Below are 111,184 nucleotides of genomic sequence, written 5' to 3'. Positions count from 1 at the left end.
GGGGCCGCGTGGGCGGGGGCGGCGTTTATGGACGGGCGGCGGGGGGGGCGGGTGCGGAGGGTCAGGGCGTGGGCCACGGGCCGCACGCTGAAGGCCGCGATCGAGCAACTGCCGCCGATGGAATGCCCGCAGCACAAGGTGGTATCGCTGACCGGCAACATCTCGCCGGACGGCTCGGCGGCCTTCTACAACGTCATCTTCACCATGGCCGACAGGGTCAAGGCGCGTTCGTTTCCGATGCCTTTGCCGGTCATCGCTTCCTCGCCCGAGGAGCGCGAGATGCTGCTCAGCCAGCCGATGATCCAGCCGACGCTGGCGCTTGCGGCCGAGGCCGACGTCACCTTTGTCGGCATCGGCGATCTCGGCCCGAAGGCGCCGCTTTACGAGGACGGCTTTATTTCGGAGGGTGAATTAAAGGCGCTGCAGAAGGCCGGCGGCGTCGCCGAGATCGTCGGCTGGGTATTCGATCGTGACGGCCGCATGATCGAGGGCATCACCAATGATCGGGTGTCGTCGGCACCGCTGCCGTCGCGCGAAAAGTCGCTGGTGATCGCGCTTGCCATGGGCGACCGCAAGTTGCCGGGCATCTTCGCCGCCGTCAACCGGCGGCTGGTCAACGGCCTCATCACCGATGAGCGGACCGCCGCCGCCTTGCTGGCGGGCGCATGATCTCCGAGCCGCTGGCGGTCGGAAACGATCATGTGAAATCGAAACGCATCTGAATCCCCGATAAAACGAGCGTCACTACTGGTGCCGGCCGCAAGGATCGTTGCCGTCGAGAAAGCCCATGTCGCGCTGCAGATGCGGCGGCAGTTCCCGGACGTCGAGATAGGCCCGTTTCCGCGCCGCGTGCCTTGCCAATCCCCGCGCCAGCCGTGAAAACCAGCCATGGGCTGGAGCAAGAAGCAGCTTTTCCTGTATTGTGGTCATGATCGTCAGCCTTCGCTATCTCTAGGCGTAATTGATCTACAATACGGAATATCGGTAGGACCGGCCGGTGCCGCCAATCAAACGTCGATCACTGCCCATAAGGAGGGCTTATGCCGGAGCTCAATTCACGACAGCTGGTTTCGCAGCTTCCTCCGCTTCAGGCGATCCGGGTGTTCGAGGCGGTGGCGCGGCATCTCTCGTTCACCAAGGCCGCCCAGGAGCTTGGTATGACGCAGGCGGCGGCAAGCTATCAGATCAAGCTTCTGGAGGAGCGCATCGGCGCGCCCCTGTTCTTGCGCCAGCCAAAACAGATCGTGCTGACCGAACCCGGCCAGCGCCTGGCGCCCGCGGTCAGCGAGGCGTTCGCGCTGTTGAGCGGCGCCTATGCCGCCGCGCGCACCGGCGCCGACGGCTTGCTTTGCGTTTCGACGCTGCTGACATTTGCCTCCAACTGGCTGGCGCAGCATCTCGGTTCATTCCAGGTCGCGCATCCGTCGCTGGCGGTGCGCGTCGATACTTCGAACAGGGTTGTCGACTTTGCCAGAGAGGATATCGACATCGCCATCCGCTCCGGCGGCGGCAACTGGCCGGGCGTCGAGACCCATATGCTTTTCAGGGCCGATTTCACGCCGGTCCTTAGTCCAAAGCTCGCGGCAAGCATCGGCGGCGTCAAGGAGCCGGCCGACCTGCTGCGGCTGCCGATCCTCGACCCGGGTGACATCTGGTGGCGGGACTGGTTTGCCGCCGCCGGCCTGCCGGTCGAGGAGCTGGCCAAGCGTCCCGGCACCAGCATGGGCGCGCAGGCCTACGAGGCCAATGCCGCGATTGCCGGCCACGGCGTGGCGATCGTTACCAAGGCGCTGTTCAAGACCGAACTTGCCGACGGCCGCCTGATCCAGCCCTTTGATCTGGTCGGTGACGACGGCCACGCCTATTGGCTGGTCTATCCGACGGCACGACGCAACGTGCCGAAAATCCGCGCCTTCCGCGATTGGATCCTGAGCGAGATCGCTTGCCAGTAGGCTGAATCCCAGCAAGCCCGATAGCAAAGCGCCGGGCCCAATCAGCCCGGCCGAATCCTTCGTCAGGCATGCCGCAACCGTCCCAGGCTTGCCGCTGCACGAGACCCGGCGTGCTGCGCTGCAGCAACGAATCCGACTTGACATAATTCATCGCAAGTGAGTAATTGCTCACAGCCAAGGCAAATGCTCATCTTGGTTTATGGGAGGAATTTTGATGAAACTTCGCACGTTCACCCTAGGCCTGTTCTCGGCCAGCGCCCTCGCTTTCGCCGCGCATGCCGAATCCATCACCATCGCCACGGTCAACAATGGCGACATGGTCCGCATGCAGAAGCTGACCGACGACTTCACCGCCAAGAATCCCGACGTCCAGCTGCAGTGGGTCACGCTCGAGGAAAACGTCCTGCGCGAGCGCGTCACCACCGACATCGCCACCAAGGGTGGCCAGTACGACGTGATGACCATCGGCACCTATGAAGTGCCGATCTGGGCCAAGCAGAACTGGCTTTTGCCGCTCGACAAGCTCGGCGACGATTACGACGTCAAGGACATCATCCCGGCCATAGCCGGCGGCCTGTCGGTCGACGGCAAGCTCTACGCAGCCCCGTTCTACGGCGAAAGCTCCTTCGTCATGTACCGCAAGGACCTGATGGAAAAGGCCGGGCTCAAGATGCCCGATGCACCGACCTGGGACTTCATCAAGCAGGCCGCCGACAAGATGACCGACCGCGCCAACGGCGTGAACGGCGTCTGCCTGCGCGGCAAGGCCGGCTGGGGCGAGAACATGGCCTTCCTGACCGCCATGTCGAACTCGTTCGGCGCGCGTTGGTTCGACGAGACCTGGAAGCCGCAATTCGACCAGCCCGAATGGAAGAACACGCTGCAGTTCTATGTCGACCTGATGAAGGCCGACGGCCCCGAGGGCGCGTCGTCCAACGGTTTCAACGAAAACCTGGCGCTGTTCCAGCAGGGCAAATGCGGCATGTGGATCGACGCTACCGTCGCTGCCTCCTTCGTTTCCGACCCGAAGAACTCCACCGTCGCCGACAAGGTCGGCTATGCGCTGGCGCCGGACAATGGCCTCGGCAAGCGCGGCAATTGGCTGTGGGCATGGTCGCTAGCCATCCCCGCCGGCACGCAGAAGGCCGACGCCGCTCAAAAGTTCGTATCCTGGGCAACCAGCAAGCACTATGCCGAGCTCGTCGCCTCGAAGGAAGGCTGGGCCAACGTTCCGCCGGGAACGCGCTCGTCGCTCTATGCCAATCCCGAATACCAGAAGGCAGCACCTTTCGCCAAGATGACGCTGGACTCGATCAACTCCGCCGATCCGACGCACCCGACCGTCAAGCCGGTGCCTTATGTCGGCGTCCAGTTCGTCGCCATTCCTGAGTTCCAGGGTCTCGGCACCACCGTCGGCCAGCTCTTCTCGGCGGCACTTGCCGGCCAGTCGAGCGTCGACGATGCCTTGAAGCAGGCGCAGGACGCCGCCACCGCGACGATGACCGAAGGCGGTTACATCAAGTAAGCTCCTCCCGGTGCCGGTTGCCAATGGCGACCGGCAACGGCCGCCCGAATCCCAGTTCGGGCGGCCAGCTTTCACACCGCTGAAAAACTTGGCCGACCTCGAAGGGTGACCGTCATGGCTACTCAGCAGACCCGTTCGCTTGCCCGTTTCATGATGGCGCCATCCGTGGTGCTGCTGCTGGTCTGGATGATTGTGCCGCTGGCATTCACGCTGTGGTTTTCCTTCCAGCAATACAACCCGCTCAATCCGATGCGCGACGGCTTCGTCGGGTTTTCGAACTACGCGCTGTTCTATTCCAACCCGGCATTCCTGCAGTCGATCCTCAACACGCTCACCATCGTCGTCAGCGTGCTTTTGATCACGGTGATTGGCGGTATTCTGCTCGCCCTTCTGCTCGATCAGCCGATGTGGGGACAGGGCATCGTCCGCATCCTTGTCATCTCGCCGTTCTTCGTCATGCCACCGGTGGCAGCACTGGTCTGGAAGAACATGATCATGCATCCGCAGTACGGGGTTTTCGCCGATATTGCGCGCTTCTTCGGCGGGCAGCCGATCGATTGGTTCGGGCAGCACCCGCTCCTGGCGATCATCATCATCGTTGCCTGGCAATGGCTGCCGTTTGCTACGCTGATCCTGTTGACCGCGCTTCAGTCGCTCGACGTCGAGCAGAAGGAAGCCGCCGAAATGGACGGCGCCGGCTTCATCAGCCGCTTCATCTATTTGACGCTGCCTCACATGTCGCGCGCCATAACCGTCGTCATCCTGATCCAGACGATCTTCCTGCTGTCGGTCTATGCCGAGATCCTCGTCACCACCAACGGCGGCCCGGGTTACGCCTCCACCAACCTGCCCTTCCTCGTCTATCAGAAGGCATTGCTGGAGTTCAAAATCGGCCAGGCGTCCGCCGGCGGTATCATTGCCGTCATTCTCGCCAACATCGTTGCCTTCTTCGCCATGCGCGCTGTCGGCAAGAACCTGGATAAATAAGGGAGGATAAGATGGCACGTGCAGTCACCACCCAGCACAAGACGATTGCTACCGCGGCCGCCTGGATCGTCGCGCTGCTGATCTTCTTCCCGATCCTCTATACGATCATCACCTCGTTCAAGTCGGAGCAGGAGGCTATCCAGGGCTTCAACCTGTTCCCGTCGGGAACCACGGAGAGCTATTCCGAGGTCCAGGCGCAGAACGGCTATTTCAAATTCTTCCTGAACTCGGTGTTCCTGTCGGTCGGCTCGACCATCCTGGCTCTGCTCGTCGCCATACCGGCGGCATGGTCGATGGCGTTTTCGCCGGGCAAACGCACCAAGGACATCCTGATGTGGATGCTTTCCACCAAGATGATGCCGGCCGTCGCCGTGCTGTTTCCGATCTATCTGATCTTCCGCGATACCGGTCTGCTCGACAGCCGCATCGGCCTGATGGTCATGCTGATGCTGATCAACCTGCCGATCGTGGTCTGGATGCTTTACACCTATTTTCGCGAGATCCCGGGGGAGATCCTGGAAGCGGCGCGCATGGACGGCGCATCGCTCTGGAACGAGATCATCTACGTGCTGACGCCGATGGCGGTCCCCGGCATCGCCTCGACCATGCTGCTCAACATCATTCTCGCCTGGAACGAGGCGTTCTGGACGATCCGGCTGACCACCACCGAGGCCGCGCCGCTCACCGCTTTCATCAGCTCCTTCTCCAGCCCGCAGGGGCTGTTCTGGGCCAAGCTTTCGGCCGCCTCGACGCTGGCGATCGCGCCGATCCTGATCATGGGCTGGTTCAGCCAGAAGCAGCTGGTCCGAGGCCTGACATTCGGTGCGGTAAAGTAGCGGGCATCGCCTGACGCAAAACGAAAAGATAGCCCTTCGGGGGAGGAAACCATGGGAAACATCACGCTCAAGAACGTCTCCAAATCCTTCGGGGCGACGTCCATCATCCCCGGCCTCGATCTGGTCATCGAGGACGGAGAGTTCGTCGTCTTCGTCGGCCCGTCGGGCTGCGGCAAATCCACCCTGTTGCGTCTGATCGCCGGTCTCGAGGATACCAGCGGCGGCACCATCATCATCGATGGTCGCGACGTCACCGGCGAGGCGCCGGCCAAGCGCAAGCTGGCTATGGTGTTCCAGTCCTATGCGCTCTACCCGCACATGACGGTGGCCAAGAACATCGCCTTCCCGCTGAAGATGGCGGGCGAGGACCAGGCGACCATCGACAAGAAGGTGAAGGACGCCGCGCGGATCCTGAACCTCACCAACTACCTCGACCGCCGCCCCGGCCAGCTCTCCGGCGGCCAGCGGCAGCGCGTCGCCATCGGCCGCGCCATCGTGCGCCAGCCGTCGGCCTTCCTGTTCGACGAGCCTTTGTCCAATCTCGACGCGGCGCTGCGCGGCACCATGCGGCTGGAGATCAGCGAGCTGCATCACCAGCTCAAGACAACCATGGTCTACGTCACCCACGACCAGATCGAGGCGATGACCATGGCCGACAAGATCGTCGTGCTCAATGCCGGCAATATCGAGCAGGTCGGCTCGCCGATGGAGCTCTATAAGACGCCGAAGAACCTGTTCGTCGCCGGGTTCATAGGTTCGCCGAAGATGAACCTGATCGAAGGCGCGCCGGCCGCCAAATATGGCGCCAAGACAGTCGGCATCCGCCCGGAGCATATGAACATTTCGAAGACGTCAGGCGACTGGAAGGCGACGGTCGGGGTTGCCGAGCATCTCGGCTCCGACACGTTTTTGCACGTCCAGGCGGATGGTGTCGGGCAGCTGACGGTGCGTGCCGACGGCGAGTTGGCCGCCCATCATGGCGATACGATCTACCTGACGCCGGAAAAGGCCAAGCTGCATCGTTTCGGCGCCGACGGGAAGGCGATGCTGCAATGAGGCTCCGGGGTAAATCGGCGCTGATTACCGGATCGGCGCGCGGCATCGGCAGGGCGTTTGCCGAAGCCTACATGCGCGAAGGGGCGACGGTCGCGATTGGCGACATCAATCTCGAAGCCGCCGAGAAGACGGCTTCGGAAATCGGCCGCAACGCCTACGCGGTAAGCCTCGACGTCACCGATCTCGCGTCTATCGATGAGGCCGTCAAGGCGGTCGAAGCCAGGGCCGGCGGCCTCGATATCTTGATCAACAACGCTGCTTTGTTCGACCTGGCGCCGATCGTCGAGATCACCAAGACAAGCTACGACAAATTGTTTTCGGTCAACGTCGCCGGCACGCTGTTTACGTTGCAGGCCGCCGCCCGTTCGATGATTGCCCGCGGCAAGGGCGGCAAGATCATCAACATGGCAAGCCAGGCCGGGCGCCGCGGCGAGGCGCTGGTCGCCGTCTACTGCGCCACCAAGGCGGCGGTCATCTCGCTCACCCAGTCGGCAGGGCTCGACCTGATCAAACACCGCATCAACGTCAATGCCATCGCCCCGGGTGTCGTCGACGGCGAGCATTGGGACCATGTCGATGCATTGTTCGCCAAGTTCGAGAACCGGCCGAGGGGCGAGAAGAAGAGGCTGGTCGGCGAAGCCGTGCCTTATGGCCGCATGGGCACGGCGCAAGACCTCACCGGCATGGCGGTGTTCCTGGCCAGCGATGAGGCCGAGTACATCGTCGCCCAGACCTATAATGTCGATGGCGGCCAGTGGATGAGTTGAGGGGGCGAAGGCGCTCTTCCCCCCGTCTCCTCCGCGGGGGGGAAGAGCCGTCCCGCTAAAGGGTAAAAGCAGATGACCGTGAAACTCTCTTCTTCCATCCTCGCCAAGCTGCCGCCCAAGGTCGCCGGCCCGAAATATGATCGCGCCGCGCTCAAGGCCGGCATCGTGCATTTCGGCGTCGGCAATTTCCATCGCTCGCACCAGGCCGTCTATCTCGACGACCTGTTCAATTCGGGTGTCGGCCACGACTGGGCCATTGTTGGCGCCGGCGTCTTCGAGGGCGAGAAGGTCGGCCGCGGCAAGTTGCAGGAGCAGGACTGGCTGACCACCGTGGTCGAGCAGGACAGCAGCCATATGAGCGCGCGCGTCACCGGCGTCATGATCGACTTCCTGGTGCCGGGCGATGCGGCCGCAATCGTCGAGCGGCTTGCCGATCCGGCGATCAAGATCGTCTCCCTGACCATTACCGAGGGCGGCTATTTCATCGATCCGGCATCCGGCGTCTTCAATCCGACACATCCCGACATCGTTGCCGACGCTGAGCCGGGGGCGACGCCGAAGACCGTCTTCGGCCTCGTCCTCGCCGGGCTGCTGCGCCGCCGCGCCGACGGTATCGTGCCCTTCACAATCATGTCCTGCGACAACATCCCCCATAACGGCCACGTCACCTCAGATGGCGTCATCGGCCTTGCGCGGCTGATCGACGAAGGTTTAGCAAACTGGGTGAGCGAGAACGTTGCCTTTCCCAATGGCATGGTCGACCGCATCACGCCGGCCACCACCGACCGCGAGCGCGGCATTCTCTCCAGTGAGTTCGGCCTCGACGACAATTGGCCGGTGTTTTGCGAACCGTTCAAGCAATGGGTGCTGGAGGACCGTTTCACCGACGGCCGCCCGCCGCTGGAAAAGGTCGGCGTGCAGTTCGTCAGCGACGTCGCGCCCTATGAGCTGATGAAGATCCGCATCCTCAATGGCGGCCATGCGACCATCGCCTATCCGGCCGGGCTGATGGACATCCATTTCGTCCATGAGGCGATGCAGGAGCCGCTGGTACGCGGCTTCCTCGACAAGCTCGAGCATGACGAAATCATCCCGACCGTGCCGCCGGTTCCGGACACCGACCTCGAAGATTACTACCAGCTCATCGAGCACCGCTTCTCCAATCCGAAGATCGGCGACACCATACGCCGGCTTTGCCTCGACGGCTCCAACCGCCAGCCGAAATTCATCATCCCGACCATCACCGACCGGCTGAAGGCTGGCAAAAGTGTCACCGGCCTTGCGCTGGAATCGGCGCTCTGGTGTCGCTACTGCTTCGGCACGACGGATTCCGGTGCCGTCACCGAGCCCAACGACCCGAACTGGGGCCGGTTGCAGGCGACGGCCAAGGCGGCCAGGGACATGCCTGCCGCCTGGCTTGCCATGGAGGACATCTATGGCGATGTCGGCCGCTCGCCGCCGTTCGCTGAAGCCTTCGGCCAAGCGCTGAGACTGCTGTGGGCGGACGGCGCGCGCGCGACACTGACGCGCTATCTCGCCGGCGACCTCTGAAGCCGATCCAGCGCGATGACGCCTGAACTGGTCATTTTCGACTGTGACGGCGTGCTGGTGGACAGTGAGATGCTGTCCGTCTCGGCATTGCTGAAGATGATCGCGCTTGCCGGTGGCAACGTCAGCGAGGACATTGCCTACGAGCACTTCCTCGGCAAGAGCATGAAGAGCGTCCGCGAAATCCTCGCAAGCGACTTCGGGCTCGATCTCACCGAGCAGCATCTGACCGAGATGCGCTCCGAACTGATGCGCAGATTCCGCGATGAGCTGAAACCGATGCCAGGTATCGCACAGGTCCTGCCGAGGCTCGGCGTACCGTGCTGCGTCGCCTCCTCCGGCACCCTGGAACGCATCCGCTATGCGCTCGACGTCACCGGGTTGCTTGGGCTGCTGGAGCCGCATTTGTTCAGCGCCGCCATGGTGGCGCGGGGCAAACCGGCGCCCGATCTCTTTCTCCATGCAGCAGATAAAATGAGAGCGGCCCCGCGAAACTGCCTCGTCGTCGAGGACAGCCCGGCCGGCATCGAAGCGGCGCGGGCGGCCGGCATGCGCGTCCTTGCCTTCACCGGCGGCTCGCACACCGGCAACCCGGCATTGAAAGCGCGGCTTGCGTCGAGTGAGCCGGACTTTATATTCGCTGACATGCTGCAATTGCCCGATCTGATTGCAGGCCTGGGAGCGAGAGCAAGAACACCTTGACCAACAGTTTCGTTTGCGCGGTCGATGTCGGCACCGGAAGCGCTCGTGCCGGCATTCTCGACACCGGTGGCGCCTTGCTCGGCCGCGCCGAGCACCCGATCGCCATGCAACAGCCGAAGGCCGATCATGCCGAGCACGATTCGCAGGATATATGGTCGGCGGTGTGCATGGCCGTCCGCGCTGCCCGCGAAAAGGCGGGCGTGCGGGCCGAGGATATCGTCGGCATCTCCTTTGATGCCACCTGCTCGCTGGTGGTGCGAGACCGGCATGGCGGCCAGCTCAGCGTGTCCGTCACTGGTGAAAGGCGCTGGGACACCATTGTCTGGCTCGACCACCGCGCAATTGCCGAGGCCGACGAATGCACTGAAAGCGGCCACGCTGTGCTCGACTATATCGGCGGCGTCATGTCGCCGGAAATGGAGACGCCGAAGCTGATGTGGCTGAAGCGCAACCTGCCCGGAACATGGAACGAAGCCGGCTATCTATTCGACCTCACCGACTTCCTCACCTGGAAGGCAAGCGGCTCGCTCTCCCGTTCACAATGCACGCTGACCGCCAAATGGACCTATCTAGCCCATGAAGCGACCGGCTGGCGGCGCGACTTCTTCGAAGCCGTCGGGCTCGGCGATATCTTTGAGCACGGCAACCTGCCGGAAAAGGCAAGCCCGGTCGGTGCCGATATCGGCCCGCTCGGCGCGCAAGCCGCGACGGAGCTTGGCCTCACCGAAAAATGCCGGGTCGGCGCCGGCGTCATCGATGCCTATGCCGGCGCGCTTGGCGTGCTCGGCGGTTTCGCCGGTGACGCAACGAACATCGGTCGCCATCTGGCCCTGATTGCCGGTACGTCGAGCTGCGTCATGGCGATGTCGACCGATCCGCAGCCTTTCGCCGGTGTCTGGGGCCCATATTATGGCGCAGCCCTTCCCGGCCTGTGGCTGTCGGAAGGTGGCCAGTCGGCCACCGGCGCGCTGCTCGACCACATCATCCGCTGGCATGGCGCTGGCGGCGAGCCGGATGCCGCCATGCATGCCAGAATTGCCCGCCGCGTCGCCGAGCTGCGCGCCGCCGAGGGCGACAACCTCGCCGCAAGGCTGCACGTACTGCCCGATTTTCACGGCAACCGCTCCCCGCTCGCCGACCCGCATGCCGTCGGCGTCATCAGCGGGCTGACGCTGGATGCCTCCTTCGACAGTCTGTGCAAGCTCTACTGGCGCACCGCCGTCAGCGTCGCGCTTGGCGTCCGTCATGTGCTGGAAGCGCTGAACGAGAACGGCTATCTGATCGACACGCTGCACGTCACCGGCGGCCACACCAAGAACCCGCTGTTGATGGAGCTCTATGCCGATGCCACCGGCTGCACGGTGGTCGAGCCGCTGGCGGACGAGGCGGTGCTGCTCGGCACCGGCATGATTGCCGCCACCGCGGCCAGGCTTTTTCCCGATTTGAACGCTGCCTGCGTCGCCATGCAACAGGGCGGCAGGACGCGAGAGCCCAATCCGGCTGCCGCCGGCCGGTTCGATCGCGACTACCGCGTGTTTCTCGAAATGCACAGGCAAAGGCAGGCGCTGGACGCGATCCGATAAATCGGATCGGTTGCTATCTCTGGTTCCAGCGCCGGATGACCGGCTCGTCAAGGTCGTGCTCATAACCGAGCACGCTTATGCTGGCGGTATCCAGCACGAAAAACGCGCCGGCTTGCGGCGGCAGGCCGAGCCAGCGTGCGGCCAGCACTCTAAGGAAATGCGAGCTTGAGAAGACCAGGACATTGCTGCCGACCTCGCGCAACCGGCTGACGATCCGGTCCGCCCTCGAGCCGACATCCGTGGCGGACTCGCCGCTCGGGCAGCCGTCGCGAAAAAGACGCCAGCCGGGGCGCTCGGCGAGGATTTGCTTGGTGGTCAATCCCTCATAGGCACCATAATCCCACTCCGCCAGATCGTCCTTCTTCACGCCTGACGAGCCGAAGCCGGCCAGCGCACAGGTGTTGAAGGCGCGCTGCGACGGGCTCGACCACACCGCCGAGAAGGACAGGCCCTTGAGCCGCTCAGCGATCCGCCTTGCCGCTTCCTCGCCGACCGGCGTCAGCGGTATGTCGGTTCGGCCGGTATGTTTTCCGGACGCACTCCATTCCGTCTCGCCATGCCGAACCAGATAGATTTCGGGAAACGTGCTCATCAGGCTGCCTTTCAAATGGATCTGCCGCGACCATAGCGGCTTCCATAGCCTCTCCAACAGCCTGCATGGAGCTGACTGGCTTAACCCTTCCGCAAGTCAGCCTCTTGCCACCGGTGCCTATTTCATAGACAAACTCGCCGTAATGCGGAATCCGGCCGATCATGGCCGTTTCCGCGCTGATACGCGGCTTCCGGCTTTTGCCGACGTGCCGCAATCGGATAGGCGGAAAACTAGAATGTCTGCGATCGAAGCCGACGCTCGCGCGCCGGAAAACCTTTGGCGTCGGGAAATCAGGGCGATGCTGGCGCTCGCCTGGCCGATGGTGCTGACCAATCTCGGCCAGACCGCGATGACCGCTACCGACGTCATGATGATGGGACGGCTGGGGCCGGACACGCTGGCCAGTGGTGCGCTTGGTGCCAACCTCTACTTCATGCCGCTCATCTTCGGGCTCGGCCTGATGCTGGCGACCTCGCCGATGATGGCGACCGAGCTCGGCCGCCGTCGGCACTCGGTGCGCGACCTGCGCCGCACCGTGCGCCAGGGTCTGTGGCTGGCGATCCTCATTTGCATTCCGGTATGGGCCCTTCTCTGGCACGGCGAGAGCGTGTTGCTGGCCATGGGTCAGGAACCGGCGTTGGCGCACCAGGCCGGCATCTATCTGCGCTGGCTCGAATGGGCGGTGCTGCCCTTTTTCGGCTACATCGTCCTGCGCTCGTTCATTTCGGCGCTGGAGCGGCCGGGCTGGGCACTGATCATCGTTTTCGTTGCCGTCGCCTGCAATGCCTTCTTCAACTGGCTGTTCATGTTCGGCAATCTCGGCATCCCTTCGATGGGCATCGCCGGCTCCGGCCTTGCCACCACTCTGTCCAGCACGCTGATGTTCGCCGGCATGGCGATGGTGGTGATGCTTGAGAAGAAGTTCCGGCGCTATCGTCTGTTCGGACGCTTCTGGCGCGCCGACTGGCCGCGCTTCAAGGGCCTGCTGCGGCTCGGCCTGCCGATCGCCGGCCTGCTGGCGTTCGAGGTGACGATCTTCAACGCGGCCGCCTTTCTCATGGGCCTGATCGATGCGGCTTCGCTTGCCGCCCATGCGATCGCCATCCAGATCGCCTCGGTCACCTTTATGGTGCCGCTCGGCCTCAACCAGGCGGTGACGGTGCGCGTCGGACTTGCCCACGGCGCCGGCAATCCGGAAGGTGTCAGCCGGGCTGGCTGGACCGCCTATGTCGTCGGTGTCTCCTTCATGGCGCTGATGGGGCTGGTGATGATCCTGTGGCCGCATCTCTTGATCGGCGCCTTCATCGATCTGGGCAATCCGGCTAATGCCGAGGTGGTGGCGCTTGCCGTCTCGTTCCTCGCCTTTGCTGCGCTGTTCCAGGTTTTTGACGGTGCGCAGGCGGTCGCCAGCGGCATGCTGCGCGGCCTGCACGACACCAAGGTGCCGATGATCTATGCCGCGATCGGCTATTGGGGCATCGGGCTGCCGCTCGGCGTGCTGCTGGCCTTTCGTTTCGGCTTCAACGGCGTCGGCATCTGGATCGGCCTGTCGTCGGGACTGGCGGTGGTTGCGGCACTCCTGCTGGTGCGCTGGCTGCGGCGTGACAGGATCGCGCCGCCGCTGGTATTCGGGCGTTGAATTGCTGGTCGCCCGCTCAGCGGGCCGCCGCCCGCTGCTCGAGCGAACGTGCGTATTGCGTCAGCGGAAAGCACATGACGAAGAAGATCAGCGCTACCAGCCCATAGACTTTGAACGGTTCGAAGGTCGCATTGTTGATCGCGTTGGATGTCCTCACCAGCTCCTCGAAACCGATGATCGAGGTCAGCGCGGTCGACTTGATCAGCTGCACCAGGAAGCCGACGGTCGGTGCGCGGGTGATCGAAAACGCCTGCGGCAGGATGATCAGCCGGAGTTCATGCAGATAGTGCAGGCCGAGGCTGGCGCCGGCGTCCCACTGGCCGCGCGGCAGCGCATCGACGCCGCCGCGCCAGATCTCGGCGAGATAGGCGCTGGCGAAGAAGGTCAGGCCAAGCACCGCCGCGGTCCACGGCTCGATGCGCAGGCCCAGCATCGGCAAGCCGAAGAACATCAGGAAGAGCTGCATCAGCAGCGGCGTGCCCTGGAAAAGCGCGATGTAGCCGGAGGCAAACCGGCGCGCCCATTTATTCTTGGCGATCCGGAAGAACAGCACGATCATGCCGACCACGGCCCCGCCGACAAACGCGGCCAGCGACAAGAGCACCGTCCAGCGCGCCGCCAGCAGCAGGTTGCGCAGAATGTCCCAGAAGGTGAATTCGATCATGACACGCCGGCTCCGAGAAGCCGGCGGCCGCCGCCGACCAGCAGCCGGCGCAGCCCAATCGACAGGGCGAGGTAGACCATCGTCACCACGAAATAGGTCTCGAAAGCCCGGAACGTGCGCGCCTGCAGCATGTCGGCTTCATAGGTCAGCTCGCGAACGGCGATCTGCGATACCACGGCGGATTCCAGCATCATGATGACGATCTGGCTGGTCAGCGCCGGATAGATCACCTTGAGCGCCTGCGGCAGCACGATCTTGATGAAGACCTGGCGCGGCCTGAGCCCAAGCGCCAGTGCCGCTTCCGTCTGCCCGGGCGGCACCGCGTCGAGCCCGGCGCCAACGATCTCGATCGTGTAGGCGGCCATGTTGAGCGTCATCGCCAACATGGCTGCCAGCACCGGATCGAGCCTGACGCCGATGCTGGGCAGCCCGAAGAAGATGAAGAACAGCTGCACCAGGAACGGCGTGTTGCGGATCATCTCGACATAGACGCCGATCGCCCGCTTGAGCAGCAGCGGACCGTTCCGCCGCCCTGCCGCGCCGAGGATGCTGAGCAACGTTCCCGCCAGCGTGGTGACAGTGATCAGCAGGATCGTCGTGGCCGCGCCGCGCGCGATCGCCCCTGTTGCCCCGGCAAGCCAGCCGAAGTCGAGGCTATAGGTCACTGGCCGTCAATCCTTGAGATTGGCGGGATCGAGCGGTGTCTTCAGCCAGGCCTTCGAGCTTTCGTCCAGTTTGCCGTCGGCCAGCATCTTGGCGACCGCATCGTTGACCGCTTGCTTGAGGCGGTCTTCCTTCTTGTTGAGGCCGATATGCGAGGGCGAGGTGAGAAGCTGGAATTTCTGCTCCGGCTTCAGTTCCTCCTGCCGGGCGAGCACCTGGGCGCCGACATCGTTGCCGACCACCATCAGTTGGGTCTGGCCCGAGATGAAAGCCTGGATGACGGAATTATAGTTGTCGAAACGGCGGATGTCGGCCGAGGCGGGTGCCGCCTCGGTCAGCGAGGTGTCCTCCAGCGTGCCGCGATTGACGGCGATCGACTTGTCGGCAAGGTCTTCCTTGCCTTTGACCGAGAGTGCTGCCGGGCCGATGACGGCGATGTAGTAGGGTGCGTAGGCGGCGGCGAAATCGATTACCTGCTCTCGCTCCTTGGAGTAGCCGACGCTCATCAGCAGGTCGACGCGCTTGTCGGTCAGGTACGGAATGCGGTTCTGGCCGGTCACGCTGACCAGATTGAGCTTGACCTTGAGCTGGTCGGCGATGGATTGCGCCACGTCGATGTCGTAGCCCTTGATGCTCATGTCGGCGCTGGCCGAGGAGAAGGGCGGGAAGTCGGAAAAGATGCCGACATTGATGGCGCCGGCCTTGGCGATGTCGTCGATCGCGTCGGCATTGACGGCCTGCGTGGTGAAAGCAAAACCGGTCGCGCCGAGCATCAGCACGGCGGCGATGGACGATTTGAGTTTCATGTGAAGTGTCATTGTCATTCCCCTGCTGGAAGCTTGTTTGTTTTGAGTGCAACCGCCGGCTCCAGCGCGGCGGTCGCCTTTGGATTCTCTGGTGGACCATGATCTTCTCCGAAAACCGGTTCCCACTTTCGGGATCATGGTCGAGCGTGTCAGCCCGCCTTGCCGGTGATTGCCGGGCTGAAGACCATCAGGCTGAGGATCTCGAACAGCACCTGCGCGCCGGCGTGCGCCGTGTTGGTGGTCGCGTCGTACTGCGGTGCCACCTCGACCACGTCGCCGCCGACGATGTTGAGTCCCTTCAGGCCGCGCAGCAGCTCGAGCACTTCGCGCGTCGTCAGCCCGCCGACTTCCGGTGTGCCGGTGCCCGGCGCGAAGGCCGGATCGATGCTGTCAATGTCGAAGGAGACATAGGTCGGGCCGTCGCCGACTATCCTGCGCGCCTTCTCGATAATGGCGGGAATGCCGAGGCCGGTCACCTCTTCGGCATGCACGACGGTCATGCCGGACTCATAGGTGAACTCCCACAGATATTCGGCCGAGCCGCGAATGCCGATCTGGATGGTGCGGCTCGGGTCGAGCACGCCGTCCAGCACCGCGTTGCGGAACGGCCCGCCATGGTGGAACTTGGTCATGTCGAACAGGCCGCTGGTATCGCAATGAGCGTCGATATGGATCATGCCCACCGGCGCCTTCTTGCCGACCGCCTTCAGGATCGGGTGGCTGATCGAATGGTCGCCGCCGACAGACAAGGGCAGGACGCCGGCGTCGACGATCTGGTTGGTGCGGCGTTCGATGTCGTCATGGCTGGTCTCCAGCCGGTAGCGGCTCTGGAACGGCACGTCGCCGATGTCGGCGACCTTCAGCTCATGCGTCGGTGCGCATTCCAGCACATGATTGTAGGGGCCGATGCGCTCGATGGCGCGCAACGCCCTTGGCCCGAAACGGGCGCCCGGCCGGTTGGTGACGCCCAGATCCATCGGCACACCGATCATCGCCACCTGCAGATCGCCGAAATCCGGATTGTCGGCGGCGATTTCACGATAGGGCGCCGCGAGGAAGGTCGGGATGCCGGAATAGGGCGCCAGTCGCGTGCCGGTCTTGGAGAAGATCTTGTCGGCGACACGCTGGAATTTCGGGTCGAACATTTCGCCGCCATGGCTCTCGCCGTATTTGCGGCGCAACGCTTCGAGCTTGCCGCGGTCGTAACCCATGTCGGTCCTCCATGGCTGGTGCGGCGCGCGGGCGGCGGCCTCGATAGCCGCAGCCGCCGGCTGCCTGCAGATTTCACGTGTTGATGCAATGCCTGGGCAAAGTGTCCCGTAGCTGCATTGAAAAATCAATTGATATTGTTAGCGTGTTATCTGTGAGAAAATCTCACAGAACCTAGGGTCCAAATGGCCAAGCGTTTGCCACCGCTCAACCCGCTGCGCGCCTTCGAGGCGACGGCGCGCCACGCCTCGCTGAGCAAGGCGGCGGCTGAGCTCAACGTCACCCACGGCGCCATCAGCCATCAGATCAAGGCGCTCGAGCAATCGTTGGGTGTCAAGCTGTTCGAGCGTGCCGGTCAGCGGGTGAAGCTGACGCCGCACGGCGCCGAGTTGCTGCCGGCGGTGTCAACCGCCTTCGACGGCATTGCCGCCGCCACGCAGCGCATGACGAGACCGGCCAGCACCGGCGTTCTCTCTGTATCCTGCGTGCCGGCGCTACTGTTGCTGTGGATGATCCCGCGGCTGGGCAGCTTCACCTCGCAATATCCGGATATCAGGCTGACGCTGATCCCATCCAATGATGCCAAGGACGTCCGCGCACCGCACATCGATGTCTGCGTGCACTATGGTGACGGCAGCTGGACCGACTGCTGGATGCGCAAATGGTCGGGCCTCGAACTGTTCCCGGTGGTCAGCCCGACGCTGATCAACAACCGCCCGATCCGCACCGTCCGCGACCTCGCCGATCACGTCTTCCTGCATGGCGACGACGGCCGCGAATGGCATACCTGGCTGGCCGCCGCCGACGCGCTGGACCTCGAGCGCGGCCGTCGCCATCATCTCGGCGATGCGCGGATGGCGACCGAGGCCGCGGTTCACGGCCATGGCGTGGCGCTCGGCGATACGGTGACGGCAAGCGGACTGCTCGCCAGGGGCCTGCTTGTCGCCCCGTTCAGTCTTTCCGTGCCGGCCGTCGACGATTTCTACGTCGTCTGCCGCAACGAGATGCGGTCGGCGCCGATCGTGCAATTGTTCATCGACTGGCTGTTTGCCGAGAAAGAACAGGCCGACCGCCGCGCTGACGCACCGGTGGCAGGCCGCATCGGCATTCGCCGCAAGCGTCCGGCGCTCAAGGTGGTCGGCGCCAAGACCGCATCCTGAGGCCGAAACTGCCGTAGGCGCCGCTTGCAGCAGGGGCTTCTTTTTGTCGGGCCAGCCCGCAAAGCGGGAGGCGCGTTCAAAAATTCGATGCTAAGAGGCATTTGGAGCAATTCCAGGAAAAGTGCGCAGCGGTTTTCCGTCCGGAATTGCGCTAGACAAAAGCTAGAGCGAGCAACGAAGGCGCATTAAGCGATGGCAAAGACCGATATAGCGCGGCGCGTCTACAATCACACCTGGAAGCTCGACCCGATCGTCCGCAGCTTGCTCGACACCGATTTCTACAAGCTTCTGATGCTGCAGATGATCTGGGGCATGTATCCCAAGGTCGACGCCACCTTCTCGCTGATCAACCGCACCACCTCGGTCCGCCTTGCCGAGGAGATCGATGAGACGGAGCTGCGCGAGCAGCTCGACCATGCCCGCACCTTGCGCTTCTCTAAGAAAGAGATGATCTGGCTCGGCGGCAACACCTTCTATGGCCGCAAGCAGATATTCGAACCGGAATTCCTCGCCTGGCTGGAAAATTTCCGGCTGCCCGAATACGAGCTTTCCAAGCGCGACGGCCAATACGAACTCGCCTTCAGCGGTCCGTGGATGTACACGACGCTGTGGGAGATCCCGGCGCTGGCAATTATCAATGAACTTCGATCTCGCGCGGCCATGCGGGCGTTCGGGCCGTTCGCGCTCGACGTGCTCTATGCCCGCGCCAAGGCCAAGATGTGGGCCAAGACCGAGCGGCTGAAGGCGCTGCCCGGCATCCGCATCTCGGATTTCGGCACCCGCCGCCGTCATTCTTTCCTGTGGCAGCGCTGGTGCGTCGAAGCGTTGAAGGAGGGCATCGGCGAGGCCTTCACTGGCACCTCCAACGTGCTGCTCGCCATGGACAACGATCTCGAGGCGCTCGGCACCAACGCGCATGAGCTGCCGATGGTGTTCGCCGCGCTCACCAATTCGGAAAAGGAATTGAAACGGTCGCCCTACAACGTGCTGCAGGACTGGCAGCGCTACTACGGCGGCAACCTGCTGATCGTACTGCCGGACACCTTCGGCACCGCGGCGTTCCTGCGCGATGCACCGGACTGGGTCGCCGACTGGACCGGCTTCCGCCCCGACAGCGCGCCGCCGATCGAAGGCGGCGAGAAAATCATTTCCTGGTGGCGCGAAAAGGGCAAGGACCCCAAGCAGAAGCTGCTCATCTTCTCGGATGGGCTGGAGGTCGAGACCATCGAGGAAACCTATCGCCATTTCCGCGGCAAGGTGCGCATGTCCTTCGGCTGGGGCACCAACCTGACCAACGATTTCGAGGGCTGCGCGCCGACCGAGACCAACCGGCTAGACGCCATCTCGCTGGTCTGCAAGGTCACCGAAGCCAACGGCAGGCCGGCGGTCAAGCTTTCCGACAATCCGGCCAAGTCGACAGGCGACGAGAAAGAGATCGAGCGCTATTTGCGCATCTTCGGCCAGAAGGACCGCGTGGAGCAGTTGGTGAAGGTGTGAAGTAGGGGAACTCTTGCGTAGTATGAGTTCCTTCGCGCCCCCCTCTGTCCTGCCGGACATCTCCCCCGCGAGGGGGGAGATTGCGCCCTCATTGCTGCTTTCGCCAATTGCTGAAGTTGCAGAAGGAGAGCCGACGGCGGAACCGCCGATCTCCCCGCTTGAGATGTCCGGCAGGACAGAGGGGGGCGCTGTAGAGTGCTGCATTTCGGCAATCAGGCCCTTTCCCGGCCTCGTCGCTTCCTTGGCATTCCCATCCACGCCCGCCTTCGCCCACGCCTCCGACCGCGGCCATGTCCTGCTGCTTCCCACCGGCTACTACGTCGTCGGTGGCGCGCTCGCGGTTGCCGCCAGCTTCCTTGTCCTGGCTCTACTGCCGCCGGACTCCCTCGACCGCTTCTGGCGCAAACGCCTGCCGCTTTTTACCTTCGGCGACGGCGCGCGGACTGCCGTCAGCCTGGTATCCTTTGCCGGCTTTGCAATTCTGATTGCCGCCGGCCTGTTCGGCAGCCGCGATCCGCTTTCCAATCCGCTGCCGCTGACCGTGTGGACGCTGCTCTGGGTTGGCCTGGCTCTGTTGCAGGGGCTCGCCGGCGATCTCTGGTCGTGGCTCAACCCCTGGTACGGGCCATGCCGCGTCGCCTCGCGCCTGCCCGGCAGAACGCAGCCGTATCTGCTCCCCCAACGGCTCGGCTATTGGCCGGCTTTCCTGCTGTTCTTCGCCTTCGCCTGGTTCGAGCTGATCGACCCTGCGCCCGACGATCCGGCGCGGCTGGCCTGGGCCGCCGGCCTCTACTGGCTGCTGAGCTTCGCCGCCATGCAGGTCTTCGGCTACCGCGACTGGAGCCTGCGCGGTGAGTTCCTGACGGTGTTCTTTTCCATGGTAGCGCACTTCGCCATCGTCGAGCGCAACGAAGGCGGCCGGCTCAAACTCTGCTGGCCGGGTGCCAGGCTGCTCGGTGGCGCGCCGCTACCGCTCAGCGGCGTCGCTTTCCTGCTGCTTGCGCTGTCGTCTGTGTCCTTCGACGGCCTGTCGAAAACCTTCTTCTGGCTAGGCTGGTTCGGCATCAATCCGCTGGAGTTTCCTGGACGCACCGCTTTGATCGGCATCGGCAGTTTCGGTCTTGTGCTGAGCTTTGCCGTGCTTGCGGCCGTGTTCGCGCTAGCCGTCTTTCTTGGCCAGCACCTTGCCGGCAGCAACCATTCGCTCGGTCACGCCGCCGGGCTTTTGGCCTGGTCGATCGTACCGATCGCGCTCGCCTACCACTTCGCGCATTATCTGACGGCGCTGCTGGTCGACGGCCAATATGCAATTGCCGCTCTCTCCGACCCGTTTGCGTTTGGCTGGAACCTGTTCGGTACCGCAGACATGTCAATTGAAGCCGGCGTTGTCGCCGGCGCCGGCTCGGCGTGGTGGCTGTGGAACCTCCAGGCCGGCGTCATCATTGGCGGCCACATGCTTGCTGTGCTTGTCGCCCATGGCTTGGCCTGGCGGCTGCACGCCATTCCGGCTCGCGCCGCGCTCAGCCAGTTCCCGCTCACCGTGCTGATGATCGCCTACACCGTCCTCGGCCTATGGCTGCTTGCGACGCCGAGCGCCGGATGAACGAGGTGTGCGATGGCCGTCAATCGAACCTTGGGGAAAGCTCGCTTGCCACGTCAGAGCTTTGGTGATTTAGTTTGTACACATGCAATTTTCGCCCCTCTTAACAAGAGTGGCCTGCCTGCTACAGCCATTGGTCAAAGCTCAAAAACAAGGGGAACTGCCGTGACTGACAAGAATGGGTTTTTCGATCTCTCCAGATCCGCTCTCACCCGCCGCACGGCGCTGAAGGGCCTTGCCGCCGGCGCCGGTCTTGCCGTCGCGCCGGGTTTCGTGCGTTACAGCCAGGCGCAGAGCTCGGCGCCGATCAAGATCGGCTTCCAGTCGCACCGCACCGGCATCGGCGCCGCCTATGGCCGCTGGTACGAGAAGACCACAGCGGCTGCCGTCAAGGCGATCAACGATGCCGGCGGCATCAACGGCCGACCCGTCGAGGTGATCATCGAGGATGACGGCACCGATCCCAGCCGGGGCGCCGAAGTCGTCGGCAAGTTCGCGTCTCAGCACAAGACCGATATCGTCTACGGCACGCTGTTTTCGCATGTCGTCATCGGCTCGGCGCCGGCCGCCGGCGAGGCCAAGATGCCCTATTTTGTTGTCAGCGAAGGCCACCATGTCGCATCGACCAAATTGAACCGCTACGTCTTCCAGCCCGGCATCACCGATGTGAAGAGCCAGATCCAGTCGATGGCGCCGTGGATTGCCGCCAATGCCGGCAAGAAGGTGACGCAGATATTTCCCGATTTCGCCTTCGGCTACGACCATCGCGACTACCTGCCGCCGGCCCTGAAAGCGCAAGGCGCCGAGGTTATCGCCCAGATCGCCATCCCCCCGACGGAATCCTCCTTCACTAAATATTTCCCGCAGATCCCCGCGGAGACCGAGGTGATCTACCACGTCATGGTCGGCCCGGCGGTGCTCACCTTCGTCAAGGAGCTCGGCGAGTTCTACGGCTCCAATCGGCCGCAATTGTTCGGCTTCATCGATTCGCTCGAAGCCACCGACATCAACAGCCCCGGCCTCGAATTCCTCGACGGCAGCCATTTCTGGGAAGGCTCGCCGCGTTATGCGCAGCCCGATGACTCCCCTGCGCAGAAAGCCTACCGCGCCGCCGTCGGCATCGACGACAATGGTGCCGCCGTCGGCGACCCCAAGGACGTCTCCACCGCCGCGCATATGTTCGGCTGCTGGGAAACGCTCTACGTCGTCAAGAAGGCGATGGAGGATGCCGGCTACAAGGGCCCGGAAGACCGCGCCAAGCTGGTCGAGGCGACCGAGGCGTTGACCGAGTTCGCCGAGGGGCCGGAGCATCCGCAGGGGCCGAAAACCTTCAACGGCAAGATCCACCAGTGCTTTGGCATCCAGAACATCTCCAAGGTCGAAGGCGGCCGGCTGAATGTCGTCCACAAGACCAAGATCGAGGACGGCCTCTACGAGCCCGAGGGGGATTACACGACGCAGACGCTGTGAGCTTGGCTGCTGCAGCAAGCGTGAGCGCCAAGATACCCCCCTCTGGCCAGAGGGGGGTGCTTCGCGCATCCGCCGGTGCTTAGGCGATGCACTTCGGACCTCACCTGCTCCTCGCCGCCCTCGAAGGCCTCGTCACCTCCGCCGTGCTGGCGCTGACGGCGCTTGGGCTGTCGCTGGTGTTCGGCGTCATGCGCGTCGTCAATGTCGCGCATGGCGAGTTCTTCATGCTGGGCGCGGTGCTTGCCTGGGCGATCTCAACGGCGATATCCGGCCATCCGGCGCTCGGCTTCCTGGCCGCCCTGGTGCTGGCGCCGCTGATCGTCGGCCTGATCGCGCTGCTCGCCGAACGGCTGGTGCTGCGCCGGCTCAACTACAATCCGGAAGCCACCATCGTTGCCACCATCGGCATGCTCTACATCATCCAGCAACTGGCACTGACCTTCTACGGCCCGGAGGCGCGGCCGGTTCAGCCGCCGTTCAGCTACCGCATCCTCCTGCCGTGGTTCGGCTATTCCGGCTACAAGCTGTCGATCATCGCCGCGTCGGCGCTGCTGCTGGTCGCGACCTGGCTGGTGCTGACGCGCACGAAAATCGGCCTCGTCATGCGCGCCACGCAATATGACAGCGAGACGGCGCAGGCCTTCGGCATCCCGGTGACCAGAGTCTATGCCGGTGTTTTCGCGCTCGGCGCCATGCTGGCTGCTGTCGCCGCGGTGCTGATCGTGCCGATCAGCCAGGCCCACTATCTGATGGGACAGGACCCGCTGTTGCTGTCGTTCATCGTCGTCATCATCGGCGGCCTCGGCTCGCTGCGCGGCACGGTCGTCGCCGCGGTGCTGATCGGCCTTTCCGACGGCATCATCTCGGTGTTCTTCTCACCGACGCTGGCCAAGATCATCGCCACCTTGCTCGTCGCCATGGTGCTGGTGTTCCGGCCGCAGGGCCTGTTCGGGACGACATCACGATGAAGGATGCTTCGCCGGCAAAGCCATATGCGCTGCACCTCGGCGTCATCGCCCTGCTTTTCGGGCTTAGCTTCGTCCTGCCGGAATACCATCACGGCCTGCTCGCCCGCATCATGGTGCTGGCGGTCTTCGCCATGGGCTACAATCTGCTGTTCGGCTATGTCGGGCTGCTCAGCCTCGGCCATGCCATGTTCTTTTCAGCCGGGCTCTATGGCGCCGGCCTTGCCGTCATCCATCTCGGCTGGAGCGTACCGGCCGCCTTCGCAGCCGGGCTTGCCTACGGCGCGCTTCTCGCGCTGGTGATCGGGCTGCTGGCGCTGCGCACCTCCGGCGTCGCCTTCATGATCGTCACCATGATGTTCGCTCAGGTATTTTATCTCGTCATTCTTTATTTCGCTGCCTGGACCGGTGGCGACCAGGGCATGGTCGTGCCGCAGCCGATGCGTGTCCTTGTCCTGGGCAGCACGTCACTCGACCTCACCAACCCGACCGTGCGCTATATGAGCGCGCTGGCTCTGTTCTCGATCGTGCTGCTCATAAGCCTGGCGATAGTCCGCTCCGGCTACGGTCGCGTGCTGGTCGCCATCCGCGAGAACGAGGAGCGGACCAAGATGCTTGGCTACGACACGTTCTCCAGCAAGCTCGCCGCCGTCGTCATCTCCGGCAGCATCTGCGCGGCTTCCGGCGCGGCCTATGCGCTGCTGTTCGGCTATGTCGGCTCGAGCTTCGCCTCGGTGCAATACTCCATCCTGCCGCTGCTCTGGGTGCTGCTGGGCGGTGCCGCCACCACGCTCGGTCCGCTGATCGGCACGCTGTTCATGTATTATGTCATCGACGTCGCCAGCGGCTACACCTCGGCCTATCTGCTGGTCGTCGGCATAGCGCTCATCCTGCTGGTGCTGTTCTTCCCGAGAGGCATTCTCGGCAGCATCCGCCAGCGCTGGCTCGGGTGGTTGCCATGATGCCGCTGCTCACCACCAAAGGCCTGTCGCGCAGTTTCGGCGGCTTGCGTGCCGTCGACGGCGTCGACTTCGCGCTGATACCGGGCGAGATTCGCGCCATTATCGGCCCCAACGGTGCCGGCAAGACCACCTTCGTCAGCCTGGTCAGCGGCCGCATCCAGCCCTCGTCGGGCATGATCGTCTTCGACGGCGCCGACATCACCAGCCTGCCTGCCTACGCCCGGGTTCGCCTCGGCATCGCCTATACGTTCCAGATCACCAGCGTCTTTGCCAATCTCAGCGCCTACGACAATGTTGCCCTGCCGGTGCAGCGCACGCTGACCGACGGCCGCTCGAAGGGCGCGGTTCACACCGGCGTCATGGCGGCTCTCGAGCGCACCGGCCTTGCCGACCGGGCGCAAATGCCTGCCGGGCAATTGTCCTACGGTCACCAGCGGTTGCTGGAAGTGGCAATGGGACTGGCACTGAAGCCGCGGCTGCTGATCCTCGACGAACCGACGCAAGGGCTTGCCGACAGCGAGATCGACAATTTCATCGAGCTGGTGCGCGAGATCGCCGATAGCGCCACCGTGCTTTTGATCGAGCACAACATGCCGGTGGTCATGCGGCTCGCCGACCGCATCACCGTCTTCAACGCCGGCAGGATCTTGGCTGAAGGCACGCCCGAGCAGATCCGCGCCAATGCCGCGGTGCAGGACGCCTATCTGGGGACGACCCATGGCTGAGGCCCAGTCCAAGGCACTGACGATCTCCGGGGTCGACTGCTTCTATGGCGAGGTCCAGGTGCTCTATGGCCTCGATCTTGTGTTGAACGAGGGCGAAGTGCTCTGCCTGTTCGGCCGCAACGGCGCCGGCAAGACGACGACGCTGAAGGCAATCATGGGCCTGGTGCCGGTAAGCTCCGGCTCGATCAGGCTCGAAGGGCGGGAATTGAGCGGCTTGCCGGCGCACGAGGTGCCCAAGGCCGGCGTCGCCTACGTGCCGCAGGGCCGGCGGCTGTTCGCCGAGATGACGGTGGCGGAAAATATCGATATCGGCCTGATGGCCCGCAACAAGGGCAAGGCGACGCGCGAAAACGTGCTCGATCTCTTCCCGCTGTTGCGCCAGCGCCTCAGGCAGCGTTCGGGCACGCTATCCGGCGGCGAGCAGCAGATGCTGGCCATGGCCCGCGCCCTGTGTCTGGAACCGCAGGTGCTCCTGCTCGACGAACCGACCGAAGGGCTGATGCCGTCAATGATCGCCAAGATCCGGGAAACCGTGTCGAAGCTGCGTGCGCTTGGCGTGTCGACAATTCTTGTCGAGCAGCGCGTCGATGCCGTGCTGTCGGTCGCAGACCGCGTTTGTTTCATCGAAAACGGCCGCGACCGCGAGACGGTCGATGTCGAGGAACTGCGTTCCGATCCCTCCGCGGTCCGTCGCTATGTCGGCGTCGGATGATCAGGCAAAGAACAGCAAGCCGGCAAGCAGGAATGTCGGGATCAGCACCGCGCCCGACCATGCCATATAGCCAAAGAAGCTCGGCATCTTGATGCCGCGATGCCTGGCAATGGCATAGACCATGAAATTCGGCGCATTGCCGACATAGGTGTTGGCGCCCATGAACACCGCGCCTGCCGAGATCGCCGCCAGCGTCGAGGCGAGCTCGGTCATCAGATGCTGCGCATCGCCGCCAGCCAGCTCGAAGAACACCAGATAGGTCGGCGCATTGTCGAGGAAGGACGACAGCGCTCCGGTCAGCCAGAAATAGGCAAGGTTGTCCGGCGCGCCGGTCGGCGAACTGACCAGCAGTACCAACGGCGCCAGCGCGCCATCGAGCCCGGCCCGCAATATGGCGACGACCGGCACGATGCAGATGAAGATGCTGGCGAACAGCTTCGCCACCTCGGCAATCGGCCCCCAGTTGAAGGCGTTTGCGCCGCGAAACTCCTTCGGCGAGACGACAAGCGAAGTGAAGGCCAGTATCAGGATGGCGGCGTCCCGCACCAGATTCTGCAGCTCGAGGCTGACACCCTGAAATGAGAAACTCACTCCCGGCTTCCAGGCAGCGGAAATCAGGATCGCGGCGATTACGCCGGCCAGCAGCGGGATGTTGGCCAGGCCGCGAATGCGCACCTTGCTGTCGGGCGTCGGATCCTTGATCTTCGGCGCGCCTTCCTCCCGGCGATGCATGATGATGTCGATCGCCAGGAAAACAGCCAGCACCACGCCGGCGACGAACAGCGTCTCGGGCAGCAGGTGAACTGTCGTCCAGAAGAAATCGACGCCGCGCAGAAAGCCGACGAACAGCGGCGGATCGCCCAGCGGCGTTAGCGACCCGCCGATGTTGGACACCAGGAAGATGAAAAAGATGACGACATGGGCGTTGAAGCGCCGGTTGTCGTTGGCGCGGATGAGCGGCCGGATCAGGATCATCGAGGCGCCGGTTGTGCCAATGATCGAGGCAAGCAGCGCCCCTCCCAGCAACAGCCCGGCATTGACCAGCGGCGTGCCGTGTATGTTGCCGGCAACGAAGATACCGCCCGAAATGGTGAACAGCGCAAACAGCAGGATGATGAACGACATGTATTCGGTGAGCAGCGCATGCAGCACTGCCTGCGTGGCGGACGGGATGCCGAAGGCGATGGCCAGCGGCCCGATCACCAACGCTGCCCAGAAGGCAGCGATCTTGCCGTAATGGTGCTCCCAAGCATGATGGAACAGCAGCGGGCCGGTCGCGATGCAAAGCAATAGCCCGGCAAACGGCAGCACCCACCAAAGCGACATGGCGGCGCCCGGCAATTCGTGCGCTTCGGCCGCGAGAACCGCATTCGGAGAAAAGATTGCTGCAATAAGTGCAGCACTTGCCGTCAACGCCGCAAACCGCATGAAGCCCCTCAAAAGTCTGTCAGGTTCGGCTGGATGACGTTCAAATCAGTGTCACGCCGGCATCGCGCATCCGGCCCAGCATCCTCTCCACGGAGCCGTTGAGATCGATGCCGCGGCAGGCGTCGAGCCGCACGGACGTCTCAAAACCGAGCTTGACCGCGTCGAGCGCCGAAAAGGCGACGCAGAAATCCGTCGCCAGGCCGACCAGGGTCAGCGTCTCGATGTTCCGATCCCGGAGATAGCCGGCAAGGCCGGTCGGCGTCGTCCGGTCGTTCTCGAAGAATGCGGAATAGCTGTCGATCGCAGGACGGAACCCCTTGCGGATCACCAACTCGGCCTTGCTCCAGGCGAGGCCCGAATGGAAATCCGATCCCAGGCTGCCCTGGATGCAGTGATCCGGCCACAGCGTCTGGTGGCCATAAGGCACGTCGATCGTTTCGAACGGGTGCTTGCCGGGGTGGCTGGAGGCAAAGCTCGAATGGCCGGCAGGGTGCCAGTCCTGCGTCAGCAGGACGTGCTCGGTCCGCCGGATTAGGTCATTGACCAACGGCACGATTTCGTCGCCACCGGCCACTTCAAGGGCGCCACCCGGGCAGAAATCGTTCTGCAGGTCGATAACGACAAGCGCTTCGTCGGCCATGGAGCCTCCTTATTTTCTTGGTCTTGAGCTTAGGCTCCAATGAAAACGCGACCGGACGCAGAAGCTTGACCAGATGGCCGGCTGCGTCAACCTCTCATGGCATAACAAATGCGTTCCGGGTGCACCGCGCCCAACAGCCGTGCAAACTCTGGCTTTGACAATTCCTGCCGGCTTGATATCATTTGCATACGAATGAATTTCCTGCCTTGAATGCTCGGGAAAATCTTTCGGCAGGATCCCCTCTCGGGAAGCCCATTCTGGGAAGGCAAAGCGTGATCCGTTACGCAAAACCCACCACGGTCGACGACGCCCTCGCTTTGCTGGGCGAAGGGCAATGGCGCATCCTCGCCGGCGGCACCGACTTCTATCCGGCACAGGGCAGCAAGCCTTTCCGCGACAATGTCCTCGATATCAATGGCCTGGTGGCATTGCGCGGCATTGCCGAAGCCGAAAACCATTGGCTCGTCGGCGCGCGCACCACCTGGACCGATCTCGTCCGCCATCCTCTGCCGGCGGCTTTCGACGCGCTGAAGCAGGCGGCGCGGGAAGTCGGCTCGGTGCAGATCCAGAACGTTGCCTCGATTGCCGGCAATCTCTGCAACGCCTCGCCGGCCGCCGACGGCGTGCCGGCGCTGCTGGTGCTCGATGCCGAAGTCGAACTGCGTTCCGCTGTGGCGACCCGGCATCTGCCCCTTGCAGAATTCATCCTCGGCAACCGTCGCACCGCACTGCAGCCCGGCGAAATGGTCACGGCAATCCGCATTCCCAAACCCGCGACCGCCGGCAGCTCCGCCTTCGTGAAACTCGGCGCGCGGCGTTATCTCGTCATCTCCATCGCCATGGCCGCCGCACGCCTGGCCGTCGAAGATGGTATGGTCAGGAACGCGGCCGTCGCCGTCGGTTCCTGCTCGGTTGTCGCCAGGCGCCTGGCGGGTGTCGAGGCGGCGCTACGCGGCCGGCCCGTCGGCCACGCGCTGGCCACTGCGATCCAATCCGCACCGATGGACGAGCTGTCGCCGATCGGCGACGTGCGCGGCAGCGCCGAATATCGACTGGACGCTGCGCGCGAGATCGTCGCCCGCGCCGTGCTTGGTGCGATGGGCGCTGTTCCCGACGAAAGGGCGGCGGCCTGATGGGCATGGAGCGCGCCGACATCGCCTTCGAAGTCAACGGCGCCGCCGTCAGCGTTTGTGTGCCGCCGGTGCGGCGGCTGTCCGCGGTGCTGCGCGACGAGTTGCGGCTGACCGGCACCAAGATCGGCTGTGATGCCGGCGATTGCGGCGCCTGCACGGTGCTGGTCGACGGCGAGCCGGTCTGCGCCTGCCTGATGCCCGCGGCTTCCGCCTCCGGCACCGTGGTGACGACCGTCGAAGGCCTCGCCAATGGCCGGTTGTCGGCGCTGCAGGCTTCGTTCCTCAGCCATGGCGCAGCGCAATGCGGCGCCTGCACGCCCGGCCTGCTGGTCGCGGCAACGGCACTCCTGGACAGGACGCCTTGCCCGAGCGAGGCCGAAACGCAGGATGCACTGGGCGGCGTGCTCTGCCGCTGTACCGGCTACCGCAAGATCGTCGCCGCGGTGATGGATGCTTGGCGCCACGCCGACGGCCCCGATCAGCGCATGCCATCCTCTGGCCATGCCGTCGGCTCCTCGCCGATCCGCCTCGATGGCCTACCGAAAGTCACTGGCGGCGAAAAATTCGGCGGCGATTCCTTCCCCGCCGATGCGCTGTCGGTGCTGGTGGTCCGCTCACCGCACTATCATGCCGCCTTCAGCTTCGGCGATCTCGGCAGCTGGGTGAAATCCCGTCCCGGCATTGCCGGCGTCTTCACCGCCGCCGACATTCCGGGAAAGAATTGTTTCGGCGTCATCGCGCCCTTCGCCGACCAGCCGGCGCTGGCCGAAGGGGTTTCGCGCTTTCGCGGTGAGGCGGTGGCGCTGGTTGCCGGCGAACGCGAGGCTATCCTCGATCTCGACCTTGCCGATTTTCCTGTCAGTTGGACCGAGTTGCCGCATTTTCTGGAAACTGGCGAAGCGCAGGCCGGCGGTGCGCAACTGGTCCATGAAAACCGGCCCTCGAACCTGCTCACCTCCGGCTTCGTCGAGCGTGGCGACCCGGAAGCCGCGCTTGCCGGTGCGGCTATCGTCGTTTCCGGCGCCATCGACACCTCCTATGTCGAGCACGCCTATATCGAACCGGAAGCCGGCTATGCCTTCATGGACGGCGACACGCTGGTCGTCGTCGCCTGCACGCAGGCACCCTATATGGACCGTGACGACACGGCAAAAGTGCTCGGCCTTGCCCCGGAAAAGGTGCGCATCGTGCCGACCGCCACCGGCGGCGGCTTCGGCTCCAAACTCGACGTCTCGTTGCAACCGCTCATCGGCCTCGTCGCCATGAAAACCGGCCGGCCGGCGGCGCTCGCCTACAGCCGCACCGAATCGATGATCTCGACCACCAAGCGCCATCCGGCTCTGATGAGAGCGAGCATCGGCGCCGATGCCGACGGCCGCGTCACCGGCATGGTCTTCGCCGGCGATTTCAACACCGGCGCCTATGCCAGCTGGGGGCCGACGGTCGCCAACCGCGTGCCGGTGCACGCCTCCGGCCCCTATGCGACGCCGAACTATCGTGCCGAAGGCCGCGCCATCCACACCAATGGCCCGATTGCCGGCGCCTTTCGCGGTTTCGGCGTGCCGCAGGCGACGATCATGCAGGAGACCCTCTATGACGAGCTGGCCGACGAGCTCGGCATGGATCGGCTCGCCTTTCGCCTGAAGAACTGCCTTCGGAACGGATCCGAAACAGTCACCGGGCAGCGGCTCGAGTCGGGCGTCGGCATCGCCGACTGCCTCGAGGCCCTCCGTTCACATTGGCAGCGTGCCCTAACTGACGCCGACGCGTTCAACGCCCGTAGCAGCAGCGAAAGAAAACGCGGCGTCGGCGTCGCCTCTTGCTGGTACGGCTGCGGCAACACCTCGCTGCCCAATCCGTCGACCATCAAGGTCGGCATCTTGGTATCGGGCGAAGTCGTCCTGCATCAGGGTGCGGTCGATATCGGGCAAGGCTCGAACACTGTCATCGCGCAGATCTGCGCCGATGCGTTGGGTCTTCCGCTCGAAAAATTCATGCTGAAAGGCGCCGACACGGCGATCACCCCCGACGCCGGCAAGACCTCGGCCTCGCGCCAGACCTTCGTCACCGGCAAGGCCGCCGAAAAGGCCGGCCGCGCCTTGCGCGAGGAGATCTTGCGTTTCGCCAATGTCTCGGAAAAGGCGGCGATTGCGCTGGACGGCACAAGCCTGAGCATCAGGGAAGGCGAAGCGACCCGCCGCGTCGATCTTTCCTCGCTGAAGGCAGACCCCGAAGGCTTTGTCTTTCGCGCCGAGGAAAGCTACGACCCGCCGACGCTGCCGCTCGATGCCAAGGGCCAGGGCAAGCCTTATGCCGTCTATGGCTATGGCGCGCAGATCGCCGAACTGGAGGTCGACCTCAGGCTCGGCACCGTGAAGGTTATAAAAATCACCGCCGCTCACGATGTCGGCAAGGCCATCAACCCTTTACTGGCAGAGGGCCAGATCGAGGGTGGCATCGCCCAGGGCATCGGCATGGCGCTGATGGAGGAATTCATCCCCGGCCGCACCGAAAACCTGCACGACTATCTGATCCCGACGATCGGCGACGTGCCACCGATCGAGACCATCCTGATAGAAGTTCCGGATCCGGAAGGACCCTTCGGCGCCAAGGGTTTGGGCGAGCATGTGCTGATCCCGACGGCGCCGGCGATCCTCAACGCCATCCGCCACGCCACCGGTGTGCTGGTCACCAAAATTCCGGCGACGCCGACCCGCATCCGCGCCGCCATCCTCGACAAGGAGGCGCCCCGATGAGCGAGCTTGCCGAACGCTTCGAGACCCACGATCCCGGCGAGAAGCTGGTGGCCGAGAAGATCCGCTGCGATGCCTGTCCAGTCATGTGCTACATCGCCGATGGCCGCACCGGCGCCTGCGATCGCTACGGCAATGTTGGCGGCAGGATCGTGCGGATGGATCCACTGACCATCCTCGACCACGCGGCCGAGACCGGCGCCGCAATCGTACCCTTTGCCGAAGAAGGCGAGGCATGGGACGGCGAACTGGTCAACACCGGCCGCCGCTTCGTCACCGCCATCGGCGCCGGCACCACCTATCCCGATTACAAGCCGGCGCCCTTCATCGTCAGCCAGGAGGTCGAGGGCGTCGATCTGGTCACCGTCGTCACCGAGGGCATCTTCTCCTATTGCGGCGTCAAGGTGAAGATCGACACCGACCGTCATATCGGCCCCGAAACGGCTACGGTCCGTGCCCAAGGCGAGGCGATCGGCCATGTCACGACCGGCGAATACGGCTCGCAGATGCTGTCGCTGGGCGGCGTACATCATCTGACCGGCGGCTCGAAGGCTGAAGGGCGCACCACCTGCGACGCCATGCTCGCCCTGTGCAACCGCAAACCGGTTGAACTCGTCATCGACGGCGGCGCCACCGTCATCGTCGAAGCCGGCAAGCCGCCGGTCATCGACGGCAAGCTCGAGCAGCGCATGCGCGTCGGCTGCGGTTCGGCTACCATAGGCATGTTCGCGACCCAATGGCGTGGCCTTGTCGACGAGGTGGTGGTGGTCGATGACCACATCACCGGCGTCGTCTCCGAGCATCAGGCCGGCAAGGTGCTTGGCTGGCAGGATACCGGCATCAAGATCATCGGCCGCCGTTCGACGCCGGGCCGTTATTTCAAGGTGTCGGAGCCCGGCCTCGGCTGGGGCGGCACCAGCATTTCCGACCCGCTGTCGATCCTTGGTGAATGGAACGCCAAAAAGGGTGCGCGCCCCGGCATGTCGCTGCTGATGGTCTCGACCACCGGCGAGCAATTCGCCTATTACGAGCTCGACGACGAACTGAAGCCGGTCCAGAAACCGTTCCCGGAGCGGCTGCGGAAGTCGGTCGAACTGATCGAGGACAATTGCGAGCCGGCGCTCTGCACCGTGCTTTTCGTCGGCGGCGCCGGCGGCTCGCTGCGCGCCGGCGTCACCGAGAACCCGGTCAATCTGACCCGCTCGGTGCAGGGCTTGACGACCTACGTGACGGTCGGCGGCGCGCCGGTCTATGTCTGGCCGGGCGGCGGCATCACGCTGATGGTCGACGTCACCCGCGTCCCGGAAGGCGCCTTCGGCTATGTGCCGACGCCGGCGCTGGTGGCGCCGATCGAGTTCACCATGCGCCGCGACGATTATGTCAGGCTTGGCGGCTACGAAGGCGAAATCCGCAGCGTCGACGATATCCTGGCCAAGGGCGGCGAATATCTCAATCCGCGCCGCGGCACGGCCGCACCCCGTGACAATCCCTGGCCGCCGCTGGCGCAGTTGCGTCGCGCGGCCGCAAACGGGGCCGGGCGATGAACGGCCCGCAGGCGCATTGGCTCGAGGACGGCCGGAGGCTTCACCTCAATCATGGGCCGATCGACCTGATCGTCGAGGCATTCGGCGAGGCGAGTGAATGCAGCGCCGCATATCGCCAGGCAGTGGCGCGCTTCCAGACAATCCTGCCCGAACTGGTCGAAGAGTTGCCCGAACTGCGGCGCCCGGCCGCCTCGCGGCCACGTGCTTTCGCTGGCCCGACGGCGCGCCGCATGGAAGCGGCGGTCGTTCCGCTAGCGAAACAATTCATCACGCCGATGGCGGCCGTCGCCGGCTCGGTAGCCGACGAAGTGCTTGGCGCGCTGCTTGCCGGCCGCCGGCTCGAGCGCGCCTATGTCAACAATGGCGGCGACAGCGCGATCTATCTCGGCCACGGGCAGTCGATGACGCTTGCCATTGCCGGGACAGGTCATGGGTTGGCAGATCGTCTCACGATCCGCCCCGAAGACGGGATCCGCGGTGTCGCGACAAGCGGCTGGCGCGGCCGCTCCTTTTCGCTGGGCATCGCCGACGCGGTCACGGTGCTGGCGCGAACGGGTGCTGAAGCCGATGCCGCCGCGACCTTGATCGCCAACGCCGTCGACCTGCCCGGTCATCCGGCCGTTAGGCGCGTACGGGCGCGCGATCTCGCACCTGACAGCGATCTCGGCGACCGTTTGGTGACGCAGGGCGTGGGGCCGCTTTCCGCCGCTGAAATCGATATGGCACTGGAAGGTGGATTTACCGTTGCCGAGGAGTTTCGGCGGCGCGGCCTGATTGCCGCCGCGGCGCTTTTCCTCGGCGGTCAGGCACGCATCGCAGGTCCGATGGCGCTCGCCAATAAGGTTTTAGAGAGGGAAATTGCTCATGCCTGAGTTTCCGATCCGCAAGATCGCCGTGCTGACCGAAGAGATATTTCACGAGGGCGGGCCGGTGGCGAAGGTGCCGCGGCGCCGCGCGGCGGCCATGGCCGTGGTCAAGAACCCGTTCGCCGGCCGTTACGTCGAGGAACTGCAGAGCGCCATGGAGGATTTGAAGCCGCTCGGGCTGTTGCTCTCCGACAGGCTTGTTGCCGCATTGGGCGGCGACGTCAAACAGATCGACGGTTACGGCAAGGGCGCCATCGTCGGCATGGCGGGCGAGCTGGAGCATGGCGCGCTGTGGCATGTGCCGGGCGGCTATGCCATGCGCGAACGGCTCGGCGACGCCAAGGCGATCGTGCCCTCGGCAAAGAAGGTCGGCGGCTTCGGCGCGCGGCTCGATGTGCCGCTCGGCCACATCAACGCCGCCTATGTGCGCAGCCATTTCGATGCCATGGAAATCGGCATCAGCGATGGCCCCCGTCCCGACGAGATCCTGTTTTGCCTCGCCATGACCTGCGGCCCGCGCGTGCACGACCGCATGGGTGGGCTGGCGGCCAAGGACATTAAGGCATGGGATGGGCTGCGGTGAGCGCCGAGGACAATCGGCTCAAGCTGGTCGAGGCCGAGGAGCCTGACGAAAACGACTATCGCTTGCAGGAGCAGGTCGGCTTCATCCTGCGCAAGGCGCATCAGCGCCATGTCTCGATCTTCGCCGCACACATCGCCGATCTGACGCCGCCGCAATTTGCCGCTTTGGCCAAATTGCGCGACGTCGGCGAGACCTCGCAGAACCAGCTTGGCAGCCTGATCGCCATGGATGCGGCGACTGTGAAGGGCGTCATCGACCGGCTGAAAGCGCGTGGCTTTGTCGAACTTAGCAAACACGAAGTCGACAAACGGCGCCTGCTGGTCAATCTGACCGCCGAGGGGCGCGACGCGATCGAGCGGCTGATCCCGCTTGCCCGTGAGATTACGCAGGAAACGCTGGCGCCGCTTTCCGCCAAGGAAGCGGCCATTTTCATGAAGCTGCTTGCCAAGCTGGCTTAATCCGCTGCCTGCCGGCGTTTGGTTGTTGTTCCTGCCGGGCGCTGAACGCCCGGCAGGAAAGCCTCGTCTCAGAGGCCGTTGTCCTTCAGGATCTGGGCGGCATTTTCCTTGGTGATCTTCTGCGTCGGCAGGGTGATGGTCTTTTCCACCTTCTCCCCGTTCAGGAACTTGATCGCCTGCCGCAGCCCTTCGGCGCCCGGCGTCACATAAGTGAACGTCGCCGTCAGCTCGCCATTGGCGACCAGCTGCACGCCTTCATTGGGCAGGCCGTCGATGCCGATGAACTTGATGTCCTTCTCACGTCCGACGTCCTTGGCGGCAAGATAGGCGCCATAGGCCATCGGATCATTGTGGCCGTAGACAAGATCGATTTTCTCGTTGTTGCGCAACGCCGTCGCCATGATGTTGTAGGCCTGGTCCTGCTTCCAGTCGCCCGACTGCTGGTCGAGCAGGTATTTTATGCCCGGCTCCTTGTCGGTGAATTCATGGAAGCCGTCATGGCGGTCGTGTGCCGGCTGGGTGCCCATGCCGCCCCAGATCTCGACGACGTTGCCGGCGGCCTTGCCCTTGCCGCCAAGCAGCTCGACGGCATATTCACCGGCAGCCCGGCCGATCAGCTTGTTGTCGCCGCCGACGAACTGCGTGTAGTCGTTGGTTTCGACGTTGCGGTCGAGCACGAAGACCGGGATCTTGGCATCGATCGCCTGCTGCACGACACCGGTCAGGCCGGCGGATTCTTTCGGTGATACCAAGAGCGCATCGACCTCCTGACGGATAAGGTTTTCGACATCGGCGACCTGCTTCTCGGTCTTGTCCTCGCCGTCGGTGATGATCAGCTCGACTTCCGGATGCTTGGCCGCTTCGGCCAGGATGTCCTTGTTGAACTGGGCGCGCCAGGGTTCGATGGTCGTCACCTGCGAGAAGCCGATCTTCCACTTCTTGTCCTGCGCATGGGCGCCGCCGGCAAGCATGGCGGTCGTGGTCAGGAGTGCCGCTGTCAGCCCGGCGAGCTTCAACAATTCACGTCGTTTCATTTCTTGTTTCCTCCAATATTCAGAGACGCGGTCTCTTGCGACGGCCGCTTTGCCGCGGCCGTTTCCTTGTGCGCTTGCCCGCCGGGCAGTCGCAGATAGAAGAGAAGATCACCGGCATTGCGCTCCTGTACGAGCACGGTACCGATGATGATCATCCCCTTCAGCACCAGCTGAAGGTTCGAATTGATGTTGTGCAGCTGCAGGATGTTGGAGAGCAGCCCGAAGATCAGCACGCCGCAGAACGTCCCGGTGAGGCTGCCGCGTCCGCCCATCAGGCTGGTGCCGCCGATGACCACGGCGGCGATCGCGTCGAGCTCCAGCCCGGCGCCGGCATCAGGCTTGCCTTGCCGGTATTGCGCGACATAGAGCACCGCCGCGATGCCGGCCAGCAGCCCTGACACGGCATAGGTGGCAATCTTGACGCGGCCGGCGGCGATGCCCGACAGTCGCGCCGCCTCCTCATTGCCGCCGATCGCATAGACATAGCGGCCAAACGGCGTGAAGCGCAGCACGGCGCCGTAGATCAGGATGGCGCCGAGGAAGAACAGGCCCGGCATCGGGATCACGCCGAATACCAGCGAGCGCAGCATTTCGAAATCGGCGGTGGCATTCGAGCCGGTGTAGACCGGCAGCACCGCATTGTTCTGGCCGGCTGTCAGCCGGGCGATGCCGAGCGCAGTGACCATCATCGCCAGCGTCACGATGAAGGGCTGCAGCCGCCCGGCGACGATGATGAAGCCGTTGAGCGCGCCGAACAGCAGGCCGACGCAAGGCGCCACCAGCAGCACGCCGAGCACGCCGAATTTTGAGCCCACCTGCGGCAGCAGGAACCACAGCACCAGACTGCACAGGATCACCCCGACAATGCCGGGCGTCACCAGCCCGCGAACGCTGTCCAACCTGATGTCGTGCGTGGCCTGCGCGCCGGCGCGGGATTTTTCGATGTTCAGCAGGATGAAACGAGTGACGAGAATGCCGAGGCAAAGGGCTGCCAGGGCAACTGTCGGCACCCCCAGCACCACCGCCGGCGTCACGCCGGGGACCGTCAGCAGCATGGCACAGACGACCGTGCAGATAGCCATCAGCGAGCCGACGGAAAGGTCGATACCGCCGGTGATGATCACCGCAGTCATGCCGGTGGCAATCAGCCCGGTGGTCGACACCTGGCGCAGCACATCGAGCAGGTTGCCGTAGGACAGGAAGATGTTGTTGCCCTTGGAGCTGATCGGCGAGCCGAGCACGCCGATCAGGAAGATGGCGATCAGGCCCCAATAGAGCTTCGTCCGGGACAGGATATGCAAAATGCTCATGCGGCAGGCCTCGTCATCGTCCGTCGCGGCGCCGCAAGCCGCATGATGGCCTCCTCGCTGGCTTGCGCGCGGGACAGGATTCCCGTCTGGCGGCCGTCGGCCATGACCAGGATACGGTCGGAAAGATGCAGCAGCTCCGGCAATTCCGAGCTGATGACGGCGATCGCCAGCCCGTCTCGCGCCAGCTTGAAGATGAGATCGTAGATTTCCCGCTTGGCACCGACATCGATGCCGCGTGTCGGCTCGTCGAGCAGCAGCACCCGCGGCCTCGTCGCTAGCCATTTGCCGATGACGACCTTCTGCTGGTTGCCGCCGGACAGCGTGCCGGCCGGCTGCTCGACGGTCTCGCAGCGAATGCCGAGCGCCTTGACGGCGTCCCGTGCCAGCCCTTGCTCACCGGCCAGCGAGCGCACGCCGAACCGCGCCAGCGCGCCGACCAGCGGCAGCGCGACATTGTCGGTGATCGAGGCCTCGAGATGCAGGCCTTGCGTCTTGCGGTCTTCCGTGACCAGGGCGATGCCGAGCCGGCGCGCATCGCGCGGCGAACGGATTTCTACTGCCTCGCCATCGAGCCTGATCTCACCGCCGGCACGTCCGCCGCTGGACCCGAAGATGGTTTCCAGGATTTCGGTACGGCCCGAGCCCAGCAGCCCGCCGATACCGAGGATTTCTCCTGCGGCAAGATCGAAGCTGACGCCGTCGAGCACGGTGCGCCAACCATGGCGATTGGGCTTCGACAACGACAGCTCGCTTACGGACAGGACCGTGTTGCCACCGGGGATGCGGTGCTCCTGGGAGGAAGCAAGCAGGTTTCGCCCGACCATCGCCGAAATTATGGCGTCTTCGTCGAGCTTGTCCATCACCCGCGTCAGGACGTGGCGTCCATCGCGAAACACGGTGACGCGGCTGGCCAGATGCATGACCTCGTCGATGCGGTGCGAAATGTAGACGATCGCCACGCCGCTGTCGGCGAGCTGGCGGATGATGCGGAACAGCCGCTGGCATTCGGCCGGCGAAAGCGCCGAGGTCGGCTCGTCCATGATCAGAATGCGCGCCGACATCGACAGCGCCTTGGCGATCTCGACCAGCTGCTGTTCGCCGACGCGCAAGGCACCGACGCGCGCATCCGGGTCGAGCTCGATGCCGAGCCTTTGCAAGAGCGCGCCGGCAGCGCGGCTGCTCGCCTTGCGGTCGACGATCAGCCCGGCGATCAGCTTCTCGCGGCCGAGAAAGATATTGTCGGCGACGCTAAGTTCGGGAACGAGGTTCAGCTCCTGGTGGATGATGGCGATGCCGGCGCGCTCGGCTTCGCGGACGCCGGCAAAGCGCACCGGATGGCCATCGATACTGACCGTTCCGTTATAGTCCGTATAGACGCCGGACAGGATCTTCATCAGCGTCGACTTGCCGGCGCCGTTCTCGCCCATCAGCGCATGGACCTCGCCGCGCCGCAGTTCGAAGCCGACATCGACAAGCGCGGCGATACCGCCGAAGGACTTGGAGATGTGCTCGGCGCTCAGCACGATCGCCGAGCCGTCCGCCACAACGCCTTGCGCAGGGATGGAATTGCCGTGCTGCATGATAAGGACGGCCTCCCTCCGTCGTCACCGAACACCTCAAACGCTAATCTAAACGTTTCGATCATGTCAAGGCAATATCTGGAGCCTGAGATTGTTCCATTTCAATTCTTGCGCAAAATCATAAGATTCCGTACGTATTGCTACCGTGGAGTGGTGAAACGTTTCGAAAATGACAGCGTCAGGACGAAAAAAGCAGCGCAAATTCACTGCCCCGACTATGCTTCATGTGGCCGAGGCCGCGCGTGTTTCCGTGGCCACCGTATCGGCGCTGATCAATGGCACCGCGACCGTCAGCCCCGAGCTCAGCCAGCGGATCGAACAGGCGATCCGCGACATCGGTTATAAGCGCAACGCTATCGCCCGCAGCCTCAAGATGGGCACCACACGCACCATCGGGCTCACCGTCCCACACATCACCAATCCGTTCTTTACCGACGTGGTTTCGGTCATCCAGCAGGCTTTCGACAGGGCCGGCTACGCCGTCATGCTGTGCTGCACCGACGAGCACCTGAACACGCAGGACGACCAGATCAGGCTGCTGCTCGACCGCATGGTCGACGGACTGATCGTCGCGCGTGTCGGTGACGGCGCGATCCTCAAACGGATTGTCGACGACGCCAATGTGCCGGTCGTGCTGCTCGACCGTGTTTGCCAGGGTGTCGACACCGATGCCGTCGTTCTCGACAATCAGCGCGCGGTGTTCGACGCCATCACTTATCTGATCGATCTCGGCCATCGGCGCATCGGCTACATCTCCGGCTCGTTCGATATCTCGCCGATGCATGACCGCATGGCGGGATACCGCGAGGCCCTCCAGGCCGCCGGCCTGCCGGCCGAACCCGAGCTCGTCCGCTTCGGCAACTTCCACGAAGTCGATGGCTACAACGCCACCATGCAGCTGCTTTCGCTGCACGACCGGCCGAGCGCCATCTTTTCGGCCAACAACCCGATGGTGATCGGCACCATGAAGGCCATTCGCGATATCGGCCTGTCCTGTCCGGAGGATATTTCCGTCGCTTGCTTCGACGATTTTCCGTGGTCGGATGTGTTCCGGCCGCAATTGACCACGGTCGCACAGCCCGTGCAGGCGATCGGCGAACAGGCGGCCAATCTGCTGCTCGACCGGCTCGCCGGAAACAGGGATGCGCCGCCGCGCAAGCTGACGCTCAAGGGACGCTTGATGATCCGCAATTCATGCCGTCCGCTAGGTGCGACTGCGCAGAGCGTCAGCGCGTAGCGCGTGGGCTCTGTTCAGAAACTTTGCAATGCCGGACGGACAGCGCTCCCTCTGTCCTGCCGACCCCGGGTCTGCGCAGCCACTACGGGGGGTCGTCGTTCAAAAACCGAGCAATTGAAGGACGCGGCGCCGATCGGGCCAAGTGGCCAACAATCAGCCAGCCGACAGTCAGGAAAATCTTGGCAATCGAAGCATGTCGGATTAGGAATATGACGAGATGCGACAGATCGTTCACACGGGCGCCGGCTTGAGTCATGCGCGTGAAATCGATCCTAATCGGGCTGGTACTTGCTGGGATGGCCGCATTCTCCGGCTGCACCACCGGCGGAGCGTTACAGACCTTTCCCCAGGCCTATGGCGGCCTCACCGACGCCGGTTTTCGCGTTCCGCCGGTTCCGATCTACAAGGTTGACCAAAAGTTCCATCGGCAGACAGTACCTTATGCGACTGACGAGGCGCCGGGCACCATCATTGTCGATACAGGAGCGAAGTTCCTCTACTACGTGTTGGGAGACGGTCAGGCGCTGCGCTACGGCATCGGCGTCGGCAAGGCGGGCTTCGAGTGGCATGGCACTGCTCACGTTGCGAGGAAGCGCGAATGGCCGGATTGGAGCGCGCCGTCTGCGATGATCGTGCGCGAGCAGAAGCGAGGCCGCATCATACCGGCCCATATGGAGGGCGGACTCATGAACCCGCTCGGGGCGCGGGCGCTCTATCTTTTTAACGAGAAAGGTGACACTGGATATCGCCTGCACGGTAGCCCTGAATGGTGGTCCATCGGCAAAGCTGTGTCGGCGGGCTGCATTCGCCTCATGAACCAGGACATCATCGATCTCTATGACCGCGCCACAATCGGCACCAAGGTGATCGTTATTTAGTGGACGCCGCGTTTCCCGCTAACGGACGAGCATGACGGATCGAAAACCTCCGCGCAAAACGCGCGAAATGTTCGCTATGTTTTCGCACACCTGTTCGCGATGTTCCCTGCCTAAGGCCGGCCTTGCCCGCAACAGTGGCAAGTGGCGAACCAACTCTCAGGCAGCTTCCGACAGCGATTTGTGGGCGTCGGCCAGGATCTCGAACGAGCGCACCCGCGCCGCATGGTCGAAAATCTGCGCTGTGACCATCAACTCGTCGGCGCCTGTCCGGCGCACAAACGCCTCGATGCCTTGCCTGACTGTTTCGGGAGAGCCGACGACGGCGCAGGAAAGCGCTTGGCCGAGCATGGTCTTGGCCATTGGATCGAGGTCGCGCTCATATCCTTCGACCGGCGGCGGCAATCGGCCGGGCCGGCCGGTGCGCAGATTGACGAAGGCCTGCTGCAGCGAGGTGAACAGCAGCCGCGCCTCGGCATCGGAAGGAGCGGCGAAGACGTTGAGGCCGAGCATCACATAAGGCTTGTCGAGCTGCTCCGAAGGCTGGAAACGCGAGCGGTAGATCTCCAGAGCATGGTCGAGCTCGGCCGGCGCAAAATGCGAAGCGAAAGCGTAGGGCAGGCCGAGCATGGCGGCAAGCTGCGCGCCGTAGAGGCTGGAACCGAGAATCCAGATCGGCACCTTTTCGCCTTCGCCGGGCACCGCGCGGATGCGTTGGCCGTCTTCGGCCGGCTGCAAGTAACCCATCAGCTCGACGACGTCCTGCGGGAAATTGTCGGCGCCAGCGTCGAGGTTACGGCGCAGCGCCCGTGCCGTGGCCATGTCGGTGCCGGGCGCCCGGCCGAGGCCGAGATCGATGCGGCCAGGATGCAGAGCGTTGAGCGTACCGAACTGCTCGGCGATGACCAGCGGGGAATGATTGGGCAGCATGACGCCGCCGGCGCCGACGCGTATCGTATCGGTGCCGCCGGCCACATGGGCAATGACCACCGAGGTGGCAGCGCTGGCGATGCCCGGCATATTGTGGTGCTCTGCCAGCCAATAGCGCCGGTAACCCAGCCGCTCGGCATGACGGGCGAGATCGAGCGAATTGGCGAGTGACTGTGAAGCGTTGCTGCCTTCGACGATCGGCGACAGGTCGAGAACGGAAAGAACGGTCATCGGCGCGGGTTTCCTGTGGGCCGAAGGGATGTAGGAAGCCGTTGCCGAGGCGGCAAATTCAAAATGTTGATGGAGCGCTGAGGGCACAACGGACGTGCGACCGATGCAAGGTCGTGATCTGCACCATCGGGGGGACGCTTTTGACCCTTTAAGCCGCTACTTGTTCACCTCGGAAATCTCTTCGTCCTCGATCGCTGCCGTGTGTTGCGCCGCCAGGAAATTGCCGACATGGCTGAGACCGTCGAAATGATCGCAGAACACCTTGATGACGACCAGCAGCGGCACCGCCAGCAGCGCGCCGACAAAACCCCATAGCCACGACCAGAAGGCGATAGCGATGAGGATCGCCACTGCGTTGATTTCGAGACGGCGGCCGACCACCGTCGGCGTCACGAACTGGCCTTCGACGATGTAGCATAGAACGACGAAGGCCGGCGCCAGCAGCGCGTAGGAAATCGTGTCGAAGCTTATCAGCGCAATGATCGTGACCAGCGTGATGGTGATTAACGCTCCGATATAGGGCAGGAAATTGAGCAGAGCCGCTGCCGCGCCCCAGACCTGCGCGTTTGGCACGCCGAGCGCCCACAGGCCGAGCCCGATGACCACGCCGAGACATGTATTGATGATCGTGACGGTAAGCAGATAGTGCGAGATTTCACGTTCGACGTCGTAGACGACGCGCAGCGCCCGCTTCTTTTCGCTGAGACTGGGGAAGGATTGGACGATCTTTTCATAGAACATCGTGCCGGAGGCGAGCAGGAACAGCGACAGGACGAAGACGATGGTGACGCTGGCGCCGGCCGACAGCACATTGCCGGCGGCCTGCGAGAGAATACCGGATGGCGCCATCGCCACCCTCTGAACGCCCGGCTCCTGGGATGTCTGCGTCAGGCCCTCGATCTGACGCGAAACCTCCACGATCCTTTCGAACGGACGGCGCAGTTGTGCCAGACGTTCGGTAAGCTGCTGGCCGATCGTCGAGGTGTTGTTGATGAGATCGATGACCGGGCCGCTGAGCAGATATCCCGCGACGGCGACGAGGCAGAACGAAAGCAGCACCAGCAGTGTCGCCGAAATGACATCGGGCATGCCATGCTTGCGCAGGAAGCGAACGATCGGCGTCAGCGTCAGCGCCAGCAGGAAAGCCAGAATGACCGGCATGAAGAAGGCGCGGGCGAAGTAAAGCGCGTAGATCGCCATGAGGATGAAGATGCCGACGAGCAGCGAACGCATCAGATGCGCATCCGCCCGCGCCTCGACGCGCGGATCCGGGCTTTCGGCAGCGCTTGCGCCCGAAGCGTCGGGTTCGGCTTTCATTCTGACCCTCGGCGGCACACCGCGATTGGTGCAGACCGTTGGCGAAAACGCCTCTGTCGCTTCAAGGTTCCGTTAGCCGGCGTCACCGGCCAGGCCGCCTCGCGGCCTTGCCGGTGAATCAGGTGACTGGGAATCAGGCAACCGGCGCCGCCACGGCGGGAACGGCCTTCGCAGTTTCCCGGCGCACGATCGGCGCCACTTTGGTGCCGTAGAGTTCGATGGCCTTCATCACCTTGGCGTGCGGCATGGTGCCGATCGCCATTTGCAGCAGGAAGCGGTCGTTGCCGAATATCCTGTGCTGGGCAACGATCTTCTCGGCCACCTGTTCTGGATTGCCGACGAACAGCGCGCCGTTTGGACCGCGCGATTGGTCGAAATGCGCCCGCGATGTCGGCCCCCAGCCGCGCTCGCGGCCGATGCGGTTCATCACCTCGGCCTGCGGCCCGTAAAAATCGTCGGCTGCCTGGTCCGTGCTGTCGGCAATGAAGCCGTGCACGTTGAGACTGGTGGCAAGACTTGCCGGGTCGTTGCCGGCGCGCCTGGCGGCAGCCCTGTAGATCTCGAACAGTGGTGCGAACCGCGCCGGCTCGCCACCGATGATCGCCAGTGCTAGCGGCAACCCGAGCACGCCCGCGCGGGCGACGGATTGCGGTGTTCCACCGACGGCGATCCAGATCGGCAATTTGTCCTGCAAGGGCCGGGGATAGACGCCACGATCATTGATCGGAGCGCGCAGACTGCCCGACCAGGTCACCTTGACATGATCGCGGATGGCGAGCAGCAGGTCGAGCTTCTCGGCGAAGAGCTCGTCATAATCTTCGAGATTGTAGCCGAACAGCGGAAAGGATTCGATGAACGAGCCGCGCCCGGCCATGATCTCGGCACGGCCGCCGGACAGAAGATCGAGGGTGGCAAACTGCTGGAAAACGCGCACCGGATCGTCGGAGGACAGCACGGTGACAGCGCTGGTCAGCCTTATGCGCTTGGTCCGTTCGGCCGCCGCCGCCAGCGCCACCGCCGGAGCCGAGGCAGCATAGTCGGGACGGTGGTGCTCGCCGAGACCAAAGACGTCCAGCCCGACCTGGTCGGCGAGCTCGATCTCCTCGATCAAATTGCGCAACCGCTCATGCGCACCGATCGCACCGGGACCTGGTTCCGGGCTGACGTCGGCGAAGGTGTAGAGACCGAGTTCCATAGTGTCATCCCAGCGTTTGTCCTGCGCTACAGGTAGCGATCAGTCCGCCGCCGCGCCAGATGCCTGGATGGTGAACAGTGCGGGTGCCTTTCAGCCGAATTCAATCGAAATGGCGTCTCCCGGCTGCAACAGATCAGAATTTCATGGCTGGCATACCGTTTTGGCGCTTGAACTCTCGGTTTTCACGCGTATGTAAGCGTCGCAAATTGACTTCAGGGAAGTGGACTTGGCTATCTATAGGGAAAAAGACGTTTTCGAGCGGCGCAATGCCGCAAACGAGGCAAAGAAGGCGCTTCTGGAGCGCTTCAAGGCAAAGCCGGCGGCAGATGATCCAGCGGTGCTGGCACGACAGGCCGAGCGCAAGGCGATCCTCGAGGCCCGCGCTATACGCGAGGCCGAAAAGGCCAGGCTGAAGCAGGAAAAGCTGGCGCGCGAAGCGGCCGAAAAGGCCGAGCGCGAGGCAGCTGCCGAAGCGGCACGCATCGCCGCGGAAGAAGCCGCACAGGCCGAAGCGAAGATCCGGGAAGCTGAAGAGAACGAGCGCATCGCCCGTTTTCTTGCCGACGAGGCCGAACGCAAGGCCAAGCGTGATGCGCGCTATGCCGCGCGCAAGCAGCGCACCGGCAGGACGCCGCCCGGCTTCTCCGCGCGATAGCGCTTTCCGGCGCTGATCAGCCGAATTCAAGAATCAGGGCCGCCTTGCAGCGGCCCCGCACGCGTTGGTCTGTCGGAATCGGCTAAGCCGCGAGCTTCAGTCCCATGATGCCGCAGACGATTAGCGCGATGCAGGCCAGCCTGATCGCCGTCGCTGGGTCGCCGAGCAGCCATATCCCCAACAGCGCCGTGCCGACCGGCAACGCCTTCAGCGCCAGGCCGAGCAAGGTTAGGCTGACGATCATCGAGGCTACCGTCAGGACGGTTGGCAGCGGCTTCGAGAATCCGTCGGTGTATTTGAGGCCGATCGCCCAGCCGATCTCGAACAGGCCGGCGAGGAACAGGAAAACCAACGACATCGGAACGTCCGTTTCGATGGCTTTCGGCCGATTTCTTGAAAAGCGCAAAAATTGCCTTCGCCGCATCCAAGGGGATGCGCGTGAGCTTAATGAACAATCATACCGGCCGCGTTTGCGGCCGGTCGAAATAAGCCGAAACGGTAGCTGCGGCTCTACTTGTCCTTCAGCTTCATCGCCTTCACCGGCGGTGCCTTCAGGGCCGGCGCCGGAGCCGGTTTCTTCGCGTCCTTCTTCGGCTTGCGGGCCTCCTTGCCTGCCTTCATCGCACCCTTAGCCATGATTCGTTCCTCCAGTTGATATCTGGCGAAGTGAAACAAGAGAAAACGTTCGACTGCAAGAGGCCGCTGCCGTGCAGTCGCCTGGCCGATGGGCTGTCAACCGGTTTCTAATTCCCTCGTAAACCGCAGCGGTCCGTGCCATGGTCTTCTTCGCACTGCAGCATCAGCCCTCGCGTTTCGCCGGCTGATGATCAGGCAGGCCGGTCAGGACGACAATGCGGATCCACATCGGTTGCCAGATGAGCTTCGACTTCCCGCAGGAAACACCGCTGATCGCGATGCTAAATGTCCATTATTCGCGCGCATCCGATCTTGAGCGGCCGGACTTCCTGACGTCGAACCCGCCGGTGCCGATCGAGAGCTACCGCGACAGTTTCGGCAATTGGTGCAACCGTTTCGTTGCGCCGGCCGGACGCTTTGCGTTCGGCACGGACGCGGTGATCCGCGACCCCGGCTCCTTCGAGACGCGCGAGCTGACGGCGTGGCAGCACGAGGTGCGCGATCTGCCGTCGGAGACGCTGCTGTTCCTGCTGCCCAGCCGCTATTGCGAGAGCGACGTGCTGTCGAATGAAGCGTGGCGACTGTTCGGCAGCACCCCGCTCGGCATTCCGCGCGTCCAGGCGGTCTGCGACTTCGTCCATAACCACATCGTCTTCAACTATTTCAATGCACGGCCGACGCGCACCGCCGCCGAGGCCTATCGCGAGCAGAGTGGTGTATGCCGGGACTTTGCTCACCTCGCTGTTGCCTTCTGCCGCGCCCTGAACATTCCGACCCGCTACTGCACCGGCTATATCAGTGATATCGGCCTGCCAAAGCCGTGGTCGGACATGGATTTCGCCGCCTGGATGGAAGTCTATCTCGGCGGCCGCTGGCACGCGTTCGACCCGCGCAACAACGCGCCGCGCATCGGCCGCATCCTGATTGCCTCCGGACGCGATGCCGCCGATGTGCCGCTGACCCACATTTTCGGGCCGGGCGCGCTGGCTGGCTTCAAGGTCTGGACGGACGAGGTCGTCGAATAGCCCCGCGCCGCCCTTTTGAACAACTGACCTTGTGAACAACTGGGCACTTCGGGCGTTGTGGGGACTGTGGAGCGTGGGCGGGCGCTCCGCCAATCTCGGTGCATCAACCAAGGCAGCACACCATGGCGGCGCATGGCGGGTCGAAAAAAGTGATCTATGCGGCGCTCGCCGGAAATCTTGCGATCGCACTGACCAAATTCGCCGCTGCCTTGTTCACGGGCAGCTCGGCAATGCTCTCGGAAGGCGTCCACTCGCTCGTCGATACCGGCAATGGCAGCCTGCTGCTTTACGGCATGCACCGTGCCGCGCGCCCGGCCGACCGCACGCATCCGCTCGGCCATGGCCGCGAGCTGTACTTCTGGAGCTTCATCGTTGCGCTCCTCGTCTTTGCACTGGGCGCCGGCATATCGTTCTACGAAGGCGTGACGCACATCATGACGCCGGAGCCGATTGCCAACGCCAAGGTGAACTACGCTGTCCTTGGCCTTTCCTTTCTCTTCGAAGGCACCTCTTGGCTGGTGGCGCTGAAGGAGTTCCGCCACCAAAAAGGCAGCCACGGCTGGCTTGAGGCGGTGCAGCTCAGCAAAGACCCGAGTGTCTACACCGTGCTGTTCGAAGACAGCGCGGCACTTCTCGGCCTCGTTGTCGCCTTCGCCGGGATATCGGCGGCGGAACTGCTGGACATGCCGAAGCTCGACGGCGCCGCATCGATCGGCATCGCGCTCATCCTGGGCGGGACCGCGATCTTCCTGGCGCGCGAAAGCAAAAGCCTGCTGCTCGGCGAGCCGGCTTCGCCCGAGGTGCAAATGAAAGTATTGGCCATCGTCCAGCAGGACCCGGCGGTGCAGCGGGCGAATGGCGTGCTGACGCTGCATATGGGTCCGCAGGAGATCGTCGCCGCTTTGAGCATCGAGTTCGAGGATCATTTGTCGGCGCCGGACATAGAGACCTGTGTCGAGCGCCTCGAGACGCGGCTGAAGGCGGAGATGCCTGAGGTGACGCGGCTCTTCGTCAAGCCGCAGACCACCGGCGCCTGGGAACGCCGGAGCAAAGCCTTGGCGGCGTCCGGAGAGGAACCGCCTGAGGAAAATGGCTGCGCCATCGGGCAGTCCCGGCTATGATCGCAGGCAAAAGCTCCAGGAGGAACGAAGATGAAAATCGACGGCGCGTGTCATTGTGGCGCTATCACTTACGAGGCCGAAGTCGATCCGGAAAAGACCACCATTTGTCACTGCATCGATTGTCAGAAGCTAACCGGAACGGCCTTTCGGGTCACCGTGCCGGCGTCCGAGGACAATTACAGGATCACCAAGGGCACGCCGAAGATCTATATCAAGACCGGTTCGAGCGGCGCCAAGCGCGCCCAGGCATTTTGCGGTGAGTGCGGCTCGCATCTCTACGCCACGTCGGCGGGCGAGGGACCGAAGGTTTACGGTATCAGGGTCGGCACGGCACGGCAGCGCGAGCAACTGGTGCCGAGAAAGCAGATCTGGCACCGCTCGGCGCTGCATTGGCTGCCGGAATTCGAAGGCACAACCATCATCGAGGAGCAGTAGCGCCAGACCGGGGCGAAGCCTCCGGTTCCGGCGCAGCTCTCAATCGTCGCCTTCGACGACCCTTAGCCTCAACTGCCCGGTTTTCGAATCGGCGACGCGCGGGCTGCTTTCCGCTTTTGCTCCGCTGCCATTCGAACCAGCGGTGTCCTCCGCCGGCTGCACGCCAAACTCCAGCGCCTCGATCTTTTGTCCGCGCCTGGTCACCTTCGATGTCGAGACCAGAATGTCGTCGATATCCTTGGCCGATTGGCCAAAATGCGTCTGCAATTTGCGCACCCGCTCGTCTAGCCGGGAGACGTCTTCCATCAGCCGGATAACCTCGCCCTGGATCAGGTGTGCCTGCTCGCGCATGCGGGCATCCTTGAGGATCGCCTGGATGACCTGGATCGACAGCATCAAAAGCGATGGCGAGACGATGACGATCCGTGAGCGATGCGCCTTCTGGACAACGGCCTCGAAATTCTCGTGGATTTCGGCGAACACCGATTCCGAAGGCACGAACATGAAGGCGGTGTCCTGCGTCTCGCCCTGGATCAGGTATTTTTCGGAAATATCGCGGACATGCACCTCAATGTCGCGGCGGAAAGCCTGTGCGGCGGTCTTCTGCAGTTCGGCGCCTTCGGCGGCCCGGATGGCATTCCAGGCCTCGAGCGGAAACTTTGCATCGATGGCAAGCGACGGTGCGCCGTTCGGCATCTTTACCAGGCAGTCGGGCCGGCTGCCATTCGACAAGGTCGCCTGGAATTCATAAGCGCCGTGCGGCAATCCGTCGGCGACGATGGCTTCCATACGCGACTGGCCGAAGGCGCCGCGCGTCTGCTTGTTGGAAAGGATCGCCTGCAATTGCACGACCTGGCCGGCCAGCGACTGGATGTTGCCTTGCGCAATATCGATGACCGCCAGCCGTTCCTGCAGCTTGGCGAGGCTCTCATGCGTCGATCTCGTCTGCTCGGTCATGGTCTGGCCCAGGCGGCCGGTCATGGCATCGAGACGCTGGCCGATCGACTGTGTCAGTTCCGCCTGGCGCGCCCCGAACACTTCGGCGATGGCGCCCATGCGGCCCTGCATTTCCGCTTGGGATTGCAGAATGCCGGCCATCCGCACCTCGGCGTCGCGGGCGTGGTCGGCGGCTTCGGCGGCCGCCACTGCACGCGCCTTGGCCGATCGCCAGAGCGCAACGACGAGCGCCACGAACAGTCCAAGGAACAGCATTGCGCCGAAACCCAGGGCATGGCCGAGCGTGATCGTGGTGGCGCCTAGGCGGGCGACAGGTTCGGACAGGATGGTGGCCAGATCGTTCATGTCGACAGCATAGATGATTCGGTCTGCCAGCACAGATCAAAACGTGAACGACCCGAAGGCGCCCCGGTTGACGCTTTTCCTGCGAGGTCTTAGGTGAGACGCCATGTCGATCAAGCCGCTTATCATCCTTCCCGATCCCGTCCTGCGTCAGGTTTCAAAACCGGTCGAGCGTGTCGACGGCGATTTGCGCAAACTGGCCGGCGACATGCTGGACACCATGTATGACGCGCCCGGCATCGGCCTCGCAGCGATCCAGGTCGGCGAACCCTTGCGCATGCTGGTGATCGACCTGGCCAAAGAGGACGAGACGCCGGCACCGCACGTCTTCATCAATCCCGAAATCCTCGAAAGCTCCGACCAGCGTTCGGTCTACGAGGAAGGCTGCCTGTCGATCCCGGATTACTATGCCGAGGTCGAGCGTCCGGCGGCGGTGCGGGTGAAGTTTCTCGACCGCGACGGCAAGCTGCAGGAGATCGAGGCCGAGGGGCTGATGGCGACCTGCCTGCAGCATGAAATCGACCACCTCAACGGCGTGCTGTTCATCGATTACATCTCCAAGCTGAAGCGCGACATGGTGGTCAAGAAATTCAAGAAGCTCGCCAGGGACAAGGCGCCGGGCAAGATGGTGGGGTAGGCGTCGACGAATGCCCCTGCGTGTCATCTTCATGGGTACGCCCGAATTCTCCGTGCCGACGCTGCGGGCGATTGCCGGGGCCGGGCACGAGTTGGCAGCCGTCTACACGCAGCCGCCGCGCGCCGGCGGCCGGCGCGGGCTCGAACTGACGCCGTCGCCGGTGCAGCGCGAGGCGGAGCGGCTTGGCATCGAGGTGCGGTCGCCGGTGTCGCTGAAGGGCGAGGCGGAGCAGGAGGCGTTCCGCGCCTTAGGTGCCGACGTCGCCGTGGTCGTCGCCTACGGGCTGCTCCTCCCCAAACCCATTCTCGAGGCGCCGCGGCTCGGTTGCCTCAACGGCCACGCATCGCTGCTGCCGCGCTGGCGCGGCGCTGCCCCTATCCAGCGCGCCATCATGGCCGGCGATACCGAAACGGGCATGATGGTGATGCGGATGGAGGAAGGCCTCGACACCGGCCCGGTGGCAATGGTTGAAAAATGCGCCATTGGACCCGACATGACGGCCGGCGATCTGCACGATCGGCTGATGGTCTTGGGTGCTTCGCTGATAGTGCAAGCGCTCGAACGGCTGGAGCGGAATACGCTGACATTTACCACACAGGCGGAGGTGGGGGTGACCTACGCCAAGAAAATCGATAAATCGGAGACTCGCATAGACTGGCTGCGACCTGCCGGCGACGTGCACAACCAGATTCGCGGTCTGTCGCCCTTTCCCGGTGCATGGTGCGAGGCCGAAATCGGCGGCCGCGTGGAACGGCTGAAACTGCTTCGCTCGACGCTCTCGCAAGGCGCCGGCGAACCGGGAGGAATTCTCGATGACCGGCTGACAGTCGCCTGCGGGTCAGGCGCGATCAGGCCGGTCGAAGTTCAACGTGCGGGCGCAAGGCCCATTGCCGCGCAGGAGTTTCTGCGCGGCGCCAAGCTCGAAAAAGGAATGAAATTGTCATGAGCATGATGTCCATACGCGCGGCGACGCCGCGGGACCGCGAGGCGATCCGCCTTGTCGAAGAACACGCATTCGGCCAGCAGGCGGAGGCCGGACTGGTCGACGCGCTGGTCACAGGCGGTGATGCCGTCGTCGAACTGGTGGCGGACGAAGACGGGCAAGTGGTCGGGCATATCCTGTTTTCACGGCTTTTCGTGCAGAATGGCGGCAAGAGCTTCCCGGCGGTGGCTTTGGCTCCTTTGGCGGTCGAGCCGTCGTTCCACGGCACCGGCATCGGAGGTGTGCTGGTCCGCGAGGCGCATATCCGCCTGAAGGCTGCTGGCGAGACGCTCGCCGTGGTGCTCGGCGATCCGGCTTACTATGGCCGTTTCGGCTACAGCCGCGCCCGTGCAGCAAAATTCGAGAGCGAGTACCAAAGCGAGGCTTTGCAGGCGCTTGCCTGGGGCGAGGCGCCGGAGACCGGCATGCTGGTCTACGCCTCGGCCTTCGGCTCAGCCCTCGCCGCCTGATTTCGCCTCGATCCGGGAATGCCGCGTTTTCGCCTCGACATCGAATATGACGGCAGTCTCTTCGCCGGCTGGCAGCGCCAGGCCAACCAGCCTTCGGTGCAGCAGGCGATCGAGCGGGCGATCGAGAAGTTCTGTGGCGAGCAGGTTTCGCTGCGCGCCGCCGGCCGCACCGATGCTGGCGTCCATGCGACCGCTCAGGTGGCGCATGTCGATCTGATCAAGGCATGGCCCGGCGACAAGGTGCGCGACGCCGTCAACGCGCATCTGCAGGCGGCCAAGGTGCGCATCGCCATCCTGAAGGCCGCCGTCGTGCCGGATGGCTTCGATGCGCGTTTCTCGGCGATCGGCCGCCATTACCTCTACCGCATCGTCAATCGCCGCGCGCCGGCGGCGCTCGACAAGGGCAAGATCTGGTGGGTACCGAAGCAGCTCGATGCCGGTGCCATGCACGAAGCGGCAAAGGTGCTGCTTGGCCGGCATGATTTCACCACTTTCCGCTCGACCCAGTGCCAAGCCACCAGCCCCGTCCGCACGCTCGACCGGCTGGATGTCAGCCGGGCGGGCGATTTCATTGAGGTCCGCGCTTCGGCGCGGTCATTCCTGCACAACCAGGTGCGCTCGATGGTCGGCTCGCTCAAACGTGTCGGCGAAGGCGGCTGGACTGTTGCCGACCTCAAGGCGGCGCTTGAGGCGCGCGACCGTGCGGCCTGCGGTCAGGTGGCGCCGCCCGACGGGCTGTTTCTCGTCGGCGTCGATTATCCGACGCCGGGCTGATCCGGAACGCTGATCCCGAGCAGCGCCTGCAGGCCGAACAGGACGATCAGCGACGCCACGAACATGCCGGCAAAAACGGCGCTGCCGGTGGCCGCACCCCTGCCGATCGCAACGTTGGTCATCCGCCAGGTCAAGACCATCGACAGCGCGAACAACAGCAGCGACACCAGTCCGGAGACTTCGTTGGCCGATGTCAGGAAAAGCCGGATCAACGCCGATGGCAGCATCATCCAGGCGATGATCGCCGAGGCCCAATTGCTGGCCACGACATAATGGACGAAACGGCCGCCGACGCCGACCCGCGGCGCCACCAGGGCGAGGCCTATGAGCGGCAGCACCCAGGCGCCGATATCGACGGTGGCCAGGCGGATCAACATGCTGAAACGGCCGACGAATGCGTTGGGATCGCCGATCTCGTTGGCAATACCGACCCAGCCGACGATCAGTGCCGGCGCCGCGACGACGATGGCAAAAAAGGAGTTCCAGAAACCGTCCGCCGAAAGGTCGAGCAGGCGAAATCCGTCGGCCTTGCCGAGCATCAGCCGCCAGGCACCGGCAAGCGAAGCGTAGGTTTCATCCGCTGAAAGCATCACTAGGATATGTCCTGCGCAAACCAGTCTTCAACGAAGCGCAGATAAATCTGCGTCAGCGTCTCGAGGTCGGCAATCGCCACGCGTTCGTCGACCATGTGCATGGTCTTGCCGACCAGTCCGAATTCGACCACCGGACAATAATCCTTGATGAAGCGGGCATCGGAGGTGCCGCCGGAGGTGGAGAGCGCCGGCTTCCTGCCGGTCACCGCCTTGATCGAGCCGCCAAGCGTCTCGATCAACCTGTCGTCGCGTGTCAGGAAAACGTGGCTCGGTCCGTCGCGCCAGACGATCTCGTAGTCGACCGGCGTCTTCTTGCCGGCGCGGTATTTCTTGCGTTTCGCCGCCCGGTCGAGGCGGTTGTGGATCTCGGCCTGGATCGTCTCGGCGGTCCATGTGTCGTTGAAGCGAATATTGAAGGTAGCCGCCGCCTTCGCCGGGATGACGTTGGTGGCAGGGTTGCCAACGTCGATGGAGGTGACCTCAAGATTGGTCGGCTGGAAATCCCTTGTTCCGTTGTCGAAGACGGGGTGAAGCAAGGCGTCGACCAGCGTCACCAGGCCGCGCACCGGGTTGTCGGCTAGCTGCGGATAGGCGGCGTGGCCCTGGCGGCCGTTGACGACGACCGTGCCGGAGAGCGAGCCGCGCCGGCCGATCTTGATCATATCGCCGAGCGCGTCGGGATTGGTCGGCTCGCCGACGATCGCAGCATGCCATTTCTCACCCTTGGCAGCCGCCCATTCGAGCAGCTTCGTCGTGCCGTTGATCGCCGGCCCTTCCTCGTCGCCGGTTATCAGCAGCGAGACCGACCCCTTCGGGCCGCCCTTCTGCGCGATATGTCGCGCTACCGCCGCGACGAAACAAGCAATGCCGCCCTTCATGTCGACGGCGCCGCGGCCGAACATCTCGCCATTGGCGATCTCGGCGCCAAAGGGTGGGTGCGTCCAGGCTGTTTCATCGCCCACCGGCACCACATCGGTATGGCCGGCAAACATCAGATGCGGGCCGTTGCCGGAACGCCGCGCGTAAAGGTTCTCTATGTCAGGTGTGCCGGTTTCGGAAAACACCGGGCGCTCGACGGCAAAGCCGAGCGGCTTCAACATTTCTTCCAGCGCGCTCAGCGCACCGCCTTCGGCGGGCGTCACGGAAGCGCAGCGGATGAGAGCAGCCAGATTTCTGGTCGGATCGGTAGGCAGCGTCATGGGCAAAAGCGATAGTCGAAAGCGCAAGTCCTGTCACGGCCAGACATAAGGGCCAGCCATGCCGCCGACATTATGGTTTTCATGCCGTATAGTTGCGGCAAGGCCTCTCGACCAGGACAGGGCCATCGCATGATCACGCATGGCAGGACGATCGTAATCGCCGGTGCCGGCAGTATCGGATGCTACGCCGGCGGCTGCCTGATACTTGCCGGGCGAAAGGTGGTTCTGCTGGCGCGGCCTCGCATCGAGAAGGCGCTGCAAAAAGGCGGATTGTGCATCACCGACCGTGATGGCCGCGACCGATCCGTCAAGCCGGAGGCATTGTCGGTCACCGCCGATCCGGCCGCGGCATTCCGCGGTGCCGATGTCATCCTGCTAACGGTCAAGAGCGGCGCGACGCAGGACATGGCCGGGCTTATTGCGGCCCACGCTCGACCGGATGCGGTGATACTCAGTCTCCAGAACGGCGTCGACAATGCCGATAAATTGCGAGCCCATCTCACCGCCCGGCGGGTGCTCGCGGGCATGGTGCCGTTCAACGTGGTCCAATCGGCGGAGGGCGAATTGCCGCTTCGTCTGCACCGCGCCAGCGGCGGCAAGGTGATGATCGAACAGGGCGCGACAGGGCTTGACGAACTGCTCGACGTCGAGGGCTTTGCGTCGCCACGCATGGCGACATCGAAGCGGTGCTATGGGGCAAGCTGCTGCTCAACCTCAACAACGCGCTGGTGGCGCTTTCCGGCCTGCCGCTGGCGGCAGAGCTTGCCGATCGCCGCTGGCGGCTGATCCTGGCCGGCCAGATCGACGAAGCATTGGCGGCAATGACGGCGACAGGCATCGAACCCGCTCGCATCGCCGGCCTGCGTCCCGCGCTGCTGCCGAAAGTGCTTCGCCTGCCCGACTGGCTGTTCAAGTTCTTGGCGCGTCGGATGCTTGCCATCGATCCGGCCGCGCGTTCGTCGATGTGGGACGACCTTCAGCGCCGCCGGCCGACGGAGATCGGCGAACTGCAAGGCGCGGTCCTGCGTTTGGCCGAAAACGCCGGCACGCCGGCACCTTTGCTGAAGCGCGTGACGGCACTGGTGCGCGCGGCCGAGCAGAAGAGGCGCGGATCGCCCTGCCTGTCGCCGGAAGCCGTCGCTGCCACCGTCAAGATCGTAGCCCGCACAGGCGCCCAGTAACGGCCCTTGCCGGTGCGCTTGGCTTCGTACAGCGCATGGTCGGAACAGGTGAGCAGGATTTCCGGATCGCCGCCGTCGGCGGGTGCGAAGGCGCTGCCGACGCTCAAGCCGACATGGATGGCGGAACCGACCCCGAGGTCGAAAGGCACCGAGACCTTTTCGATGGCCCGCTTTGCCAGGTAGGTGGCCTCGATCTCCGAGGTTGCGGGCAAAAGGATGACGAATTCATCGCCGCCAATGCGGAAGACCACGTCCCCCGGACGGAAGCCGCGCTTCAATCGTTCGGCCACCTTGCGCAGCAGCACGTCGCCGACGGCGTGGCCAAAACGGTCGTTGACCTGTTTGAAACCGTCGAGATCCATGCTGAGCACTGCAAACGGCTTGCCGCCATTGGCGGCCGGCGCCGCAAGGTCGCGGCACATGTCGCGCAATTTCTCCTGCAGGAAGATGCGGTTTGGCAGGCCGGTCAGCGCGTCCTTGATGGCCAGGTCGCGATTGTCCAGTTCGGCGCGGATCATGCGGGCATTGATTGCGTGGTTCTGAAGCAGCACGATGATGACGCCGACCACATAGAACGGCGTTTGAATTCCGACGATCGGCATTCCGGGCGCCGCAGAAAACAATGCGCCGACCACGTAAGGCAGGCTTACGGCCAACATGACGAATATGGCGAAGCGCGGGGTCGCCGCATTGCGTGACGACACCACGCCGACGACGCCTGCGACATTCAAGGCGGCAAGTACGGAAAGCGCCATATTCCCGCTGGCAACACAGCCATAGCAGCCGAGGCCGAAAACGACCGACCAGACGCCGCTGGCTGCCATCAGGCCCGCCAGCGGCCCTTTCGAGCCGCGCCTGCGGGCCTGCTCGCATTCCCGCATCAGCAGAACGCGGACGGTGAAAAGCATCAGGTCGGCGGCAATCCAGGCGTAGGGCCACCAATCCCCGGTGGCAAGAGCGGCGCTGACTGCAACCAACAGAACGCTGATGGTGCCGAACAGGACTGCGAATTTGCGGTCGAAGGTGGTGTCGAGAAGCCGGGCGCGGACAGCTTCCGGTTCCAATTTCATCGGCGAAGAGAACCAGGCAAACAGGCGAGCGGCGGCGCTCCACGTTTTGCGCGGCTCCTTGGTGATCAGGGATAGGTCGCTTGCCAGTCGAGCGCTCCGTGCCGGTCGACACAGTCTTCGCCGGCATGCTGGGCCAGGGTGATTAACATTCGCTTAGAGCATCCGGCGCAAAACCGGGCTTTCGGAACTCCCCGTTCCGCCGCTCTGGAGCAATTCCAGGAAAAGTGTGAAGCGGTTTTCCGTCCGGAATTGCGTCAAAACAAAAAGATACAGCGGTTCGGCGTTTCTGCGAAACGATGAACCGTTCTAGCCGATCTGCCGCCGGGTCGCCGGTTTTAGCTTGCCGGCCCCGGTCGTCTGCGGACTGCAGGCCGGCGCGGCGGGCCCGGCTCGGGATCGGTCTTCGCCGCACGTGCCGGCTGCCCATGAGGGGTTTCGATCAGCGTGATCTTCTGCCAGATCTTTCGCGAGAGGTTCGAAGCCAGGTTCTCGATGTCATTGACGCCGTCGATGACCACGGCGTCATTCACCGATTGCGCGAACAGCGCGGCGATCTTGCCGGTGATCGACAGCATTTCGGAGCAGTAGTCGAGATAGCGGGCAAGGTCGGCGGCGTTGGTGATGCGGGCTGGCGAATGCGCAGTCGGCTTGAAACTGGCTGAAAGCGTTGCCGGATCCTTGGTCAGCTGGTGCATGTCGATGACGTGGATCAGCGACCGCAGCCCGTGGAGCTGGCGAAACACCCGCTTGCGCTTGATCCGCTCCTCGGAGCGAATCAGGGCCAGGAAGCCCAGCACCGCGAGGATGATCATGTTGAGGGAGGCTTCGATGCCTTGCACCGACTGGAAGGCATCGTGGTTTCCCGAGATGCGGCCGAGCGGCAGGATTGTGCCGACGAACAGGAACATCAGCGCTCCGACGACGAAGGCGGCGATGATGAGGCCGCGCAGCCACCAGATCGGCGCCTCCAGCGCCTTGGCTGCCTTTGCCAGATCGCGCGACAGCGACACGAGCTCGGCGGCGACGCCGCGCAAGCCTGCATCGGGAAAGCGCTCGGCGACGCGCCCTTCCAGCCGTTCGGCGGTTTCGAGGATCAGTTTCGGATCAAGCGAGCGGTAGCGCATGACGAAATGTCCGATCGGTGCTCAGGGTTCGGCCGGGGCGTTGGTGCGCTTGCCGTAGCGGTTGGGGCCGGGTTGCCCTGGAAACAGGCAAAGCACGAGGAAAGCGATGATCGAGACAACCGGCACGAACAGCACCAGCGCCGCAACGCCCGGCTTGTCGAGGTCGTGCAACCGCTTGACCGCCAGCACGACGTTCGACCAAAGCGAGGCAATGAAGGCGATGAAGAAAATGAACGACCACATGTTGCTCTCGGTGGTGCCCTCCGGCACCAGCGTGAAACGGTAGAGCGGGAAGGCCTGTATGATGGCCACCAGCAGTCCTCCAAGAAAATAGGCCGCGCGGCTGACGCGGCCCGAAGCTTTGAAGAAAAGCCAGATGAGGTCGGATCTTTCAGGCAAGCGAATTCCGTCCGTGTTCGTTGAGAAAGATCAATCGCGAAGCAATTCGTTGATCGAGGTCTTGGACCGGGTCCTGGCGTCGACCCGCTTGACGATGACGGCGCAGTAGAGGCTGGGGCCGGGCTCGTTGTTTGGAAAAGGCTTGCCCGGCAGCGAGCCGGCGACGACGACGGAATTAGGCGGCACCTCGCCGTAGAAGATCTCGCCGGTGGCACGGTCGACGATCTTGGTCGACTGGCCGATGAAGACGCCCATGCCGAGCACCGAGCCTTCGCGAACGATGCAGCCTTCGACCACTTCGGAACGGGCGCCGATGAAGCAATTGTCCTCGATGATGGTTGGGCCGGCCTGCATCGGCTCCAGCACACCGCCGATGCCGACGCCGCCTGACAGATGCACATTCTTGCCGATCTGGGCACAGGAGCCGACCGAAGCCCAGGTGTCGACCATGGTGCCGCTGTCGACATAGGCGCCGACATTGACGAAGGACGGCATCAGCACGGCGCCGGGCGCGACGTAGGCGGAGCGGCGCACGATCGACGACGGCACGGCGCGGAAGCCCGCCTTCTCGAAATCGACGGCGCTCCAGCCGTCGAATTTTGAGGGCACCTTGTCCCACCATACCGCCTGACCGGGACCGCCCTCTATGATCTCCATCGGGGTGAGCCGGAAGGACAGCAGCACCGCTTTTTTCAGCCACTGGTTGACGTGCCATTTGCCGTCGGCCTGCCGCTCGGCGACGCGTGCGACGCCCCGGTCGAGCAGGTCGAGCGCCGATTGGATGGCCTCGCGCGTCTCGCCGCGGGTTGCGGTCGAAATCGTGTCGCGTTCCTCGAAGGCGTTCTCGATAATCTCCTCGAGGCTCGCGAGATCGGGCTTCGACATGAATTCGCTCCATTACCAAGCTGTTAAGGGCCGGCGCCTTAACCTGTTTGAAAGTCGCGCGGACCCTATGTGAAGGCTTGGGGAGGGTCAATCGCGGCAGCGTCACGGGACGGCGCAGGTGAATGATTGGACGGGTAAAGCAAATATGACTCCCATGGAAAAGGCGGGATGGACGCCGCTGCCGCATTCGGACGAGGATCTGGAGCGGTCGAGAAGCGTGCCGGACACGCCGCAAACGCGCGCGGAGACATATCGGCTGGCCTGGAACGATCCCGATTTCATGACGCGGCGCGAGTTGCGTGCGGTCAGACTGCAGCTCGAACTGCTTAAACCGGAGATGATCCTGGCCGAGCGCGGCATCCAATCGACCGTCATCCTGTTCGGCGGCGCCCGCATTCCCGAGCCCGGCGGCGAAGCCTGGGCGGCCAAGAATGAGACGCAGAAGAAGAACCTCGAGCAAAACAGCAAATATTACGAGGAGGCGCGCAAATTCGCCCGCCTCTGCTCACAGCAGTCGGCCACCTCGTACTATCGCGAATTCGTCGTGGTGACCGGCGGCGGGCCGGGTGTCATGGAGGCCGGCAATCGTGGCGCCGACGATGTTGGCGCGCCGTCGATCGGTCTCAATATCGTGCTGCCACACGAGCAGGCGCCAAACGCCTACGTGACGCCGGAACTCTGCTTCAACTTCCACTATTTCGCGGTCCGCAAGATGCATTTCGTCATGCGTGCCAAGGCCGTTGCGGTGTTTCCAGGCGGCTTCGGCACGATGGACGAGTTCTTCGAGACGCTGACCCTGATCCAGACCGGCCGCATGGAACGCGTGCCGGTCATTCTGTTCGGCAAGGCTTTCTGGGCAAAGGCGATCGACCTCGATTTCCTCGCCGAGCAAGGCACGATCACACCCGGCGATCAGGATATCATCGATTTCGTCGACACCGCTGACGAGGCCTGGGGGATCGTCAGCCGCTTCTATAAACTTTGACATGCAAGCAAGGACTTGAAGCGCGCCGGCTGCCTCAAGCAGGGACTTCCACGATCGCCGTGAGAAAGCTGGCGAGGTCGTCGGTGACGAAGTCCACATCGTCCTCGTTGGCCGGGTCGCGTTCCCAGATTTCCGAGAAGGTCGGCTCGAAATTGCGCGGCACCACCAGCACCGTAGTCATGCCCAGCGATTTCGGCACCGACAGGTTGCGGGCAAGATCTTCGAACATCACCGCATTTTGTCCGGTAACGGCGTGGAGTTCGGCAAATTTCTCATAGGATTGCCGCGCCGGCTTCGGGTTCAGTCCGGCTGCGACGATATCGAAAATATCATCGAAATGCTCGAGAATGCCCAACTGCCGCGCGGTGCGTTCGGCATGCCGGCGATCCCCGTTGGTGAAGATGAATTTACGGCCGGGAAGCTGGCGAATGGCGGTGCCTAGGACGGGATCTGGAACCAGCCAGGAATAATCGATGTCGTGGACCTTCTCAAGAAAATCATCGGGGTCGATGCCGTGGCGCGTCATCAATCCGTTCAGCGTCGTGCCATATTCGCGGTAGAGCTCCTTTTGCAGCTTGCGTGCTTCCTCGCGCGGCAGCGTCAGCAATTCTCCGACGTAGGCGGTCATCTTCACATCGATCTGCGAGAACAGATTCGAATGATGCGGATAAAGCGTATTGTCGAGATCGAACACCCAGTCGGTGACATGGGCAAAGCGGGCGGGGTCGGGAAGTGTGGTCATACGTCCTTATGGCATGAAACGATCTTTCTAACAGGAGGTTTATCCACAACCTATGCGCGCCCTGGGTGGTAAAAATGGCGCCCTGATTAAAATCTTAAGCATCGCCGAAAGGTGACATTCAGCGCTTTGCTGGAACCAAGGCGGACCAGTGGGAGCAAGCGATGAATCGCATATTTCTAAAGTCTGCCGCCATCGCTTTCGCCTCCGTCGCGGTCTCGCTTTTGCTGACGCTGATCGTTGTGCCGGCAATGGGATTTTCGATCAATCGCACCATCTGGCTGACATCCACTCTGTGCCCACTCGTTCTGGCCTGGGGCGCTGGCGCCTATACATTCTGGCAGGGCAAAAGGTTGCAGACCGCGCATCGCGAGCTCGCTCGCGCCCATGCCCAACTCGCCGCCGCGCACAGGCGCTTGGCGGAAAAGGCGAGCCGCGACGACATGACCGGCATGCTCAACCGCGAAAGTTTCTTTGCCGCTCTCGACGGCTCCCGGCGCAAATCCGATCGCGGGGCATTGCTGATCGTCGATGCCGACCATTTCAAGACCATCAACGACAGTACGGCCATCTGATCGGCGACGATGCGCTGCTCCTGATCGCAAACGCGATAGAGCGTGGCGTGCGCAGCGGCGACGTGCTTGGCCGCATCGGCGGCGAGGAATTCTGCGCCCTTCTGATTGGTGCCACCGAACACGAGGCCAGGCGCGTCGCCGAGCGCATCCGGCGTGAAGTCGAGCGTATCCGTTTCCGGCCCGTCGACGAACGAACGGTTCCGCTGACAGTCAGTATTGGCGGCATCACCTGCGGCAGAGACGCCGCAGTGTCGGAGCTAATGCGCGCCGCCGACCAGCGGCTCTACGAGGCCAAGCATCGCGGCCGCAATCTGTCGATCATCGACCGCGATATTTCCGAAGCCGCCTGAGCTCGGCCCTAAGCCTTCTGCTGCATTCAACCGCGCCGCTGCCAGACTGTCAAAATCCGAAGATGGCGATGCGGAACAGCAGGGCGGCCGCCGCCAGCGCCACCAGAGCGATGCCAAGGCCAATGGGAGAGCCCCAGCCATACCAGTCCATCGCCAGCTTGGCATATTTGAACTCCTCGGCCGGTGTGAGTGGGCCGCGCGTCGGGGTCTGATTCATGTTTCACTCCTTGCAGGCTGCGACAGGCCTTGCCTTGCGCCTGATGCAGCATATTACTATAATAGCCATAATGTTAGGTAGTTTGATAGTTAGATGATCGAAATAAATTCGTCAAGCATGAATCGGGCCGACATGAAGACCGCCATCGGCCTTGCCATTATGGGCTGGCAGGACGCAACGCAGGCTTATGACGAGGCAGTGGGCGATAGGCTTGGGCTGAGTATGGCGGAACGCCATTGCCTAGCGCTGCTCTATGGCGGCCCGCGATCGGCTGGCGAGGTCGCGGCCGCAACAGGGTTGACGCCGGCCGCGGTCACCGCGCTGATCGACCGGCTGGAGGCACGCGGCCTGCTGACACGAACGCGCAGCCTCGAGGACAGGCGCAAGGTGGTCATAGAGGCGACGGAACTCACGCGAGAACTATCGACGCGCTATTATGGCGCGATCGCGCAGGAGGGGGAAAAGGTGATCGCCACATTTAGCGACACTGAACTCGCCACGATCCTGCGCTTCGTTACGGCGTCGCTCGACCTTCAGCGCGACCAACTGGCCCGGCTGAAGGCCGAGGCTTTGGAAACAGCCGACAGCCTATAGGCTCGCCGGGTCGAGCGCTGGCTCGCCTTTGCGGCGCGCCACGATCGCCGCAAGATCGGCGGTCTCGAAAGCATCACGCAGGGCGGCGAACGACGGCAGCACGAAATAGGCACGCTGGAACTTGTCGATCTCGTAGCCGGTGCGCATCACGGTTTCCAGGTCGAAGGGGACATGGTGCGCCTCACCGCCTTCGACCGCGAACTGAAGCTCCGTGAAGGATGACATAAGCCCGGCGCCGAAAGCCTTCAGCGGCTGGCCCGGCTCGCGTATCAGCCCGTATTCGACGGTGTACCAGTAAAGCCTGGTGATCATCTCGTCGCCGCCGAGCGCAATCACGCTGTCGGCCCTTTTGCCATACATCTGCATGAAGTCGGCAAAGACCGGCTGCGTCAGGATCGGCACGTGACCGAAGAAATCGTGGAACATGTCGGGCTCGACAATGTAGTCGAGCTCCTTTTGGGTTCGCAGCCAGTTGGTGACCGGGAAGCGGCGGTTGGCGAGGTGGTCGAAGAACGGCGCGGCGGGAATGAGCCCCGGCACGGCGACGATCTCCCAGCCGGTGAACTTGCGCAGCTTCTCGCTGACCGCACCGAAATCCGGGATCTTGTCGAGAAGACCGAGTGCCGCAACGCCGTCGAGGTAGGAGTGGTGGGCGAGCTTCCTGGTCAGCTTCGTCTGGCGGTCGCACAGCGTGCGCCACACCGCCTGTTCTTGGTCGCTGTAATTGTAGCCCTGCGCCACGGTGAAATCGGCACGGCAGACCGAATAATCGCCGCGAAGGCCTCGCGCCGCGCATTCGCGGGCATAGTCGGCAACGTTCATTGTCATGGCTTGCTCTCCCTGGAAATCATGATCAGCGGATTGCCGGAAATTCTAGCGGGATGGCGCGAGGCAAATCAGCTTTGATGGTGGCTCAAATGCGGGGTTGGAGGTAAAAGACTCCACGATCGAGCTTTGGGAGAGTGAAAATGCCTCAGTTTGATGAATTCGAGATCAAGATGCTCGATATCCTGCAACGCGACGGGCGCAAGCCGGTCTCCGAATTGGCGCAGGAGATTGGGCTGTCAACGACACCTTGCGCGCGGCGCTTCGAGGCCCTTCAGCAAGCGGGCATCATAAAGGGCTTTGCTGCGGTGCTCAGCCGCCGCGCCGTCGGGCTGATGGTCGAAGTGTTCATCCAGGTGCGCCTCGTAACCCACAGCGACGGCTCGCCCGAAACCTTTATCGCCGCCGTGCAGCGCATGGACGAGGTGTCGTCGTGCTGGACGATGACTGGAGACTACGATTTCCTGCTGCATGTCATGGTGCCGTCGGTCGACGAGCTCAATGCCTTCGTCATGCACCGGCTGATGCGGCTCGAAGGCGTGCGCGACGTACACACACAGCTTGTGCTGCAGAACATCAAGGGGCCCGGCCATGTCCCGCTTGCACATCTCAGACGATAGGCATTTCTGCGGAAAAGCTGCACACAAACTGCTGAAGCGAGCCAATCTCCGGAACTAGATCGCCGACTACGACATGCGGACCGCCATTGCATAAGGCCCGCCATGAAAATCGTCCTGATCAACCCGCCGCATACCGCCATCGGCAGCCGTGTGCCGGACGACCATCTGCCGCCGCTCGGTTTGCTGGCACTGGGCGGTCCGCTGATCGACGCGGGACACGAGGTGCGGCTCGTCGATGCCGAATTCGGGCCGATGCCGCTTGCCACGCTGGTCCGGGACGCCTTGAGCGATCATCCCGACTGCATTCTGATCGGCCATTCCGGCTCGACCTCTGCGCATCCGACAGCCCTGCTGATCGCCGGCATGGTCAAGCACATCGATCCGGCGACAATCCTGATTTATGGCGGCGTGTTTCCGACCTATCACTGGCGCGACATACTGGCCGAAACGGATGCCTTCGACGTCATCGTTCGTGGCGAGGGCGAGGCGACCATCGTCGCGCTGGCCGAAGCGCTGGAGAAACGCAAGCCGCTCTCGGCTGTGGCGGGGATCGCTTTTGCTGACGATGTGCGCCGTCCTTTTGCCACCCGGCCGGCAAGGACGATCGCCAATTTCGACGATTACCGCATCGGCTGGGAACTGATCGACTTCAGTCGCTACAGCTATTGGGGCGGCAAGCGCGCAGTAGTCATGCAGTTCTCGCGAGGCTGTCCGCATCTGTGCAACTATTGCGGCCAGCGCGGCTTCTGGACGCGCTGGCGGCACCGCGACCCCGGGAAGTTCGCGCGGGAGATTGCCTGGCTATACCGCGAGCATGGCGTCGAGCTGATCAACCTTGCCGACGAGAACCCGACGTCGTCCAAAAAAGCCTGGCGAGCCTTTCTCGATGCGATGATCGCCGAGAATGTGCCGGTGCTGATCGTCGGCTCCACCCGCGCCGACGACATCGTCCGCGACGCCGACAGCCTGCATCTCTATCGCCAGGCCGGCGTCATCCGCTGGCTGCTTGGCATGGAAAATACCGACGAGCAGACGCTTGCATTGATCCGCAAGGGCGGCAGCACCTCGTCCGACCGCGAGGCGATACGGCTGCTGCGCCTCAACGGCATCTTGTCGATGGCGACCTGGGTGGCCGGTTTCGAGGACGAAAGTTTGCGCGACCTCTGGCGCGGCTTCCGCCAGCTGATCGCTTATGACCCCGACCAGATCCAGGCGCTCTATGTAACGCCCCACCGCTGGACGCCGTTCTTCAGGATTGCCAAGGTGATCCAACTGGACGCCCGCCTGTGGGACTACAAGCACCAGGTGCTGCGGATGACGCGCCTCAAGCCGTGGATGTTGTTCTTCGCCGTCAAGCTGATCGAACTGGCCGTGCAGTCGCGGCCCAAGGCGCTGGCGCGCATCCTGTTCCACAAGGATCCGGAGCAACGGCATTCGATGCGCTGGTACACCAAAATGGGCCGCCGCGTCTGGTTCCGCGAAGTCGGGGGCTTTCTGGTCCGCGACCGCCGCCTGAAAAATGGCCCGACGCTCGCCGAATTCTGGGGCGCGCCGCAAGACGAGGAAGAAGAATCGATGGTTGTCGAACGCCTGTCGCGTCAGTCCGTGACCGCTATTTCGCCAAACGCTTGAGCCCCTCAGACACCCGGCCTCACGGCACGATCAGCGTGCCGGCGCCGTGTTCGGTGAACAGCTCGAGCAGCACCGCATGCGGCGTCTTGCCGTTGAGGATGACGACGCCTGCGACGCCGCGCTCGATTGCCTCGATGCAGGTCTCGACTTTGGGGATCATGCCGCCCGAGACCGTGCCATCCTTGATCAGGGCCTTGGCCTCGGCCACGGTCAGCTCGTCGATCAGCTTCTTGTCCTTGTCGAGCACGCCGGGCACGTCGGTAAGGAACAGCAGGCGCGTCGCCTGGCAGGCGCCGGCGATGGCGCCGGCAAAAGTGTCGGCGTTGATGTTGTAGGTATGGCCGTCGCGGCCGGGCGCCACCGGCGCCAGCACCGGGATCATTTCGGACCGCGCCAGGAGGTCGAGCAATGTGCGGTCGACCTCGACAGGCTCACCAACGAAGCCCAGGTCGAGCACCCGTTCGATGTTGGAATCCGGATCGATCATGGTCTTTCGTGCCTTTTCGGCAAACACCATGTTGCCGTCCTTGCCGCACAGGCCGATCGCCCACTCGCCCTCGGCATTGATCAGCGCGACGATCTCCTTGTTGATCGACCCGGCCAGCACCATCTCGACAATCTCGACGGTCTTCTGGTCGGTGACGCGCAAGCCGCCCTCGAATTTGGATTCGATGCCCATCTTGCTGAGCATGGCGCCGATCTGCGGCCCGCCGCCATGCACGACGATCGGGTTGACGCCGGATTGTTTCAAAAGTGCGATGTCGCGGGCGAAAGCCTTGCCGAGCGCGATGTCGCCCATCGCGTGGCCGCCATATTTCACCACGACCGTCTTGTTCTCGTAGCGCTGCATATAGGGCAGCGCCCTTGAAAGCAGCGCGGCCTGCATTTCGGCGGTGGCGGCGACATCCGTCATCGGCGTGGTTCCCAGCTTGGCATGAACGGCGGCGTCTTAGCGGGAATTGGACGAGGGGGCAAACGGCTTTGCTGTCACGATCGATCAAATCACCGCCTATGCCGGCCGCTGCAGCGGCGCCCGTCGGCCCAGCCAGCCCGAGATCCTTTCCATCTGCGCGGCGAACGACAAAAGCGTTTCCTCGTCGCCGGGGCGGCCGGCGGCCTGGACGCCGAGCGGCAGGCCGGCATCGGTGACGTAAACCGGAAGCGTGATCGACGGTTGCCCGCTGACGTTCTGGATCGCCGGCCAGTGGGTGAACCACAGGCTCTTGTCCATCAGCTGGCCGAATAGCGGCTTGAACTTCAGCAGGCCGGCGAGGCGCAGTCTGTCCAGGACATTCTCGATGAATTCGTCGGCGCCTTTCGGGTCCATGGTGCCGCAGGCGAGCGGCGGGTGCGCGATGACAGGCATCAGCACTGCATCATAATGCGCGGTTTCGGTGATAAGCCGGCGCGAGGTTGCGTGCAGCCGCTGCAGGCCGGCATAGATTTCGCCGGCCGAGAGGATTTCTCCGAACCGGCTCATCACGCGCGTGGCGCGTTCGATGTCGCCTGAGATGGAGCGGCCGACGCGCAAGGCCTCGCCACGCATCGTGCCGGCCACCGCCGCGGCGACGGTTCTGGCGAAATCGGCGATGAAATCACGATCGATATAGGGCAGGTCGATCTCCTCGACGCCGTGCCCGCCTTCGCGCGCCAGCCCGATCGCCGCATCCAGAGCTTTCAACGTCTCTTCCGATATCGGCAAGCCGAGCGGCGATTTTCGATAGAAGGCGAGCTTGAGCTTGCCCGGATCGCGCCCGGCGGCCGCAGTGAAACTGCCGTTCGGCGAGGGTGCCGCGTAGGGCGACAGCGGGTCGGGCCCGTGGGTCAGGTCGAGCAGCAGGGCCGTATCGCGCACCGAGCGGGCCAACGCATGGTCGACGACGAAGCCGTACCAGCTTTCCGTGACGAGCGGCGTCAAGGGTACGCGGCCGCGCGAGGTTTTCAGCCCGACCAGCCCGGTGCAAGCGGCAGGCACCCTGATCGAGCCGCCGCCATCCGAGGCATGCGCCACCGGCACGACGCCGGCCGCGACCAGCGCAGCCGCACCGCCCGAGGAACCGCCGGTCGTATGCGCGGTGTTCCATGGATTGCGGGTGACGCCGTAAGCCACCGACTCGGTCACCAGCCTCAGCCCGTGTTCGGGTGCGGTGCTGGTGGCGATCGGGATCAGGCCGGCGGCCAGATAGCGTTCCGTCATCACCGAACTGAAATCGGGGGTGAAAGCTGGGATGCGGCTGCCGCCATGCGTCGGCACGCCTTTCATGGCGATGCCGAGGTCCTTCAGCGCAAAGGGCACTCCGGCAAGCGGCAGCTTGTGGTCGACGGTTTTCGCTCGCGCCCGCGCCGCCTCAAAAAGCGGTTCGGCGATGGCGTTGATCTCGGGCAGGGTGGCCTCGGCCCGGGCGATCGCCGCATCGACGAGATCTTGCGGTGTGATCTCTCCCTTGTGCACGAGTGCGGCCTGGCCGGTTGCGTCATGCTCCCACAGAACCCGCTCGATCGACATGGTCGCCCTCCCGCTCATTGCAAGCTAGCGGGCGGCGATTTCATTGGCAATCGACGCTGGCGCTGCCGGTGCGCAAGACCATTTCAGTCGTTGCAAATGCATTGCAATCGCCTAATTTGGCGGCGGATGACGCCGCAGGACATCAGCAACCTGATTGTCCGGACTTCGATGAAGGACCGGGCTGCGTTCGATCTGCTCTACCGGCAGACCAGCGCGAAACTTTTCGGCGTCTGCCTTCGTGTATTGAAGGATCGGGGAGATGCTGAAGAAGCGCTTCAAGAGGTCTTCGTCAAGATATGGACGAAGGCGGACCGTTTCGCCGTTTCGGATCTGAGCCCGATCTCCTGGCTGGTGGCCATTGCGCGCAATCATGCGATCGATCGGATCAGGGCGCGGCGAGAGCCTGCCGCCTATATCGATGCCGCGCTCGACGTGGCCGATCCGGCGCCGGGGCCGGAGGCCATGGCCGTGGCGGGCGGTGAGTCCGAACGCATCTACCATTGTCTCAAGGAATTGGAGAAGGACCGGGCGGCGGCCGTCCGGGGCGCCTATCTGGATGGCAAAAGCTATGCCGAACTGGCGGAGCGCTATGGCGTACCGCTGAACACGATGCGGACCTGGCTGCGGCGCAGCCTGTTGAAACTGAGAGAATGCCTGGAAAGATGACGCTGGCTGACGACAATGGACCGGAACGTGGGGGCGACGACCTGTTCGCCGCCGAATACGTTCTTGGCGTTCTGGCCGCCGATGAACGCGAGATCGCGTCGCGCCGCATCGATGCGGACGCCGCCTTCGCGCGCCTTATCGATGCGTGGGAGGCGCATCTTTCGCCGATGGCCGCCGCCTATCCGGAGACAGAGCCTCCGATCAGGGTCAAGGAAGCATTGGACCGCCGGCTGTTCGCTGCAGAGCCGCGCGCCGGCCTGTGGTCGAGCCTTGGCTTCTGGCGCGGTCTTGCCGCCGCCGCCATTGCGGCGCTGGCGATCTACATCGCCGTGCCTTACTTCCGCCCGTCCACCGAACCGCCGCAGGCGCGGCTTGTCGCCTCGCTGGCGGCCGAAGGCAGCGACGTCAAATATCTCGTCGTCTACGATGCCGCCCGTCACGAGGTCGGTCTTTCCCACGTTTCCGGCGAGCGGGCCGCCGGCAAGGACTTCGAGCTGTGGATGATCGAAGGCAAGAAGGCGCCGGTGTCGATGGGCGTCATCCCGGCCGGTGCGACCGCGCATTTGCCCATCCCGCCCGCCGTCCAGGAGAAATTGGCGCAAGGCGCCGTGCTTGCGGTCAGCGTTGAGCCTGCCGGCGGTTCACCGACCGGCCAGCCGACTGGACCGGTGGTCGCAGCGGGCGATCTGAAGAGCATCTGACCGCTTCTCATCTCCGGAAGCAGACCTGAAATCTATCTCCCGTGATTTAAACGCCTGCAAAGCTTGTTAGCGGCTGTCGATCCGCGCCGGGCAAATTGCAGCGACAAATATTTTTTTGCGGAGAGGGCGAAACTCCAGCATTTCTATCGCGTATATCCTTGCGTTCCCAAATGAGGGGAACGATAACCAGAGGAGATTGAAATCATGCGTAAATTCGCCACCCTTTTGCTTGCCGGCACGGTCGCCATTTCCGCGCTCGCCACCATTGCCTATGCTCAAAATCCGATGGTCGGCGGCGCCGCCATGTATGCCCAGAAAAACATCGTCGAAAATGCTGTCAACTCGAAGGACCACACGACGCTGGTCGCTGCCGTCAAGGCAGGCGGCCTGGTCGATACGCTGCAAAGCGCTGGCCCCTTCACTGTGTTCGCGCCGACCAACGAGGCCTTTGCGGCACTTCCAGCCGGCACGGTGGAGACGCTGCTCAGGCCTGAAAACAAGGACAAGCTCGTCAAGATCCTGACTTGCCATGTCATCGGCGCCAAAGCGATGGCCGCCGACGTCGCCAAGATGGTCAAGAACGACGGCGGCACCCACAAGGTCAAGACGGTCGGTGGTTGCGAACTGTCGCTCAAGGCCGACGGCGGCAAGGTCACCGTGACCGACGAGAACGGCAACGTCGCCAATGTGACGATCGCCGATGTCGAGCAGTCCAACGGCGTCATCCACGTCGTCGACAAGGTTCTCCTGCCGAAGATGTAACAAACGCACGCTGCCGGCGAAGATATCGCTAAGGGCCTCCCTGCGCACACTCCGCGCCGTTCACGCAAGATGTGGATAGGCGCGGAGTCCCGCTTTGAGGACAGCGATCGTCACCGGCTTTTGATTTCCGTGTGGCGGTCGAATTTGGCACAAGCAATGACAGGAGGAATGGCCATGAACCGTCGCGAGCTTCTTTTGAGTGGTGCGGCAGCCATTGGCGTTGTCGCAGGCGCCACCGCGCTGCGCATGGGCGGAGCCCAGGATGCACGCGCGGCTGAGACTTTCGAGGTTACCAAGACCGAAGCCGAGTGGCGCGCCATCCTGTCCGACGCGGCCTTCAATGTGCTGCGCAAGGAGGGCACGGAATACCCGGGCACCAGTCCGCTGCTCAACGAGCACCGCAAAGGCATCTTCGCTTGCGCCGGCTGCGGCCTGCCGGTCTATTCGTCAGAGACCAAGTTCGATTCCGGCACAGGCTGGCCGAGCTTCTGGCAGGAAATCCCGAAGTCCGTCGGCAAGACCGTGGACAGGTCTTTGGGCATGACCCGCACGGAGGTCCATTGTCGCCGCTGCGGCGGCCATCTCGGCCACGTATTCGACGACGGTCCGCCGCCGACCGGGTTGCGACACTGCATCAATGGCGTTGCCTTGACCTTCAAGCCGGCGACGGCGTGAGGACGGCTGCGACCCTGACTTTGTCGGAGCGCGAGAGGACTTCGTAATGGTTGATTTTGCGCATGACCCCGAAAATCGCTTTTCGGGGTCATGCGGAGGGCGCCAGGCGGGGAATCCAGCGCGCCTCAATGGCCTCCACCACCGCCGCCTTGAGCGGCTGGCTTGCGGATCACCAGGGTGAAGAGCCCAAGCGTCGCGAACAAAACCGTCAGCATGAAGAATACGTCCATGAACGACAGCAGCGACGCCTGCTGCTGGACCATGCCTGACAGTTTGGAGATAGCCGCCTTGGAGGCGTCGAGCCCGGCGGTCTGCTCGAAGTTGAGCGTCATATTCTGCAGCTTCTGCTGTGCAGCGGCACTTCCCCATTGCACGTGCTCGGAGAGCCTGGCGTAGTGGAAGGCATTGCGGTCGATCAGCACGGTGTTGATGACTGCCAGGCCGACGGCGCCGCCGAGATTGCGGGTCAGGTTGAACAGGCCAGACGCATTCTTCAGCCGCTCCGGCGGCAAGGTTCCGAGCGCAATGTTGTTGATCGGCACCATGCAAAGCATCATCGAGCAGCCACGCAGGATCTGCGGGATCAGCAGTTCATAGAAATCCCAGTCGGCGGTGAGATGCGTCATCCACCAGGTCCCCGTGGCGAAGCCGAAGAAGCCGATCATCATCATGATGCGCGGGTCCATCTTGTTCGACAGGATGCCGGAGATCGGCGCAGTGAAGAACATGGCCAGGCCGCTGACGAACAGCGCCTCGCCGATCATCATCGAATCGTAGCCGCGGATCCGCCCCAGGAACACCGGATAAAGATAGGTCAGACCGTAGAGGCCGATGCCGACGACGAAGGAGAACAGCGAGCCGAAGGCAAAATTGATATTGCTGAAAGCCCTCAGATCGACAATCGGCTCCTCGGCGGTGAACACGCGCCAGAAGAACAGCACCGCGCCGAAGGTCATGATGACGGCGCAGATGAACACCGCCTGATCCTGCAGCCAGTCGTTGTTGGGACCTTCCTCCAGCACATATTCCATGCAGCCCAGGAAGGCGGCCATGCCGGCGAGCCCCCACCAGTCGAACTTGCTGAACAGCTTGAGATTGGGTTTGTCGAAGTCGATCAGCGACCAGGCGGCCGTCGTCACCAGAATGCCGGGCACGACGTTGACCATGAACAGCCAGTGCCAGGACATGGCATGGCTGATATAGCCGCCGACGGTCGGGCCGATGGTTGGCGCCAGCGTCGCCACCAGGCCGATCATCGGCGAGACGATGGCGCGACGCGACGGCGGGAAGATGGTGAAGGCGGCTGCAAAGACGCTCGGGATCATGCCGCCGCCGATGAAGCCCTGCACGGCGCGGTAGACGATCATCTGGTCGATATTGGTTGCGGTCGCCGCCAGCGCGCTGGCCGCGGTGAAACCTGCCGCCGAGATTGTGAACAGCACCCGCGTCGACAGCATCCGGCTGAGGAAGCCCGACAGCGGGATCATTACCACCTCGGCAATCAGATACGCCGTCTGCACCCACGGAATCTCGTCCGAACTGGCGCTGAGGCCCGCCTGGATCTCGGCCAGCGAGGCCGAGACAATCTGGATGTCCAGGATGGCCATGAACATGCCGAACACCATTGCCAGGAAGGCGATGACGCGGCGCGTCGAGATGTGGTCGACCGGCACCGGCATGGCTGGCGCCGGCGCCGATCCTGCAATTAGGGTTGCGGTCGCCATGACCCTTGCTCCCGGTTCCGCTTTACTTCGATGCCGAAGGCGCGGTGCGGCTGTCGACGGCGACGACGACGCTCAGGCCGGCGCGCAGCTTGCCCGTCTTCAGCACATCCGCGGGCACGTCTATGCGAACCGGAACGCGTTGCACCACCTTGGTGAAATTGCCGGTGGCATTTTCCGGCGGCAGCAGCGAGAACACTGCTCCCGAAGCCGGGGCCAGCGACGACACGGTACCCTCGATGTCCTGACCGTCGATCGCGTCGACCGACACTCTGACCTTTTCACCAGGCACCAGCCGGGCAAGCTGGGTCTCCTTGAAGTTGGCAACGATGTAGAGCTTGTCCATTGGCACGATGACGGCGAGCTTCTGTCCGGGGCTGATCAGGTCGCCCTGCTCGACCGAGCGGTTGCCGACCACGCCGTCATAGGGTGCGCGCAGCACGGTGAAGGACAGATCCCGCACCGCCTTGTCGTGGGCAAGCTGCAGCGAGCCCAGCGTGCTTGCCGATTCCGCCCGCTGCGCCTGGAGCACGCCGATATTCGCCTGAGCCGCCGCGATCTGCGCGTCGGCGCCGGCTAGTGCGGCATTGGCTTGCTCGACCGCCGTCTGGGCATCGTCCAACTGGGCCTGGGTACCGACGCGGGTCTTGAGCAACTGGGCGGCACGAACCTGAGCTCGCTTCGCATTGTCGGCCGCGGCCTGGTCGGCGGTCTTCTGCGCCTGCGCCTGCTTGAGCGAGGCGCGCGCCGCCTCGGTCTGGGCATCGATGCGGTCGAGCGTCTTGCTCAACGTGGCGATCTGCGCCTCGGCCTGAGCAACGGCTATCTTGTAGTCACCGTCATCGACGATCAGCAGCGGGTCGCCGGCCTTCACCTGCTGGTTCTCGGTCACTTTGACCTGATCGACATAACCCGAGATTTTTGGCGAGATGAACGCGGTGTCGGCCTGGACATAGGCATCGTCAGTCGTGATCATGAAGCGCCCGTCGGTCCAGTAATCATAGCCATACCAGGCGCCGGCGCCCAGCAGGGCCAGGCCGATGATGGGCAACAACATCGAGCGCGTCGAGCGCTTCTTCTTGGCGGGAGCCAGCGGGGTGACGTCGGCGGGCTTGAGAGGGGTTTCCGGCGCTTCGATCGCAGGCTGGACCTTGGCACTGGGGAAGGGGCGGACTTCGGCACTGGTGGGCGCGTTCGAGGACATGATATCTCTCTAAATTAACTGGCGCTGAATTTTGTCAGACTGAACCGTTCGGTTCGATCTCGACGTTGACTTAGCGCTTAAAGAGGACCATATCAAGAGCAATCGAACCGGATGGTTCGAATTATTTTACGAGGTGTGACATTATGGCCGAAGCCCCCAAGGCCGCTCCTTTGCCTGATTCAGGCCCATTGCCCAGCGCTGGCAAGGACCAGTGCGATCTGCTGGACAGCCTGCCGCGCGGCCGCCCGGCCGCGGGTCAAGACCCGGTCAAGCGCAGCCAGATCATCGACGGTGCGCGCCGTGTCTTCATCGAAAAGGGCTTCGAAGCCGCGTCGATGAACGACATTACGCGCGAGGCCGGCGTGTCCAAGGGCACCATCTATGTCTACTTCGCCAACAAGGAAGAGCTCTTCGAAGCGCTGATCGAGGAAGAGCGCGGCACGATTTTCAAGAACATGTATGAGGTGCTCGACCAGATCGGCGACCTTCGCCAGACGTTGGTGAAGTTCGGCATCGTGCTGTCCATGAAGATCACTTCCGCGAGGGTCATCCTGGCGCAGCGGACGGTGATCGGCGCGTCGGAACGCATCCCGGAGCTTGGTGCCCGGTTCTACGAACGCGGCCCGAAGCGTGGCCATGACAGGGTCGTCGTTTTCCTCAACATGGCTGTCGAACGCGGCCTGCTGAAGATCGACGACGTCGAGCTTGCCGCCTATCAGTTCACCGAGCTGTGTCTGGCCGGTCTTTTCCGCCAGTGCATTTTCGCCTATCGCACCAAGGCGCCAAGTGTGGCCGAGATCGAACACATCGTCAGGTCGGGCGTCGATGTGTTCCTGAAGGCCTACGGCACCGAACAGCTTGCAGAGCAGGAACGGGCCTCCAGCCCCGCCTGACAGGCTGCCAGGGTCGGTGGCCTATCCGCCATTGGCGGCGAGCACGATCGCCGCACGCAATTCCTCGAGGCCCTCGCTCTTTTCCGACGACGTGGCGAGCACGAAGGGGAAGGCCGCCGGGCGTTTCTTGATCTTCTGGAGCGTTTCCTCGACCAGTCGCGGTACCCCCGCCGCCTTGATCTTGTCGGTCTTGGTCAGCACGATCTGATACGACACCGCCGCCTTGTCGAGCAGCGACAGCACCTCGTCGTCCTTGGCCTTGATGCCATGGCGGGCATCGATCAGCACGTAGACGCGCTTCAGCGTCACCCGGCCCTTGAGATAGTCGAACACGAGCTTCGTCCACTCGTCGACCTTTTCCTTCGGCGCCGTGGCGTAGCCATAGCCCGGCATGTCGACCAGCGCCATCGGCGGCAGGTCGGCGCCCTCTCCCGAAAATCCGCCCGGCACGAAATAGTTGAGCTCTTGCGTGCGGCCCGGTGTGTTGGAGGTGCGCGCCAGCCCCTTCTGGTTGACCAGCGCGTTGATCAGCGACGATTTGCCGACATTGGAGCGGCCGGCAAAGGCGATCTCGGGCGGTCCCTCCGGCGGCAGGAATTTCATCGCCGGCACGCCGCGGATGAAGATCCAGGCTCGCGTGAACAATTCGATGCCGATCGTGGTCTTGTTCAACGCGTTCAAACCGCCGCCTCCAGAAGAAAAATGTTGCTGCCACGAATAGCATCGAGATTGCGGCTGATCTTTTCCACTGGCCAGTGCCACCACGCCAGCGCCAGCAGCCGCCGGATGGTCCTGTCATCGAAGCGCATCTTCACCACTTCGGCCGGATTGCCGGCGACGATCGCATAGGCCGGCACATCGTGCGTCACCACCGACTTTGCCGCGACGATGGCGCCGTCGCCGATCTTCACGCCCGGCAGCATAACCGCTTCCATGCCGATCCAGACGTCGTTGCCGACGATTGTGTCGCCACGCACCTCCTTCGACCATGTCGCCGGGTCGAAACCTTCCTCCCAGCCGTGACCAAAGATGTTGAACGGATAGGTCGAAAAGCCGGACATGGCGTGATTGGCGCCGTTCATGATGAAGCGCGCGCCTTCGGCAATGGCGCAGAACTTGCCGATGATCAGCCTGTCGCCGATGAACGGATAATGATGCAGCACGCATTTTTCGGCGAATTTGTCGGGTCCGTCAGGGTCGTCATAATAGGTGAAGTCGCCGATCTCGATATTCGGCGCCGTCACCAGCGGCTTCAGAAAGCCGACGCGCGTGTGCAACGGGATCGGATGCTTGATCGATGGATTGGGTCCGGTCATATCGAGCTCCGTCGGGCAACTGCCAGCCAGGTCAAAATAGCGCGATCCGTCCGGCAGTACCAATCGCTTAATCCAGGCGGGCAGCCTGTGCAAAAAGCCCCGGACGAACCGGGGCTTTCTGGTTTCGCACTATCGGAGCGCCGGCTATTCCGCCGGCGACGGTTTCTTGCGGAACAGCGCGACCAGATTGTCCCACAATTCGATCTTGGCGCCCTGCCGCTTCATGATCACGCCCTGCTGCAGGATCGACAGCGTGTTGTTCCAGGCCCAGTAGATGACGAGGCCGGCCGGAAAACCCGCCATCATGAAGGTGAAGATCACGGGCATCCACGTGAAGATCGCCGCCTGCGTCGGGTCCGGCGGCGTCGGGTTCATGCGCATCTGCAGGAACATCGTCACGCCCATGATCAGCGGCCAGACGCCGATCATCAGCATGTGCGGCAAGGTAACGGGGATCAGCCCGAACAGGTTGAAAATCGATGTCGGGTCCGGCGCCGCCAGATCCTGGATCCAGCCGAAGAACGGCGCGTGCCGCATCTCGATGGTGATGTAGAGCACCTTGTAGAGCGAGAAGAACACCGGGATCTGCAATGCCACCGGCCAGCAGCCGGCGAGCGGATTGATCTTCTCGGTCTTGTAGAGCTCCATCATCGCCTGCTGCTGCTTCATCTTGTCGTCCGCGTATTTCTCGCGGATCTCGAGCATCTTGGGCTGCACCTTCTTCATGTTCGCCATCGACGCATAGGACTTGTTGGCGAGCGGGAAGAACAGCGCCTTGACGATGACGGTGGTGGCGAGGATCGCCAGACCGAAATTGCCGAAGAATTTGTAGAGCGTGTCGATCAGCCAGAACATCGGCTTGGTGATGAAATAGAACCAGCCCCAGTCGATCAGAAGGTCGAACTGGCGGATATGACGGTCCTTTTCATAGGCGTTGATCGTCGAAACTTCCTTGGCGCCGGCGAATATCTCCGATTCCACGGTCGTCGATTGCCCGGGAGCGATCGTGACCGGATCGGACAGGAAATCGGACTGGTAGCTGTGCGGATGGGGCCCGCTCTTGAACTCGAAATAAGAGAATTTGGGCTGAAATTCGCGGCCGCTCGGCGGCACCAGGGTCACCGCCCAGTATTTATCGGTGATGCCGAGCCAGCCGTCGGTCGACTTGCCTGGCTTGAATTCTCTCTCCGACTCGACCTTGGAGTATTTGTACTCTTGCAGGCCTTCGCTGCCGGTAACACCGATCAGGCCCTCGTGCAGCACATAAGTGCTGGCGATAGCCGGCTTGTCGAAACGGGTGACGCGGCCATAGTTCGACAACGTCGCGGGTGCCGAGCCCCCATTCTGGACCGTGTCGGACACGGTGAACATATATTGGCTGTCGACAGAGAAGGTGCGCTTGAAGGTCAGGCCCTTGTCATTGGTGAAGGTCAGCGTGACCGGCGTCGCTGGCGTCAGAGTCGCATTGCCGTCGGTCTGCCAGACCGTGTCAGGGCCGGGCAGCCTGCCCACATCCGGCGTGCCGGAAAAGCCGATCTCGGCGAAATAGCCGTTCGGCAGGGACGCCGGGTTGAGCAACGCGATCTCGGGCGAAGTCTTGTCGACCGTCTCCGTGTAGTGCTTGAGCCGGAGGTCGTCGAGGCGCGCACCGATGAGGTTGATCGAGCCTTCGAGGCTCGGCGTGTCGATCTTGACGCGGCTGGTCGAGGCAATCGCCTGGTCGCGGCCGGCCGCGGTGACGGCTTCGCCGCCAGGCGCGTTCGGAATGGCGCCCGGCTGCACCGGTGTTTCGCTGGCGCCCGGGCTGGTGCCTTGGGCGGCCTTCTTCTGCTCCGCCACGCGCTGCTCTTCGATGCGGGCGGCTTCGCGCTGCATCTCGCTGCGCGGCATCACATAGAAATATTGCCAAAGCGCCAGGATCAGCACCGACAGTGCGATGGTGATGAAGAAGTTGCGGTTGTTTTCCATCGAAGCCCTTGGCCTATCGTGTTCCACGCAATCTGCGGGAGAGTTCGGCCTTCAACTGGCCGAACGGAGTGGTAAGCACGTCTTCGCGCCCGACGATGACATAATCATTGCCGGGCGCCATGTCATCGGCGGCATGCGTGCGCACGGCCTCTCTGAGCCGCCGCCGGATGCGGTTGCGAACGACGGCGTTGCCGACCTTCCTGGTGACGGTGTAGCCGACGCGCGGCGCCTCGCTGTCGCCGCGGCCCAGGACCTCGACGAGGAAAAGCCGCCCGCGGCGCTTTTCGCCGCGGCGGACAGCCAGGAATTCCGCGCGCTTCAGAAGCCGCTTGGGATGGGCACCCGTTGGCTTGCCGGTTGCGGGCAACGATCTTGTCTCTCGCTTGGTGCTCAGGCGCTGAGACGCTTGCGGCCGCGGTTGCGGCGGGCTGCGACGACGCCGCGGCCACCTTTGGTGGCCATGCGGGCCCGGAAACCGTGCCTGCGTTTGCGGACGAGTTTGGACGGCTGGTAAGTACGCTTCATTTGTTTAAATACCGCGGGGTGCGGCCCTTCTTGATTCTGTCACTTTGTAACAGGAGCTTTGCCGGGCCGGTTTTGGCGCGATCGAAACCGCGCCGGGACGAATGGCCCGAGCGTGAGCGGGCTTATAGAAAGAAGGGTTTTGGAAGTCAATCCAGCGTGTCGGGCCGGCGTTGTCGGACCGGCAGGTAAGTCCTTGCGGCCCTTTGTCCGGCTTCGACCAAGGATGAATTTGGCAAAAAAGCCGCAATCGCCTAATCTTGCCCGATCAAGCGATCGTGAAGACGAGCAGTCCCTAAGACAAGCAGCCGTGATGACAGGCAGCCGTGACGACGAGCATGAGTGAAGTCCCAGCAACCGACGAAAGCATCGCCCAGGCGAAGGCCGCCACCCGCAGGGTGCCGCTGGCGCGCGGCCTGTCGACCAAGCTGCTGCTGCTCACCATCGTCTTCGTGCTCTTGGCCGAAATCCTCATCTTCGTGCCCTGGATCGCCAGCTACAGGCTGAGCTGGCTGAAGGAGAGGCTGAGCACCGCCGCCGCGGTTTCCATCGTCCTGGTGCAGGGCGAACCTGCCTCGCTGTCGCGTGCCGCCCAGAACGACGTACTGATGGCGATCGGCGCCAAGGCGATCGCCGTGCGCGACGGCGGCGTCTCGCGGCTGCTGGTCGTGGCCGAAATGCCGCCGCAGGTCGACGAGCATATCGATATCGCCAATGTCGGCATGATCGAGGGTATGACCGGCGCGCTGGACACGCTGTTTTTCGGCGGCAAGCGGATGCTGCGCGTTTTCGGGCCGGTCGGCGACAGCGACAAAGAATTCGAGCTGATCATGCCCGACCACCGCCTGCGCAATGCCATGCTGATCTATTCGCGCAACGTCGCCTTCGTCTCGCTGCTGATCTCGCTGTTCACCGCCATGCTGGTCTACGCCGCGATAGACCTGATCATGATCGGCCCGATCAGGACGATGACACGCTCGATGCTGTCCTTTTCCGAGGCGCCCGACGACCCCGGTCGCATCATTCACCCCGCCGCCCGGGCCGACGAGATCGGCGTCGCCGAACGCGAGCTGTCGCAGATGCAGGAGCGGCTGCAGAAGATGCTGACCGAGCAGAAGCACCTGGCCGATCTCGGCCTGGCCGTGTCGAAGATCAACCACGATATGCGCAACATCCTCGCCTCGGCGCAGCTCATGTCGGACCGCCTGCGCCAGGTCAAGGACCCGACCGTGCAGGCCTTCGCGCCAAAACTGCTGCGCGCGCTCGACCGTGCGGTGTCCTACTCGGAGGGCGTGCTGGCCTATGGCCGCACCCAGGAGCCGCCGCCGTCGCGCCGCAGACTGCGGCTGCGCCAGCTGGTCGAAGACGTCCAGGGCCTGCTCGACATCGAATGCGGCATCGAATTCGTCAACGCCGTCGACCCGGTGCTCGAGGTCGATGCCGATTCCGACCAGCTGTTCCGCGTGCTCACCAATCTTAGCCGCAACGCCGTGCAGGCGATGGCGGCGGACACCGAGAGCGCCGTGGTGCGCCGCCTGACCATATCGGCCGAGCGCATCGGCAGCGTCAGCCGCATCGTCGTCACCGACACCGGCCCCGGCCTGCCGCCTAAGGCGCGCGAAAACCTGTTCGCGGCATTTCGCGGCTCGGCCCGCAGCGGCGGCACCGGCCTTGGCCTGGCGATCGCCCATGAATTGATCCGCGCCCATGGCGGCACGGTGGAGCTGGTCGAATCGATCGGCGGTCGCACTACATTCGCGGTCACCATTCCCGACCAGCCGGTCCGGCTCGACCAGGCCCGCAACGGGCTGCGCCGCCCGGCGTAACGAACCGTTTCGTTACGGATCGTTTCAATCACAAAGGGTGGCTCGGTCGCCGTGCAACGGCTCGTTTCGTTACGGACCGTTCCGATTGGCAAATGACCGGTCCAAGACGACGACCTATCGGCTCGGCCGCTGCGTGAAGTGATCTTGCCTTCGCCGGCCGGCGCATGACGGCAAAACATGACGGCAAAACTTTTGGCCAGGATCGGCTTGCTTTTCGCAAATTCAGTCGCTAGGGAACAGCTCACATTCGCGGCCGGTCGCCAGGATCGGATCGCGGCGCTATGCAAAGCATGGCCTGTTGCGCGCCCGTAGCTCAGCTGGATAGAGCACCAGACTACGAATCTGGGGGTCAGGAGTTCGAATCTCTTCGGGCGCGCCATTAAACTCAATGTACGGCCCGGGGACATAGGTAACAGAATCTGCCGCCACTGGCCGGAAGGTTGCCTTGAGTGAGCGCCGTCCTTGCAAAGAGCGGATGGTCCGCTGATGCTACTCAGTCGGCCTGCTTAATCTCCGGGGCCGGTTCAGTCGGCGGGCCTGGCGTGCAATCCTGGCCGGTGCATTCCTGCACCGGATCTTTCGCCGGCGGCAGACAATTTTGGCCTTCACAATGAACGGGCGGCTGCGCTGTTGCGGCTTTATTGTTCTGCGGCACAGGCCGATCCTCAGCGCGAACGGCCGGTATTCCAAGGTCGATCACGGCCGTGCACAAGAGCGCAATCCGAAGCAAGTTCATTTCGCCTCCGCAACTGACAGCGAGACGCAGATTATATCTTCGAACTGCGGCCAACACCCTGTCACCCGCGAACGGCGTTAACAGTGCGTTTCATTGCCGGTCGGAAGGGCGTACCGATTGAGATCGAGCGTCGTCCTCTTCCTCGCAAAATAGCGCCAGAAACGGAGCTTTCGGCCAGAGGTGACTGAAGCCAACCTTCCGATTTTTCTGTACACCTGTTCGAAGGGTTCGAGGTGCGTTAGGGCCTCGCATATTCGAGGTTTTCAGTTCTTTCACGGGGGAACGTACATGACGGCATTCAACAGCGTCCGCTTCCGGGTCAAGCCGGGTAGTGAAGACGAATTCGTTGAACTGTTCGGCAGCGCTCCGCGCAACTTCGAGGGATTGCGAAAAATGGCTCTCATCAAATCGGGAGACGGCGCCTTCTTCTCGATTGGAGAGTGTGACACGTTCCAGCACATGGTCGATGCCAGGCCCAAAATGCTAGGCAATCCTGATCGGTTCCGGCATACGTTGCAGCAGCTTTAGGGCGGATATACGGATGCTGTTTCCGGCGAGGCTGTCTTCGAAACGGACGGCAGGAGCAGCGGCAGGTCGGTATAGCTTCGCACTTCGAAAAGCTTATGCCGTGCGCCACTTCCCGGCTCTATCACCTAAACCGCACATTCCCCCTGGAAAGCTCTGCCACCGACCTGCATCCCATCAGCCGCATGTCGCGTTCGATCTCGGTTCGCATCAGGCCGAGTGCCCGTTCGACGCCGGCCTGTCCGGCGGCTGCCAGCGGGAAGAGATAGTAGCGCCCGACGCCGACGGCCTTGGCGCCCAACGACAGGGCTTTCAGCACATGCGTGCCGCGCTGGACGCCGCTGTCGATGATGACGTCTATCTTGTCGCCCACCGCGTCAACGATCTCCGACAGCTGGTCGAAGGGGCTGCGCGAGCCGTCCAGCTGCCTGCCGCCATGATTTGACAGAACGATACCGGTGCAGCCGATGTCGACGGCTTTTCTGGCATCGGCGACGCTCATGATCCCCTTCAGGCAGAACTGGCCGTTCCAGAAGCGGACCATGTCTTCGACGTCCTTCCAATCCAGCGATGGATCGAGGATCTCCGTGAAATAGCGGCTGATGGAAAGCGCTCCGCCACCGAGATCGATATGGTCGTCCAACTGCGGCAGGCTGAACTTTTCGTGTGTCAAATAGTCGATAGCCCATCTCGGCTTGATCGCGAACTGCATCATGCCGCCGGGCGTAAGCCGAAAGGGGATGGAAAAGCCGGTCCGCAGGTCACGCTCGCGGTTTCCGCCGGTGACGCTGTCGACCGTCAGCATCATCACCTCGACGCCGGACGCCTTGGCGCGCTCCATCATGGCGCGGTTCAGGCCGCGATCCCTGTGGAAATAGAACTGATAGACCTGCGGCGTCCTGTGCTTGCGGACTTCCTCCAGGCTGACCGTGCCGAGCGACGAGACGCCGAACATCGTGCCGAACTTCTCCGCCGCCGCGGCGACGGCGCGCTCGCCGCTATGGTGAAACAGTCGCTGGAGAGCCGTCGGCGAACAATAGACCGGCATCGCCAGCTTCTGGCCCATGACGGTGACCGACATGTCGACCTGTCCGACGCCGGCAAGGACGTTGGGGACGAGATCGCAGTCCTCGAACGCCGCCGTGTTGCGCCGCAGCGTCGTCTCGTCGTCCGCGCCGCCATCGATATAATTGAAGATCGGACCTGGCAGGCGCTGTTTTGCCAGCCGGCGGAAGTCCTGAAAATTGTAGCAGCTTTGCAATCTCATGAAATCAATCGGGTATATGCCGGGCCCGATGTCAAGCCTGTGCCATTGTCGATCGCCGGCGCTCTCGCCTCAGCCCGCCAGAGCGCCAACCGACTCCCGCTCCACCAGCGGGCATTCGAGCTTGGTGATGGGATAGCGGCCACGACCGGGAGCAGCGGGGACTTCGAGCTGCTCGATCGCCCATTGTCCCATCGCCATATGCGGCAGGATCGACGTCGTCAGCGGCGGGAACAGATGCCGCGCGATCTCCTCGTCGTCATAACCGATCACCGAAATATCCCGGGGGATGTGCAGCCCGGCCTCCTTTAGCGCCTCGTAGCAGCCGATCGCGGTGCGGTCGTTCTGGCAGAAGATGGCGGTCGGCCGGTCCTTCAGCGCCAAGAGCTTGACGGTCGCGGCATAGCCGGCGCTCGCCGACCAGTCGCCTTCGACGACCAGCGCCGGGTCGAACGGAATGTCGGCCGTCGCCAGCGCCCGGCGGTAGCCCTTCAGCCTGTCCTGCGCCGCTTGCATCCAGGGCTCGCCGGTGATGGTGGCGATGCGCCGGTGGCCATGGCCGATCAAGTGGCGGGTGGAGCTCTGGCCGCCGGCGATCTCGCTCGGCACCACGGCGGGGAAGGCATAGTCGGCGGTGTAGCAGTTGAGCAGGATGACCGGAATGTCGAGGCCGTAGAGATAGTCCGGCGCGACGATCTCGCGGGTGAAAATGGTCATGTAGATCAGCGCCGAAATGCCCCGCTTGGTCAGAGCCGCGATGGCACGGGGCTCCATCACCTCGTCGCCCATGGTCTGCGCCACCAAAAGCACATTGCCGGCGTTCCACGAGGCTTGCCGCGCCCCTTCAATGGCGACGACCGCCTCCGGGCTGGTCGCCAACTGGTCGACGGCGAAGCCGATCACGCCATCCAGCCCGTCGAATGCGGCAACCGGGGCTCGCAAGGCAGAAAACACGGGCGGCGAATAGCCCAGCGTTCGCGCCGTCTCGATCACCCGCTCTCGGGTTTGCTGCGACAGCCTGATGCCCGGCGTGTTGTTGAGCACGAACGAAACCGTCGCCTGCGAACAGCCTGCCGCCCTGGCGATGTCGGTCATGGTAACGCGGCCCTTGGGTTTTTTCCCGGACAGCTTGCGCCGCCTGGTACCCTCAAGGACGGGATCACGCAGTGGTTCGTTCATGTCATTGGTCCCGCGAATCTCGCATTTATAGGGCGAAGCGATACTAATAGATATAATCGACTCTCTTAGGCGATTTAGTCCCCGATCCAAAACGGTTGCGACTGGGGAGGCCTCACTTGTTTGTGGGCGAGAATCCCGACCAAACTAATACTCTTTACTAATATCTGGCATCCCTATAACGTCAATCCATCATGCCCGGACGACGTCGGACCGCGCATGTTCGGAACGCAAGTCAGCCTGGTATCGGACGGTTCCCGTCAGTCGAAGCTTGCCTGCCGCTCCGGGAAATGTCAGACAAATCGGACTATTTACGAACGGCGAATGAGTCTCTAAAGTCGACGATAGCGGCTGGAATGGCGTCGTTCTTCGCTGCCGGAAACCCTTGAGGAGGAGGGCGTCCAAGCCGCGCCGGCACGTTCATCATCAGCGAAAATTACTGAGTCAAATGGGAGGTTGAATATGAAATCTGCGATACGAAATGCGTCCGTCGCCGCTGCGGCCCTGCTGCTCGGCCTTTCCGCCAGCGCAATTGCGCGGGCCGACGACAAGCCGACTCTGGCCTTCGTCGTCAACGGCGCTTCCGATTTCTGGAAGGCGGCCGAAGCCGGCGTCAAGAAGGCTCAAGGCGAACTGCCCAAATACAATCTGGAGCTCAAATATCCGGAGCAGTCCTCGGTCGCCATCCAGCAGCGCCTGATGGACGATCTGGTGACGGCCGGCGTGAAGGCGATCATGGTCTCGGCCGTCGATCCCAAGACGTCGACCGACGGGCTGAACAAGATCGCCTCGGAAACGGCGTTGTTCACCACCGACAGCGACGCACCACAGACCAAGCGTGTCGCCTATATCGGCTCTTCCAATGTCGATGCCGGCAAGCAGGCGGCAGAGATCGCCAAGAAGGCAATGCCTGACGGCGGCAAGTGCCTCGGCTTCGTCGGCCTGCTCGGCGCCGACAATGCCAAGGAACGTATCCAGGGCATGAAGGAAGGTCTCGCGGGCACCAAGATCGAATTGGTCGACGTGCGTGGCGACGACATCGATCAGGCTCGCGCCAAGAAGAACGTCGAGGACGCGCTGGTCGCCAGCCCTGACGTCACCTGCATGGTCGGCTTCTATTCCTACAACACGCCGCGCATCTATGAAGCGCTGCGCGATGCCGGCAAGCTCGGCCAGATCACCGTCGTCGGCTTCGACGACGATCCGATCACGCTGGGCGGCGTCAAGGAAGGCACCGTCGCCGCCACCGTCGTGCAGCAGCCCTTCGAATGGGCATATCAGGGCATGAAGCTGATGGCTGCCTATCTCGAGGGCGATAAGTCGGGCATTCCCGCCGATGGCCTGATCATCATCCCGACCAAGATCATCGGCAAGGACGATGTCGACGCCTACGCCGCCAGCCTCAAGGCGATGTCTGGAAACTGAGCAAATTAGGTTGCGCCGGCTCAAGGTTCGTCTTGAGCCGGCGTTCTATTGACGGGCCTCGCGAGGCCCGTCAGTCTGAGACCAAACGGCTCACCGGCTGCTGTCAGGCGTGATGAATTATTCCGACCCATCCATCGTTGCATCCACGGCCGCTCCGTTCCTGAGCCTCGACGGTGTGCGCAAGACCTATCCCGGTGTCGTCGCGCTGGACGGATTCTCGATGGACGTAAGGCCCGGCGAGGTCATCGGCCTGGTCGGCGAAAACGGCGCCGGCAAATCGACGCTGATGAAGATCCTCGGGGGCGTGACCAGGCCGGACACCGGCACCATCACCGTCGATGGCGCCGCCCATGACGGGCTGACTGTCGAGGCGAGCATCGGCTCGGGCATCGCCTTCGTCCACCAGGAACTCAACCTGTTCGAAAACCTCGACGTGGCCGCCAATATCTTCTTTGGCCGCGAACCGCTGCGCGCCGGGCCGCTCAAGCTCGTCGACCGCGCCAGGCTGCGAGCGCAGGCGGCGCCGCTGCTCAAACGCGTGGGCGCCAATTTCTCGGCCGATACGCCGGTGTCGGCGCTGTCGCTGGCCCAGCAGCAAATGGTCGAGATCGCCAAGGCGCTGTCGATCGAGGCAAGGCTGGTTATCCTCGACGAACCGACCTCGAGCCTGCCGATCGCCGAAACCGACAAGCTGCTCGGCGTCATCAAGGCGCTGAAGGCAGACGGCATCAGTGTCATTTTCATCTCGCACCGCCTTCACGAGGTCGAGCGCGTCGCCGACCGCGTCGTCGTGCTCAGGGACGGAATGCTCGCCGGAACCTTGCCGAAGAGCGCGATCAATCACGACCAGATGGTCAAGCTGATGATCGGCCGCATGCTGAAGGAGCGCGAGAAGGCCGCGGAATCGGCGCGCCCGCCGGGCTCTGTCGCGCTGTCGGTCAAGGCCATTCGCACCGCTGCCTATCCCGACCGGCCCGTCGACCTCGATGTCAGGCATGGCGAGATCCTCGGCCTCGCCGGTCTCGTCGGCTCCGGCCGGACGGAGCTGGCGCGCGTCCTGTTCGGCATCGACAAGAGCTTTGGCGGCTCGTTCCAGCTTGACGGAAAAGATCTGGTTCTTGGTTCGGCCGCGGACGCAGTGGCCAACGGTATTTTCCTCGTCCCCGAGGATCGCAAGCTGACCGGCATCCTGCTCGACCTTTCGATCGCCCAAAACATCTCGCTGCCCAATCTGCCGGCGCATTCGCGGCGCTCGCTGGTCTCGGCCGGCGCCGAGGCCGCCACCGCCGAGAAGCAGAAGACCGATCTCGGCATCAGGGCGCCCTCCGTGCAGACGCGCACCGGCACGCTGTCCGGCGGCAACCAGCAAAAGGTCGTGCTGGCCAAATGGCTGGCGATGAAGCCGAAGGTGATGATTCTCGACGAACCGACCCGCGGTATCGACATCGGCGCCAAGGCCGAGATCTACGGGCTGATGCGGGCGCTGGCCGATGCCGGCGTCGCCGTGCTGATGATCTCCAGCGACATGGAGGAGGTGATCGGCGTTTCCGACCGCATTGCCGTCATGCATGAAGGCCAGATCTCGGGCATTCTCGACAAGGACCGGTTCAGCCAGGAAAACGTGCTGCTGCTGGCGGTCGGCAAGCAGCCGAAGTAGTTCGCAGGCACTGGGAGAAGACGATGAGCAAGAAAGATCTCGGCCTGCTGATCCTGATCCTGGTGGTCGGCGCGGTGGTGGCAATCATCAACCCACGCTTCCTGCTGCCGATCAATCTCGCCAACACCTCGAACCTGATCGGGTTGTTCGGCATCCTGTCGATTGGCCAAGCCTTCGTCATCATCACCGGTGGCATCGAATTGTCGGTCGGCTCGGTGGTTGCGCTGCTCGGCGTGCTGTTCATCGACTTCATCGCCACGCGCGGCATGGCCTGGCCGGTCGCCCTGCCGCTGATCCTGGTGCTCGGCGGCATCATCGGGCTGGCGCATGGCTGGCTGATCACCCGGCTCAAATTGCAGCCTTTCGTGGTGACTTTGTGCGGCCTGTTGATCTATCGCGGCGTGGCGCGCTTCTACACCGCTGACGGCACCGCCGGCTTTGCCTTCGGACAGAACTTCCCGGAACTCGAGTTCCTGACGGCGGGGCGGTCCTGGGGCGTGCCGAACAGCTTCATCGCGCTGATCGTCATCGCCGTCGTCATGTGGGTGGTGCTGCACCGGTCGGTGTTCGGGCGCTATCTCTATGCCATCGGCAAGAACGAGGAAGCGGCAAAATATTCCGGCATCCGCACCGGCCGCATCGTCATGGCCGCCTATGTCATCTGCGGCGTGCTGACGGCGCTGTCAGCTATCTATTTCGCCATGTACACACGCTCGATCTCGCCGGCGAGCCACGGCCAGTTCTACGAGCTCTATGCCATCGCGGCCGCGGTGCTCGGCGGCTTCTCGCTGCGAGGCGGCGAAGGCTCGCTGATCGGCGTCCTGCTCGGCACCGTGCTGCTGCAGGAGCTGCAGAACCTCGTCAACCTGCTCGGCATCCCGTCCTCGCTCAACTTCGCCGTCATGGGCGGGGTGATCCTCATCGGCGTGCTGGTCGACCAGCAATGGGGCGTATTCAGGGCGCGGCGGCGGATGCTGGAAGCCACACGCAAGGGCGTGGCGGGTGCTGCCGCTGAGTGACGCAAAAATAGCTGGATGAAATACGCCGACTGCCATGGCAGGTGGCGTGAGAGAGTCAGCCGGAGCTTCGCGACAGCAGTTCAGGTCGGTCTCTATTTGGAACGAAACCCGTATCTGAGCGTTTATTTAAGCTTTGCTGCGCGGAGGCGTCCCATGCCCACGAATCCAGTTAGTACCGCCAAAGTAGGAACTCACCCCCTCCACCCGATGCTGATACCTTTTCCTGTCGCGTTTCTTGTCGGTGCGTTTGTCACCGACCTGGTTTTCTGGGGGACTGCCGATGCCTTCTGGGCACGGGCATCGATGTGGCTGATCGGGGCAGCCATCGTAATGGCCCTTCTCGCTGCGACAGCCGGTTTTATCGACTTCCTCAACGAGCCGCGCATTCGCGCCTTGTCCGACGCCTGGTACCACATGCTGGGCAACTTGACCGCGGTCGTTGTGGCACTGATCAATTTCTACCTTCGCTATGCGCAAGGCGCCGAAGCCGCGGTCCGCCCATGGGGTGCGCTCTTGTCGTTCATAGTGGTCTGCATACTGCTGTTCACCGGCTGGAAGGGCTGGGAGATGGTGTATCGGCACCACGTTGCAGTTCTGGATACACCAGCGGATGCGCCAGCGAAGCCTTCGACAACCACTGCCACGGATACTCGTCACGCTGGTCGGGACCGGCACGCCGCATGAGGCCATAATCCCGAAAACTGGATACCGATTTCCAAAAAGATATCGGTTAGACAAGTAGCGCCCATACCGAATGCATCGGATGGGCTCTACTTTAGATAAGGCCCGACATGTCGGAGAAGGCCATGGCCTTGCGCAGCACCTCGGCGAAGCGCTCGCCGGCGGCTTCACGAGGGCCGCTATTGTCGATCGAGGTGACACCCGGTCCGGACAGCGCCACATTGGCACTGCGCGCCAGCCGTGCCAGCACTTCGCCGCGCGATTCGCGACCCCGCAATGCCAGCCGCTCGGCCAGGATATCCGGTGTAGCCGTGATCTCGACGACCGCCAGATTGGCGTAGCGCTCCCGCAGCGCCGGGATGATCGCGCGCGAGACATTGGCGATCGCGACACGGCCGTTTGAGACCGACCAGTCGACTTCGGCCGGGATGCCATAGCGCAGGCCATGCGCCTCCCAGGAAATCGCGAAGGCGCCATCCGCTTCGGCCTCGACGAAGGCAACGTCGGCGAGCGTGTCGTGATCCTCGGTGGCCGCATCGCTCGGCCGGGTGATCACCCGGCGCACGAACTCCAGCCGGCTCTCGTCGGCAAACACGGCGCGCGCATAGCCGATCACCGTGTCCTTGCCGGCACCGCTCGGCCCGACGACGGCGACGAAGACACCGTCGCGGATCGGAAATCTCGCGGCGGACAATTCACGCTCGACCGATGCCGACACCATCATGCGACCCGGCGTCCCTGCCGCCAGACCGTGCGGACGACCGGGACATGGTCGTCGACGCGCACGCGAACCAGATCGGCGCGCCGGCCGGGCTCGATGACACCGCGATCGGTGAGGCCGACCGCCTCGGCCGGGTTCTTCGAGACCATCGCCACCGCCTGTGGCAAGGAAATGCCCTCGACCACGTCGCCGAGGAAGAAGGCTGACTGGATCAGACTGAAGGGAATGTAGTCCGACGACAGGATATCGAGCAGGCCATCGCCGGCCAGCGTGCGGGCCGAGACATTGCCCGAATGCGACGCGCCGCGCATGACGTTCGGCGCGCCCATCAATACGCCGAGCCCTGCCTTTTTCGAAGCCCGTGCTGCCTCCTCGGTGGTCGGGAACTCGGCGACGCGCACACCTTGCTCGATCGCTTCGTCGACATGGCCGACGGTTGCGTCGTCATGGCTGGCGAGCACGATGCCGCGCTCTTGGCAGGCAGCGGCGATGAAGCTGCGGTTCGGGCTCGAATTCCTCGCCGATTCCGCCATCCGCTTTTCGCAGAATTTCTGGAAATCGCGATCGGTCAGCTTCAGCTTGCGCTGGTAATAATAGGCATAGGTTTCGAGATCGACGAATTGGCGCTGTCCCGGCGCATGGTCCATCAGCGACGCCAGCCTGACCCGCTCGTCGCCTTCGAAATTGGCGAAGGCTGTGAGGCAGTCCGGCGCCGAAACCTCGCAGCGCAAATGGATGAAATGGTCGGCCCTGAGCCGGTCCTGCTGCACGCTGTCCTCGATCGCGTCGGCCAGTTTGCGTATGTCGGCGGCCGTCAGGTCGGCGTCCTCGTCCATGCCGACGCGCAAGGCGTCGAGCACGGTGGTGATGCCGGCCGTCGCCACCTGCGCGTCATGCGCGAGAACCGCGGCGATCGGGTTCCAGCGCACTTTCGGCCGCGGCGCGTAATGGCCTTCCAGATGGTCGGTGTGGAGCTCGACCAGGCCAGGGATGATGAAGTCGCCGCCCATGTCCTCGCCGCTGCGGCCGGGTCCGGCATCGATGGCGGCGATCATGCCGTCGCGCAGCACGATCGACCCTTCGACGATCTGGTCGGCGAGCACGATCCGGGCGTTGTCAAGAACAGTCTCGGCGGTCATTTCAAGCAGTCCTTGCAGGATTTTGCAGCCAACTGGAACCAATTGGCGTCGTACAAATGCGGTTAGAACAAATAGTCATTTAGGCAGTTCTTCTGATCAGGCAGTTCTTCTGGCCGGGCGGCGCCCGAGCGCGTGATGGGACAGCACCATGAACGGCGCACCCGGTTCAGTTTCCACAAACAGCGTCAGCGCGTCCACCGCCACCGGCCGTTGCAGCACGTCCGTAAACAGGCTGTCGATTGCTAGGCGAAGACGAGGGCTTTCCTGTGACGACACCCGGCCGGACAGCGTCATATGGAAGCGAAACGTCTCGAAGACATAGGGATAGCCCCACTGGCAGAGATTGCGGAACTCGTCGGGCTTCAGCGAATCGGGGCTGCGCCGTTCGATCTCGGTTTCCGTCAACGGCGCGCGGAAGCGGTCGAAGTCGCGCACCACGTCGTCGGCGAAGCGGTTGAGCGCCGGCAGCGGTATTTCCGGCAACAGCGCGAAGAAGCCGTCGATCTGGCTGACGACGAGGCGCGGGATCGTAACGACCGGCGTCGCCTCGGCAAAATCGTCGAGTGCTGCACGAAGCGAGGTTTCCGTCTCGTTGGAGGCCAGTCTGAAGGGCGCCTTCAGTGTCGCATGAAAGCCATAGCGGCGCGCCGAGGCGGTATGGAAGGCAACTTCTGCCGCCGACAACTCGCCCGCAGCCTCGACCGGCTTTGTGGCGGCACCGAATGGGTCGCGGCCGAGCCAGTCGGCAGCGATCCGTGCCAGCGGTTCGTCCTGTCGGGGGGTGAAATAGATCGCGTAGCGCATCGAAAGTCCTCGTCAGCCCCGCTGCCATAGGTGATTTCCATGACGAATTGACGAAGCTTTGTGGCGTTTTCGGTAACAAAACCACACAGCCGGGTCGTTAGCCGACGATTTTTCGCTTGGACCAGCGGTTGGGGCGAAGGGGAAGTGGTTAGGCCTTCATCAGCCATTCGTGCTCGGGCGCGTTGTGGAATTTCCACGTCCGCTTCGGTCCGGCCATGACGTTGAGATAATAGAGATCATAGCCGTGGCAGGCGGCGCAGGGGTGATAACCCTTGGGGACCAGCACGACGTCGCCGTCCTCGATCGCCATCGCCTCGTCGAGCGAACGAGCACCGTTCTGGTCGGCATCGGTGTAGACGCGCTGGAAAGCAAAGCCCTGTGGCGGGTTGAGACGGTGGTAATAGGTCTCCTCGAGATAGGATTCAGCCGGCAGATTGTCCTGGTCGTGCTTGTGCGGCGGATAGCTCGATGTGTGGCCGCCGGGTGTGATGACCTCGACCACCAGCAAGGAATCGGCCGGCTTGCCTTCCGGCAGGATGTTGGTGACGTAGCGCGTGTTGGTGCCTTTGCCGCGAACCTCCTGGCCGAGATCGTCGGGCGCGATGACACGGACCGGCAGACCGCCGCCCAGTCCTGGCGCCGAACAGATGGCAAGTTCGAGATCGGTATCGGCGCTCACCGACCACTCCGACCCCTGCGGCACATAGACCGACCAAGGCTTGCCTTCGAACGGCGACATGCGTTCGCCCAGCAAGCCGAGATCCTTGCCGCCGGCCTTGGCCTTGCCCTTGCCGGTGACGAACACCAGGCAGACCTCACGATCCGCGGTTTGCCCGGAAGCGCTCTCGCCGGGCCTGAGCCGATGCAGATCGAAGCCGACATAGGTCCAGCCGGCGTTTTGCGGCGTCACATGAGCGATGTGGCCGTGGCCCTTATTGGCTTTGACGAGCAGCTTAGACATGGTCATTCCTTCGGTTTGGCGTCTGCCGATGGCTCGTCCTCGTCAGCCGGCTTGTAGAGGTAGAAAAACTGCCAGACGGCATAGCCGGCGAAGCCGAGCGCGATCACGCCCCAGAACGGCGTGCCGGTGGCGAATTCGATTACCGACCAGACCAGGCAGACCGCGACAACGGCGACGCGCCGCCACAGCGGCCGGAAAAACGGGTGCTCGGAGTCTTTCATCGGATCAACACCTTTCCTCGCGAACTCTCAAGCATTGGGAAAGCCCTGTGTCTCCACCGTATAGCCGGCCGCCGTCATCACCCGCATCAATTCCTTGTAGCCGACCTGCGCCATCTTGAGCGGCGGGTTCTTCTTCGGATCCTGCTCGGCCTCGACCACGAACCAGCCTTCATAGCCATGGTCGGCGAGCCTCTGGACGATGGCGCCAAAGTCCAGGGAGCCATCTCCCGGCACGGTGAAGGCACCAAGCGCCACCGCATCGAGAAAGGATTGCCTGCTACGATCCAGCTTGTTGATCACCTCCATGCGTACGTCTTTCACATGCACGTGGTTGATGCGCCGGTGGTGGTTATCAATAGCGCGCAGCACATCGCCGCCGGCAAAGGCCAGGTGACCCGCGTCGAGCAGCAATGGAATGCCTTCTCCCGAATAGCGCATGAAGGCATCTAGCTCTGGCTCGGTCTCAACTACTGCCGCCATATGATGATGGTAGGAGAGCGGCATGCCTTGCTCTGCACACCATTCGCCGAACTGCGTGAGCCGCCGGGCGTAGGCTTTCATTTCCTCGTCCGAAAGCCTGGGCTTGCTGGCGAGCGGCTTCGAGCGGTCGCCCTGGATGGAGCGGCCGACTTCACCATAGACGATGCATGGTGCGTTCACCGCCTTGAACAGGTCGATCATCGGCTGGATACGATCCTTGTTCTTCGCCATGTCTTCGTCGACCAGCGTCCCCGAGAACCAGCCGCCGCAAAGCGTCACGTCGGCCTCTTTCAGGATCGGCAGCATGATCTCCGGATCGTTGGGAAAGCGGCGGCCCATTTCCATTCCGGTAAAGCCAGCCGAGCGCGACTGGCGCAGGCACTCCTCCAGCGACACATCATCGCTGAGTTCGGCAAGATCGTCGTTCCACCATGCAATGGGGGACATGCCCAGTTTGGCTTTCAAGTCGTCACTCCAGTTTCAGACATTCGAGGCGCGTTCGCGGATGGCTAAAGAACCCGCCCGCCCAGCGCTTCCTCGTATTTCTTGCGCGCGGCATTCACTTGCGGCCGTGCCGAGACTTCCGGCACTGCGACATCCCACCAGCTTCCACCGGCCTCGGTCGAAACCAGCGGGTCGGTGTCGATGACCAGCACCGTCGTTCGCGTGTTCTTCTTCGCTTGCGCCAGCGCCGTTTCCAGCCCGGCGACCGACGGCACTTTTTCGGCAATCGCACCCATGCTCGCAGCGTGCGCGGCGAAGTCGATCTCGGGCAAGGTTTCGTGACGGGCGTCCTTCAGCAGATTGTTGAAGTTGGCGCCGCCGGTCGCCATCTGCAACCGGTTGATGCAGCCATAGCCGCGGTTGTCGAGCAGCACGATGGTCAGCTTGAGGCCGAGCATCACCGAGGTCGCGATCTCGGAATTGAGCATCAGGTAAGAGCCGTCGCCGATCATCACCACGACCTCTTCGTCCGGCTTGGCCATCTTGACGCCAAGCCCGCCGGCGATTTCATAGCCCATTGTCGAGAAGCCGTATTCTGCGTGGTAGGAGCCGGGGGCACCCGCCTGCCATAGCTTGTGCAATTCGCCGGGCAAGCCGCCGGCGGCATGAAGCAGTACCACGCCGGAGCCCATGGCGCGCTGTACTGCGCCGATCACTTGCGCGTCGGACGGATAGGCGGCATTGGTCGACGCCGTCACCTTGTCGGCATCCGCTTGCCAGTTCTTCTTGCCCGCGATCGCATTGTCGGTCCAGCCTGAAGGGGCTTTCCAGCCTTTCAGCGCCGCAGCGAGTTCGGCGAGCCCTTCCGCCGCATCGGCGACCAGCGGCAGCGCCTGGTGCTTTCCGGCGTCAAAAGGCTGCACGTTGAGCCCGATGATGGTCCTGCCGGCATGCTTGAACAATGCCCAGGAGCCGGTGGTGAAATCCTGCAGTCTGGTGCCGACGGCAAGCACGACGTCGGCCTCTTCGGCCAGCCTGTTGGCCGCCGAAGTGCCGGTAACGCCGACCGCGCCCATGTTCAACGGATGATCGTCCGGGAGCGAGGATTTGCCGCCTTGCGTCTCACAAACTGGAATGCCGGCGCCTTGCACCAGTTTTGCCAGCTCCTCGGACGCCTGCGAATAGAGTACGCCGCCGCCGGCGATGATCAGCGGCTTTTTTGCTGCTTTGAGTACCGCGACTGCGGCCGCCAGTTCGTTGCGGTCCGGGCGCTGCCGTCGCGGCGTCCAGAGTCGCTCGGCAAAGAAACTCTCGGGGTAGTCATAGGCCTCGGCCTGCACGTCCTGGCACAGCGCCAGCGTCACCGGGCCGCATTCGGCGGGATCGGTCAGCACCTGCATGGCGCGGTTGAGCGCCGGCATGATCTGCTCCGGCCGCGTGATGCGGTCGAAATAGCGCGACACCGGGCGGAGGCAGTCATTGACCGTCGCCGTGCCATCGGAAAAATCCTCGGCCTGCTGCAGGACGGGATCGGGAATGCGATTGGCGAAGACGTCGCCAGGCAGAAACAGGACAGGCAACCTGTTTACATGCGCAAGTGCCGCAGCGGTCACCATGTTGAGCGCGCCGGGGCCGATCGAACTGGTCGCGGCCATGAAGCGGCGGCGGAAATTGGCCTTGGCGTAGGCGATCGCCGCATGCGCCATTGCCTGCTCGTTATGGGCACGGAAGGTCGGCAGTTCGTCGCGAACCTGGTAGAGCGCCTCGCCGACGCCGGCGACATTGCCGTGGCCGAAGATCGCCCAGACGCCGCCGAAGATCGGCACTTTCTTGCCGTGCATCTCGGTCATCTGTCGGGCAAGAAAGCGGGTCAGCGCCTGCGCCATCGTCAGGCGGATTGTCTTGGTCATGTCGGTTCCTCCGCAGTCCTTATGCCGCGCCTTCTTATGCTGCTTTGCGACCGCGCGCGGCAAGCCATGCCTCGGTCAGTTTTTCGAAACGCGATGCCATGTCGGCCACCGCCTCCTCGTCCGACATCTTGCCGGCAAGCCATTGTTCGGCCGCGTTAATGAAGATGGTGCGGCCGACAGCGAAGCCTTTGACGATAGGCGCCTTGGCGGTGGCGGCGAAGGCCGCTTCCAACTCGTCCTGCGGCGCTTCCAGGCCAAGCAGCACAATCCCGCGGCACCACGGATCGTGCTTCAGGATCACCGCTTCGATCTTTGCCCATGCGCCGGCCGAAGCCTGCGGCTCGAGCTTCCACCAGTCGGGCTTGATGCCGAGCGCATAGAGTTCCTCCAGCGCCCGCGGGATCGTCATGTCGTCGAGCTTGCCGTGCTTGCCGGCGATGATCTCGATGAGAAGTTCTCTACCCACTTTCCGCGCGGCCTCGAACAAAGCGCGCAGTTTCTGCTGCTGTTCGCTCTTCAGCGCCGCGGGATCGTCGGGATGATAGAAGCACAGGCACTTGATGCAGTGGTCGACCGGCCATTCGGTCAGTTGCGAACCTATGTCTTGCGAGAACTCGAAGCGAAGCGGCCGCGAACCCGGCAACTCGACCGGCCGGCCGAGCCAGGCGAAGGAATGGTGGGCGAATTCGAACATCGCCTCGCGTCCGTATTTTTCGTCGAGCAGCATGCCGTAGCCGGCGCGGCCAGCCGCAACCTTGGCCGCAGCCTTGACCGTCAGCACCTTGAAAGCCGGGATTCGCGACGGATCGGCGCCGGCTTTTGCCGCGACATCCTCCAGCTGGACGCGGTGGTCGCAGGCGAACGCCATCAGCGAGGGGATGTCGCGCCGGCGCGTGGTCGCCCAATGGATGTGATTGATCGCCTCGTCCTTGCGCAGCGCCAGATGCTTGCTGCCGTTTTTCAGGAAGAACTGCAATTCCTCGAAAGTCGGGTATTCCGGTGCGCAGAGGAGCCGCGACACGGCAAAGGCGCCGCAGGCATTGGCCCAGGTCGCCGCCGTCGCCAAGCCTTCCTCGCCGAGCCAGCCGCGCAGGAAGCCCGACATGAAGGCGTCGCCGGCGCCGAGCACATTGTAGACCTCGATTGGAAATCCCTTGCCGACGATACCGTCCTCGAGGTCGTCGCTGATCGGCCCGTCATAGACGATGCAGCCCATGGCGCCGCGTTTTAGCACGATGGTTGCCGCCGACAGCGAGCGGATGGTTTTCAGCGCGCTCAGGCAATCGTCTGCGCCCGACGCGATCATGATTTCCTCTTCGGTGCCGACGATGAGATCGCAATCGGGCAGCACCGTCTTCAACTGCGCCGAGACGCGGTCGGATTTCACATAGCGCTCGAAGCCTTCGGCGTGGCCGGCGAGACCCCAGAGGTTGGGGCGGTAGTCGATGTCGAACACCACCTTGCCGCCCTTGGCCTTCATGACACGGATCGCCTTGCGTTGGGCGGCGTCGCTGTTGGGCCGCGAAAAATGCGTGCCGGTGACGACGATCGCGCGTGCCGAAGCGATGAACGCCTCGTCGATATCGTCTTTCGAAAGCGCCATGTCGGCGCAATCGCTGCGATAGAAGATCATCGGCGAGACCCCGTCATCCTCGACCGACAGCAGCACCAGGGCGGTCAGCCGCTCCGGATCGGTCTTGAGGCCTTGGACCGAAACGCCCTCGCGGGTCAGCTGCTCGCGGATGAAGCGGCCCATCTGCTCATTGCCGACGCGGGTGAGCAGCGCCGAGCGCAGGCCGAGCCTGGCAGTACCGACCGCGATATTGGCCGGACAGCCGCCGACCGACTTGGCAAAGGAAGTAATGTCCTCGAGGCGCGAGCCGATCTGCTGGCCGTAGAGATCGACGGAAGCGCGGCCGATGGTGATGATGTCGAGCGGCGCATGTCTCGCTTCCACGGCTTCGCCCATTCGAACCTCCCATCGGCTTTGTTGTCTTGGGTAACACGCGCGAGCGGCAGCGTGGCGCCGGCAATATGAAATAATAATTCCAATCCATAGTCAATATGGAACGAGCATTCCCAAGGCTGAAAAGTGCTGTGCAAGGCTCGCGCGTTCAGAAACTTTGAAGTCAGACGAACGTCAAGTGTCTACCACTGAAACCAGCTGATTTACCAAGGAAGCGGGCCATCATCGTTGAAGTACCCGGCGGTCGGGCCATCGGCGTCCAAGGTCGCCAGGTGAATGGCGATCTCGGCCGCCTGCTGCACCGTGCGGTGACCTTTATACCCGTTGAGATCGGTGGCTGTGTAGCCGGGCGCCGCGGCGTTGACCTTGATGCCTTGCGGCGCGAGCTCCCTGGCGAACGCCACCGTGATGGCATTCAACGCTGTCTTGGAGCTGCCGTAGCCCATCATGTTAACGGCGTGGTTCGCAGTGGCGGGATCGAGCGCCCGGCCGATGGACCCGGTGGAGCTGCTCACCATCACGATCCGGGCAGCAGGTGCTGCCAGCAGCAGCGGCAGGAATGCCTGGGTCACGCGGATCGGGCCGAAGACATTGACGTCGTAGGTGGCCTGGATGTCGGCGATCCGCTGCCGGCTCGGCAGCAGGTCGTAGTTGATGGCGACGCCGGCGTTGTTCACCAGCACGTCGAGGCAGGGGCTGGCCTGCCTGAATGCCTCGGCTGCCGCCTTCACACAGTCATCCCGCGTGACGTCCAGCTCAAGCCACTCCACGTCGAGGCCTTCCGCGCGCAATGCCTGCGCCGCCGCCATGCCGCGTTCGGCGCTCCTGGCGCCGAGCCAGACCTTGAAGCCCATGGTCGCCAGTCGCCGGGCGATTTCACGGCCTATACCCTTGTTGGCGCCGGTCACCAGCGCGCTTTTCGATGTCGTCATATCGGTGTCTCCATGTTTGCTGTGGAAGACCCACAAATGGCGCGAGACAGCGGGCGCCGCGCGCCGGAAATTCTCCGGTTCTTGCCTAATCCTCTCACGCTGTTGCGCAGCCGGTGCGAATGCGCGATGCTGGCGCAATGAGCGAAGCGCTGCAGGAGTTGATCGAGATCGCCGGCCGCCATGCGCGCGGGCGAAGAACAAGAACGGCGATTCCCCGCGTTTCGATCGGCCGCAGCGAAGTCGCCACGGCGCCAATACCAGGGGTGTGGGGGTCGGGGATCTTATTCGTACTGCAGGGCGCGAAGACGGTTCTGATCGGCGACCGGGCTCTTCGTTACAATCCGGCCAGCTATTTCATCTATACTGTCGAGACGCCCACCATCAGCCAGATAATCGAAGCGAGCGCGGCGCGTCCTTACCTGGCCATTGGCTTGACCCTTGACCTGCAGGCCGTCGCCGCGCTCCTCGTCGAGCACGCGCCGGCCCTCAGTGGCGACAGTTTCTCCACCTCTCCCGCTGATGACGACCTGCTCGACGCGTTGCGTCGAATGATGCGGCTGCTTGACCGGCCAGCAGAGATTCCCGTGCTCGCGACCATGATCGAGCGAGAGATGCTGTTTCGGCTCCTGCAAGCCCCGCAAGGCGGAAAGCTTCGTGAACTTGCGCGCGCCGATGGCCATCTGTCCCGGATTGGCCGGGCGATCGCCTGGATCCGTTCGCATCCCCATCAGCCGGTCCGGGTCGGCGATCTGGCCGAGATTGCCCGTATGAGCAGTGCTGCGTTTTATCGTCACTTCAAGGCGGCGACGGCCATGAGCCCAATCCAGTATCAAAAGCAAATCCGCTTGCTGGAAGCCCGCCATCTGCTGATTGCCCAGCCGGGCAACGTCGCACGTGTCGCCTTCGCCGTCGGCTATGAGAGTGCTTCCCAGTTCAGCCGGGAGTACGCCCGCCAGTTCGGGTCGCCGCCTGCCCGCGACGCAGCGCGGCTTTCGGCAGAAGGCGAAACGGCAATAGAGGCGATCTAAGGCTTGCGCTTCTTGCCAGTATCGCGCCGCTTCTCGCCGACCGCGACGGTCAGCGCCATAGCCAAAGCCATCGTCGCCGACAGCGAGCGGAAGCCGGCGAAATCGGCCTCGGCGACCTCGAACCAGACCCTGGCGAATTGGGCGAGTGGCGAAAAGGAGCTGTCGGTAATCGCCACGATCGGCACGCCTTGCTCCGAAATGACGCGCGCCTCCTCGATGGTGGCCGGGGCATAGGGCGAAAAGCTGATGGCGATCACGGCGTCCCTTGGAGAGGCAAAGCCGATCATCTCTGCATTGAGGCCGGCGGCCGATTCGATCAGCTGGTTGCGGATCTTGAGCTTGCCCAATGCATAGGCGATATAGGAGGCGACCGGGTAGGAGCGCCGCTTGGCCAGCACGTAAATGGTTTCGGCCTTGGCCAGCACGGTGATCGCATCTTCGAAATGGTCTTCATTCAGCGTGCGCGAAATGTCGTTGAGCGAGGTACTGGCTGCGGCAACAAAACCGTCGAAAATCGCGCGGTGGCCGGCGCCTTCCTCGGCCTTGGCGCGCAATGCCGCCAGCCTTTCATCATAGGATGAGTTGCGCTCGCGCAGGCGCTCGCGAAACACCAACTGCAGGCTGGTGAAACCATCAAAACCAAGCTGCTGGGCAAAGCGGATCAGGGTCGAAGGCTGGACACCGGCGGAAGCGGCGATGCTGGCAGCGGTGCCGAAGGCGATATCGTCTGGGTTGTCGAGCGCATAGGCGGCGATCTGGGCGATACGTTTCGGCAGGCTCTGACGCCGCTCCAGTATCGTCGCCCGCAGCGTCTCGAAATCGCGCGGCACCCGTTCGTCCATCGTCGCTCCGCCCAGGCTCATCGTCTGGTTCCCTCTGTGGCCCATCATAGCGGGCCTGTGCAAGAACACCATAAAAAATGAGACAAGCGTTCCATCTGCAGACAAAATGGACTAATTCATCCACACAAATTTTGCGCACAGGGAGGCAAGCGGATGGTCGGGGTAGGTCTTATCGGCACGGGTTTCATGGGCAAGTGCCACGCCATTGCCTGGAACGCGGTCGGCACCGTCTTTCCCGATGTGGCCAAGCCAAGGCTGGTCCATCTGGGCGAGGTCAACGAGGATCTTGCCAAACGCCGTGCCAGCGAATTCGGCTTCGCCAAGGCGTCCGGTGACTGGCGCGCTGTCGTCGACGACCCGGACGTCGATGTCATCTCGCTGACCACGCCGAACCAGTTCCACCCGGAAATGGCCATCGCCATCCTCGAAGCCGGCAAGCATCTGTGGTGTGAAAAACCGATGGCGCCGAATTTTGCGGAGGCGCAAGCAATGGCTGCGGCGGCCCAAAAGTCCGGCAAGGTCGCCGCGCTGGGCTATAACTACATCCAGAACCCAGCGATCCGCCATATCGGGGCGCTGCTCGACGAGAAGATCATCGGCGAGGTCAACCATCTGCGTATCGAGATGGACGAGGACTTCATGGCCGATCCGGAGGCGCTGTTCTTCTGGAAGCACGAGGCGGCGTCCGGTTACGGCGCGCTCGACGATTTCGCCGTGCATCCGCTGTCGCTCATCGCCGTACTGTTCGGCCGCGTTGCCCGCGTCATGTGCGACATGGCCAAACCCTATGCCGACCGCCGCGTCGCCTCGGGCGGGCGCCGCGCGGTCGAGACCTACGACATCGCCAGCATCCTGATGCATCTCGAAAACGGCATCGCCGGCACGCTGCTGGTCAACCGTTCGGCCTGGGGCCGCAAAGGCCGGATCGCCATCCAGATTTTTGGCTCGAAGGGCTCGATCCTGTACGACCAGGAGCGGATGAATGAGTTCCAACTCTATCTGACGGCCGACCGGCCGACCGAGCAAGGCTATCGCACCATCCTGGTGGCGCCGCATCATAAACCTTATGACGCCTTCCTGCCGGCGCCCGGCCACGGCCTTGGCTTTAATGACCTCAAGATTATCGAATGCCGGGAACTGTTGACGCGACTTGCCGGCAAGCCGGCGCGGATCATCGATTTCGACGAAGGCCTGGAGATCGAGCGCACGGTGCACGCGATGGCGCGCTCGTTCGCGGAACAGCGCTGGATGGAGGTGCGGTAGTAAGCCCGCGCTGGTCTCCCCTTCTCCCCTTGTGGGAGAAGGGGAGACCGAGCGAAGCTCGGTCGGATGTGGGGTGTTGGACGGATCGCTACAGCGAAGAAATAAACGCTTAAAATCCCTCAATATTTTTGCGCCGAGTTTCTTCCAGCACCCCTCATCCGGCTCGGCGCTGCGCGCCGATCCACCTTCTCCCACAAGGGGAGAAGGAGAAGTGCTCACGCGGCTCCCGGGCGATCGGCGATCATGGCGCGGCGCACCGACCGGCGCTGCTCGACGGCGTCGGCAAGGCCGTGCAGCACGGTCTCGGTGGTCGCCCAGTCGATGCAGCCATCAGTGATGCTCTGGCCATAGAGGAGCGGCTTGCCGGGCACGACGTCCTGCCGGCCGGCGACGAGGTTGCTCTCGATCATGATGCCGATGATGCGCTCGTCGCCTGCCGCGATCTGGCCCGCCACGTCAGCCGCCACCAGCGGCTGGTTTTCCGGCTTCTTGTTGCTGTTGGCATGACTGACATCGATCATCAGCCGAGGTGCCACGCCGATCCGGCCGAGCTCAGCGGAGGCAGCAGCAATGCTTGCCGCGTCGTAGTTGGGCACAATGCCGCCGCGCAGGATGACGTGGCAGTCCTCGTTGCCGGTGGTCGTCGCGATGGCGCTGCGCCCGCCCTTTGTCACCGCCATGAAATGATGCGGCTGGGCGGCGGATTTCACGGCTTCGGCGGCGATCCGCAAATTGCCGTCGGTGCCGTTCTTGAAGCCGACCGGGCAGGACAGGCCTGATGCGAGTTCGCGATGGATCTGGCTCTCGGTCGTGCGCGCGCCGATCGCTCCCCAGGCGACGAGGTCAGCAATATATTGCGGGGTGGCCATGTCGAGGAATTCGGTGGCCGCCGGAAGGCCGAGATTGTTGACGGCGGAGAGCACGTTGCGGGCCATCCGCAGGCCCTTGTCAATGTTGAAGCTGCCGTCGAGGTCGGGATCGTTGATCAGGCCCTTCCAGCCGACTGTCGTGCGCGGTTTCTCGAAATAAACCCGCATCACGATCTCCAGCCGGTCCGACAGGCTTTCACGCAGCGATGCCAAACGGCTGGCATAGTCTACGGCAGCGGCCGGGTCGTGGATCGAACAGGGGCCGACGACAACCACCAGCCGGTCGTCGGCGCCGGTCAGCACGGCGTGGATGGCATTGCGTGATGCGGCAACGGTGCGCGTCGCCGTCAGCGTGCGCGGTATTTCCCGCATCACCTCGTCGGGTGTGCTCAGTTCTCTGATTTCCTTGACCCGAAGATCGTCTGTGGTCGTCAACACGGCTTATGCTCCTGATTGGGGAGACCTGCCGGCTGAACAAAAAAGCCGCCAGGTCTGGCGGCTGTTCGGATAATGTTGCTGCAATCTTCAGATTGAGCGCAATCCTCCCGCCGCCAGCGAGTAGCTAAAGTACCAAAACGAGGCGGTCAGGTGGATCATCCGGAACATATAGTCGAAGCGTAGGCGCTTGTCACGTGTCTGGTGAGGAGGAGGTTTACTCCAGCCCATTCGCGATTGGCTGAAGCCCCCCGAACTTCGTCATCCTCGGGTCTGCGCCGCGTCGCTGCGCTCCTTGCTCCGCCCGTGGATGACGAAGTGATGGGCGGCGTTCTGCTAGACTTGCCGGCGTTACTCCGGCGACGCCCCGGCGACGCTCTGGTCGTAATCGACCAGCGACCCGGTCATGACGCCGGACTGCGGGCTGATCATATAGCTGATCAACCGGGCAAGCTGTGCCGGCTTCACCAATTGACCCATCGGCTGCGCGGCCTCGGCCCTTTCCAGCCAGTCGTCCGGCGCGTCGTGCCATTTCTTCTGCACGATCGCCTCGCCCTCGGTGTCCATCCAGCCGGGCAGCACCGCATTGCAGCGGATGCGATTGCCGCGATAGGCATTGGCGACATTCTTGGTGAGTGTCGCCAGCGCTCCCTTGCTTGACGAATAAGGCGCCAGGAACGACTGGCCGCAATGCGCCGACATCGACAGCACGTTGACGATCGAGCCCGGTGCCTGGCGCGCCAGCAAATGCGCCACCACGCCCTGCATCAGGAAAAACGGGCCGCGCACATTGGTCTGGAATATCTGGTCGAACAGATCCTCGGAGGTCTCGACCAGCGAGCCGCGAGCCGAGGTGGCAGCGGCGTTGACCAGCGCGTTGACGGAACCAAAATGGCCAATCGCCGTTTCGACCGCACGCTTGCAGTCGGCCACTTTTGAGACGTCGGCGCTGATGAAGATGGCATCGACGCCTGCCCCCTTGAGGATGGCGACAGCCTTGTCGCCCTTCTCCTGCGAGCGGCCGATCAGCGCCAGCGCCCGGCAACCCTCATCGGCCAGCGCTTCGGCGACGGCAAAGCCGATGCCTTGTGCGCCGCCGGTGACGATGGCGCGTGTTTCGGAATTGCGACCGGCGGAACCGTTCATCGCCTTGCTCCTGTGCTTGATAGTCAGATTGTTTTGTCGAGGCGGACGGTCTTGCCTTCCTTGGCCGATTTCAGCGCCGCATCCGCCAGCCTGAGCGCCACCAGCCCGTCCTTGCCGCTCGGCGCCGCCTTCTTGCCTGACGTCGCTGCCGCGATGAAGGCAGCGATCTCGTTGGCATAAGCGTCGAGATAACGGGTCATGAAGAAATCGTGCAGCGGCGGCCGCGTATAGCCTTTCTCATTGGCCAGTTCGATCGACACCGGCCGCTGGTTCTCGGCCGCAATCATGCCTTTCGAGCCATGCACCTCGATGCGCTGGTCGTAGCCGTAGGTGGCGCGGCGCGAGTTGGAGATAACGCATTGCTTGCCGGAGGCAGTTTCGAGGATGACGCTGACGCTGTCGAAGTCGCCGGCCTCGCCGATCTTCTTGTCGACCAGCACCGAAGCATGCGCGCTGACCGCCACCGGCTCCTCGCCGAGCAGGAAGCGCGCCATGTCGAAATCATGAATGGTCATGTCGCGGAAGATGCCGCCCGAGCGGCCGATATAGTCGAGCGGCGGCGGGCCGGGATCGCGCGAGGTGATTGTCACCATTTCGACAGTGCCGATGGCGCCGTCGTCGATCGCCTTGCGCACGGCGGCAAAATGCGGATCGAAGCGGCGGTTGAAGCCGACCATCAGGGTGGCGCCGGCCTTGTCGACGATGGCCAGGCATTCTTCCACTCTGCCGGCGTCGAGATCGATCGGCTTTTCGCAGAAAATCGCCTTGCCCGCTTTGGCGAAGCGTTCGATCAGATCGGCATGGGTATCGGTCGGCGTGCAGATGACGACCGCATCGATATCGCCGGCCTTCTCGATGGCATCGATGCTGCGCACTTCGGCGCCGTAGGCAGAGGCCAGATCGGTCGCCGCCTTCTCGAAGGCGTCGGCAACTGCGACCAGCCTGGCCTCAGGATTGGAACCGACGGCGCGAGCATGGACCTTGCCGATACGGCCGGCACCGAGAAGAGCAAAGCGAAGAGGCATGAAGAGTTTTCCTTTGAGGATGGTTCGGAAGGGAGGGCATGTCAGCGCCTGTGGCTCGGCGTTGGCCGTTACGCCGCAAGTTCCGCCTGCCCGGTCTTGGCGCCGGTGATGTAGGAGACGATATCGTTGCCGTCGGTGTCCTGCTTGCGCAAATTGGCGACGATGCGGCCGCGCCGGAAAACGACGATGCGGTCGACCAGGTCGAACACCTGGCGCATGTTGTGAGAGATCAGGATCAGCGGTTCGCCATTCTCCTTCAGCGTGCGGATGATGTTTTCGACCTGCATCGTCTCCTGCACGCCGAGTGCCGCCGTCGGCTCATCCATGATGATGAGCTTGGAAGCAAAGGTCGCGGTTCTGGCAATTGCTACGCACTGGCGCTGGCCGCCCGACATGTGGCGGATAGTATTGGAAAGATTGGGGATCTTGACCGCTGTGCGGACCAAGGCTGCCTCGGTCGCCTTGCGCATGAACTTGCGATCGAGGATCGAGAAGGGCCCGAGATTGAACAGCACCCGCTCGCGGCCGAGGAACAGGTTCGACGGCACGTCGAGGTCGTCGGCGAGCGCCAGGTTCTGGAACACCGTCTCGATGCCTGCCTCGCGGGCTTCGATGGGGCCGGCAAAATTCACTTCCTTGCCGTCGAACCACATCCTGCCACTGGTGCGCTGCTCGACGCCGGTGATCTGGCGTACGAAGGTCGATTTCCCCGCGCCGTTGTCGCCCATGATAGCGACATGCTCGCCCTTGCGCAGCTCGAAGTCGGCACCCTCCAGCGCATGGACGCCGCCATAATACTTGGTCAGGTTTTCGGTCTTCAGGACGATGTCCGACATGATCAAGCCCTCATTGCCCGCAGGCGTTGGCGCCACTGGTCGAGAACGACTGCGCCGACGATGATCACGCCTTTGACCATCTCCTGATAATAGGCGTCGAGGCGCAGAAAGGTGAAGCCGGAGATGATCACGCCGAAGATCAGCGAGCCGATCACCGTTCCGATGATCGAGCCGCGGCCGCCCGACAGCGAAACACCGCCGATAACCGCCATGGCGATCGCATCGAGCTCGTACATTACACCCATGCCGGCTTGGGCGGTGAGATTCTTGGAGCTCAGCACCACGGCGGCGAGCGCGGCGAGGACGCCGGCAATGACGTAGACGAGGATCTTGTGGTTGGCGATGTTGATGCCGGACATGCGCGCGGCGTCCTCATTGGAGCCGATCGCATAGCAGTGCTTGCCATATTTGGTGTAACTCAGGATCAGCTGGAACAGCACTGCGAGCGATATGAAAATGATGACCGGCATCAGCCCCTTGCCGATGGCGGCGAAACTCTCGGTCGGAAACGAGATCGGCTGCCCCTTTGACCACCATTTGGCGATGCCGCGCGCGGTGACCATCATGCCGAGCGTGGCGATGAACGGTGGGATGCGCGTGTAGGCGATCAAAGCGCCGTTGACCAGGCCGGCCAGCAGGCCGCAGCCGATCGCGACCAGCACGGGCACGATCACCGGCAGGTCGGTCCAGCCCTGGGCGATGAACATCGCCTTGGGGTTCGGGTTGCCGTTGACCGTCGCTACCTGGGCGAAGCTCATGGCTATCATCGCCGTGGCGCCGACGATCGAACCTGAGGACAGGTCGATGCCGCCGGTAATGATCACCTGCGTCACGCCGATGGCAATAATGCCGACGATCGACACCTGCAGGATGATGATCTGCAGGCGCGCTTCGTTGAAGATCGCATCGATATTGTCGCGGGTATTGAAAAGGAAGCTGTCGCCCAGGAAAACCCGGCCGATCAGCTCGAAAGCGCCGACCAGGATGACGAGCGCCAGGAAGACGTTGAATTCGGCCGGCCATGCGCGCCGTTTCGCATCATAGCTGAGCCCGCCGACGCCGTGAGATGTCTGTGCCAATCGTGCTTCCTCCGTCAGCCACGGTCTCCACTCGGCGCTGTTCAGGCCGAGAGGGAAAAGCAGAGCGGCGCTGTCTTACTTTGGCGCGCCGCTCCGTATCGGACAGGTCCGCCTCAGTTCTTCTTCAGGAACTTGTCGATATTTGCCGGCGTGACCAGCTGGAACGGGATGTAGACCTTGTGCTCGACCTTCTCGCCCTTCGCCAGCTTGAGCGCCGCGTCAAGCGCGCCGGCACCCTGGCCGGCCGCGTCCTGGAACACCGTCGCATCGAGGTCGCCCGCCTGCATCGCGGCAAGCGCATCCTGGGTAGCGTCGACCCCGCCGACGACAACCGACTTCATGTCGATGTTGGCGGCCTTCATCGCCTGGATGGCGCCGATGGCGCTTTCGTCATTATTGGCGATGACGCCGTCGAACGGCTTGCCGGTCGACAGCCAGTTGGTCATCAGGTTCTGCGCTTCTTCGCGCTTCCAGTTCGACGTCTGCTTGTCGATGATCTTGATGAAGCTGCACTCCGGTGTGGCGATCACGTCATCAATGTCCTTGGTGCGCTGCACCGCTGCCTGGTTCGACAGCTCGCCCATGATCACATAGACATTGGCTTCAGTCTTGCCGGCCTCCTTGAAGAGGCGGCAGACCTCCTTGGTCTCGAGCGTGCCGGAATCGGCTTCGTTCGAGGCGACGAAGGCCTGGTTTTCGGGCAGCGTGTCGACGTTGACCGGCTCGCGATTGACATAGACCAGTGGAATCTTGGCAGCGGCGGCTGCGTCCGACATTGCCTGGGTCGCCGAGGTGTCGACCGGGTTGACGATGATGGCGTCGACGCCTGAGGCGGCGAAGTTCTTGATCTGGTCGAGTTGCTTGGCGACGTCGTTCTGCGCATCCTCCACCTGCAGCTCGACGCCGTCCATGCCCTTGGCCTGTTCAATCATGCCGTTGCGCAGCACGGTGAGAAAATTGTCGTCGAACAACGCCATCGACACGCCGATCTTGGCGGCAAAGGCGGACGAACTCATCAGCGCCGCGAACGCGACGCCCAAAAGCAGTTTTTTCATTTTATTTCTCCTCCACATTGGTGTCCGGCTGCACCGATCTACCCGGAATCCCCGATCTCGCAGGGAATTCTCTCCCGATTGCCATTTTTGGTTCCAGAGGCATTTGCCTGAAACAGATCTTCCGGAACGAAAGAACCAAAATGCTCAGATGGTGAAATATTTATTCCATTTCGCGTGGGCGTCAAGCGAGATTTCGCCATGAGGAATGGATTTTCGGCATTTCGAGCGCTTTTGGACGGACGCTCAGGCAAGCGAGGCCTGAAAGCATTCTGATAGATTACATCATGTCTGCCGCCGATGACTGCGACGTCAGATGTTTTCTGGCAGATAAATGTCGAAGGGCAGAAAGGTCTGGCCCGGCGCATTCGCAGCGCCGGTCTCGATGGCATGCGCCATCAGCCCGACAAGCTCGCGGCAAAGCGCCGCCAGTGGCGTCGAGATCACCATGGTCAGGAAATTATCCGCCAGCGCCGCGCGGGAGTCGGGCGTGATCTCGTTGCAGACGACCGCCGGCATCTCAGCCGGCTTTGCCTCCCTCAGCGCCGAGATCGCGCCTTCCATGCCGCCACCGGCGACATAGCAACCGGCGAGATCAGGGTGGCGGGCCAGAAGCTCGATCATTGCATCATGCGTGATCTGGTTCGCTTCCAGATTCACCAACGTCTCGAGGAGAGTGAATTCCGGCGCCTGCTCGCGAAAGAAGGAGCGAAAACCGATCTCGCGAAGCTCATGGCCATGGAAGCGATGGCTGCCGACGAAGAGGGCAACCTTGCCAGGTCTCTTCGCGGCCTTCGAGATCATCCAGGCAGCGGTGCGGCCGACCTTGCGATTGTCCAGGCCAACATAGCCCTCGCGAATACCGGATGCAAAGTCGGAAAGCAGGGAGAACACCGGTACGCCATTGGCTTTCAGAGCCTCGACGGCGACCGTCAGCGTCGGGTGATCAGGCCCGACCAGGGCGACGGCCCTGGATTTGGCGGCCAGCTTGCGCATCCGCTCGACGATCTCGTCCGGCGCCAGCGAAGCGGCGAAGTCGATGGTCGCCACGCCGCGAAAGCGCGGCGACTGCGATACCGCCAGTTCAAGCTCGCGGGCAAATTCGCTGTAGAAGACGTCCTCCCGCCTCAACAGCAGGAACCCGAGCCGGTATTCGGGCAATTCATGGCGCATCCGCTGCTTGATCAATCCGGCTGCGTGATAGCCGATGCTGGTCGCGGCCTCATAGACGCGGCGCGCGGTTTCCTCGCGCACCGGCAAGCGGTTGTTCAGCACTCGATCGACGGTGGCAACGCTGACCCCCGAAATGCGCGCCAGGTCGGTGATCGTCGGGCGTTTCGCCATCGCTGCCTCATTCCACTGTTTGGTCCTTTTACACCATTCTGATGGAAAATGATAGAAACTATCTTTGTGATATTGAGCCTATCAGGGCTCGGCGTTATTTTGAACGCTGACCGAATATGATCGAGGCCTCCGCTATGGTGGATATTGGACTCCGAACCGGGAATACGAGAGCCGCAGCAGCGTCCCGACGCGACTACAGCCTGATCGGCCGCGACGCGAAGCTTGCCGTCGAGAGCGGGCTGGCGGCGGCCGAGTGGTATCACACCGACGTGCCGCGCAAGCAGATGAAGGAGCTGATGCAGCGCTCCGACGGCCCGGCGATCCGCGACACCATCATCTGGCTCGGCACCATGATCCTCAGCGGCGCCGGCGCCGCCTGGTTCTGGGGCAGCTGGTGGTGCGTGCCGTTCTTCTTCGTCTACGGCGTCCTCTACGGTTCCTCCACCGACTCACGCTGGCACGAATGCGGCCACGGCACCGCTTTCAGGACGCAGTGGATGAACAACGTGGTCTATCAGGTCGCCTGCTTCATGATCATGCGCAACCCGGTGACCTGGCGCTGGAGCCACACGCGACATCATACCGATACCATCATAGTCGGTCGCGATCCGGAGATCTCGGTGATGCGTCCGCCCGATCTGCTGCGCGTGGTGCTCAACTTCGTCGGCATTCTCGACGCCTGGCATGCGATGAGCGACATGCTGCGCAATGCAGCCGGTATCGTCAGTCCGGCCGAAAGAACCTTCATTCCCGACCAGGAGCAGCCGAAGGCAATTCGCATTGCCCGCATCTGGACGACAATCTATGCCGCTACCATTGCGCCGGCGCTCTACACGGGCTCGTTCCTGCCGCTGATGCTGGTCGGGCTGCCCAGGCTTTACGGCGCGTGGCACCATGTCATGGTCGGCCTGCTGCAGCATGGCGGCCTGGCTGAAAACGTCACCGATCACCGGCTCAACAGCCGCACCGTCTACATGAACCCGATAAGCCGCTTCATCTACTGGAACATGAACTACCACGTCGAGCATCACATGTTTCCCATGGTGCCCTATCACGCGCTGCCCAGGCTGCACGAACTAATCAAGCACGATCTGCCGGCGCCGACACCATCCATCCTGGCCGGCTACCGCGAGATGATACCGGCTTTCCTGCGCCAGCTGCGCAATGAGGATTATTTCATCAAGCGCGAACTGCCGCCGACGGCGAGGCCCTATCGCGAGGATTTCCACAGCGATAACGCTGCTGTTGCGGTGGCTGCTGAATGACAAGCCCATGCCAACGCACCAAACATCGAGGGACCCGTAAATGAGCGACTGGGTCGAGGCCTGTGACGCCGAGGACATCGACGAAGAGGACGTGATGCGCTTCGACCATGGCGGCCGCACCTTTGCCATCTATCGCAGCCCCGACGACGGGTATTTCGCCACCGACGGGCTTTGCACGCATGAGAAGGTGCATCTGGCCGACGGGCTGGTGATGGACGATATCATCGAATGCCCGAAGCATAACGGCCGCTTCAACTACAAGACAGGGGCTGCCAGGGGCGCGCCGGTCTGCGTCGATCTCAGGACTTATCCGGTCAAAGTCGACGCCGGCAAAGTCCTTGTCCGGATCGGTTGATGATGACGAAGGGAATGGTCATCATCGGCGCCGGCGAATGCGGCGGGCGCGCCGCCCTTGCGCTGCGC

At 63.1% G+C, this 111,184-nt stretch carries 108 protein-coding genes, 1 tRNA gene and 3 pseudogenes (1 of these 112 only partly in view); 58 read left to right on the top strand and 54 right to left on the bottom strand.

The features are described from left to right. On the top strand, positions 1-669 hold a 669-nt coding region (locus NKH90_RS12745; protein ID WP_352819626.1), incomplete at its 5' end, for a sugar-binding transcriptional regulator. Between the two features lie 75 nt (positions 670-744). Here NKH90_RS12745 and NKH90_RS12740 read toward each other — a convergent pair. Next, positions 745-930, bottom strand: a complete 186-nt coding sequence (locus tag NKH90_RS12740) for a hypothetical protein (protein WP_254815832.1) — start codon at positions 928-930, stop codon at positions 745-747. A gap of 110 nt (positions 931-1,040) precedes the next feature. Between NKH90_RS12740 and gcvA (NKH90_RS12735) the strand changes: the two genes are divergently transcribed. From gcvA (NKH90_RS12735) to NKH90_RS12695, 9 genes are all read left to right on the top strand, one after another. Continuing rightward, positions 1,041-1,952, top strand: coding sequence for a transcriptional regulator GcvA (gcvA, locus tag NKH90_RS12735; RefSeq protein WP_352578172.1), 912 nt, complete (start codon positions 1,041-1,043; stop codon positions 1,950-1,952). Positions 1,953-2,166: 214 nt separating this feature from the next. Beyond that, on the top strand, positions 2,167-3,477 hold the full coding sequence (locus tag NKH90_RS12730) for an ABC transporter substrate-binding protein (protein WP_352819624.1): 1,311 nt from the start codon (positions 2,167-2,169) through the stop codon (positions 3,475-3,477). Positions 3,478-3,591: 114 nt separating this feature from the next. Then, on the top strand, positions 3,592-4,464 hold the full coding sequence (locus NKH90_RS12725; protein ID WP_023676993.1) for a carbohydrate ABC transporter permease: 873 nt from the start codon (positions 3,592-3,594) through the stop codon (positions 4,462-4,464). Between the two features lie 11 nt (positions 4,465-4,475). Then, positions 4,476-5,300 carry a carbohydrate ABC transporter permease gene (locus NKH90_RS12720; protein ID WP_023676992.1) on the top strand — a complete coding sequence of 275 codons (825 nt, stop codon included), beginning with the start codon at positions 4,476-4,478 and terminating at the stop codon, positions 5,298-5,300. A gap of 51 nt (positions 5,301-5,351) precedes the next feature. Then, the gene (locus NKH90_RS12715; protein ID WP_023676991.1) at positions 5,352-6,356 is read left to right on the top strand and encodes an ABC transporter ATP-binding protein; all 1,005 of its coding nucleotides are present in this window, start codon (positions 5,352-5,354) and stop codon (positions 6,354-6,356) included. Next, positions 6,353-7,123: an L-iditol 2-dehydrogenase gene (locus tag NKH90_RS12710; protein WP_352819622.1), complete on the top strand. Its 771-nt coding sequence runs from the start codon at positions 6,353-6,355 to the stop codon at positions 7,121-7,123. Before NKH90_RS12715 ends, NKH90_RS12710 begins: the two co-directional genes overlap by 4 nt. 72 nt (positions 7,124-7,195) lie before the next feature. Next, a complete protein-coding gene (locus NKH90_RS12705; RefSeq protein ID WP_352819620.1) occupies positions 7,196-8,674 on the top strand; it encodes a mannitol dehydrogenase family protein in 1,479 nt (492 codons plus the stop codon). A 15-nt stretch (positions 8,675-8,689) separates the two neighbouring features. Next, entirely contained in the window at positions 8,690-9,373 is a 684-nt protein-coding gene (locus NKH90_RS12700; protein ID WP_352814020.1) for an HAD family hydrolase, read from the top strand. After that, complete coding sequence (locus NKH90_RS12695; protein WP_352769565.1) at positions 9,370-10,956, top strand: FGGY-family carbohydrate kinase; 1,587 nt, start codon at positions 9,370-9,372, stop codon at positions 10,954-10,956. The genes NKH90_RS12700 and NKH90_RS12695 overlap by 4 nt, the downstream gene beginning before the upstream one ends. 13 nt (positions 10,957-10,969) lie before the next feature. Here the strand turns inward: NKH90_RS12695 and NKH90_RS12690 are convergent, their stop codons facing one another. Beyond that, a complete protein-coding gene (locus NKH90_RS12690; RefSeq protein WP_352615148.1) occupies positions 10,970-11,551 on the bottom strand; it encodes a histidine phosphatase family protein in 582 nt (193 codons plus the stop codon). 232 nt (positions 11,552-11,783) lie between these two features. Here NKH90_RS12690 and NKH90_RS12685 point away from each other — a divergent pair, with 232 nt between their 5' ends. Next, positions 11,784-13,187, top strand: a complete 1,404-nt coding sequence (locus NKH90_RS12685; RefSeq protein ID WP_352819618.1) for an MATE family efflux transporter — start codon at positions 11,784-11,786, stop codon at positions 13,185-13,187. Between the two features lie 16 nt (positions 13,188-13,203). On the opposite strand, the gene NKH90_RS12680 is transcribed toward NKH90_RS12685, so the two are convergent. From NKH90_RS12680 to speB, 4 genes are all read right to left on the bottom strand, one after another. Next, the gene (locus tag NKH90_RS12680) at positions 13,204-13,851 is read right to left on the bottom strand and encodes an amino acid ABC transporter permease (protein ID WP_352539924.1); all 648 of its coding nucleotides are present in this window, start codon (positions 13,849-13,851) and stop codon (positions 13,204-13,206) included. Further along, on the bottom strand, positions 13,848-14,516 hold the full coding sequence (locus tag NKH90_RS12675; RefSeq protein WP_352819616.1) for an amino acid ABC transporter permease: 669 nt from the start codon (positions 14,514-14,516) through the stop codon (positions 13,848-13,850). Before NKH90_RS12675 ends, NKH90_RS12680 begins: the two co-directional genes overlap by 4 nt. Before the next feature lie 6 nt (positions 14,517-14,522). Further along, a complete protein-coding gene (locus tag NKH90_RS12670) occupies positions 14,523-15,332 on the bottom strand; it encodes a transporter substrate-binding domain-containing protein (protein ID WP_352472382.1) in 810 nt (269 codons plus the stop codon). A 137-nt stretch (positions 15,333-15,469) separates the two neighbouring features. Next, positions 15,470-16,531, bottom strand: coding sequence for an agmatinase (speB, locus tag NKH90_RS12665; RefSeq protein WP_352449470.1), 1,062 nt, complete (start codon positions 16,529-16,531; stop codon positions 15,470-15,472). Positions 16,532-16,714: 183 nt separating this feature from the next. Here speB and gcvA (NKH90_RS12660) point away from each other — a divergent pair, with 183 nt between their 5' ends. The 8 genes from gcvA (NKH90_RS12660) to NKH90_RS12625 all read left to right on the top strand — a co-directional run bounded on the left by gcvA (NKH90_RS12660) (position 16,715) and on the right by NKH90_RS12625 (position 25,620). Then, on the top strand, positions 16,715-17,689 hold the full coding sequence (gcvA, locus tag NKH90_RS12660) for a transcriptional regulator GcvA (RefSeq protein ID WP_023676980.1): 975 nt from the start codon (positions 16,715-16,717) through the stop codon (positions 17,687-17,689). Between the two features lie 192 nt (positions 17,690-17,881). Further along, positions 17,882-19,186: a nicotinate phosphoribosyltransferase gene (gene pncB / locus NKH90_RS12655; protein WP_352472380.1), complete on the top strand. Its 1,305-nt coding sequence runs from the start codon at positions 17,882-17,884 to the stop codon at positions 19,184-19,186. 163 nt (positions 19,187-19,349) lie between these two features. Continuing rightward, the gene (locus tag NKH90_RS12650) at positions 19,350-20,789 is read left to right on the top strand and encodes a hypothetical protein (RefSeq protein ID WP_352819634.1); all 1,440 of its coding nucleotides are present in this window, start codon (positions 19,350-19,352) and stop codon (positions 20,787-20,789) included. 162 nt (positions 20,790-20,951) lie between these two features. Continuing rightward, positions 20,952-22,256 (top strand): ABC transporter substrate-binding protein, encoded by a 1,305-nt coding sequence (locus tag NKH90_RS12645; protein ID WP_352615059.1) that lies wholly within the window; start codon positions 20,952-20,954, stop codon positions 22,254-22,256. A gap of 86 nt (positions 22,257-22,342) precedes the next feature. Then, positions 22,343-23,224 (top strand): branched-chain amino acid ABC transporter permease, encoded by an 882-nt coding sequence (locus NKH90_RS12640; protein ID WP_352819614.1) that lies wholly within the window; start codon positions 22,343-22,345, stop codon positions 23,222-23,224. Then, on the top strand, positions 23,221-24,183 hold the full coding sequence (locus NKH90_RS12635) for a branched-chain amino acid ABC transporter permease (RefSeq protein ID WP_352819612.1): 963 nt from the start codon (positions 23,221-23,223) through the stop codon (positions 24,181-24,183). Before NKH90_RS12640 ends, NKH90_RS12635 begins: the two co-directional genes overlap by 4 nt. Next, the gene (locus tag NKH90_RS12630) at positions 24,180-24,908 is read left to right on the top strand and encodes an ABC transporter ATP-binding protein (RefSeq protein ID WP_352736693.1); all 729 of its coding nucleotides are present in this window, start codon (positions 24,180-24,182) and stop codon (positions 24,906-24,908) included. The genes NKH90_RS12635 and NKH90_RS12630 overlap by 4 nt, the downstream gene beginning before the upstream one ends. Continuing rightward, positions 24,901-25,620 (top strand): ABC transporter ATP-binding protein, encoded by a 720-nt coding sequence (locus NKH90_RS12625; RefSeq protein WP_352744239.1) that lies wholly within the window; start codon positions 24,901-24,903, stop codon positions 25,618-25,620. Before NKH90_RS12630 ends, NKH90_RS12625 begins: the two co-directional genes overlap by 8 nt. Here the strand turns inward: NKH90_RS12625 and NKH90_RS12620 are convergent, their stop codons facing one another. Further along, positions 25,621-27,048 carry a sodium:proton antiporter gene (locus NKH90_RS12620; RefSeq protein WP_352539931.1) on the bottom strand — a complete coding sequence of 476 codons (1,428 nt, stop codon included), beginning with the start codon at positions 27,046-27,048 and terminating at the stop codon, positions 25,621-25,623. It lies immediately after the preceding gene. 40 nt (positions 27,049-27,088) lie between these two features. Further along, on the bottom strand, positions 27,089-27,688 hold the full coding sequence (gene pncA / locus NKH90_RS12615; RefSeq protein ID WP_023676971.1) for a bifunctional nicotinamidase/pyrazinamidase: 600 nt from the start codon (positions 27,686-27,688) through the stop codon (positions 27,089-27,091). 272 nt (positions 27,689-27,960) lie between these two features. Here pncA and NKH90_RS12610 point away from each other — a divergent pair, with 272 nt between their 5' ends. From NKH90_RS12610 to NKH90_RS12585, 6 genes are read left to right on the top strand one after another with little or no spacing between them, the layout of a single operon-like run. Then, the gene (locus tag NKH90_RS12610) at positions 27,961-28,821 is read left to right on the top strand and encodes an FAD binding domain-containing protein (protein WP_352539932.1); all 861 of its coding nucleotides are present in this window, start codon (positions 27,961-27,963) and stop codon (positions 28,819-28,821) included. Beyond that, positions 28,821-31,577, top strand: coding sequence for a molybdopterin-dependent oxidoreductase (locus NKH90_RS12605; RefSeq protein ID WP_352819610.1), 2,757 nt, complete (start codon positions 28,821-28,823; stop codon positions 31,575-31,577). The genes NKH90_RS12610 and NKH90_RS12605 overlap by 1 nt, the downstream gene beginning before the upstream one ends. After that, entirely contained in the window at positions 31,574-33,118 is a 1,545-nt protein-coding gene (locus tag NKH90_RS12600) for a 6-hydroxynicotinate reductase (RefSeq protein ID WP_352819608.1), read from the top strand. The genes NKH90_RS12605 and NKH90_RS12600 overlap by 4 nt, the downstream gene beginning before the upstream one ends. Beyond that, positions 33,115-33,990: a UPF0280 family protein gene (locus tag NKH90_RS12595; protein ID WP_352691414.1), complete on the top strand. Its 876-nt coding sequence runs from the start codon at positions 33,115-33,117 to the stop codon at positions 33,988-33,990. The genes NKH90_RS12600 and NKH90_RS12595 overlap by 4 nt, the downstream gene beginning before the upstream one ends. Beyond that, complete coding sequence (locus tag NKH90_RS12590; RefSeq protein ID WP_352568537.1) at positions 33,983-34,567, top strand: amino acid synthesis family protein; 585 nt, start codon at positions 33,983-33,985, stop codon at positions 34,565-34,567. The genes NKH90_RS12595 and NKH90_RS12590 overlap by 8 nt, the downstream gene beginning before the upstream one ends. Next, complete coding sequence (locus NKH90_RS12585; RefSeq protein ID WP_352472397.1) at positions 34,564-35,025, top strand: MarR family winged helix-turn-helix transcriptional regulator; 462 nt, start codon at positions 34,564-34,566, stop codon at positions 35,023-35,025. Before NKH90_RS12590 ends, NKH90_RS12585 begins: the two co-directional genes overlap by 4 nt. Positions 35,026-35,093: 68 nt before the next feature. Here NKH90_RS12585 and NKH90_RS12580 read toward each other — a convergent pair whose 3' ends face one another. From NKH90_RS12580 to NKH90_RS12570, 3 genes are read right to left on the bottom strand one after another with little or no spacing between them, the layout of a single operon-like run. Further along, entirely contained in the window at positions 35,094-36,059 is a 966-nt protein-coding gene (locus tag NKH90_RS12580; protein ID WP_254815861.1) for a substrate-binding domain-containing protein, read from the bottom strand. Next, positions 36,056-37,369: an ABC transporter permease gene (locus NKH90_RS12575; protein WP_352455946.1), complete on the bottom strand. Its 1,314-nt coding sequence runs from the start codon at positions 37,367-37,369 to the stop codon at positions 36,056-36,058. The genes NKH90_RS12580 and NKH90_RS12575 overlap by 4 nt, the downstream gene beginning before the upstream one ends. Further along, positions 37,366-38,949, bottom strand: a complete 1,584-nt coding sequence (locus NKH90_RS12570; protein ID WP_352472367.1) for a sugar ABC transporter ATP-binding protein — start codon at positions 38,947-38,949, stop codon at positions 37,366-37,368. Before NKH90_RS12570 ends, NKH90_RS12575 begins: the two co-directional genes overlap by 4 nt. Before the next feature lie 217 nt (positions 38,950-39,166). Between NKH90_RS12570 and NKH90_RS12565 the strand changes: the two genes are divergently transcribed. Further along, positions 39,167-40,186: a LacI family DNA-binding transcriptional regulator gene (locus tag NKH90_RS12565; RefSeq protein ID WP_254815864.1), complete on the top strand. Its 1,020-nt coding sequence runs from the start codon at positions 39,167-39,169 to the stop codon at positions 40,184-40,186. 254 nt (positions 40,187-40,440) lie between these two features. After that, positions 40,441-41,064 (top strand): L,D-transpeptidase, encoded by a 624-nt coding sequence (locus NKH90_RS12560; RefSeq protein ID WP_352814004.1) that lies wholly within the window; start codon positions 40,441-40,443, stop codon positions 41,062-41,064. A gap of 156 nt (positions 41,065-41,220) precedes the next feature. Here the strand turns inward: NKH90_RS12560 and NKH90_RS12555 are convergent, their stop codons facing one another. From NKH90_RS12555 to NKH90_RS12545, 3 genes are all read right to left on the bottom strand, one after another. Then, positions 41,221-42,222, bottom strand: coding sequence for an LLM class flavin-dependent oxidoreductase (locus NKH90_RS12555; protein ID WP_352814003.1), 1,002 nt, complete (start codon positions 42,220-42,222; stop codon positions 41,221-41,223). Positions 42,223-42,378: 156 nt separating this feature from the next. Then, positions 42,379-43,539, bottom strand: a complete 1,161-nt coding sequence (locus NKH90_RS12550; protein ID WP_352819604.1) for an AI-2E family transporter — start codon at positions 43,537-43,539, stop codon at positions 42,379-42,381. A 133-nt stretch (positions 43,540-43,672) separates the two neighbouring features. Then, positions 43,673-44,734, bottom strand: coding sequence for an LLM class flavin-dependent oxidoreductase (locus NKH90_RS12545; RefSeq protein WP_352819602.1), 1,062 nt, complete (start codon positions 44,732-44,734; stop codon positions 43,673-43,675). 226 nt (positions 44,735-44,960) lie between these two features. Between NKH90_RS12545 and NKH90_RS12540 the strand changes: the two genes are divergently transcribed. After that, positions 44,961-45,389 carry a DUF6481 family protein gene (locus NKH90_RS12540; RefSeq protein WP_023718183.1) on the top strand — a complete coding sequence of 143 codons (429 nt, stop codon included), beginning with the start codon at positions 44,961-44,963 and terminating at the stop codon, positions 45,387-45,389. Between the two features lie 82 nt (positions 45,390-45,471). Here NKH90_RS12540 and NKH90_RS12535 read toward each other — a convergent pair whose 3' ends face one another. Continuing rightward, positions 45,472-45,747, bottom strand: a complete 276-nt coding sequence (locus tag NKH90_RS12535; RefSeq protein ID WP_352819600.1) for a DMT family transporter — start codon at positions 45,745-45,747, stop codon at positions 45,472-45,474. Positions 45,748-45,899: 152 nt separating this feature from the next. After that, entirely contained in the window at positions 45,900-46,025 is a 126-nt protein-coding gene (locus NKH90_RS12530) for a hypothetical protein (protein ID WP_013528464.1), read from the bottom strand. Between the two features lie 215 nt (positions 46,026-46,240). Between NKH90_RS12530 and NKH90_RS12525 the strand changes: the two genes are divergently transcribed. The 3 genes from NKH90_RS12525 to NKH90_RS12515 all read left to right on the top strand — a co-directional run bounded on the left by NKH90_RS12525 (position 46,241) and on the right by NKH90_RS12515 (position 48,606). Beyond that, entirely contained in the window at positions 46,241-47,050 is an 810-nt protein-coding gene (locus NKH90_RS12525; RefSeq protein WP_352501143.1) for a transglutaminase-like domain-containing protein, read from the top strand. Positions 47,051-47,172: 122 nt separating this feature from the next. After that, positions 47,173-48,171, top strand: a complete 999-nt coding sequence (locus NKH90_RS12520) for a cation diffusion facilitator family transporter (RefSeq protein WP_352819598.1) — start codon at positions 47,173-47,175, stop codon at positions 48,169-48,171. Positions 48,172-48,201: 30 nt separating this feature from the next. Continuing rightward, entirely contained in the window at positions 48,202-48,606 is a 405-nt protein-coding gene (locus NKH90_RS12515; protein WP_023676952.1) for a GFA family protein, read from the top strand. 39 nt (positions 48,607-48,645) lie between these two features. On the opposite strand, the gene NKH90_RS12510 is transcribed toward NKH90_RS12515, so the two are convergent. Further along, on the bottom strand, positions 48,646-49,908 hold the full coding sequence (locus tag NKH90_RS12510; protein WP_352819596.1) for a DNA recombination protein RmuC: 1,263 nt from the start codon (positions 49,906-49,908) through the stop codon (positions 48,646-48,648). A 103-nt stretch (positions 49,909-50,011) separates the two neighbouring features. On the opposite strand from NKH90_RS12510, the gene def reads away from it, so the two are divergent. From def to truA, 4 genes are read left to right on the top strand one after another with little or no spacing between them, the layout of a single operon-like run. Continuing rightward, positions 50,012-50,542, top strand: a complete 531-nt coding sequence (gene def / locus NKH90_RS12505) for a peptide deformylase (protein ID WP_352539945.1) — start codon at positions 50,012-50,014, stop codon at positions 50,540-50,542. 16 nt (positions 50,543-50,558) lie between these two features. Continuing rightward, positions 50,559-51,488, top strand: a complete 930-nt coding sequence (gene fmt, locus NKH90_RS12500) for a methionyl-tRNA formyltransferase (protein ID WP_352540034.1) — start codon at positions 50,559-50,561, stop codon at positions 51,486-51,488. Next, complete coding sequence (locus NKH90_RS12495; protein WP_352819594.1) at positions 51,485-51,994, top strand: GNAT family N-acetyltransferase; 510 nt, start codon at positions 51,485-51,487, stop codon at positions 51,992-51,994. The genes fmt and NKH90_RS12495 overlap by 4 nt, the downstream gene beginning before the upstream one ends. A gap of 18 nt (positions 51,995-52,012) precedes the next feature. Continuing rightward, positions 52,013-52,768: a tRNA pseudouridine(38-40) synthase TruA gene (gene truA / locus NKH90_RS12490; protein ID WP_352819592.1), complete on the top strand. Its 756-nt coding sequence runs from the start codon at positions 52,013-52,015 to the stop codon at positions 52,766-52,768. Here the strand turns inward: truA and NKH90_RS12485 are convergent. Continuing rightward, positions 52,750-53,358 (bottom strand): transporter, encoded by a 609-nt coding sequence (locus NKH90_RS12485; RefSeq protein ID WP_352455970.1) that lies wholly within the window; start codon positions 53,356-53,358, stop codon positions 52,750-52,752. The genes truA and NKH90_RS12485 overlap by 19 nt on opposite strands. A gap of 2 nt (positions 53,359-53,360) precedes the next feature. After that, positions 53,361-54,560, bottom strand: coding sequence for a succinyl-diaminopimelate desuccinylase (dapE, locus tag NKH90_RS12480; protein WP_352819590.1), 1,200 nt, complete (start codon positions 54,558-54,560; stop codon positions 53,361-53,363). 129 nt (positions 54,561-54,689) lie between these two features. On the opposite strand from dapE, the pseudogene NKH90_RS12475 reads away from it, so the two are divergent. Next, positions 54,690-55,741, top strand: a pseudogene (locus tag NKH90_RS12475) (2-dehydropantoate 2-reductase). 8 nt (positions 55,742-55,749) lie between these two features. Here the strand turns inward: NKH90_RS12475 and NKH90_RS12470 are convergent. From NKH90_RS12470 to dapD, 4 genes and pseudogenes are all read right to left on the bottom strand, one after another. Next, positions 55,750-56,259, bottom strand: a pseudogene (locus NKH90_RS12470) (GGDEF domain-containing protein); the annotation flags it as partial. 887 nt (positions 56,260-57,146) lie between these two features. Next, the gene (locus NKH90_RS12465; protein WP_352455973.1) at positions 57,147-57,935 is read right to left on the bottom strand and encodes a hypothetical protein; all 789 of its coding nucleotides are present in this window, start codon (positions 57,933-57,935) and stop codon (positions 57,147-57,149) included. A 21-nt stretch (positions 57,936-57,956) separates the two neighbouring features. Beyond that, complete coding sequence (locus tag NKH90_RS12460) at positions 57,957-58,334, bottom strand: DUF805 domain-containing protein (RefSeq protein ID WP_352539950.1); 378 nt, start codon at positions 58,332-58,334, stop codon at positions 57,957-57,959. Positions 58,335-58,364: 30 nt separating this feature from the next. Then, on the bottom strand, positions 58,365-59,219 hold the full coding sequence (dapD, locus tag NKH90_RS12455; RefSeq protein ID WP_352455975.1) for a 2,3,4,5-tetrahydropyridine-2,6-dicarboxylate N-succinyltransferase: 855 nt from the start codon (positions 59,217-59,219) through the stop codon (positions 58,365-58,367). Between the two features lie 145 nt (positions 59,220-59,364). Between dapD and NKH90_RS12450 the strand changes: the two genes are divergently transcribed. Further along, positions 59,365-60,204, top strand: coding sequence for an LOG family protein (locus tag NKH90_RS12450; RefSeq protein ID WP_352455976.1), 840 nt, complete (start codon positions 59,365-59,367; stop codon positions 60,202-60,204). Positions 60,205-60,238: 34 nt separating this feature from the next. Here NKH90_RS12450 and NKH90_RS12445 read toward each other — a convergent pair whose 3' ends face one another. After that, complete coding sequence (locus NKH90_RS12445) at positions 60,239-60,946, bottom strand: pyrimidine 5'-nucleotidase (protein WP_352455977.1); 708 nt, start codon at positions 60,944-60,946, stop codon at positions 60,239-60,241. A gap of 161 nt (positions 60,947-61,107) precedes the next feature. Here NKH90_RS12445 and NKH90_RS12440 point away from each other — a divergent pair. Then, a pseudogene (locus tag NKH90_RS12440) lies at positions 61,108-61,868 on the top strand (GGDEF domain-containing protein). 49 nt (positions 61,869-61,917) lie between these two features. Here NKH90_RS12440 and NKH90_RS12435 read toward each other — a convergent pair. Continuing rightward, complete coding sequence (locus NKH90_RS12435) at positions 61,918-62,085, bottom strand: hypothetical protein (RefSeq protein ID WP_352744285.1); 168 nt, start codon at positions 62,083-62,085, stop codon at positions 61,918-61,920. Between the two features lie 93 nt (positions 62,086-62,178). On the opposite strand from NKH90_RS12435, the gene NKH90_RS12430 reads away from it, so the two are divergent. After that, positions 62,179-62,679, top strand: a complete 501-nt coding sequence (locus NKH90_RS12430) for a MarR family winged helix-turn-helix transcriptional regulator (RefSeq protein WP_352819588.1) — start codon at positions 62,179-62,181, stop codon at positions 62,677-62,679. Here NKH90_RS12430 and phhA read toward each other — a convergent pair. After that, a complete protein-coding gene (phhA, locus tag NKH90_RS12425; protein ID WP_352819586.1) occupies positions 62,674-63,507 on the bottom strand; it encodes a phenylalanine 4-monooxygenase in 834 nt (277 codons plus the stop codon). The genes NKH90_RS12430 and phhA overlap by 6 nt on opposite strands. A gap of 140 nt (positions 63,508-63,647) precedes the next feature. Between phhA and NKH90_RS12420 the strand changes: the two genes are divergently transcribed. After that, the gene (locus NKH90_RS12420) at positions 63,648-64,124 is read left to right on the top strand and encodes an Lrp/AsnC family transcriptional regulator (protein ID WP_023677481.1); all 477 of its coding nucleotides are present in this window, start codon (positions 63,648-63,650) and stop codon (positions 64,122-64,124) included. Between the two features lie 102 nt (positions 64,125-64,226). Next, positions 64,227-65,756 carry a magnesium-protoporphyrin IX monomethyl ester anaerobic oxidative cyclase gene (bchE, locus tag NKH90_RS12415; protein WP_352819584.1) on the top strand — a complete coding sequence of 510 codons (1,530 nt, stop codon included), beginning with the start codon at positions 64,227-64,229 and terminating at the stop codon, positions 65,754-65,756. A gap of 19 nt (positions 65,757-65,775) precedes the next feature. Here the strand turns inward: bchE and argB are convergent, their stop codons facing one another. Both argB and NKH90_RS12405 read right to left on the bottom strand, forming a co-directional pair. Next, positions 65,776-66,669: an acetylglutamate kinase gene (argB, locus tag NKH90_RS12410; RefSeq protein WP_023677482.1), complete on the bottom strand. Its 894-nt coding sequence runs from the start codon at positions 66,667-66,669 to the stop codon at positions 65,776-65,778. 96 nt (positions 66,670-66,765) lie between these two features. Continuing rightward, complete coding sequence (locus NKH90_RS12405) at positions 66,766-68,262, bottom strand: amidase (protein WP_352819582.1); 1,497 nt, start codon at positions 68,260-68,262, stop codon at positions 66,766-66,768. A gap of 126 nt (positions 68,263-68,388) precedes the next feature. Here NKH90_RS12405 and NKH90_RS12400 point away from each other — a divergent pair, with 126 nt between their 5' ends. From NKH90_RS12400 to msrB, 4 genes are all read left to right on the top strand, one after another. Then, positions 68,389-68,928 carry a sigma-70 family RNA polymerase sigma factor gene (locus tag NKH90_RS12400; RefSeq protein WP_023677484.1) on the top strand — a complete coding sequence of 180 codons (540 nt, stop codon included), beginning with the start codon at positions 68,389-68,391 and terminating at the stop codon, positions 68,926-68,928. After that, positions 68,925-69,629: an anti-sigma factor gene (locus NKH90_RS12395; RefSeq protein ID WP_352682418.1), complete on the top strand. Its 705-nt coding sequence runs from the start codon at positions 68,925-68,927 to the stop codon at positions 69,627-69,629. The genes NKH90_RS12400 and NKH90_RS12395 overlap by 4 nt, the downstream gene beginning before the upstream one ends. A 204-nt stretch (positions 69,630-69,833) precedes the next feature. Next, positions 69,834-70,391 (top strand): fasciclin domain-containing protein, encoded by a 558-nt coding sequence (locus NKH90_RS12390; RefSeq protein WP_023677486.1) that lies wholly within the window; start codon positions 69,834-69,836, stop codon positions 70,389-70,391. A 174-nt stretch (positions 70,392-70,565) separates the two neighbouring features. Beyond that, a complete protein-coding gene (gene msrB, locus NKH90_RS12385; protein ID WP_352682583.1) occupies positions 70,566-71,066 on the top strand; it encodes a peptide-methionine (R)-S-oxide reductase MsrB in 501 nt (166 codons plus the stop codon). Positions 71,067-71,191: 125 nt separating this feature from the next. Here msrB and NKH90_RS12380 read toward each other — a convergent pair whose 3' ends face one another. Beyond that, on the bottom strand, positions 71,192-72,790 hold the full coding sequence (locus tag NKH90_RS12380; protein ID WP_502898830.1) for a DHA2 family efflux MFS transporter permease subunit: 1,599 nt from the start codon (positions 72,788-72,790) through the stop codon (positions 71,192-71,194). A gap of 22 nt (positions 72,791-72,812) precedes the next feature. After that, positions 72,813-73,991: an HlyD family secretion protein gene (locus NKH90_RS12375; protein WP_352819580.1), complete on the bottom strand. Its 1,179-nt coding sequence runs from the start codon at positions 73,989-73,991 to the stop codon at positions 72,813-72,815. Positions 73,992-74,134: 143 nt separating this feature from the next. Here NKH90_RS12375 and NKH90_RS12370 point away from each other — a divergent pair, with 143 nt between their 5' ends. Further along, positions 74,135-74,884: a TetR/AcrR family transcriptional regulator gene (locus NKH90_RS12370; RefSeq protein ID WP_352819579.1), complete on the top strand. Its 750-nt coding sequence runs from the start codon at positions 74,135-74,137 to the stop codon at positions 74,882-74,884. A 21-nt stretch (positions 74,885-74,905) separates the two neighbouring features. On the opposite strand, the gene yihA is transcribed toward NKH90_RS12370, so the two are convergent. The 5 genes from yihA to rpmH all read right to left on the bottom strand — a co-directional run bounded on the left by yihA (position 74,906) and on the right by rpmH (position 78,693). Continuing rightward, on the bottom strand, positions 74,906-75,565 hold the full coding sequence (yihA, locus tag NKH90_RS12365; RefSeq protein ID WP_352472343.1) for a ribosome biogenesis GTP-binding protein YihA/YsxC: 660 nt from the start codon (positions 75,563-75,565) through the stop codon (positions 74,906-74,908). Further along, positions 75,562-76,200 (bottom strand): CatB-related O-acetyltransferase, encoded by a 639-nt coding sequence (locus NKH90_RS12360; protein ID WP_352819577.1) that lies wholly within the window; start codon positions 76,198-76,200, stop codon positions 75,562-75,564. Before NKH90_RS12360 ends, yihA begins: the two co-directional genes overlap by 4 nt. A 144-nt stretch (positions 76,201-76,344) precedes the next feature. Further along, positions 76,345-78,168, bottom strand: a complete 1,824-nt coding sequence (gene yidC / locus NKH90_RS12355; RefSeq protein WP_352472342.1) for a membrane protein insertase YidC — start codon at positions 78,166-78,168, stop codon at positions 76,345-76,347. Between the two features lie 13 nt (positions 78,169-78,181). Then, positions 78,182-78,535: a ribonuclease P protein component gene (gene rnpA, locus NKH90_RS12350; protein WP_352539960.1), complete on the bottom strand. Its 354-nt coding sequence runs from the start codon at positions 78,533-78,535 to the stop codon at positions 78,182-78,184. Positions 78,536-78,558: 23 nt separating this feature from the next. Next, positions 78,559-78,693 (bottom strand): 50S ribosomal protein L34, encoded by a 135-nt coding sequence (gene rpmH, locus NKH90_RS12345; RefSeq protein ID WP_008833937.1) that lies wholly within the window; start codon positions 78,691-78,693, stop codon positions 78,559-78,561. A 335-nt stretch (positions 78,694-79,028) separates the two neighbouring features. On the opposite strand from rpmH, the gene NKH90_RS12340 reads away from it, so the two are divergent. The 3 genes from NKH90_RS12340 to NKH90_RS12330 all read left to right on the top strand — a co-directional run bounded on the left by NKH90_RS12340 (position 79,029) and on the right by NKH90_RS12330 (position 81,780). Next, positions 79,029-80,516 carry an ATP-binding protein gene (locus NKH90_RS12340; RefSeq protein WP_352455990.1) on the top strand — a complete coding sequence of 496 codons (1,488 nt, stop codon included), beginning with the start codon at positions 79,029-79,031 and terminating at the stop codon, positions 80,514-80,516. Positions 80,517-80,818: 302 nt separating this feature from the next. Beyond that, positions 80,819-80,895 (top strand) — tRNA-Arg (locus tag NKH90_RS12335). A 645-nt stretch (positions 80,896-81,540) separates the two neighbouring features. Beyond that, positions 81,541-81,780 (top strand): DUF718 domain-containing protein, encoded by a 240-nt coding sequence (locus NKH90_RS12330; RefSeq protein WP_352819575.1) that lies wholly within the window; start codon positions 81,541-81,543, stop codon positions 81,778-81,780. 121 nt (positions 81,781-81,901) lie between these two features. Here the strand turns inward: NKH90_RS12330 and NKH90_RS12325 are convergent, their stop codons facing one another. Together NKH90_RS12325 and NKH90_RS12320 are read right to left on the bottom strand one after the other, a co-directional pair. Then, positions 81,902-83,044 carry an alpha-hydroxy acid oxidase gene (locus NKH90_RS12325; protein ID WP_352819573.1) on the bottom strand — a complete coding sequence of 381 codons (1,143 nt, stop codon included), beginning with the start codon at positions 83,042-83,044 and terminating at the stop codon, positions 81,902-81,904. A 69-nt stretch (positions 83,045-83,113) separates the two neighbouring features. Beyond that, positions 83,114-84,220 (bottom strand): LacI family DNA-binding transcriptional regulator, encoded by a 1,107-nt coding sequence (locus tag NKH90_RS12320; protein ID WP_352819572.1) that lies wholly within the window; start codon positions 84,218-84,220, stop codon positions 83,114-83,116. Between the two features lie 459 nt (positions 84,221-84,679). Here NKH90_RS12320 and NKH90_RS12315 point away from each other — a divergent pair, with 459 nt between their 5' ends. From NKH90_RS12315 to NKH90_RS12300, 4 genes are all read left to right on the top strand, one after another. After that, positions 84,680-85,642 carry a sugar-binding protein gene (locus NKH90_RS12315; RefSeq protein ID WP_352819570.1) on the top strand — a complete coding sequence of 321 codons (963 nt, stop codon included), beginning with the start codon at positions 84,680-84,682 and terminating at the stop codon, positions 85,640-85,642. Positions 85,643-85,754: 112 nt separating this feature from the next. Continuing rightward, positions 85,755-87,299 (top strand): sugar ABC transporter ATP-binding protein, encoded by a 1,545-nt coding sequence (locus NKH90_RS12310; RefSeq protein WP_352819569.1) that lies wholly within the window; start codon positions 85,755-85,757, stop codon positions 87,297-87,299. Positions 87,300-87,322: 23 nt separating this feature from the next. Next, positions 87,323-88,318, top strand: a complete 996-nt coding sequence (locus NKH90_RS12305) for an ABC transporter permease (RefSeq protein ID WP_023677502.1) — start codon at positions 87,323-87,325, stop codon at positions 88,316-88,318. A 153-nt stretch (positions 88,319-88,471) separates the two neighbouring features. Next, the gene (locus NKH90_RS12300; protein WP_352472336.1) at positions 88,472-89,002 is read left to right on the top strand and encodes a DUF2231 domain-containing protein; all 531 of its coding nucleotides are present in this window, start codon (positions 88,472-88,474) and stop codon (positions 89,000-89,002) included. Between the two features lie 91 nt (positions 89,003-89,093). On the opposite strand, the gene phnN is transcribed toward NKH90_RS12300, so the two are convergent. The 9 genes from phnN to NKH90_RS12255 all read right to left on the bottom strand — a co-directional run bounded on the left by phnN (position 89,094) and on the right by NKH90_RS12255 (position 98,577). Continuing rightward, complete coding sequence (gene phnN, locus NKH90_RS12295) at positions 89,094-89,723, bottom strand: phosphonate metabolism protein/1,5-bisphosphokinase (PRPP-forming) PhnN (protein WP_352472335.1); 630 nt, start codon at positions 89,721-89,723, stop codon at positions 89,094-89,096. Continuing rightward, positions 89,720-90,859, bottom strand: a complete 1,140-nt coding sequence (locus tag NKH90_RS12290; protein WP_352819568.1) for an alpha-D-ribose 1-methylphosphonate 5-triphosphate diphosphatase — start codon at positions 90,857-90,859, stop codon at positions 89,720-89,722. The genes phnN and NKH90_RS12290 overlap by 4 nt, the downstream gene beginning before the upstream one ends. A gap of 96 nt (positions 90,860-90,955) precedes the next feature. Continuing rightward, a complete protein-coding gene (locus NKH90_RS12285; RefSeq protein WP_352819567.1) occupies positions 90,956-91,663 on the bottom strand; it encodes a DUF1045 domain-containing protein in 708 nt (235 codons plus the stop codon). Positions 91,664-91,811: 148 nt separating this feature from the next. After that, positions 91,812-92,624, bottom strand: coding sequence for a 5-deoxy-glucuronate isomerase (gene iolB, locus NKH90_RS12280; protein WP_352819566.1), 813 nt, complete (start codon positions 92,622-92,624; stop codon positions 91,812-91,814). Positions 92,625-92,626: 2 nt separating this feature from the next. Then, positions 92,627-92,845 (bottom strand): hypothetical protein, encoded by a 219-nt coding sequence (locus NKH90_RS12275; protein WP_023677508.1) that lies wholly within the window; start codon positions 92,843-92,845, stop codon positions 92,627-92,629. Between the two features lie 27 nt (positions 92,846-92,872). Further along, positions 92,873-93,790, bottom strand: a complete 918-nt coding sequence (gene iolE, locus NKH90_RS12270) for a myo-inosose-2 dehydratase (RefSeq protein ID WP_352819565.1) — start codon at positions 93,788-93,790, stop codon at positions 92,873-92,875. A gap of 44 nt (positions 93,791-93,834) precedes the next feature. Further along, complete coding sequence (gene iolD / locus NKH90_RS12265) at positions 93,835-95,679, bottom strand: 3D-(3,5/4)-trihydroxycyclohexane-1,2-dione acylhydrolase (decyclizing) (protein WP_352819563.1); 1,845 nt, start codon at positions 95,677-95,679, stop codon at positions 93,835-93,837. 34 nt (positions 95,680-95,713) lie between these two features. Further along, entirely contained in the window at positions 95,714-97,648 is a 1,935-nt protein-coding gene (locus tag NKH90_RS12260) for a bifunctional 5-dehydro-2-deoxygluconokinase/5-dehydro-2-deoxyphosphogluconate aldolase (RefSeq protein ID WP_352819561.1), read from the bottom strand. 200 nt (positions 97,649-97,848) lie between these two features. Further along, a complete protein-coding gene (locus tag NKH90_RS12255) occupies positions 97,849-98,577 on the bottom strand; it encodes an SDR family NAD(P)-dependent oxidoreductase (RefSeq protein WP_352819559.1) in 729 nt (242 codons plus the stop codon). Positions 98,578-98,714: 137 nt separating this feature from the next. Here NKH90_RS12255 and NKH90_RS12250 point away from each other — a divergent pair, with 137 nt between their 5' ends. Next, positions 98,715-99,605, top strand: coding sequence for an AraC family transcriptional regulator (locus tag NKH90_RS12250; protein WP_352819558.1), 891 nt, complete (start codon positions 98,715-98,717; stop codon positions 99,603-99,605). Here the strand turns inward: NKH90_RS12250 and NKH90_RS12245 are convergent. Beyond that, positions 99,602-100,447 (bottom strand): MurR/RpiR family transcriptional regulator, encoded by an 846-nt coding sequence (locus NKH90_RS12245; RefSeq protein WP_352814125.1) that lies wholly within the window; start codon positions 100,445-100,447, stop codon positions 99,602-99,604. The two genes, NKH90_RS12250 and NKH90_RS12245, sit on opposite strands and share 4 nt — an antisense overlap. Before the next feature lie 153 nt (positions 100,448-100,600). Here NKH90_RS12245 and NKH90_RS12240 point away from each other — a divergent pair, with 153 nt between their 5' ends. Continuing rightward, positions 100,601-101,710 carry a Gfo/Idh/MocA family protein gene (locus NKH90_RS12240; protein WP_352819556.1) on the top strand — a complete coding sequence of 370 codons (1,110 nt, stop codon included), beginning with the start codon at positions 100,601-100,603 and terminating at the stop codon, positions 101,708-101,710. A gap of 215 nt (positions 101,711-101,925) precedes the next feature. Here NKH90_RS12240 and NKH90_RS12235 read toward each other — a convergent pair whose 3' ends face one another. The 7 genes from NKH90_RS12235 to NKH90_RS12205 all read right to left on the bottom strand — a co-directional run bounded on the left by NKH90_RS12235 (position 101,926) and on the right by NKH90_RS12205 (position 109,496). After that, positions 101,926-103,017 (bottom strand): 3-deoxy-7-phosphoheptulonate synthase, encoded by a 1,092-nt coding sequence (locus NKH90_RS12235; protein WP_352819555.1) that lies wholly within the window; start codon positions 103,015-103,017, stop codon positions 101,926-101,928. Positions 103,018-103,365: 348 nt separating this feature from the next. Then, positions 103,366-104,160 (bottom strand): SDR family oxidoreductase, encoded by a 795-nt coding sequence (locus NKH90_RS12230; RefSeq protein ID WP_352819554.1) that lies wholly within the window; start codon positions 104,158-104,160, stop codon positions 103,366-103,368. 23 nt (positions 104,161-104,183) lie between these two features. Further along, complete coding sequence (iolG, locus tag NKH90_RS12225) at positions 104,184-105,185, bottom strand: inositol 2-dehydrogenase (RefSeq protein ID WP_352819552.1); 1,002 nt, start codon at positions 105,183-105,185, stop codon at positions 104,184-104,186. Between the two features lie 68 nt (positions 105,186-105,253). Further along, the gene (locus NKH90_RS12220) at positions 105,254-106,021 is read right to left on the bottom strand and encodes an ATP-binding cassette domain-containing protein (protein ID WP_023677519.1); all 768 of its coding nucleotides are present in this window, start codon (positions 106,019-106,021) and stop codon (positions 105,254-105,256) included. A 2-nt stretch (positions 106,022-106,023) separates the two neighbouring features. Further along, positions 106,024-107,100 carry an ABC transporter permease gene (locus tag NKH90_RS12215; protein ID WP_292655972.1) on the bottom strand — a complete coding sequence of 359 codons (1,077 nt, stop codon included), beginning with the start codon at positions 107,098-107,100 and terminating at the stop codon, positions 106,024-106,026. A 113-nt stretch (positions 107,101-107,213) separates the two neighbouring features. Beyond that, positions 107,214-108,155 carry a sugar ABC transporter substrate-binding protein gene (locus NKH90_RS12210; protein WP_352451673.1) on the bottom strand — a complete coding sequence of 314 codons (942 nt, stop codon included), beginning with the start codon at positions 108,153-108,155 and terminating at the stop codon, positions 107,214-107,216. A gap of 309 nt (positions 108,156-108,464) precedes the next feature. Continuing rightward, positions 108,465-109,496 (bottom strand): LacI family DNA-binding transcriptional regulator, encoded by a 1,032-nt coding sequence (locus NKH90_RS12205; RefSeq protein ID WP_023677522.1) that lies wholly within the window; start codon positions 109,494-109,496, stop codon positions 108,465-108,467. Between the two features lie 134 nt (positions 109,497-109,630). On the opposite strand from NKH90_RS12205, the gene NKH90_RS12200 reads away from it, so the two are divergent. The 3 genes in view from NKH90_RS12200 to NKH90_RS12190 are tightly spaced (at most 40 nt apart) and all read left to right on the top strand, a layout consistent with a single transcriptional unit that may run on beyond the window. Further along, on the top strand, positions 109,631-110,761 hold the full coding sequence (locus NKH90_RS12200) for a fatty acid desaturase family protein (RefSeq protein ID WP_352819550.1): 1,131 nt from the start codon (positions 109,631-109,633) through the stop codon (positions 110,759-110,761). Between the two features lie 40 nt (positions 110,762-110,801). Further along, positions 110,802-111,116 carry a MocE family 2Fe-2S type ferredoxin gene (locus tag NKH90_RS12195; protein WP_352454826.1) on the top strand — a complete coding sequence of 105 codons (315 nt, stop codon included), beginning with the start codon at positions 110,802-110,804 and terminating at the stop codon, positions 111,114-111,116. A gap of 2 nt (positions 111,117-111,118) precedes the next feature. Beyond that, positions 111,119-111,184 carry the 5' end (the start) of an NAD(P)/FAD-dependent oxidoreductase gene (locus tag NKH90_RS12190; RefSeq protein ID WP_352819629.1) on the top strand. Its footprint extends 1,164 nt past the window's final position, so 66 of the gene's 1,230 nt are visible here — the first part of the coding sequence; it begins with the start codon at positions 111,119-111,121; its stop codon lies off the right edge, out of view.

This window comes from Mesorhizobium sp. M0898 (assembly GCF_040319695.1).
Classification (GTDB): domain Bacteria; phylum Pseudomonadota; class Alphaproteobacteria; order Rhizobiales; family Rhizobiaceae; genus Mesorhizobium.
This window is presented reverse-complemented; position numbering and strand designations above follow the sequence as displayed.

What these genes read in the sequence shown, in the direction of transcription:
- NKH90_RS12195 (WP_352454826.1), top strand. Translation starts at nt 110,802, where the DNA reads ATGAGCGACTGGGTCGAGGCCTGTGACGCCGAGGACATCGACGAAGAG.
- NKH90_RS12725 (WP_023676993.1), top strand. Translation starts at nt 3,592, where the DNA reads ATGGCTACTCAGCAGACCCGTTCGCTTGCCCGTTTCATGATGGCGCCA.
- NKH90_RS12290 (WP_352819568.1), bottom strand. Translation starts at nt 90,859, where the DNA reads ATGACCGCCGAGACTGTTCTTGACAACGCCCGGATCGTGCTCGCCGAC.
- NKH90_RS12405 (WP_352819582.1), bottom strand. Translation starts at nt 68,262, where the DNA reads ATGTCGATCGAGCGGGTTCTGTGGGAGCATGACGCAACCGGCCAGGCC.
- NKH90_RS12495 (WP_352819594.1), top strand. Translation starts at nt 51,485, where the DNA reads ATGAGCATGATGTCCATACGCGCGGCGACGCCGCGGGACCGCGAGGCG.
- NKH90_RS12715 (WP_023676991.1), top strand. Translation starts at nt 5,352, where the DNA reads ATGGGAAACATCACGCTCAAGAACGTCTCCAAATCCTTCGGGGCGACG.
- gcvA (WP_023676980.1), top strand. Translation starts at nt 16,715, where the DNA reads ATGGCCAAGCGTTTGCCACCGCTCAACCCGCTGCGCGCCTTCGAGGCG.
- NKH90_RS12275 (WP_023677508.1), bottom strand. Translation starts at nt 92,845, where the DNA reads ATGAAAGACTCCGAGCACCCGTTTTTCCGGCCGCTGTGGCGGCGCGTC.
- NKH90_RS12625 (WP_352744239.1), top strand. Translation starts at nt 24,901, where the DNA reads ATGGCTGAGGCCCAGTCCAAGGCACTGACGATCTCCGGGGTCGACTGC.
- NKH90_RS12590 (WP_352568537.1), top strand. Translation starts at nt 33,983, where the DNA reads ATGCCTGAGTTTCCGATCCGCAAGATCGCCGTGCTGACCGAAGAGATA.
- yidC (WP_352472342.1), bottom strand. Translation starts at nt 78,168, where the DNA reads ATGGAAAACAACCGCAACTTCTTCATCACCATCGCACTGTCGGTGCTG.
- NKH90_RS12315 (WP_352819570.1), top strand. Translation starts at nt 84,680, where the DNA reads ATGAAATCTGCGATACGAAATGCGTCCGTCGCCGCTGCGGCCCTGCTG.
- NKH90_RS12250 (WP_352819558.1), top strand. Translation starts at nt 98,715, where the DNA reads ATGAGCGAAGCGCTGCAGGAGTTGATCGAGATCGCCGGCCGCCATGCG.
- def (WP_352539945.1), top strand. Translation starts at nt 50,012, where the DNA reads ATGTCGATCAAGCCGCTTATCATCCTTCCCGATCCCGTCCTGCGTCAG.
- NKH90_RS12485 (WP_352455970.1), bottom strand. Translation starts at nt 53,358, where the DNA reads ATGCTTTCAGCGGATGAAACCTACGCTTCGCTTGCCGGTGCCTGGCGG.
- rpmH (WP_008833937.1), bottom strand. Translation starts at nt 78,693, where the DNA reads ATGAAGCGTACTTACCAGCCGTCCAAACTCGTCCGCAAACGCAGGCAC.
- NKH90_RS12705 (WP_352819620.1), top strand. Translation starts at nt 7,196, where the DNA reads ATGACCGTGAAACTCTCTTCTTCCATCCTCGCCAAGCTGCCGCCCAAG.
- bchE (WP_352819584.1), top strand. Translation starts at nt 64,227, where the DNA reads ATGAAAATCGTCCTGATCAACCCGCCGCATACCGCCATCGGCAGCCGT.
- NKH90_RS12370 (WP_352819579.1), top strand. Translation starts at nt 74,135, where the DNA reads ATGGCCGAAGCCCCCAAGGCCGCTCCTTTGCCTGATTCAGGCCCATTG.
- NKH90_RS12620 (WP_352539931.1), bottom strand. Translation starts at nt 27,048, where the DNA reads ATGCGGTTTGCGGCGTTGACGGCAAGTGCTGCACTTATTGCAGCAATC.
- NKH90_RS12305 (WP_023677502.1), top strand. Translation starts at nt 87,323, where the DNA reads ATGAGCAAGAAAGATCTCGGCCTGCTGATCCTGATCCTGGTGGTCGGC.
- NKH90_RS12680 (WP_352539924.1), bottom strand. Translation starts at nt 13,851, where the DNA reads ATGATCGAATTCACCTTCTGGGACATTCTGCGCAACCTGCTGCTGGCG.
- NKH90_RS12340 (WP_352455990.1), top strand. Translation starts at nt 79,029, where the DNA reads ATGAGTGAAGTCCCAGCAACCGACGAAAGCATCGCCCAGGCGAAGGCC.
- iolB (WP_352819566.1), bottom strand. Translation starts at nt 92,624, where the DNA reads ATGTCTAAGCTGCTCGTCAAAGCCAATAAGGGCCACGGCCACATCGCT.
- NKH90_RS12605 (WP_352819610.1), top strand. Translation starts at nt 28,821, where the DNA reads ATGGGCATGGAGCGCGCCGACATCGCCTTCGAAGTCAACGGCGCCGCC.
- speB (WP_352449470.1), bottom strand. Translation starts at nt 16,531, where the DNA reads ATGGGTTACGACCGCGGCAAGCTCGAAGCGTTGCGCCGCAAATACGGC.
- NKH90_RS12630 (WP_352736693.1), top strand. Translation starts at nt 24,180, where the DNA reads ATGATGCCGCTGCTCACCACCAAAGGCCTGTCGCGCAGTTTCGGCGGC.
- iolD (WP_352819563.1), bottom strand. Translation starts at nt 95,679, where the DNA reads ATGACCAAGACAATCCGCCTGACGATGGCGCAGGCGCTGACCCGCTTT.
- NKH90_RS12635 (WP_352819612.1), top strand. Translation starts at nt 23,221, where the DNA reads ATGAAGGATGCTTCGCCGGCAAAGCCATATGCGCTGCACCTCGGCGTC.
- NKH90_RS12535 (WP_352819600.1), bottom strand. Translation starts at nt 45,747, where the DNA reads ATGTCGTTGGTTTTCCTGTTCCTCGCCGGCCTGTTCGAGATCGGCTGG.
- NKH90_RS12465 (WP_352455973.1), bottom strand. Translation starts at nt 57,935, where the DNA reads ATGCGCTACCGCTCGCTTGATCCGAAACTGATCCTCGAAACCGCCGAA.
- NKH90_RS12685 (WP_352819618.1), top strand. Translation starts at nt 11,784, where the DNA reads ATGTCTGCGATCGAAGCCGACGCTCGCGCGCCGGAAAACCTTTGGCGT.
- NKH90_RS12600 (WP_352819608.1), top strand. Translation starts at nt 31,574, where the DNA reads ATGAGCGAGCTTGCCGAACGCTTCGAGACCCACGATCCCGGCGAGAAG.
- phnN (WP_352472335.1), bottom strand. Translation starts at nt 89,723, where the DNA reads ATGATGGTGTCGGCATCGGTCGAGCGTGAATTGTCCGCCGCGAGATTT.
- NKH90_RS12700 (WP_352814020.1), top strand. Translation starts at nt 8,690, where the DNA reads ATGACGCCTGAACTGGTCATTTTCGACTGTGACGGCGTGCTGGTGGAC.
- NKH90_RS12550 (WP_352819604.1), bottom strand. Translation starts at nt 43,539, where the DNA reads ATGAAAGCCGAACCCGACGCTTCGGGCGCAAGCGCTGCCGAAAGCCCG.
- NKH90_RS12575 (WP_352455946.1), bottom strand. Translation starts at nt 37,369, where the DNA reads ATGAGCATTTTGCATATCCTGTCCCGGACGAAGCTCTATTGGGGCCTG.
- NKH90_RS12520 (WP_352819598.1), top strand. Translation starts at nt 47,173, where the DNA reads ATGGCGGCGCATGGCGGGTCGAAAAAAGTGATCTATGCGGCGCTCGCC.
- iolG (WP_352819552.1), bottom strand. Translation starts at nt 105,185, where the DNA reads ATGCCTCTTCGCTTTGCTCTTCTCGGTGCCGGCCGTATCGGCAAGGTC.
- NKH90_RS12555 (WP_352814003.1), bottom strand. Translation starts at nt 42,222, where the DNA reads ATGACCGTTCTTTCCGTTCTCGACCTGTCGCCGATCGTCGAAGGCAGC.
- NKH90_RS12670 (WP_352472382.1), bottom strand. Translation starts at nt 15,332, where the DNA reads ATGACACTTCACATGAAACTCAAATCGTCCATCGCCGCCGTGCTGATG.
- pncA (WP_023676971.1), bottom strand. Translation starts at nt 27,688, where the DNA reads ATGGCCGACGAAGCGCTTGTCGTTATCGACCTGCAGAACGATTTCTGC.
- NKH90_RS12205 (WP_023677522.1), bottom strand. Translation starts at nt 109,496, where the DNA reads ATGGCGAAACGCCCGACGATCACCGACCTGGCGCGCATTTCGGGGGTC.
- NKH90_RS12435 (WP_352744285.1), bottom strand. Translation starts at nt 62,085, where the DNA reads ATGAATCAGACCCCGACGCGCGGCCCACTCACACCGGCCGAGGAGTTC.
- NKH90_RS12300 (WP_352472336.1), top strand. Translation starts at nt 88,472, where the DNA reads ATGCCCACGAATCCAGTTAGTACCGCCAAAGTAGGAACTCACCCCCTC.
- NKH90_RS12445 (WP_352455977.1), bottom strand. Translation starts at nt 60,946, where the DNA reads ATGACCACACTTCCCGACCCCGCCCGCTTTGCCCATGTCACCGACTGG.
- NKH90_RS12525 (WP_352501143.1), top strand. Translation starts at nt 46,241, where the DNA reads ATGCGGATCCACATCGGTTGCCAGATGAGCTTCGACTTCCCGCAGGAA.
- NKH90_RS12260 (WP_352819561.1), bottom strand. Translation starts at nt 97,648, where the DNA reads ATGGGCGAAGCCGTGGAAGCGAGACATGCGCCGCTCGACATCATCACC.
- NKH90_RS12330 (WP_352819575.1), top strand. Translation starts at nt 81,541, where the DNA reads ATGACGGCATTCAACAGCGTCCGCTTCCGGGTCAAGCCGGGTAGTGAA.
- NKH90_RS12710 (WP_352819622.1), top strand. Translation starts at nt 6,353, where the DNA reads ATGAGGCTCCGGGGTAAATCGGCGCTGATTACCGGATCGGCGCGCGGC.
- NKH90_RS12740 (WP_254815832.1), bottom strand. Translation starts at nt 930, where the DNA reads ATGACCACAATACAGGAAAAGCTGCTTCTTGCTCCAGCCCATGGCTGG.
- NKH90_RS12360 (WP_352819577.1), bottom strand. Translation starts at nt 76,200, where the DNA reads ATGACCGGACCCAATCCATCGATCAAGCATCCGATCCCGTTGCACACG.
- gcvA (WP_352578172.1), top strand. Translation starts at nt 1,041, where the DNA reads ATGCCGGAGCTCAATTCACGACAGCTGGTTTCGCAGCTTCCTCCGCTT.
- NKH90_RS12720 (WP_023676992.1), top strand. Translation starts at nt 4,476, where the DNA reads ATGGCACGTGCAGTCACCACCCAGCACAAGACGATTGCTACCGCGGCC.
- NKH90_RS12595 (WP_352691414.1), top strand. Translation starts at nt 33,115, where the DNA reads ATGAACGGCCCGCAGGCGCATTGGCTCGAGGACGGCCGGAGGCTTCAC.
- NKH90_RS12325 (WP_352819573.1), bottom strand. Translation starts at nt 83,044, where the DNA reads ATGAGATTGCAAAGCTGCTACAATTTTCAGGACTTCCGCCGGCTGGCA.
- phhA (WP_352819586.1), bottom strand. Translation starts at nt 63,507, where the DNA reads ATGACAATGAACGTTGCCGACTATGCCCGCGAATGCGCGGCGCGAGGC.
- NKH90_RS12560 (WP_352814004.1), top strand. Translation starts at nt 40,441, where the DNA reads ATGCGCGTGAAATCGATCCTAATCGGGCTGGTACTTGCTGGGATGGCC.
- NKH90_RS12510 (WP_352819596.1), bottom strand. Translation starts at nt 49,908, where the DNA reads ATGAACGATCTGGCCACCATCCTGTCCGAACCTGTCGCCCGCCTAGGC.
- NKH90_RS12545 (WP_352819602.1), bottom strand. Translation starts at nt 44,734, where the DNA reads ATGGAACTCGGTCTCTACACCTTCGCCGACGTCAGCCCGGAACCAGGT.
- NKH90_RS12450 (WP_352455976.1), top strand. Translation starts at nt 59,365, where the DNA reads ATGACTCCCATGGAAAAGGCGGGATGGACGCCGCTGCCGCATTCGGAC.
- NKH90_RS12640 (WP_352819614.1), top strand. Translation starts at nt 22,343, where the DNA reads ATGCACTTCGGACCTCACCTGCTCCTCGCCGCCCTCGAAGGCCTCGTC.
- NKH90_RS12420 (WP_023677481.1), top strand. Translation starts at nt 63,648, where the DNA reads ATGCCTCAGTTTGATGAATTCGAGATCAAGATGCTCGATATCCTGCAA.
- NKH90_RS12230 (WP_352819554.1), bottom strand. Translation starts at nt 104,160, where the DNA reads ATGAACGGTTCCGCCGGTCGCAATTCCGAAACACGCGCCATCGTCACC.
- NKH90_RS12565 (WP_254815864.1), top strand. Translation starts at nt 39,167, where the DNA reads ATGCTTCATGTGGCCGAGGCCGCGCGTGTTTCCGTGGCCACCGTATCG.
- dapD (WP_352455975.1), bottom strand. Translation starts at nt 59,219, where the DNA reads ATGTCGAAGCCCGATCTCGCGAGCCTCGAGGAGATTATCGAGAACGCC.
- NKH90_RS12430 (WP_352819588.1), top strand. Translation starts at nt 62,179, where the DNA reads ATGATCGAAATAAATTCGTCAAGCATGAATCGGGCCGACATGAAGACC.
- NKH90_RS12530 (WP_013528464.1), bottom strand. Translation starts at nt 46,025, where the DNA reads ATGGCTAAGGGTGCGATGAAGGCAGGCAAGGAGGCCCGCAAGCCGAAG.
- dapE (WP_352819590.1), bottom strand. Translation starts at nt 54,560, where the DNA reads ATGACGCTGCCTACCGATCCGACCAGAAATCTGGCTGCTCTCATCCGC.
- NKH90_RS12285 (WP_352819567.1), bottom strand. Translation starts at nt 91,663, where the DNA reads ATGCGCTACGCGATCTATTTCACCCCCCGACAGGACGAACCGCTGGCA.
- NKH90_RS12380 (WP_502898830.1), bottom strand. Translation starts at nt 72,790, where the DNA reads ATGGCGACCGCAACCCTAATTGCAGGATCGGCGCCGGCGCCAGCCATG.
- msrB (WP_352682583.1), top strand. Translation starts at nt 70,566, where the DNA reads ATGAACCGTCGCGAGCTTCTTTTGAGTGGTGCGGCAGCCATTGGCGTT.
- NKH90_RS12515 (WP_023676952.1), top strand. Translation starts at nt 48,202, where the DNA reads ATGAAAATCGACGGCGCGTGTCATTGTGGCGCTATCACTTACGAGGCC.
- NKH90_RS12400 (WP_023677484.1), top strand. Translation starts at nt 68,389, where the DNA reads ATGACGCCGCAGGACATCAGCAACCTGATTGTCCGGACTTCGATGAAG.
- NKH90_RS12570 (WP_352472367.1), bottom strand. Translation starts at nt 38,949, where the DNA reads ATGCAGCACGGCAATTCCATCCCTGCGCAAGGCGTTGTGGCGGACGGC.
- NKH90_RS12390 (WP_023677486.1), top strand. Translation starts at nt 69,834, where the DNA reads ATGCGTAAATTCGCCACCCTTTTGCTTGCCGGCACGGTCGCCATTTCC.
- NKH90_RS12200 (WP_352819550.1), top strand. Translation starts at nt 109,631, where the DNA reads ATGGTGGATATTGGACTCCGAACCGGGAATACGAGAGCCGCAGCAGCG.
- NKH90_RS12310 (WP_352819569.1), top strand. Translation starts at nt 85,755, where the DNA reads ATGAATTATTCCGACCCATCCATCGTTGCATCCACGGCCGCTCCGTTC.
- truA (WP_352819592.1), top strand. Translation starts at nt 52,013, where the DNA reads ATGCCGCGTTTTCGCCTCGACATCGAATATGACGGCAGTCTCTTCGCC.
- NKH90_RS12255 (WP_352819559.1), bottom strand. Translation starts at nt 98,577, where the DNA reads ATGACGACATCGAAAAGCGCGCTGGTGACCGGCGCCAACAAGGGTATA.
- NKH90_RS12240 (WP_352819556.1), top strand. Translation starts at nt 100,601, where the DNA reads ATGGTCGGGGTAGGTCTTATCGGCACGGGTTTCATGGGCAAGTGCCAC.
- NKH90_RS12320 (WP_352819572.1), bottom strand. Translation starts at nt 84,220, where the DNA reads ATGAACGAACCACTGCGTGATCCCGTCCTTGAGGGTACCAGGCGGCGC.
- NKH90_RS12580 (WP_254815861.1), bottom strand. Translation starts at nt 36,059, where the DNA reads ATGAAACGACGTGAATTGTTGAAGCTCGCCGGGCTGACAGCGGCACTC.
- NKH90_RS12395 (WP_352682418.1), top strand. Translation starts at nt 68,925, where the DNA reads ATGACGCTGGCTGACGACAATGGACCGGAACGTGGGGGCGACGACCTG.
- pncB (WP_352472380.1), top strand. Translation starts at nt 17,882, where the DNA reads ATGGCAAAGACCGATATAGCGCGGCGCGTCTACAATCACACCTGGAAG.
- NKH90_RS12245 (WP_352814125.1), bottom strand. Translation starts at nt 100,447, where the DNA reads ATGGACGAACGGGTGCCGCGCGATTTCGAGACGCTGCGGGCGACGATA.
- argB (WP_023677482.1), bottom strand. Translation starts at nt 66,669, where the DNA reads ATGACGGATGTCGCCGCCACCGCCGAAATGCAGGCCGCGCTGCTTTCA.
- NKH90_RS12220 (WP_023677519.1), bottom strand. Translation starts at nt 106,021, where the DNA reads ATGTCGGACATCGTCCTGAAGACCGAAAACCTGACCAAGTATTATGGC.
- NKH90_RS12210 (WP_352451673.1), bottom strand. Translation starts at nt 108,155, where the DNA reads ATGAAAAAACTGCTTTTGGGCGTCGCGTTCGCGGCGCTGATGAGTTCG.
- NKH90_RS12650 (WP_352819634.1), top strand. Translation starts at nt 19,350, where the DNA reads ATGTCCGGCAGGACAGAGGGGGGCGCTGTAGAGTGCTGCATTTCGGCA.
- NKH90_RS12375 (WP_352819580.1), bottom strand. Translation starts at nt 73,991, where the DNA reads ATGTCCTCGAACGCGCCCACCAGTGCCGAAGTCCGCCCCTTCCCCAGT.
- NKH90_RS12730 (WP_352819624.1), top strand. Translation starts at nt 2,167, where the DNA reads ATGAAACTTCGCACGTTCACCCTAGGCCTGTTCTCGGCCAGCGCCCTC.